We start from the raw sequence: 115343 nt of genomic DNA, 5'->3' as shown, positions 1-115343 counted from the left end.
ACTATGAAATTCGCTGCGCAATGCGCTGGAAGGCGTTAAGTCTTTCGCCCATTCATCATAGAGGAGGTCTGCCTTTTTAATCCCTCGTGGCCAAAGCTTATCGACCAGAACCCGATAGCCATCCTCTTTATCGGCCAGATCGTAGACGCGTTTACACTGGATCATGAGTTCACCTGCATTTCCTTGATACGGATAAGTATAGCAGAGAGAGAGGTGCTTTTTACCTGATAATCACATTATGAATTTCTCTTGCAAGTACTGACAAAGTTGCTTAGCCTGATGTTCCTTATGCTGTTTTGTTAATTATGCACATAAGGAATGCTCGCGATGACTGTACTTCCCCAGACTTCTCTCAATATTGTTTTAGTCGGTGATTATAACCCGGCGGTAATTGCCCATCAGGCCATTCCACAAGCCTTAACACAAAGCGCTGCCCGCCTCGGTATTGATATGCGCGGGCATTGGTTATCCACGACAGACGTGACATCTGCTAAAGACTTGGCGGGTTTTGATGCTATTTGGTGTGTACCTGCCAGCCCGTATCAAAGTGAGCAGGGGGCCTTATCAGCTATCCGTTATGCGCGTGAAAGTCTACGGCCATTTTTGGGAACTTGTGGTGGATTTCAGCATGCTATTCTGGAGTATGCGCGCAATGTTATGGGCTGGCAGGATGCCGGACATGCAGAGACGTCGACCGAAGGGCGAATGGTTATTTCTCCTCTGACCTGTTCTCTGGTGGAAAAGTCCGACACCATTATCTTGAAAGATAACTCAGTGACAGCGATGGCCTACGGTGAGACCCGTATTCATGAGGGATATCACTGTAATTACGGTATTGATACCCTGTTTGCCAGCGAACTGAATACCAGTCCGTTAACGCCAGTCGGCTGGGACCAGCAGGGGGATATTCGAGCCGTTGAATTGACCGGACATCCTTTCTTTGTTGCCACGTTATTTCAACATGAACGCCGGGCTCTCAATGGTCAGCCATCGCCGCTGGTTGACGCATTTTTGAAAGCGGCGAAGGAACAGCAGCAGTAAAATAGCGATTTGTAGCGAACCTTATCCAGGCGATGCCTGGATAAGGCGTTGGCCTGGACGCAGAAATCAATCACCGATATCAGTCGTGAATTTGAATAGGGCGTCCTGCATAGGCGCCAAAGATAGCCATCACAATCGCCAGTGCGGCGCACAACAGCAGTGGCCAAGACCAACTTCCAGAAAAGTCATGAATTTTACCCATTAAAGGGGGGCCGGCTGCTGCCAGTAAATAACCAATTGACTGTGCCATTCCTGAAAGCGCGGCTGCCTGATGGGCCGACCTCGTACGTAAAGCGATAAAAGAGAGTCCAAGGATCAGTGCGGCCCCGGAACCAAATCCCCCCAGAGCTATCCATAATATCGCCAGTTGGGGAAACCATACCATTCCGCATACTGCACTACACCAGAACAACGCCATCAGAATGGCAATGCCGCGCTGATCTTTCAGGCGGCTCAGGATAATGCCGACCACCAAACCCGGAACCGCTGTGGCCAGCTGTAATACACCATGCAGTGAACCAGCCTGCTGTTCACTATAACCAAAACTTATCAAGATAGAGGGTAACCAGCCCACCACAACATAGTAGATAAATGAGTTAATACCGAGAAATAGCGTGACCTGCCAGGCCAGTGCAGAAGACCAAATCCCCCGATTTTTTAAGGCTGGATTACCTGAAAGGGTGGCAGTCGTTCGGTTAGATAAATGAGGTAACCATAAAAGCATTGCCAGCAGTGGAAAAATCATCAGTGTCAGTAAGGAACCGGACCAGCCGAAACCATACAGCGCGATGGGCACCACCATCATGGAACCGATAGCTGCCGCAATCCCCATGGTTAAAGAATAAGCCCCGGTGAGTTTGGCAATACTCTCAGGATAGTCACGCTTTACCAGGCTGGGCAACAGGACATTACCTATTGCAATGCCGCAGCCGATAATCGCGGTGCCGAAATATAACCACACTGGATCACCGCCCGAACGTATAGCAATACCAAGACAAATCATAATCATCGCAGCAAATAAGGTCCATTCACTACCAAAGCGGCGAGAGATTCCGGCAACAAAAGGCGATACCAGGGCAAAAGCCAGAAGTGGGATGGTAGTTAGCAGGCCGATTTGGGCTGTGGTTAACGAAAAGCTGTCTCGCACCATATCCAGTAGTGGCGCAATACCGGTAAAAGGGGCTCGCAGTGTGCTGGCAATCATTAATATGCCAGCTAACATCACCAGTCGGTGCGTTTTACTCTCAGGAATTATTTTTTTCATGCTCATCATCCAAAATACTGAAATACAACGATACAGGTTTCATCTGAATAATGAATCAAGATAAAATGACAGATTATCGCTAAATTCGGACAATCTATGGAACGTGGCTTAAATCTTGATGGCTTTGATCCCGATAGCAGCCCGGCCGCTGCGATGGCTTTCAGAGTGCGGGCTGTGCAAACAAGTCAGGAGATCCCTTTCCATTATCACCGTAAAGGGCAGTTGATTCTGGCGCTGCATGGGGGAATAACCACTGAAGTACAACAGGCGATGTGGATGGTTCCGACCCATTATGCAGTATGGATCCCGAGTAATATGCCGCACAGTAACCGTGTTACCGCTAATGCCAGGCTCAGCTTTCTGTTTATCGAGCCGGGTTGTGCTGAGATGCCGGAGCAATGTTGTACGTTAAAAATTTCGCCCCTGGTGCGTGAACTGATTTTGCACCTCGCCAGCATACCCCATGAGCATATTAACGATTTGGCCGTACAACGCCTGATTCAGGTCCTGCTGGATGAATTACCAAAACAACCGGTAGAGCAGCTGGAATTGCCAATTTCCGGAAATGCCAGAATTCGCGAAATGGCGGACAGGATGGCACAGGATTTACAGGATAAACGGCCACTTTCAAGCTGGGCAGAGAAGTTTGCGATGAGTGAGCGTAATCTGGCCAGGCTTATCGTCAAAGAGACCGGGCTTAACTTTCGTCGCTGGCGTCAGCAGTTACAGTTGATTATTGCATTACGATTGCTGGTTGGAGGGCAGAATGTTCAGCAAGTGGCTGGGGCGCTCGGATATGACTCCACCACAGCCTTTATTACTATGTTTAAAAAAACGCTAGGAACCACCCCCGGGCGCTATCTTAAAGCATTGACTAACGACCAGGCTGAGTAAACGGCCCTTGTGGAAATGATGACTTTTTATATTCCGCCCGATAATGGTGCACCCGGAAATTATATGCACCATTATCGTTCAGGGTTAATCCGGCAGGAACAGGGAAGAGTCAATCATTTAGTTGCGAGTTTAAGTAACACCACGCCTGAAATAATCAAACCAGCAGCAATAACACGCATCATATTCAGTGCTTCACCAAACAACGTGACGCCGACAATAAAAGCACCTACTGCGCCAATGCCTACCCATACAGTATAGGCGGTACCCAGGGGTAATGATTTCATGGCATAAGCCAGAAGACCAAAGCTCATCAACATAAAAAATATCGTAATAACGCTCGGGATCAGGCGGGTAAAACCGTGAGACTCTTTCATGGCGCTGGCCCAGATGACTTCAAAAATACCGGCCAGAGTGAGATATAACCATGCCATCGTGACATCCTCTGTACCCGTCATACTTCAAGCTGCTTGGATGTTGCCTGCGTCCAGCCCGCCGAATCACAGAGTTTATCTGTGCTCATCGATGGGCTGAACTGGGCGCCTGCAAGCAACTCGAATTATTTTGGGTACATGATAATGAGGGTCGTCCCTCAAAAAATAAATCGAAGCACAACAGGTCGTCCTGCGTGGCGGGTTATCAATATCGCCCGTTTTTATAACATCGATGGCATTAATACGCCATCGCTTTGACTAAAAAACAGCCAGAAAAGGGCTTTAACTGGCTGAGATATTGTGGCTAGTCATGACTCTGAACTTGTTTTTGAAACAGTTCACGAAATACCGGATAAATATCGCTCTGTTCACGAATATGCTGCATAGCAAAGTTGTCGTAACTTTCTTGTAGTTTTTCATACTCCAGCCACAAGGACTGGTGGGCACGGCGCGTGATTTCGATATAACTGTAATAACGTACCGTTGGCAGGAGCGTTTTCACTAAAATCTCCCGGCACTGAGGAGAATCGTCTGCCCAGTTATCACCGTCAGAGGCCTGAGCGGCATAGATATTCCACTGAGCCGCGTCATAACGTTCTTTAACAATTTCAGCCATCAGTTTCAGGGCACTGGAGACAATGGTTCCCCCGGTCTCTTGTGAATAGAAAAATTCTTGTTCATCAACCTCTTTTGCCTGGGTATGGTGACGAATATAAACCACTTCAACGTTCTTATAACTCCGACTGAGAAACAGGTAGAGCAAAATATAGAACCGTTTAGCCATATCTTTAGTGGCCTGATCCATTGATCCGGACACATCCATCAAGCAAAACATAACGGCACGGCTGGAGGGTTCCGGACGTTTTTCATAGTTCTTGAAACGCAAATCAAAGGTATCAATAAAGGGTACCCTGGCAATTTTTTCGCGCAGTTCTGCAATATCCCGACGTAACTGTTCCTCTTCCAGTAATAGCGCGGGTTCACTGTGACTCAGGGTTTCCAGTTCGTCTTCCATTTCATGTAGCTGACGGCGTTTACCCGCAGTTAAGGCGGTACGGCGGGCAAGCGAGTTTTGCAATGAACGTACGACACTGATATTGGCGGGTACACCATTGGCGGTATAGCCAGAACGGTGCGTGCTGTATTCGGTTAGCTGGCGATAAGCATTCCGTTTCAGGTTGGGCAGCGCGAGATCTTCAAACAGCAGATCCAGATATTCGTCTTTGGAGATTTGAAAGACAAAATCCTCGCTGCCTTCACCGTCTTTACCGGCTTCACCCTGACCACTTCCACTGCCGCTGCCATCGTTACCTTGTGGGCGCGCGATACGGTCATTGGGGACAAAATGATCGTTTCCTGGATGTACACGATGACGTAAACCACCGCTTCCCTGATGGAACATGGGCTCGCTAATATTCTCTTTAGGGATAGTCACCGACTCGCCGCTATCGACATCGGTCACTGAACGCTTATTAATCGCTCCTGAAAGGGACTGTTTAATTTGTGCTTTGTAACGGCGCAAGAAACGCTGACGGTTTACCGCACTTTTGTTTTTTCCGTTGAGTCGCCGGTCTATAAAATAGGTCATAGTTCCCCCAAACGCCTTCTGTCAGGTTATCAGGCTGTCGCTGAACAGAGAACCCCAGACGGAACTGGCTCCGCCTGGGGTTTATTTATGAAGATTTACGTACCCGTAAATACCACTCGCATAACAGGCGAACCTGCTTGCGGGTGTAGCCTTTCTCCATCATTCGATGGACAAAATCATCATGTTTCTTTTGTTCATCAGTGGAGGTCTTGGCGTTAAAGGAGATAACGGGCAACAGTTCTTCAGTATTGGAGAACATTTTCTTTTCAATAACGGTGCGCAGTTTTTCGTAACTGGTCCAGTTAGGATTGCGACCGTTGTGATTCGCACGGGCGCGCAGGACAAAGTTAACGATTTCATTGCGGAAATCTTTCGGATTGCTGATACCGGCGGGCTTTTCAATTTTCTCCAGCTCAGCATTAAGTGATTCACGGTCGAACAACTGACCGGTATCCGGATCACGATACTCCTGATCCTGGATCCAGAAATCCGCGTAAGTGACGTAGCGGTCAAAAATATTCTGTCCGTACTCTGAATAGGACTCAAGGTAAGCTGTCTGGATCTCTTTGCCTATAAACTCGGCGTATTTCGGGATCAGATAACCTTTGAGGTACTCAAGGTATTTTTCCGCCAGTTCCTGCGGGAACTGCTCACGTTCAATTTGCTGTTCAAGGACATAGAACAGGTGTACCGGGTTAGCAGCGACCTCCGCGTGATCGAAGTTAAACACCCGGGAGAGAATTTTAAACGCGAAACGGGTGGAGAGTCCGTTCATTCCCTCATCGACCCCCGCATAGTCCCGGTATTCCTGGTAGGATTTTGCTTTCGGATCCGTGTCTTTTAAACTTTCGCCATCATAGACGCGCATCTTAGAGTAGATACTTGAGTTTTCAGGCGTTTTTAACCGTGATAAGACGGTGAAACGTGACAACGTTTCCAGGGTTCCCGGGGCGCAAGGTGCTTGGGTCAGCTCACTGTGTTGCAACAGTTTTTGATAAATTTTGATCTCTTCAGAAATACGCAGGCAATAAGGCACTTTGACAATATAGACACGGTCAAGGAAGGCCTCATTGTTTTTATTATTCCTGAATGTCACCCATTCAGACTCGTTCGAGTGTGCCAGAATAATGCCATTAAACGGCAGGGCAGAGATCCCCTCAGTCCCGTTATAGTTGCCTTCCTGGGTTGCGGTTAACAGAGGATGAAGCACCTTAATCGGTGCTTTGAACATCTCGACAAACTCCATGATCCCTTGGTTTGCACGGCATAAGGCGCCAGAATAACCGTATGCATCAGGGTCGTTCTGAGCAAAATGTTCCAGCTTACGAATATCAACTTTACCGACCAGGGCAGAGATATCTTGGTTATTTTCGTCACCGGGTTCTGTTTTCGCAATCGCGAGTTGTCCGAGAATCGAAGGCCAGACTTTGACGACTTTAAACTGGGTAATATCCCCGCCAAACTCTTTCAGGCGTTTCGCCGCCCAAGGGGACATAATCGTGCCAAGATAGCGGTGGGGAATACCGTACTCTTTGGTCAGAATATGGGCATCTTCCTGTGGGTTAAACAGGCAGAGAGGATGATCGTTGACTGGGCTGTGTTCGCCATTTGCGCTGAGCACGTAAATCGGGACATGTTGCATTAACGCTTTCAGGCGTTCTGCCAGTGAGGATTTACCGCCACCTACAGGCCCCAGCAAATAGAGAATTTGTTTTTTCTCTTCCAGCCCTTGGGCAGCATGTTTCAAATAAGAGACAATCTGTTCGATAGCATCTTCCATGCCATAAAAGGACTCAAATGCGGGATACCGGGCGACAACGCGATTAGAAAACAGACGTGATAAATAGGGGTCGGTTGCAGTATCAACCATTACAGGTTCACCGATAGCCTTCAGCAAACGTTCTGCAGCATTGGCGTACGCATTTTTATCCTGCCGGCAAAGAGCAAGATATTCTTGCAAGCTAAACTCTTCATCCTTGGCTGCTTCATAACGCTGGCGATAGTGATCGAATATATTCATAGTATGTCGTCCTTTCGTTTAGCACAGGTTAAAGAGCCGCTGGGGTCAGTCTTTGTGGCTCCCTGGAAGATGCATAAGAAATTAGAAGCAATACCTATGCCAGAGTGTTAACTGGCAATACTTGGTTCACCAAGCTTTTTACTATTCATCTATCTGTAATAAAGCGTAGATGGCATTTTCAAAACCTGCCTCCATGACCGTCCAATTTCAATGGTATATCAATAACTCATCATACGAATTTCACTCAACGGCTAACGAATTCCTGTGTTGCTATACTTCAAGTTACCAGGATGTTGCATTTGTTCAGCGAGCCGAGTCACAAAATTTATTGGTGCTTATTTTCTCACTGAATCTGTACTGCCAAGGTTTGCGAATGAGTGCCATACTTTAAGTGGTCAGGGGGTGTCGTTCAGAACAGTTCAGCGACGCATTTTCTGAAGTCCGTTTTCTCACCTTAGTGTAAAAAATTTGAGCTCGCTATAAGGGAAAGTTACACTAAGTTATCGCTAACTATGTAATTAAAGGAACGAATTAATTGTGAGCAAAGTTAAACTTCTTACATTAGGTGTGTTTATGGCCTCCTCGGTTTCTCTGGCTCACGCTGAAGGACCATGGTCAGTTGGCGCTGCTGCGCTGGTATCTCCAGATCCCTATCGCGGGCACCAGAATCGAGTTCATGCGGTGCCTTTAGTGGGCTATGAAGGCGAAAATTTCTATGTTCGTAGCCTGAACGCGGGCTACTACTTGTGGAATGACACCACCGACAAGCTTTCTGTTACCGCGTATTACAACCCGCTACATTATCGCCCGAAAGACAGCAACGATAATGACATGCGTGCCCTCGACAGACGTAAATCTACGGTCATGGCGGGTCTGGCTTATTCCCACTATACCAATTACGGGTTTCTTCGTACCGTACTGGCAGCGGATATCCTGAATAACAGCAACGGCATTACTTGGGATACCGCCTGGCTGTATCGCTACAATACCGGTGCGCTGACCTTGACCCCGGGTATTGGTATTGGCTGGAACAGCAAAAACCAGAACAAGTACTACTACGGTGTTTCGGGCAAAGAAGCCCAACGCAGCGGTATGCAATACTATAAGCCAGACAGCAGCTTCTCTCCTTATGTTGAACTGTCGGTTGATTATAAATTAACTCAGGACTGGACCGTCTTTGGTATGGGGCGCTATGTCAGACTGGCCAGCGAAATTACTGACAGTCCAATGACTAACGATCAGTGGACTGGGGTATTGCTGACCGGTATTACATACAGTTTCTAAACTGAATGCTGTGCTCCTTGCACCAAAGGGGAGCACACTGACTGTCTTGCGCACGACGCATTATTTATAGCCAGTAATAGCCGGGTGATTTTTCGGCCAACTGTATAGCGTTACCTTATTCAATAAATCGACATGTGATTTACGCTGGCAAAAGAGGTGATAATTTTTTACCCGCTTGTTTTTAATTAGTCAGAAACACAGGCAATAACAATCGGAGCAGAATAAGAACCATCAGCGGGGCTGGTATTTAACGCCCCCTGTCTGCGGTAAACTGATAGTTATTATCATCCTGCGATGACATCGTGTAGAATTGCCTGATTATTCACAACAGGCTTGCTGTCAGTATAAATTCAACGCTATTCGAAGCATTATCAACAAACAAACTTTGGCTGCTGTTAGCCGTCATTTCTTGAACACAGAAACTTCCCGGATTTTCCTTAATTTAAAGAACTATCTGTGTCATTCCTGTCGGCACACAGGACATATTTATACCCGTCATACTTCAAGTTGCTTGTTGCCTGCGTCCAGCCCGCCTACAAGCAACTCGAATTATTTTGGGTACAGATATAAATAATACAGAGATAAAGAACAGCAGCTGAGCTATTCCGAATAGCCTGGAGCTAATATTTTTCTCGTATACAAAGATGACCGATATAAAATCAAGTTGCTCTGGATACTGAGTGATTTAGGAGTAAGTTTAAAACTAAAAGAAGAGCTTATCTGACATGTATTAATTCCTTTTGAGGTTTAATCACACAATCCTTGTATGAAGCATCCCAATTTATCAATAGAAAATATCTTTCGTAATATTTTTATCGAATGACGTGAGGTGAATATAACTAACATACTCACGAGTAAGAAAATTTAATGGGTCAGAATAATTAAAGGTTTGGCGGTTAACAGGCTAAGTTAGATAAATCGTTGCGCATTAACGATAATCGCGATATTGCTTGATGGCGTGCAACTACGCCATCAAGCGTGATATCAGATTTTTTTCGTCAGACTGATGGTCTGCCCGAGTCGGCTGGGTTTACCTGCCGTCGCTGTTTGTGTTGCTGTAACGCAGGCAGTTTCAACGCAGACAAAGGTTTTATAACCCTCATCAGGAAGATCCGCCATCGATACCGACAGAGCGGGCCCCGGGTTCCAGGCAACCACATTGTGCTGATGGTGATGCACAACATGAATCGCACGTTTCAGTTGGCTGTCATGGATCACGCTGCACTCTTCAGGCTGCAGATAGACTCGGTCGGTACGATCCAAGAAGGTTTGTACTCCGTCAGCTAATTGCCCCTGCTGACCGCCCAGGACTTTATCCAGATAGTCCTGACCCAGTCCACTGACACTGACGTGATTAATATCACCGACGGTAAAATAGCTGTGCAGGGCAGCCGTATTTTCAAAATCACCGTGTGCTTCCAGCTCTATTTCACAGGTCTTAGCCAGTTTAAAGCGAGCATACAGCGTAAATTCATGCGGCCAGAGTTTCAGCGTTTCTTCGTTGCTCTTTAATTCAAATGTCAGTACCACGCTATCGGCATCTTCGTTATGTGCACTCAGAACCCAGGGCAGGTTGCGGGCAAAGCCATGAGAGGGGAGTGAGGATTCTTTTGCCGGACCAAACCATGGCCAACAAATGGGAACGCCGCCGCGTAAAGCAACACCTTTATGAAAGGGAGTATTGTCGCTGAGCCACAGTACTTGCTCGGCACCTGCAGGCTGCCAGGAGAGCAGATGAGCCCCTTGCAGTGCAATCGCAGCACGAACCTGGGCATGCTCAATAACAATGATTTCTAGCTGATCCTGCTGACGGATGGAAATTGCCGGGGTGATTTGTTCAATAACTGGCAGGGCAAAAATTTTAGCGATCATTCTCGTGACCTCACATTATCGAAAGCAAAAAAAAGGGCGACCTTAGTCGCCCCTTAATGGAAAGTGATTCATCACAACTTATTTAGAGACGTGAGCAATCAAATCCAGAACTTTATGAGAGTAACCTGTTTCGTTATCGTACCAGGAAACCAGTTTCACAAAGTGATCGTTCAGTGCGATACCTGCTTTAGCATCAAATACTGAAGTGCAAGTTTCACCGTTGAAGTCAGTAGAAACCACTTCATCTTCGGTATAACCCAGAACGCCTTTCATTGCGCCTTGAGAGGCTGCTTTCATCGCATTCTTGATGTCTTCGTAAGTGGCTGCTTTTTCCAGACGAACGGTCAGGTCAACAACAGAAACGTTAGGGGTTGGAACGCGGAACGCCATACCGGTCAGTTTACCGTTCAGCTCTGGCAGAACTTTACCTACTGCTTTAGCAGCACCGGTAGATGAAGGAATGATGTTCTGTGCTGCGCCACGACCGCCACGCCAGTCTTTGTGAGACGGGCCATCAACAGTTTTCTGAGTTGCAGTAGTTGCATGTACAGTGGTCATCAGAGCTTCAACGATGCCGAAGTTATCGTTGATAACTTTTGCCAGTGGAGCCAGGCAGTTAGTGGTGCAAGAAGCGTTAGAAACGATGTCCTGACCCTGGTATTTGTCAAAGTTAGCACCCTTAACAAACATTGGGGTGTCATCTTTAGATGGACCAGTCATAACCACTTTTTTCGCGCCAGCGGTGATGTGCTTACGAGCAGTTTCGTCGGTCAGGAACAGACCTGTTGCTTCAGCAACAACATCAACACCGATTTCATTCCACTTCAGGTTTGCTGGATCTCTTTCTGAAGTAACACGGATGGTTTTGCCGTTAACAACCAGATGGCCGTCTTTAACTTCCACAGTACCGTTGAAACGGCCATGTGTGGAGTCATACTTCAGCATATAAGCCATATACTCAGCGTCTAACAGATCGTTGATACCAACGATTTCGATGTCAGAACGCTCTTGAGCAGCACGGAAAACAATGCGACCGATACGGCCAAAACCATTGATACCTACTTTGATAGTCATATATTCCACCAGCTATTTATTCGTGAATAAAAGGTTGCCTGTAAAATTACAAAAACCTTACGCATCGTCAAGCGGAATCGTGTCAATCATTGGTACAAATCAATATATCGACCACGGATTGTACAACTTATCTCCACTCACCCCCGAATTGACGATCTTGATATGGAGGCATGACGGGGGATTTTAAACACAGGCTCCGCAAAACTTGCGACCTTCGTCTCGTTTTTGATTGCGTTAATAAATCACTGTCTAGTTTAGAGCAAAAACCCGCGTGGTGTTGTTAATTATTTGTTGTAATATAGTGCGAAAGGCATTCTGATTTACCCGCGCAAGAGATTGAGATTGAGCTATGTCCAACGCATTACCTCCTGATTTAAAAAAGAAAAACCTCACCGAAATGCAATATTACGTCACGCAAAAGCATGGCACAGAACCGCCATTTTCTGGACGATTATTGCATAACAAGCAGGGCGGGATGTATCACTGTCTGGTTTGCCGGGCTTCTTTGTTTCTTTCTGACACTAAATATGACTCAGGTTGTGGCTGGCCAAGTTTTTATCAGCCCGTTAACCTTGACGCTATCCGTTATATCAGCGACAAATCTTATGGTATGGAACGCGTTGAAATCCGCTGTGGTCACTGTGATGCTCACCTGGGGCATGTTTTTCCTGACGGGCCGCAGCCTACAGGAGAGCGTTATTGTGTGAATTCTGCGTCACTTAGCTTCACTGATGAACTGAACGGTAAACAGATTGATGGTTAATGAATCGATTCAGCAAATTATTCTACGACAAGGTGAAAAATGAACGATTTGGATGAAATGTTAGCGGCGATGACGCCAGAAATTTACCAGCGTCTGGCTACGGCTGTAGAGCTTGGAAAGTGGCCTGACGGTGTGGCACTGACCCCAGAACAAAAAGAGAATAGCCTGCAGTTAGTGATGTTATGGCAGTCGCGTCACAATAGCGAAGCACAGCACATGACCATCAATACCGAAGGCCAGATGGTCATGAAAAGTAAGCAGCAACTAAAAGCAGAGTGGGGGATTGGGGCTGAATCCATCGCAACTATCAAGTTGCACTGAGCCCCAGACAGTCAGCCACAGGGGATAGCATCGCAGTCCCCTGAAGTCCTTCTTTAGCGCACGGATTCAGCGCTAAACTCGCTTGATGTCATCAAACGGGCACCCGCGTGTTGCAAACTCTGCAAGGCCTGCTCGCTGTCTGTTGGCTGAAGGTTAACCCCACGACAACCATCGGTGATTACCGTGACGCGATATCCCAGTTTTAGCGCATCCAGCACGGTGTATTTCACACAATAATCTGTTGCCAGGCCCATAATCACCAGACTGCTGACGTGGTGCTGACGCAACCAGCCATCCAGACCTGTGTTATGGCGATGACCGTTATCAAAAAAGGCGCTGTAACTGTCAATATCCCGCTGGCAACCCTTCTGCGTGATATGGTCAACAGCAGCAATGTTCAGATGTGGATGAAATTCCGCACCATGACTTTGCTGGATACAATGATCGGGCCACCAGGTTTGTACCAGCCCGGCCAGGGTCCCTTGCTGAAACGGCTGGGTGTTCTGTACGCTGGCAAAACTGCCATGGTCTCGTGGATGCCAGTCTTGTGTCGCGATAATCTTGTTTCCCTGAGACTGAAAAAGTGCGATCAGCAGATTGGCGACACTCACCGTTTGTGAGCCTTCCGGAACTGCCAGCGAACCACCGGCGCAAAAATCATTCTGTAAGTCGACTAACAATAACGCTTGCTGTGACATAACAATACCTTAGTCATCGGGTGTTAATTCGCCGCGCAGGTTTTGTGACATCGCTGCGCGAATGGTAGAGACATCTTGTTGCTGGCTGAGCAAGTAGTGCAGCTTGGTCAGTGCGGCTTCGACAGTCATATCTGCACCGCTGATAACGCCGGCTTGTGCCAGGGCATTACCGGTGGCATAACCCCCCATATTTACTTTACCGGACATACACTGAGTGAGATTGATAACGATTATCCCGCGTGCACAGGCTTCTCGTAACTCATGAATAAACCCCCCCTGCTGAGGAGCGTTACCTACGCCATAAGATCGCAGAATTAATGCTTTAACCGGCTGGCGCAAAAAATTACTCACGACATCAGCGGACATGCCTGGATAAATAGTCACGACACCAATCGGCTGAGGGACTACGGTGTGAACGATTAACGGTCCCTGACCCTTGGGAGCAGGTGGCGTATTCAAACGGCGAATATGAATACCGGCTTCCAGTAACGGTGGCAGATTAGGGGAGCTGAACGCATCAAAGCCGTCAGCATGGGCTTTGGTAGAACGGTTACCGCGATAGAGTCGATTATTAAAGAACAGACTGACTTCGTTTATCGGGTAGTTCGCGGCAATATACAGTGAGTTAAGCAGATTGATCTGCCCGTCTGAGCGCAGTTCCGCCAGGGGTATTTGTGACCCTGTCACAATTACCGGTTTTCCTAAATTTTCCAGCATAAACGAAAGCGCAGAAGCCGTGAATGCCATGGTGTCAGTACCATGCAGAATCACGAAGCCATCATAGGCATCGTAATTCGCGGCGATATCGTCAGCGATATGTTGCCAGTCTGCCGGGGTCATATCTGAAGAGTCCATCAGTGGCTGATATTCGTGAATAGTGAAATCAGGCATTTCCGGTCGATGGAACTCTGGCATTTGGGCCAGTTGCTGCTGAAGATGGCCGGAAACCGGGATGTAGCCTTGGGTTGAGCGCTGCATGCCGATAGTACCGCCGGTATAGGCAACATAAATAGATTTCTTTTGCATAAACATCGCTCAGTCGGTGTGGTAGTCAGAAGGGGCAGAGTATAAGGCCGTGGCAGGAAAAAAAAAGTCTGTCAGTGGCTGAAACAGTTGATTGGTTGAATTAGAAACGATAGTGACTTCACAAAGGAGACAAAACATCCAGAATACGCGCAGTGCGCCATGCTCTGCAGGCTTAATAGCCCGACCCGTGAAGGTCGGGCAGGAAACTGCGGCTACTTCACTTCACCGCAAGTCAGACAGAACGCATAACGGTTTTGCGGATCGTTCATGGTGGCGAACCGATCGTTTTGCGCTTTGACTGCCATGGCCGCATCAGCCAGCGGCGCAGGCAGATAGGCTTGTAATGCTTGAGGCAAGACGGCACGTACAGAGCCTGTCACAGAGTCAAACACGATATCAATCAACGTAGGCTCGTCTTGCCAGAAGCTCAGATGCCATTGTTTCAGCCTGGCAAGCTCTGCGGCTTTTGCCACGGCATCATCAAAGTCACCGAGAGCATCGACCAGTCCTTTCGCTTTTGCATCTTCGCCGGTCCAGACATGGCCCTGGGCAATCGCATCGACCTGTTCCAGACTCATACCACGGGCTTTTGCAACGAGACCAATAAAGCGTTGATAACCATGCTCGATTGACAGCTGAATCATCTGCTGTACTTCAGGCGATAACGCCTTGGTCACAGCCAAGTCAGCCAGTGGTGAAGTGGCGACACCGTCAGTGTAAACCCCTACTGAGGCCAGAGTATCCTGTACGGTATTGATCACCCCGAAGATACCAATCGAACCGGTCAGTGTGCTCGGATTGGCGATAATGTAGTTTGCAGGTGTTGATACCCAGTATCCTCCGGAAGCGGCCATACCGCCCATAGAAACGACAATCGGCTTTCCGGCTTCGCGGGCGGCGACTAACTCGCCACGGATCAGCTCAGACGCACTGACACTGCCACCTGGACTATTGACGCGCAGGATAATGGCTTTCACGGTAGGATCCAGACGCGCATCACGGATTTGCTCTGCTGTGGTATCCCCGCCCACTTCTCCGGCGGTTTCCGGACCATCCATAATCGCCCCGTTTACGAAGATAACGGCAATACCTCCGCCTTCGGATGAAGCAGGTTTAAGGTGGTAGTCATAAATACTGGTTGCGCTAAAATCTTTGTTCTCTTTGTTCCAGCCGAACTGTTTGATCAACGCTTGATCAACTTGTGCATTGGCAGCCAGTTCGTCAACCAGCTTGTTATCCAGCGCATACTGTGCGGTATCACCGTTAAGCTTTTTCAGGTTGTCCAGCATCGCCTGCGCACCTGGGAAGGCTTGCTGAGGGGTTATCTGGCGGTTAGCGGCAATGGTCGTGATAAAGTTCTGCCACAACTCGCCAATCCATAAGCTGTCCGCCTCACGTGCCGCAGGTGACATATCGTCACGTAAGTAAGGTTCTACCGCTGACTTGTAGGTACCGACACGGAAGACGTAAGTTGAGACTTTTAATTTTTCCAGCAGACTTTTGTAATACAAGGTATTAGTGGCAAAGCCACGTAAGTCAATGCTGCCTTGTGGAGAGAGCCAAATTTTATTGGCAAAGCTGGCAAGGTAATACTGACTTTGATTGTAGTAATCGCCTCGGGCGAAGACAGGTTTACCGCTGTCGCGGAACTCGCGCAGTGCCTTGCCGATATATTGCATTGACGGCTGATCTGCCCCGACAAAATCTTTTAAATCCAGAACGATACCGGTAATGTTGCGGTCATCTTTAGCCTGACGGATAGCATCAACAATATCGAACAGCGAGTTTTCTTGTAGCCGGTTAGAGTTAGCGCCCAGCAATTGACGGCCAATCACGCCCAGTTTGTCACTCACTGAAGCTTTATCTACCACAACGCCACTGATATCAAGCAACAGGGCACCACGGGCAGGTTCTGTCGTATCACCTTTCATCTGAAGCCAGATGCCGACGCAGACCAGGATTATCAAAATAAAAAAAATGTTCAGTACTAATTCGCGGATAAAATTGAGCAGACGCCATGTCCACTTAAAGATACCCATAATGAATCGCCCAATAATGCGCATATTTTCTCCATAACTTCCACTGGGATGCCCGCACGTCGAAATATTGACAGCTAAAACGGTGAGCGTGATGGCTATCCTAAAGATCAGGTGACAAAAAGTCAGTAGCCAATCCGCATGGCACTGTAACAAAAATAGTGACTGTGTTAGTTTTGGGAATGAAAATCATTTAAGGGGAAGGTTATGGATGCTCTTGAACTGCTCATTAATCGCCGTAGTGCGTCTCGCTTAGCTGAACCTGCTCCTTCAGGAGAGGTACTGGAAAATATTCTCCGCGCAGGTATGCGTGCACCGGATCATGGTACGTTACAACCGTGGCGCTTTGTGATTATAGAAGGGGAAGGGCGTGAACGCTTTGCCGAGGTACTGGTGGCAGCAGCCACTGCTGCAGGCTTTGATGAGAAAGCGCTAGAGAAAGCCCGTACGGGTCCGTTACGGGCTCCACAAATTATTGCGGTGATTGCCCACTGTGATGACCAGCATAAAGTCCCGGTCTGGGAACAAGTTGCTTCAGCGAGCTGTGCGGTAATGGCGATGCAAATGGCTGCGGTAGCACAAGGGTTCAATGGGATCTGGCGCAGTGGTCCGTGGACAGAAGATGCTTCTGTACGTGAAGCCTTAGGTGGCCGTGCACAAGATAAAGTGGTGGGTTTCCTCTATCTCGGAACGCCGCAACTTAAAGCTTCCACTACCATTAATCCCCCCGATACGGCACCTTTTGTTCGTTATTTCTAAGTAAAATTTGTCTGGATTGCGAGCAATTGTAGCGTAATCCAGATAACTGCACTTATCAGAATCGCTTTTGAGCGCTACCATACAGGGATGAGTATTCATCAATGACAGGAGCGACTGATGAGCAAGCACAATATTCGCCTGACGCAGTATAGCCATGGAGCTGGGTGTGGCTGCAAAATTTCCCCACAGGTATTAGAGACCATTCTTCATAGCGAACGGGCGAAATTTATTGACCCTCATCTGCTGGTTGGCAATGAAACTCGCGATGACGCCGCCGTTTACTCTCTTGGAAATGGCACCTGCATTATCAGTACCACCGATTTCTTCATGCCCATTGTCGATTCACCTTTTGATTTTGGCAGAATTGCCGCCACCAATGCCATCAGCGATATTTATGCGATGGGAGGTAAGCCGATTATGGCCATTGCCATTCTTGGCTGGCCGGTGAATATCCTTGACCCGACGATTGCCCGAGAAGTGATTGAAGGGGGACGTTTTGTCTGTCAGCAGGCGGGTATTTCACTGGCGGGCGGGCACTCTATTGATACCCCTGAGCCAATTTTTGGCCTTGCCGTTACCGGTATTGTCCCGACGAGCAAAGTGAAAAAAAATAGCTCGGCACAAGCGGGTTGTAAACTCTATCTGACCAAACCTCTGGGCATTGGCGTGCTGACGACCGCTGAGAAAAAGTCACTGCTACGCCCTGAACATCAAGGCCTGGCGGCTGATGTGATGTGTCAGCTTAATCTTGCGGGCAGTGAGTTTTCTGATGTTGAAGGCGTGATGGCCATGACTGACGTCACCGGGTTTGGATTACTGGGACATCTCAGTGAAATGTGTCAGAGCGCAAATTTGCAGGCGATTATCGACTATCAATCGGTGCCTAAGTTACCGGCAGTTGAAAGTTATATTGCCCAAGGCTGTGTCCCCGGTGGTACGGGACGTAACTTTGCCAGTTACGGTCATTTAGTGGGTGAAATGCCCGTAGCCTGGCGTGATTTGCTCTGCGATCCCCAGACTTCGGGGGGGCTCTTATTAGCCGTTCGCGATGATGCCCAGGCTGCCGTTCATGCTATTGCCGAACGTCATGGCATATTACTGAATGTGATTGGTGAACTGTACTCGCCGCAAGCGGGCCAACCTGTCATTGAGGTTCGTTGATTTTATGCGGTTGTTTATTGCCGAAAAACCGAGCCTGGCCCGTGCTATTGCTGATGTGTTGCCAAAGCCCCATCGCCGGGGCGATGGTTTTATTGAATGTGGTAATGGCCAGGTCGTGACCTGGTGTATTGGCCATTTGCTCGAACAAGCTCAGCCAGACGCTTACCATGAACGCTATGCGCGCTGGAATCTGGCCGATTTACCCATTGTGCCGGAAAAATGGCAGCTCCAACCGCGCTCCTCAGTGACCAAACAGCTTAACGTCATTAAGAGACTGTTAACTCAGGCGTCTGAAGTGGTGCATGCCGGAGACCCGGATCGTGAGGGGCAGTTGCTGGTGGATGAAGTGCTCGACTATTTACAGTTAGCCCCTGAAAAACGCCAGCAGGTTCAGCGTTGCCTGATTAACGATCTTAATCCGCAGGCGGTTGAACGGGCGATTTCACGGTTGCGGGCCAACAGTGAGTTTATTCCGCTTTGTGTTTCTGCCCTGGCCCGTGCCCGGGCTGACTGGCTGTATGGGATCAATATGACGCGTGCCTATACCATCCTGGGCCGTAATGCGGGTTACCAGGGGGTACTTTCGGTAGGAAGGGTGCAAACTCCGGTGCTTGGGCTGGTGGTCAGACGCGATGAAGAGATCGAAAATTTTATTCCCCGGGACTATTTTGAAGTCAAAGCCCATATTGTCACTCCGGCGGAGGAGCGTTTTGTCGCTCTCTGGCAGCCCAGTGAATCCTGTGAGTCACATCAGGATGAAGACGGGCGTTTACTGAATCGGAAACTGGCAGAACATGTGGTGGCCAGAATCACCGGGCAGCCCGCTATTGTCACGGCATATCAGGACAAACGCGAGTCGGAAATTGCACCACTGCCGTTTTCACTTTCCAGTTTACAGATTGAGGCCGCGAAGCGTTTTGGGCTCAGTGCGCAAAATGTGCTCGATATCTGTCAAAAACTTTATGAAACCCACAAAGTGATTACCTATCCACGCTCAGACAGCCGTTATCTGCCAGAAGAACATTTTGCCGGACGTCAGGCGGTTCTCAATGCGATTGGTATTCAGGGGGATTTTCAGCCTTTTCCGGATATTAATATCGACCAGCACAATCGTTGCTGGGATGATAAAAAGGTCGATGCCCACCATGCGATTATCCCGACCGCCCGCAGTAGCAAAGTGTCACTGAACGACAATGAAGCGAAGGTCTATAATCTGATTGCCCGGCAATATCTGATGCAGTTTTGCAGCGATGCTCAGTTTCGTAAATGCACGATTGAGCTGGAGATTGTCGGGGGCAAATTTATCGCCAAAGCCCGTTTTCTGGCTGAAGCGGGCTGGCGTACTTTATTGGGCAATAAAGAACGCGATGAAGATAACGACGGCACTCCCTTGCCGGTGGTTGCCAAGGGTGATGAGCTGCTATGCGAGCAGGGAGAGGTGGTAGACAGACAGACTCAGCCACCGCGCCATTTTACGGATGCCACGCTGTTGTCGGCAATGACCGGCATTGCGCGTTTTGTGCAGGATAAAGATCTCAAGAAAGTGCTGCGAGCGACCGATGGTTTAGGGACAGAGGCGACCCGGGCGGGCATTATTGAATTACTGTTTAAGCGGGCATTTTTAGAAAAGAAAGGCCGTGCGATTCATTCCACTCCGGCGGGAAGGGCGTTAATTCACTCGCTACCGGAACTGGCCGCGCGCCCGGATATGACTGCGCACTGGGAAGCCACTCTGACACAAATCAGCGAGAAGAACTGCCGCTATCAGGACTTTATGCAACCGCTGGTTGAAACACTGTATTCGCTTATCCATCAGGCCCGTACCACGCCAGTACAGCATGCCTTTAAGGGCATTACTGCACCGGACAGTGCTGGCCGGGGGAAATACAAAAAACAGGGAAATAACCATGCCGCTAAAAAATCGTCTGCTCGTCGCCGCAACCCTCCTGAGCCTGTCGCTCCTGGCGGCAGCGAATAACAATGCTGATATCGGTATTATCGTACCGCCGGACGTGCTGACGCAGCGAGGAGCCGGACAGCCGGCTCCCTGCTTACAATGCTGTGTTTACGCCAATCAAAGCTACAGCGAAGGGGCGATGATTAAAACTGAAGGGATCTTGCTGCAATGCACTCGTGATAAGCAGGTATTAAGCACTAACCCGCTTATCTGGCAGCGAGTTAAGCCCTGATCCTGCTGTTTGTGCTATAGCGATTATCGTTGTTCGCTATGGCACAGTACCCTGCGAAGTCGATAATATGACAAAGATATCGGCGACTATGGGAAATAGAACCATGCAGTTGAAATCAGGCCATTTGTCACTTCAAAAACCGCAACGCTCTCCAAAGGCTGGTCAGATAAGCCCTGTATCAATTCATGGTCGAAAACTTTATTACCCATGACCATTCTGGAAATAAGCTCCGCTTTAAGTTTCGGGTTATTAAAACGATTATTCACATAAAATTCACGTAACGACTCTTTTCCTGTTATTGAAGGACTTTCTCCCGGCATACGGTAACCTTTGAAATCCTCTGAAAAGCACGACATGAACGCCTCAATATCATGCGCGTTATATGCTTCAAACTGAGCTTGAACGGGTGACTCTACCGACACAGCGATCTCCACAAGTGAATTTATATTCAATTTAATGGCATATATAATCATTCTTGGCGCATGTAAGCAACTCAAGACTTGAGTGGAGTGTGCTTCTTGTCCAGTATGCGTCTGGCACAAAACTGACCGAACAGAGAGCCCGTTTTGTCCATCAAGAACAAGATATAAAAAATATGGTGCAAGAAAATTTCGTTCAGAATGAAAGAACTGGGATGATTTTCTTCATACAGCGGTGGGTTAATGTTAAATTAATTAACAATATTTCTCATTGTGGAAGGATAACCACATGACGAAGCTGAAAAAGGATGCCCTGCTCAATTAACGCCACAGGAAAGTAGATGAAAAAATATCTCTTCGCATTACCCCCCGCAATTATCATGGCATTACCCTGCACGCAAGCACCAAGCTGAATATGATCGAGCCCGCATGGCAAAATGCCCGTATTAAATTTATGGAGCAGCAAAACGCCACAAAACCAAAAATCTGACCTTTTATCTTTATTGATCCCCGTATGGATAATAAAAATTAACGGTTTATTCCTGTCATACTTCAAGTTGCCAGGGAGTAGCCAGCGTTTGGCCCGTCGAGTCACTGTATTTATTTGAGCATATCGACGGACTGAGCCTGGTTCCTACAAGCAACTTGAATGATGTTGTATATACCCGTCATACTTCAAGTTGCTTGGGCGTTACCTTCGTCAATCCTGCCGAATCACATAGTTTATCTATGCTCATCGCCAGGATTGACTCTGCGCCTACAAGCAACTTGAATTATTTAGGGTATAGAATCTTTCAGGTCTTTGCCTGATAGTCATCTGTGCAAAATGTTGTCTTGCTTACCGTCTCTTTGAATCGCCGTTATTAGAGTATTGCCCGCAGCATCCGTCCTCCAGCAAGATCAGACCTGTCACCAGAATGCCAGACAAATGTACCGGAATAAGCTATTTGAGCTCTTCTCTTGCTTTTATGGCTCATTATCGTTGAGTCTGTTTTTATTATTTTTTGCAAACGGGATAACCTAATAATTACGGCCACTATTCATTTTTATAGTAAGCGATGAGTAAATTTTCAGTAAATGATTAGCACAGGATCGAATACTGCTTTGATACTTTGCTTTCGCCAATAATATGGCTACTTGACGATATAAAAGAAATACTGATATAGATTACGCACCGTTAATAACCAGGAAATTATTAAACACACAGTGGACAGAACCGAATCGTCAGCCACCTCCAGTTATACCAATGCTAACGTAGTTTCTTTGTGGAGGATAAGATGATGATTGAATCAATTCTTATCCTTATTCTGGGGATATTATTTATCCTCTTCATCATTGCACTCAACGGTTATTTTGTCGCTCAAGAATTCGCTTATATGGCGGTTGACCGCACGAAACTTGCCGCTCGGGCTGCAGCAGGGGACGTCGCTGCCAGGCGGGCCCTGGAAGTAACGAAACGAACCAGCTTTATGTTGTCTGGTGCACAGTTGGGTATCACGGTTACCGGACTTGTGGCCGGTTTTATTGCAGAACCTCTTATCGGTCGGTCATTTGGCGTCATTCTCGGTAGCGTCGGTATTCCTGTTGAAATTGGCATCACCATAGGTACGGTGCTTGCCTTGGTTGCTGCAACCATTACCCAGATGATTTTTGGTGAGCTATTTCCCAAAAATCTCGCGATTGCCAATCCTGAACCCCTCGCCAGAAAGCTCGCCAGTTCAACCCTTATTTATCTTGCCGTATTTGGCTGGCTTATTAGTTTCTTTGATAAGTCCGCGAATCTTTTTTTGAAAGCACTGCGTATTGAGCCGGTCCATGACCTGGATGTCAGCGTGTCGGCGAACGATCTTCCCCATATCATTGCTGACTCGCGTAATAGTGGCGATCTTCCTGTCGAGCTTTCTCTGATGATGGACCGAATCCTCGACTTCCCTCAGCGTGACGTGGAACATGCCATGCTCCCGCGTTTTCAGGTCGACTGGCTGACTCCAACAACAACAACAGGTGAACTCCGTGAAATGATGTCTAAAGGTCATACGCGCTATCCGGTTGTTGAGGACGATACGCCTGTTGGCATTGTGCATCTGGATGATGTTCTTACCTGTTTGTCCAAAGGCCAGAGTAACCTGCCTGTCTCAACGATAATGAAGGATGCCTCGGTTATCCCCACTCTGATGCCGCTTCCTGATGCACTCAGTCACTTACTGCGCAGCAAAAACCAACTTGCCTGCGTGATTGATGAGTACGGTGGCTTTGCGGGTATTTTAACGTTAGAAGATCTTGCAGCCGAAATTGTCGGCGAGATTACGGATGAACACGATCTGGAAACAGGAAGTTCTGTCACCCAAGGTGGGGAGAATATCTGGCTGATGGAAGGAGATGCTCCCCTGGACGAGGTAGAACGCGCGATTGGCTACGAGTTACCTCGTAATGAGGTTGAAACAGTCTCAGGTATGCTGATTGCAGAACTCGGTGCATTGCCGGTTAAGGGTGATTCAGTGACGATTGTATTACCCGTCGATCCGGCTGATTTGGTTGCGGATGTGCCACTCCAGAGAAAGTTAGTCGTCGATATTTTAGAGGTCGAGCGCTACGTCCCAACGCAAGTTCGCGTCTGCCTGGTTGAAGAAGTCATTAATGAGGGCTCACGATGAACGATCCGTTGTTTGTAACCCTGGCAACTCTCGCGTTAATTATCCTCAGTGGCCTGTTTGTCATTATTGAATTTGCGCTTCTGGGCTCTCGCAGACACCGCTTAGAGGAGATGGCTATCAACAGTCGCTCCGCAAGGGCAGCTTTGCGCGGTATGAACGATTTGACGTTAATGCTTGCGGGTGCCCAACTGGGTATCACCTTCTGTACTTTTGCTCTGGGGGCAATAACCAAACCGGCGGTCGATTTCTGGCTTGAACCCTTACTTGTCGCCTGGGGGATACCGCTATGGGTGGCAGGAGGAACCTCTTTTGTGCTCGCATTCTTTGTGGTCACCTTTTTACATTTAGTGATAGGTGAAATGGCTCCCAAGTCCTGGGCAATTGCAAATCCTGAGCGTTCGGCGTTAGCTGTGGGTATCATTGCTCAAGTCTATATCTGGCCATTACGGTCTTTGATGCGCGGGTTAAACCGCCTGGCAAACCGGCTGGTGAGAGCTGCTGGCGTTGAACCGGTAGAGAGTGCTGCAGTGGGTGGGCAGGATATCGCCACAATACGTCAACTTGTTGAGCATTCAGCTAAGACCGGGACACTCGAACCACAGGTTCAGCAACAGATCACAAGTCTTATTGACCTTGTTACTGTCCAGGTAAAGACGCTTCTTGTGGGAAAAAAAGGTCCGACATTCCTCCCGGCGGACGTAACGGTTGCTGATATCCGTGATGCAGCGCAGCGTTCAGGCCATCAAAGAATACTCCTGTCAGGCAAAGCGGAATCAATGCCGCTGGTGGTCCATTTAAGAGATACGCTGATGGAGCAGGATGACCGTCCCGCCTGTGAGATAGCGCGTCCGGCATTTATTATTGATTCCACTACGCCAATCTATGAGTCATTAGCGCTGATGCGCAAATCAAGCGTTCAGTTTGCCGTAGTGATGGAGGATCTGAATATGTGTGGTGTTGTCACGCTGAACGATATATTAAAGAGGATATTGCCTGCGGCCTCGTCAGCCTGAATGAGACAGAAGCGAACTGGAACAGATAAGGCTCAACCGGTCAAGGCTGAGCCTGAGGATATCTCAGTTGCATGATGTTTTCGGTATTCCGCTGTTAATGTGATGGCGGATACTGCTCACTGCGCGCTATGTTTTATCCCGAAGCATAAACACGACGGTGCCTCGATACCAGGGCGAGTCTGCCAGCAATTTTTCATACCGGCTATCCCATTCGCCATGCTGGACCAGACCAACAGAGAAAGGGATCTTCAGCTTACTTAGCGCCGGTAAATACCGGGAATATTGGGTGACAGTCTGTCGTCCCTGGTAGCTTTGTACGACAATTTCATCAATGGGTAAGGTGTTGAGTGTTGATATATCCCCTGTTTTTGCCCAGTCAAGCAAGCCGGTGACGCCGAGTGCGTAACGCGCAGGAAGCCGTTGGCGCAGCTCACGCAAAAAATCGCCGTAATCATTGAGGCGATGAGTTGCCGCATCAAAATCGATTTGTAGCCCGACAACCTGATTTCCCGCAGCTTCCCAGCGGTTCAGCAACATAACAATGCGTTGCCATGCCTCAGACGGCATATCAAGGGTCGTTATGCGTACCGTTAGCCAGATTCGGGGAAAACTCAGGCGACTCACGGGTAATCCTACCCGCTGAAAAATCACCTGTCCGCTGCGAGTAACCAGCTCCCCTTGATGCAGATAAACCACTTCAGCCTGGCGTAGAGCCGGACCGGGTTTGACGCCGGACCAGAGCCAGAATGCCCGATGCTGTTCGGCGTTGACCCGAGCCTGAACGGGAAAACTGAACAGGGCTGCAGTCAGTAACCCTACCAGTAGTATTTGAGTTTTTGCGCCCATACACTTCCCGGATACTGTGATTTTAACCGGCTGAACCAGTTTTTACGCTCGTGTTTATCGACGTCGGCACCACCGCAGTCGTTATAACCGGAAGGGGCATAACACATGACAGCCCGATACAGCGCATAGCTCTTATCTTCCGGCTCGCTTTTGGCGTCGGCTATCACCTGCTGGTAATAACCCTGACGGCTGGGCTGGCCGATAAACGTCTCATCTGAGGTGAGGGCGTCGAGCGCGATGTTCCCCGGGGAATCTTGCCACAGCGAGATTCTGGCATCGCCAGTACGCAGAAACTCACCCAGGCAATTCAACGCATGTCCGTCACGGTTATTTTTACTCAGAACGCTAACGGTTTCAGTTAATGATGGGCAGAAGTAGCCCTTTTCAGTTTGCCCACCGGACCCGTTAAAAACGCTCAGGTCTACATCTGCAAAACTATCCCCGGTAACTGGCTGTGAAATATGGCTTGCCAGGGCTTTATCTGCCAGCCATTCGGCGTAGCGCGCCTCAATCAAATCGCGCATCAATAAGGTATGCAGGGCGATAGTCCGCTCTTCGTTATTCGGTGCGGAGGCTACTTGCTGGCGTAATAAATCAGCATCAGCCCGGGTTTTAAGTACCACTGAACGGTAGCGCAGATTGGTTATCGGGCTGGTGGCGGCAAAAACAGCGGCAATATTGTTTGACTCAACCAGCGTGGCTGCCAGCTGACTTTGCAGATACTGTTGCTGTTCCACGTTCTGAGTGGATGCCAGTAACTGGGACCAGTGCTCCCTTGCCTGTGACCATTTTTGTTGGGCCATCAGCGCATTACCGTACAGCGCCTGTTCACTGAAGGCTAAAATATCATTTTCCGGTATATGGCTCTCGGGTTTAATGTCGCTTATCACCTGCGCATAATCTTTTTTCTGATAAGCCAGCATCAGGTTGAGATAGTGCCAGTAACTCAGCGTATCGGATTGTTCAAATACTGGTTTGATTTCATCCAGATAGCTTTTATCGGCGCAGGGTTGCCGCGTGTCGCAATCAAGATTGCGCATCATGCGCAGCGCCTGGGTAAAGGTGATCAACGGTGCTTCAGGAGAGTAGCGATAAATTGTGTCATTCCAGTTGCTATCCCGGCTTTGCAGTTTATTGTCATTCTCGGTGATAAGGGCTATCAGCGTGTTGATATCTTTTGCCTCGGTAAAGGCATGTTCATACAGTTTGGCCAGACTATCGCTATCTTGCAGATACCAGTTAATTTTCCGTAACAGACCGGTAGCGGACGCCGTATATTGTCCTGCCGGCCAGTGCTGAAGATAATCCCCGGCCCGTTTCAACGCTAATTTTGCCGCCTGCGGATCGACTTTATTGACATCAAAATCACCGTATTCACCTGCTGCATTCTGGCTGCTGGTATTCAGTGCGTTACGGATAAGCATATAGCCGCTCGTTTCTGCCAGCCAGGGCTGCGGGCTTTCCATCAGTGACAGCCACAGCGCTTCAGCCTCAGCATATTTACCGGCATAGAAGTCATTGGCTGCAGATAAATAGCGTTTGAATTGCTCCGCCGTTGATCCCGCAGGAAACTCGAGGGCTTCAATGTTTTCCTGGCTCCCTTCACTGCCATCAATAAGCAGTCTGACTTTTGCCAGCGTCTGTTGCTGTTCCGGGGTCAGACTATTATCGGCAAGCAGAGCTGAAAGAAAGTTTGCATCCGATTGCGCTGTCATTGAGACAAACCGATTTTCGTGTGTGTGCTCGTTGCTATAGTCAGGTTCTGTATCGGCCAGATCTAAACGTTCGAGTAACGTTTTCACTTCTGTGCTGGCAGGGGGCACGGTGTTTTGTTCTGCAGGTGATTTAAAGTTGTACCAGATATCAAGGTGCGGACCGAAATAAAAGTCACGGCTGCGGGAGAAGTCCGCTGGTATAGGTTGACCGGGCAAGGATAGTGCCGCCTTTTCGCCAAGCAAACGCAGCAGGTTATCGCGCGTATCATTGAATACACCCAGTACCGGCGGGCTGTCGATTAAACAGCCTGGAACTCCCCAGGGACAACTTGATTCATCTGAAGAGGCAAAGGCCGTTTGGCTGGCAATGAGTGAAAAAAGCAATGTGGTGGCGCAACGGTATACTCCAGATTTCATATCAGGCATCCTAAAAATCAAAACGTAGCACCAGGGCAGTGAGCATGACACACTGTCTCTGACGGGCGGATTATTATGCTTATTTTAGCCATAAATAAGTACGACAAACCTGAGCAATCTTCTGATTTGAATCATCAAACACAAATTTCCCGTGGTCTCCGCCTGTGATAAGTCAGCTGTAATATTAAAAATACGGTTATGATAAAAAACGAAAAGGGGACTTAACATTTTTCAATGTTAAGTCCCTGTTTAAGAGGTACTCCCGCGAGCGTCTGGTTTTCAGTTAGCTACGTTCAATATCCTTCGCCGCCTGGTCCAGGGTATCGATAATTTTATACAGCGTTTCCTGCGGGATATCGCTGTTAGCCAGTTTGGTGTTCAGGGCGATTTTAAAGTTATGAATTGCGCGCTGGACTTCCGGAATACGGCGATTGCCCCCCAGTACACCCAGTGATTCCAGGCGCTCAAGTATAGTGCGGACTTCACCTGACTGCTGTTCCAGCGCAGTTTTACCTTCATCGGTTAACTGCCAGGCTTTCTTTGTCGACTGACTTTCAACCGCCTGTATCAACCCCATCTCTTCGAGCAGGGTCAGGTTCGGATAGATAATTCCCGGACTCGGGACATATTCCCCTTTTGCCAGGGCTTCAATCGACTTAATCAGCTCATAGCCATGGGCTGCATTTTGCGAAAGAAAATGAAGAATAAGCAAACGAATGTCGTTAGCGTCGAACAACCGTTCCCGGCGATGGCGGGCGCGTCCCTCCCCGAAACCGGGCTCATGGCGACCGTGGCCACCAGTATGGCGTTCGTGCCTGTCATGGCAGGGGTGATGGTGGTGATGATATCTCATTAAAAACCTCCTATTTCTTATGCCAGTAAGCGACAGCGCGCAGATAATCGGCGTCCAGACTGTGGGTTGCCAGCAGACTCTCGCTCAGCTGTTTTACTTCCTCACCTTCACCGGTTATCCAGCAATAATAGTCTGTTGCCGGAAGCGAAAGTGACTGCAGTTTTTCAGCGACAGACTCACTGTTCAGCCATTCGATATGAGCCTGGCTGAACTCGCTCAGGTATTCCTGAGTTTGTGGCTGGTTACAGTTCACCAGCACTTGGACCGAAATATCTTTCGGTAATGAAAGCAGTCGGCGACGCACAGCAGGTAGCCCGCTTTCGTCACATACATAAAGCTGCCATGCGTAATCGACAGGGACAACCAGTGAGCCTCTCGGGCCACCTGTCATCAGCTTGTCGCCCGGTTTAGCTGATTCAGCCCACTGACTTGCGATACCGCCTTCATGAATAAAAAAGTCGATGGTGAGTTCATTAAGCGCGGCATCAAACGACAGGGGAGTATAGTCGCGGGCCGCAGGGCGGGGACCATCAGGCCAGACAATCCCTTCGCTGGTGATTTCAGGCAAAGCGCATTTTTCGTTACCCACTGGGAAAAAGACCTTCACATGGTCATCGAAACCCTGTGAGGAAAATCCGGTCAGCTGGTCACCAGCCAGCACGATACGACAGAAGCAACCGGCTATTTTTTGTTTACTTTTTACCGTTAACTCACGGAATTTAAGTTCATTTTTTACGCGTTTAGCGAGCTTTGGTTTGTTATTTTTCGTTGTCATTGTTTTCTCTTTTGCCCTGTAAGATATATCATAGATATGTTTTATCATGCAAAAAACGCTTTGTCTTTACCAAAAAATGATTTTATTCGCAGCTGGTGCAAAGAGAGTCTTGATCTGATCCTGACTCCGATGGTGACGATTATTATCTCATCGATGGTGGCGCTACTTGTTCTGCAGCCTGCGGCCCATGCGCTCAACCTCTGGCTGGGTAATTTGGTTTCGCTGGCGTTGCTCAACCACTCGGCGGCATCGGTGATTGTTGGCGCAGTGCTGGGCGGAGGGTTCCTGTTCCTGCTACTGACTGGCTTGCATCAGGGACTGATCCCTATCCACGCTCAAATTCTTGACACTTTTGGCCTCAATTACCTTTTTCCTATCTTAGCTATGGGAGGGATGGGGCAGGTGGGAGCTGCCGCTTATGTCTATCTGAAGACGAAAAATCCGCGTCTGAAAAAAACCATCGCCGGTGCGCTACCGGTAGGAATTATCGGTGTCGGTGAACCGTTGCTGTTTGGCGTGTCGCTGCCGCTGGGTAAACCCTTTATCGCAGGTTGTATCGGTGGCGCTGCGGGGGGTGCGGTTATTGCGGGCTGCAAGATTGGCATTATTATCCCGTTCGGTACTGCTGGATTATCGCTACTGCCACTTGTCGGGCCGGGCCAGATCCTGCCTTTCCTGTTGGCGGTTGGCTGCGCCTGGATAGTCGGCTTTATTGCAGCTATGCTGCTGGGGTTTACTGACCCAACAGAGTGATTCGGGAGATTTATGGAAACTGTTATCAGCAAAATAAGGGCGTTGGTGCATACCGGAAAGCGTGGCGAGCGGGCAATATCGACCTTTATCATTGAGCAGGGATTTGACCTCTCCGCGATGAGCGCCACACGAGTGGCGCAGGCTCTGGAGATCAGTGATTCGACGGTGATCCGTTACGCCAGAATGCTGGGTTGCAAGGGGTTCCCCGACCTGAAGCTGCAATTAGCTGCCGCAAAGCCTGACAGCGCTGTCGTCAGGCAGGAGATCTATGAGGGGATTGAGGCCGGAGACAGTACCGTACAAATCGTGGCGAAATCGAAGCTACTTTTCACCAAAAAGATAGAGCAGTCGCTGGATTTGATTGAACCGGAAGTGATAGACACTTGTGCGCAGCTGCTGGTTAACGCCCGTCGGATCGTGCTTGTGGGAATAGGCTCCTCCGCTTTTATTGCGCTTGATATGAACCACAAGCTTATTCGCTGTGGTCTGAACGTTCTGTTTAACTATGACTATCACACCCAGCTGGTACAGGCGTCGCTCCTGCGTCCCGGAGATGTGCTGTTGGCTATTTCGGCAAGAGGTGAGAGTGAAGAAGTGATAGAGGCACTGAGTCTTGCCCGCAACAACGGCGCGCAGACTATTGCCTTGACACGCTACGGAAAAAACAGGGCCAGCGCGCTGGCGGAGCATGTTATTGCCTACAGCTACACTGAAGCTCATGAAAAGCTGGGTATGGTGACGCCACAGATCTTACAGATGATTGCCTTTGATGTTCTGTTTTTCAAAATCAATAGTCTTATCTCTCATGAAAGTATGCAGACCGCGATGAGCGCTGTAGACACGCATCAGAAAAAGCGAGGTCAAAAATGAAGAGTGGGCTGTATCTCGGTGCGGCTTAATTTACCACCAATAGATTTCACCTTGCTGTTCGTGGATGAGAATACTGATACGGGAAGAGGCTCTGGTCTGCCGACAGAGCAGGGCTTATAAGGTCACGATTAAATAGAACCAGCCTGTAACAGAGGACGTCCGTTTAAAACGTAAAGCCTTGTTCTTTTCTTGTTCAAAGAACAGGCTTACCGTACAAAAATGTTTGATATCCAAACTGACACTTTAGTTTGCGTTCATCTGTTTACCTTGCGACATACGCAGTGAGAAAAGCGGCCAGTAGAGGGATATCGGGCGGAGCCAGTAACTGGTTGTCGGCATCATCTTGAGCCTGTATCAGCGAACACCAGCGAAGCTCGCTGTGGCACAGTGGGGCAGGAATGCCGGTGAAGACGGTCACATGCCAGGCATGTAAGTTGATAACTCTGTCCGCGACCGGGCACTGATAGCTGGCTATATAACGTCCTGTCTCTGCTGTGATCCCCAGCTCTTCCTGTAACTCCCGCGCCAGTGCCTGCGGTTGAGTTTCATTGGTTTCAAGCTTGCCACCAGGAAATTCCCAGTAGCCCGGCTGATCTCCGCTGTCAGGGCGACGGGCAAGTAATATATTTCCGTTATGCTCAATAATCGCTGCAACTACATCTAATACTTTGCTCATGCAATATTTTCCAGAAAATGTCGTTAATCGAGCTCAAGCTGCTGCTAAGAACCTGTTTCATCAGGCTATTTTATTTACCATTTTGGCCCAAGGCTGTGCTCAAAATCCTCACGTACTGCATATACGATCCCGTTTTTCCGCGCTGCCCGTATCCAAACGGGTTGCAACAATATCTGTCTGCTGGGATAGGCTCTAAGGATAACTCAGTGAATAGCGCTGAGAAGAGCGTTTTGTGAGTCATATCAAGTTCGCCTTGTTACGAAGTTGTTATTCTTCGGGTGACTTTCGAATGAAGATTAATTTAATTTCAATCGGAACAGTGATGGTCTGGTTTTTATTTGGAGCCTGCAATGGAAAATAACTTCATCCCACCCCGTCTTCCTGAAGATTACAAAAACAGTATTCGTGAACTGAAACGAACCTTACGTGAGCAGATTGGTGACGTAGAAGGCCTTTTCCAGCAGGTCTGCCAAAAAATTGAAACTGAAATTGCTGCAGCTAAGGCTGATGAAGCGCGCCACGGAACCGCATGGCCCGTAGTGGAGTGGCGAGATATCCAGGCCGGTAATATTAGTGCTGAAACAGTGAAGCACATCAAACGCCGGGGCTGTCTGGTCGTCAGACAAAACTTTCCGAAAGAGCAGGCGCTGGCCTGGGATCAGTCCCTGCTCGATTACCTCGATAACAATGACTTTGATGCCATCTATAAAGGACCGGGAGATAACTTTTTTGGCAGTCTGGATGCTTCACGTCCGGAGATCTATCCCATTTACTGGTCTCATGCGCAAATGGAAGCGCGTCAGAGTGAGCGTATGGCGGCAGTGCAATCCTTTTTGAACCGGTTATGGACTTTCGAATCGAACGGTATTCAATGGTTTAATCCGGATATCAGTATCAACTATCCCGATCGTATTCGCAGACGCTTACCCGGCACTACGTCAAAAGGCTTGGGGGCGCATACGGACTCAGGTGCTCTGGAGCGTTGGTTACTGCCGGCCTACCAGAAAGTGTTTCATAAAATATTTAATAATCAGTTTGAGAGCTACGACCCCTGGGATGCGGCATGGCGACCAGAAGTTAATGAATACTATGCGGACAACACCACGAAATGTTCGGCTTTCCGTACCTTCCAGGGCTGGACTGCTTTATCCGATATGCAGGTTGGACAGGGACTGTTACATGTGGTTCCTGTGCCTGAAGCCATGGCTTACGTTTTGTTGCGTCCTTTACTGGACGATGTTCCAGAGGACGAGTTATGTGGCGTTGCACCGGGCAGAGTACTACCCGTTTCTGAAAAGTGGCACCCGCACCTTATCCAGGGACTCAGCAGTATTCCTGCTATTGAAGCTGGGGATTCTGTCTGGTGGCACTGCGATGTGATTCACTCAGTGGCACCCGTGCAGGATCAGCAAGGCTGGGGAAATGTGATGTATATCCCTGCGGCACCGCTGTGTGACAAGAATTTAGCCTACGCCCATAAAGTGGCCAGTGCTTTTCGTGAAGGGCGTTCTCCGGACGATTTCCCGCGTGAAGATTACGAAGCGCAATGGCATGACCGTTTTAACGAAAGTGAGCTCAATAAAAATGGCCGTCTGAGCCTGGGTATCGATACAGTCGGATAGATTAAGAGTCTGTCCCATTAACTCCTAATAACGCGCTCAAAAATAGGCATGTCGGTTTTTTTTGCTAAACTGGCATGCCTTGCTCTGGATACAGAATGTTATGAACTCCCGTCATCAGCAAATTATCCACCTTGTAAATCTGCGTGGAAATATCAGTGTCAGTGAACTTGCCCGGCAGACCGGCGTATCTGAGGTTACTGTCCGGCAGGATTTGAATTTACTGGAAAAAGAAAGTTACCTGCGGCGTACTCACGGTTCCGCCGTGGCGCTGGACAGCGATGATGTCGGGGCGCGTATGCAGACGCGTTATCCCCTCAAACAAGTGATAGCAACCCGTGCAGCCACTTTGGTGAATGACGGCGAGTCGGTATTTATTGAGGGGGGAAGCACTTGTGCATTGCTGGCCCGCACGCTTGCCGATCGTCGCGGGTTGACCATTATTACGGTCAGTCACTATATCGCTCATCTGTTAAAAGACAGTGCCTGTGAAGTTGTTGTTCTGGGAGGGTTATACCAGAAAGAGAGTGCCTCAGTGGTGGGGCCATTAACGCGTTTTTCATTGCAGCATATTCATTTTCATAAAGCGTTCATTGGCATTGATGGCTGGCATGAGAACACGGGTTTTACTGGCAGAAATATGCTACGCAGCGATGTGATTAATGCGCTGATGGAAAAGGAAGGGGAGAAAATCGTGCTCACGGACTCCTCTAAATTCGGACAGGTGCATCCGTACCCACTTTCGCCGGAGATCCCCTTTTCACATATTATTACTGATGACGGACTGGCGTCTGAGTATCAGCGAGTGATTAATAAGCAAGGTATTTTGCTGACCAAGGTAAGTGAAACGCACGGATAAGCAAGGTATCCTGGCACCGTAATTGCTGGTAAAAAACCACTGAGTATTAGCCGCATTCTCTCAACGGTGTTAAATGCCGGGTGAAATAGCACTATGAGTTGAACAGTTTCTCTGCGGCTATTTTGCTTACTGAACGCAGCATACGTAAGCGAATCAGCCCGCTGACCGGCCGAATCAGATACCAGTAGGGCGTAAATTTTCGCCTGGCCTGGTTATCGAGACAGAATACGCGCGTCTCTGTAGTCAAACGGGTATGGTTGTCATCCTGTTTTTCCAGATGATAGCTGAGTACGAGCTTGGCGGATCCGGGCTGGTTAAATGCCTGAAAGTCATCCGCATTCATCACCGTCACTTGTCCGTAATCAGGTTGCCAGAACTTACCGGCTAAGCCAAAAGCCAGTTGCTGATTATCGGTCTGTTCTAACAGCGTGAAATTATCCAGGTTAAAGGCTTTGCGTGGCGTTGTCGTCCGCTGTTGTAAACGATCAAGCAGACGTACCGGTAACTCACGCAGCGCAATTGCTCCCCGGAAGAAACCGTCATTATCAGGGCGATATACCAGCACAGCAGCCATCACATCGGCTTGTGGAGCGGCAATATTCAGGGCATGTTTTTCACTAAAATGCCAGACGGGGAGATACTTATCATTAAGCATGTCCGACTCCACAGGAACGCGAGTATCGCTGATGAGTGTTATTTATTGAGCGATTTCAGGAGCCAGCGCGAAATTAATGGCAGAGATCCTAACAGAACAAATAACAGTAAAATGCTGGGGGAGAAAATATCCTGCATACTTTGGATCTGACTCAGTTCACGCCCGGTGCTGATATATAACACAATAGAGGGGAGCAGGCCGACCAGCGTAATCACGGCAAAACGTATCACGGGAAAAGGGGTGAGTCCCATCAACAGATTAATCACTGAGAAGGGCAAAACAGGCACCAGCCTGACGGCAAATAAGTAGTACGAACCATTACGTGCCATCCCTGTATTCACTTTATCCATCATCGTGCTGAAACGCCTTTGCACCCAATCACGCAGCAGATAACGGCTGAGCAGCATGGCAATCACCGCGCCACTGGTGGCTGCACTGGCAACCAGCAATGTACCTTCCAGTAAACCAAACAGTGCACCACCTAACAGTGCAAGGATCCGGGTACCGGGAATGGAAAGTGCGGAAATAAGAAAATAGACTAAGAAAAATAGCCCGACAGTGACCTGAGGATTGTCCGCCTGCCACAGTTTAAGCTGTCCCTGGTAATGCTGCAGGGTCGCAAGGCTCAAGGTGCCAGGCGGCAATGCAATATAAATCGCCACAAACAGAACGACAAACAACACCAGTACCAGACTACGTACCATGCTGGCTCCTTTTGCTGTCGATAATCCACATATTGTCGTTCTCCTTGCGTCAGATAAGACGATTACAGATTAAACTCTGCCCAAACTGGAGCATGGTCAGACGGTTTCTCCATGCTGCGGATTTGATAATCAATACCTGTTGCTGTGCAGCGTGCGGCCAGAGGCTGACTGGCTAATAGCAAGTCGATGCGTAGACCGCGATTATCATCAAAGCCTTTGGAGCGATAGTCAAACCAGGAGAACTGGTCTTGTACATCCGGGTTTGCATGGCGGAAAGTATCTACCAGACCCCAGTCAAGCAAACGCTGCATCCATTCGCGTTCTTCAGGTAAAAAGGAGCATTTACCGGTTCTCAGCCAGCGTTTGCGGCTATCTTCGCCGATCCCGATATCCAGGTCGGTGGCACTGATATTCATATCACCCATGATCAGGACAGGATGTTCCGGACTCAGGTTTGTCTGCAGATAGTCTTGCAAGTCGAGATAAAATTTGGCTTTTGCCGGAAACTTGGTTTCGTGCTGGCGGCTTTCTCCTTGCGGGAAATAGCCATTAATCACGGTCAAGGGACCCAGAGACGTTGGGATCTCAGCCATAATAATTCTGCGCTGTGCGTCTTCTGCATCGGTCGGAAAACCACGGGTAACTGAAACCGGTTCCTGTTTGGTCAGCAGAGCGACACCGTAGTGGCCTTTTTGTCCGTGATAAAATACGTGGTAACCCAGTTTAGCGACCTCATCCAGAGGGAACATATCGTCATGGACTTTGGTCTCCTGCAAACCAATAACATCAGGCTGATGTTGTTCAACGAGAGCCTGAAGTTGATGCGGGCGCGCGCGCAGACCATTGATATTAAAAGAGACAAATTTCATGATGGTGGCCAGATTATCTGTATAAGTGTTGCATGATAGTAACAGAAATATCAGTAATGTGCTGATTGTTAACCACCCGCTGTGACCAAAAATACGCTTGCAGACCTGCAGAGAATAGTCGGCTCAATGAGGCAGGGACTTTTATCGCGCATCTTTTGCGCCAGAATGGGTAGCCTGCACCTGAAAGAGGCAGGTGATTGTCGATAAATCCCGAAGGCGATCACAAATCCAGAATTATATTTTACTGATGAATAATATTTCTTTCCATTGTACTGGGAATCAGTCTTTGTTTTGAAATTATGCACCAATTATTCACTTTTGGTGCATAACTGACTTCTGTAACTTATTGATTTTTCTTTATGACTCTCAATTTATGCATTTTACCGCTGGTCGGCATAGATCCTGCAATCTACATTAGTAGCCATTAAGTACATTTCATTAACATAAATTAAACCCTTTGTTTACTCGGTGAGGTCATTATGTCGCAGCCCATTACTCGTCAGGATTTTGATTCGTTGATGATGCCTGTCTACGCACCAGCGGCGTTTATTCCGGTACGCGGGGAGGGTTCAAAACTGTGGGATCAGCAAGGTAAAGAGTATATCGATTTTGCCGGGGGAATTGCAGTTAATGCTCTGGGTCATGCGCATCCGGCACTGCGTGAGGCTCTGGAGCAGCAAGCGAGTCAATTCTGGCATACCGGAAATGGTTATACCAATGAGCCCGTACTGAAGCTGGCGCGGCAACTGGTCGATGCCACCTTCGCGGATAAAGTCTTCTTTTGTAATTCCGGCGCGGAAGCCAATGAGGCAGCACTGAAAGTCGCCCGTAAATATGCCCATGACAAATTTGGCCCGGATAAAAGCGGTATCGTGGCATTCAAAAATGCTTTTCATGGCCGGACCTTGTTTACCGTGACGGCGGGCGGACAACCCAGCTATTCACAAGATTTTGCTCCTTTACCACCCAGTATTAGTCATGCAGTTTTTAATGATTTAGCATCGGCGGCGGCGCTGATTAATGATAACACCTGCGCCGTGATTGTTGAGCCAGTGCAAGGAGAAGGCGGTGTCCTGCCTGCGCAGGTTGAATTTCTTCAGGGGCTGCGTGAACTCTGCGATAAGCACCAGGCCTTATTGATTTTTGATGAAGTTCAAACGGGGGTGGGTCGTACGGGTGAGCTGTATGCCTATATGCACTACGGCGTTATCCCGGACTTACTGTCAACGGCTAAGGCATTGGGAGGCGGTTTCCCTGTTGGCGCGCTACTGGCGCGGGAGCAATTTGCCAGGGTGATGACGCCTGGAACCCATGGCACCACCTACGGCGGTAACCCATTGGCGAGTGCAGTCAGCAATCGGGTCCTGGAGCTTGTCAATACTGATGAGGTGTTGAGTGGTGTGAAACAACGTCATGCCTGGATGGTTGACCGTTTGCAGCAGATAAATCAGCGTTATCCACTGTTCAGTGATATTCGTGGTCTCGGATTGTTAATAGGTTGCGCGTTACGTGAAGAATATCAGGGTAAAGCGAAGCAGTTACTGCTACTTGCGGCCGAGGAGGGCGCAATGGTGTTAATTGCCGGTGCCAGTGTTATTCGTTTTGCGCCCTCGTTGATTATCAGTGAGGCCGAACTCCAGCAAGGGTTTGCCCGATTTGAGAAAGCCTGTGAACGCTTTCTCGGGGAGGGCCTGTCATGATGGTGATTCGTCCTATTGAGTATCGTGACCTCGCGGGTTTGCTCGCGCTGGTTGAAAATACCGGAGGCGGGCTGACGTCTTTGCCCGCTGATGAAGCGACGCTGGCGTCGCGTATTGACCGGTCAGTTAAAACCTGGCAAGGCACGCTCCCGCTGGCAGAACAGGGTTATGTCTTTGTCCTGGAAGAATCGCTAAGCGGTCAGATAGTCGGGATTTGTGCGATTGAAGTCGCCGTTGGTCTGAACGACCCCTGGTATAACTATCGGGTCGGGACTCAGGTTCATGCGTCGAAAGAGCTGAATATCTATAATGCGCTGCCGACCCTCTTTCTGAGTAATGATCATACGGGCAGTAGCGAGCTATGTTCCCTGTTTCTGGCTCCTGAGTGGCGTAAAGAAGGAAACGGTTATCTGCTGTCTAAATCACGTTTTCTGTTTATGGCCGCATTTCGTGAACGATTTAATCACAAAATAGTGGCCGAAATGCGCGGGGTTATCGATGAAAAGGGTTACTCACCGTTCTGGGAAAGCCTGGGTAATCGATTTTTTTCTATGGAATTTTCCCGGGCAGACTATCTGTGTGGCACCGGTAAAAAAGCTTTTATTGCTGAGCTGATGCCAAAGCACCCGATCTATACCGATTTTCTCTCGCCACAAGCGCGGGCGGTTATCGGTCAGGTGCATCCCCATACCGCGCCAGCGCGGAGCGTGCTGGAGTCGGAGGGTTTTCGTTATCGTGATTATATCGATATTTTTGATGGCGGACCGACTCTGGAATGCGATCTTGACCATGTGCGAGCGATCCGCAAAAGCCGGATTCAAACACTGGCCATTGGCAAGCCTGATGAGACCAAACACCCGCTATGTCTGGTGGCCAATGAAAACTATCACTTGTTCCGCACCATGCTAATGCATGCCGATCCGAATGCTGAGGTGCTGACAGTGGATGCCGCCACAGCTGATGCATTGAAATGTGAAGATGGCAGCAAAATACGCGTGGTGCGTTTACATCCGGAGGAGAAAGTAGCATGAGCAATTTTATCAACGGCATCTGGGTAAACGGACAAGGTGAAACATTACTCAAACAGGATCCGGTTTCAGGTGATTTGCTATGGCAAGGAACCGCTGCGGATGAAGAGCAGGTTGCACAAGCTTGTCTTGCTGCACGTAAAGCTTTTGCTGGCTGGGCAAAGCGTAGCTTTAGCGATCGTCAGGCGATTATTGAACGCTACGCGACGTTGCTGGAAACACATAAAGAACATCTGACAGAGATTATTGCGAAAGAAACCAGTAAACCACGCTGGGAAGCTGCCACTGAAATCACCGCAATGATCAACAAAATTGCTATCTCAATTAAAGCTTATCATGCCCGTACTGGAGAAACGCATACCCCGATGCCTGATGGGGCAGCGACCCTGCGTCATCGTCCCCACGGTGTGCTGGCTGTCTTTGGCCCCTATAACTTCCCCGGACATCTGCCTAACGGGCATATTGTCCCCGGACTACTGGCAGGTAACACCATTATTTTCAAACCGAGCGAGTTAACGCCGCTAACAGGTGAAGAGGTGATGAAACTATGGCAGCAGGCGGGGATCCCCGCAGGTGTGCTTAACCTGCTGCAGGGGGGAGCGACGACCGGACGTAGTCTGGCCCGGCAGGATGAGCTGGATGGCCTGCTATTTACCGGCAGTGCCTCTACCGGTTTTCAGTTACATCGCCAGTTTGCCGGTCAGCCTGAGAAAATTCTGGCACTGGAAATGGGGGGGAATAATCCGTTAATTGTCGATGACCCTGCAGATCTTGATGGTGCAGTACATGTCGCTATTCAGTCGGCATTTATCACTGCCGGACAACGTTGTACCTGCGCCCGACGCCTGCTGGTGAAAAAGGGAACACAAGGGGATGCGTTTATTCGTCGGCTGGTGGATGTGACGGCGCGGATACAGCCCGGAGAGTGGAACGCCAGCCCTCAGCCCTTCATGGGAGGCTTGATTACTCCCTTTGCTGCAGAACAGGTGTTGGTTGCCTGGCAGGCTCATCTGGCTCGTGGCGGAAAGGCATTATTGGAACCGAAGCAGGTGAAGCCTGGTAGCTCATTGTTGTCACCTGGGATCATTGAATTAACGGGCGTGGCTTCTGTCCCTGATGAAGAAGTCTTTGGGCCATTGCTGACGGTTTATCGCTATGATGAGTTTGATGAAGCTATTCGTCTGGCAAATGCCACTCGTTATGGTCTGGCCTGCGGCCTGATTTCCCCCGAGCGTGAAAAGTTTGAACAATTACTGCTGGAAGCCCGTGCCGGGATTGTTAACTGGAATAAACCGCTGACAGGAGCTGCCAGTACAGCGCCTTTTGGTGGCACAGGTGCTTCAGGCAATCACCGGGCCAGCGCCTGGTATGCCGCAGACTATTGTGCCTGGCCAATGGCAAGCCTTGAAAGTCCGCATTTTTCTCTGCCTGCGGTTCTCGGTCCGGGGCTCGATTTTAGCGTTGAGGAGCCCGTATGAATAAAGCGCGTGAAGTTAACTTTGACGGGCTGGTTGGGCTGACTCACCATTATGCCGGGCTGTCGTTTGGCAATGAAGCCTCCACTCAGCATAAACATCAGGTATCCAATCCAAGGCTTGCCGCGCGGCAAGGACTGGCAAAAATGAAAGCGCTGGCTGATGCGGGTTACCCCCAGGGGATTATTCCTCCTCAGGAGCGTCCGAATGTGGCGTTGCTGCGCCAGACAGGTTTTAGTGGTACGGATGCTCAAGTGATCGGGAAAGCCGCGAAGCAGGCACCACAGCTACTGTCTGCCGCCAGTTCAGCTTCCTCTATGTGGGTGGCTAACGCCGCCACGGTGGCTCCGTCGGCGGATACCCTGGATGGCAAAGTCCATCTGACAGTTGCGAATCTCAATAATAAATTTCACCGGGCCTGCGAGGCTCCGACGACTGAGCGACTGTTAAACGCGATTTTTCGTGACCCGGCGTATTTCTCGGTACATGCTGCGCTCCCACAGGTCGCTCTGTTTGGTGACGAAGGTGCGGCTAACCATAATCGTCTGGCGACAGAGTACGGCGATGCTGGACTACAGCTGTTTGTTTATGGCCGGGAAGATGCCAGACCTGAACTGGGGCCGCAACGTTATCCAGCCAGACAAACGCTGGAAGCAAGCATGGCGGTGGCGCGACTCAACCAGGTGCGACCAGAACAGACAGTCTTTGTGCAACAAAATCCGGCGGTGATTGACCAGGGGGTCTTTCATAACGACGTTATTGCTGTCACTAACCGCAATGTCCTGTTTTGTCATCAGCATGCTTTTTTACATCAGGAAGAGCTCTACGCTCAACTGCGTGAAAGGGTGCCGGGTTTTATACCCATAGAAGTGCCGGACGGGCAGGTTTCAGTGGCTGATGCTGTCAGTACTTATCTGTTTAATAGTCAGTTACTCAGTCAGGATAACGGCAGTATGACGCTGGTATTGCCTGAAGAGTCGCGCCAACATCCCGGCGTCTGGCGCTATCTGAATCAGCTCTGTGAGGCCGATAATCCTGTCCAGGCGTTACAAGTGTTTTCGTTACAAGAAAGTATGGCGAATGGCGGCGGACCGGCCTGCCTGCGTTTGCGGGTGGTGCTCAGTGACGCTGAGTTAGCGGCTGTTAATCCGGGCGTGATGATGAATGATCGCCTGTTCAGCACGCTTAATGCCTGGGTTGATCGCTGGTATCGCGATCGACTGACACTGGCTGATTTGGCCGATCCGCTGTTACTGCGTGAAGGGCGTGATGCCCTGGAGGAATTGACGCAGTTACTGGGTCTTGGCGCCGTTTATCCTTTCCAGCAATAACCGGGAGTGATATGGAATATTTTTTAACTCAAACGCTTGCTGGTGGCATGCCACCAGTGACCAGTGGGAGTAACATAAATGGGACATGGCAATGGTGGGATGAAGGTATTCTGACCTTTACCCCGAAGCAGAAGTCAGACCAGGCGTTGCTGTTATCGGCAGGCATTCACGGGAATGAAACGGCACCTGTAGAACTATTGATGCCCTGGGTGGATGACCTTTTAGCAGGAAAAGTGCCGGTCGCCTGGCGTCTGATGATAGTCCTGGGTAACCCTGCGGCATTAGCCGCACAAAAACGCTATCTTCACAGCGACCTGAATCGAATGTTTGGTGGCCGCTGGCAGGCATTTCCTGATAGCTCTGAGACCCAGCGTGCGCTGTTGCTGGAACAATTAGTGACGCGTTTCTGGGAGCAGGGGCAGGAGTCCCGTCGCTGGCATCTGGATATGCACACGGCTATTCGTGAGTCATGGCATCCACGTTTTGGTGTGCTCCCTTTTCGTGAGTCACCTTATGAAAGCGACTTTCTGGAATGGTTGGGTGCAGCCGGTCTTGAGGCATTAGTGTTTCATCAACAGCCGGCTGGAACGTTCAGTCATTTTACCAGTGAACATTTTAATGCCAGTAGCTGCACCCTGGAATTAGGGAAGGCACGGCGTTTTGGGGAAAATTCGCTCGAGGACTTTTCCACGACCAAAGACGCGCTGTACGCATTATTAGCGGGAGTCGCCGTCACCGGAACACACGCACCCCCGCGATATTATCGCGTCACTCAGCAAATCATCCGTACTTCAGATAATTTTATTCTGCATATGTCTGACGATACGCAGAATTTTACCGCCTTTGCGCGAGGAACATGTCTGGCGCAGGACGGTAAAGAACAAAGTGTCGTACAAAAAGAGACAGAGTATGTGTTATTTCCTAACCCCCATGTCGCCCTGGGATTACGCGCTGGCTTAATGCTTGAAATAATTTGAGATCAATAACGATACCGAAGTACAGGCTAAGTAAGGTAAGATAGGGCTTCCCTCCCTTTTTTCGCTTACTTGGCGATGTCCTGTTGCAATTAACTGCCTGTTAATTCTTATTCTCTTCACAATCAGCGCACATTTCATTTTCCGCTTTCAATGATTTACCTGCCCTGCCATCCCGCTGACTTTTCAGCGGATAGAATAGAACTCGATTAGCGGCGATGGTGCCGTACAGGTAAATGAAGAAAGAAGGATAAGATATGCGTAAAATTACAGCTCTCTTTGTGGCATCTACTCTGGCGTTAGGCGCAGTTAATATGGCTCATGCTGCAGAAATCTCACCAGCAGATAACACAAAAATCGATGCACCCGCCAAGCATCATAAAGGGGGGCGTGGTGGTGAACATGGCAACATGTTTAAAGGCCTGAATCTCACTGATGCACAAAAACAGCAAATCCGTACCATTATGCAAGAACAACATGGGCAGATGAAAGGATCATGGCAGCAAGATAAACGCGGAATGCATGATTTAATCACCAGTGATAGCTTCGATAAAGCTAAAGCTCAGGTACAAGTCGATAAAATGGCTGAAAGCTACAAAACACGTATGCTGTCGCATCTGGAGAAGCAGAATAAAATCTACAATATTCTGACTCCGGAGCAGAAAAAGCAGTTTAATGACAAATTTGAGAAACGTCTTACAGAACGTTCTGAACGCCAGGATAGAATGGCGGGCAATCGGTAATAATCTGTAATGGCCGGTAAAATTTGAGACCGTCAGTGCTGTCCATCATGCCGATTGAGGACGTGGGCAGCCCTGGCGGTTTTTTCTGTATTTTTGGTCTGTTATCCCGCCAGTACTGCTTACCTGCACGTTCTTGCATCACTAATTGTTACAACCCGGTATCTCCGGTTAACAATATCTGGCAATATGCGTCCGTTAGTTTTTCAATGATAAAAATAATAACGGCATGGCATCGTCGCTAATGGTCATAATTAAAATCCCACGCCTGCCGATAACAAAAGCAACTATCTTTTGCACTAAATCGTGTTCACCAGGAGTGATGATGGATTTTTTTGACCTACGAAAAGTACCGGTCAATCTGTGGCGTAATGGCGCTGGAGAAACCCGGGAAATTTGCTGTTTTCCACCAGCTGCCCGTGATTTTAACTGGCGTGCCAGTATCGCTTCCATTGCCAGTAGCGGGGATTTTACAGTGATCCCTCAGGTTGACAGGGTGGTCACCATGCTGGAAGGCGGTGAAGTTGTACTCGATGGCGGAACGGCATTTCGTCATACGCTTAAACGTCACCAGCCATTTGCTTTTGCGGGTGAGCAGCCGGTGAAGGCGGAACTCAGTAGTGGAATGTCTCTGGATTTTAATATCATGACAAGGCGAGACAAGTGTCAGGCACGTGTCCGAGTCGCTGACAGAACCTTTAAAACATTGGCCACCCGAGGCGGCGTTATTTTTGTTTTAAGCGGGGAGTGGCAGCTGGGAGATAAGCTGTTAGGCCAGGACCAAGGCGCATGGTGGGGCGAGGGCAGCCATACGTTACGTTTACTGAAGAGTGAGGGGCAGTTACTGTTCAATGAAATAACGTATTTATAGTTATTTCCTCGCCATACTTCAAGTCGCTGGGATATCGCCGCAACTCTTTCGCGCCGCTAGTGAAGAGCGTTCTCTTCACTGTTCAGTTTTCTAACGGATTCATGGGTGGGAATTAAGCAGGTCAATGACAGTCTCTGTGGCACCATTTTTTAAAACACGAAATGAGTGCAATACTGTACTGACAGGCTGTTTTACTGGAAGAATTTCTATGCCATGTCCCAAAAAAACCGGAATCGTGGTGATAAAAAGCTGCTGTAATTCTCCCGCATCGGCAAACCGGGCCGCTGTCTTTCCACCACCAATCAGCCAGACGTCTTGTCCTTTCGCCGACTGCCTGGCACGCTCAGCGATAGCTGCGGCATCACCCGTAATTTGCGTAATATTCAAATCTTCAGGGATAACCAAATCGTTACTGCTGACAACCAGAGTCGGGATTTGACTATAAGGCCAGTGATGAGCCGAGTGGTTCATAATCCAGCGGTAGGTTTCAGCGCCCATCACCACCGCCCCAATCGTTTGATAAAATGTCTCATAAGGGGTGGCATCTTCGGCTGGTGGAAAATTTTCCAGCCAGTCTAGCTGGTGGTCTGCCGTGGCAATATAGCCATCTTGCGAAGCAGCGACATAATAGATAATTTTTGACATGCGTCCTCCTGGTTGTGATTATGATACTGTTTTTTTATACAGCATCATCACTTCCGGAAAAGGTACAGACGACATTATCGATAATGTCGCGTTGCCAGCCAGCAGATTAAGGAACCCGCAACGACCATAATAACACCTTGCCAGAATGGGAAACCCGGACGCAAACCCAGCCATAAGCTGGCAAGTAAAGCAGAGCTTATTGGCGTGAAGTAGGATGCGGTTGCCAGTAATGTCATATTTCCTGCCTGTATTCCACGGTTCCATACAGAATAAGCGGCAGCAGTAGAGACGCCCATAAATAACAGTTGTAATGTGGGAGCGAGTGAAAAACTGATAGCAGGTTCACGGGTGAGGGCATATTTTACCCACAGCACCACGGCTGTAGCACAGAAAAACAGACTGACACCGCTTTTACCCTTACTAAAACGACGCGTCAGATTACAGTACAGGGCCCAGGTGATTGCCGCGCTAAACGCCAGTCCATAGGGAAGGGGATTCTTTTCAATATTGCTCCACATTGAAGCGAATGAACCGCCACTGCTCTCCTGCATTACCAGAAATACCCCTCCCAGAGTGAGCATCAGTCCTGGCCATAGCCAGAAACTACTGCGCTGACCATTGATAAACAGTGACAGTACAATGGTCAGACAAGGCCAGAGATAATTGATTAAACCGAGTTCGAGTGACTGATCGCGAGTTTCTGCCAGGCCGATAGCCAGTGCAAAGCAAATTTCATAGCTGACAAATAAAATACCGGCGGAAAATAAATATCCTCGCGGTAATTCTCTGATATCAGGTAAACCCCGGGACAGACACAAAGCCAGTGCGCTGACGGTATAAATCAGTGCGGCCCCGCCGGTGGCGCCAAAGTGTTCACTGATACTACGCAACAAACCCACTGAAGTGCTCCACAGGATGATGGCTAACAGACCAATAGCCGTGGCCCGAGAAGATGGACTCATAAATTTCTCTGATAATACAAGACGGCGATGTAGCGTGCCGAGGGCAGTGCTGACCCCCGGACAGTTAGCGCTATTTTTTCCAAAAATCATCAAATACGGTGATTGGCAAGCGGCGTTTATGTTCCGTTTTCAAATACCAGTTCTCAATAGTTTTTTGTGTTACTTCATCCAGTGTTTTGCCTTCAAGATAATCATCAATTTGTTGATAGGTGACGCCGAGAGCAGCTTCATCAGGCAGTGAAGGGCGATTATCTTCAAGATCGGCAGTTGGGGTTTTTAAATACAAATGTTCCGGGCAATTCAGGGCTTTGAGTAGCATTTTTCCCTGGCGCTTATTGAGACGGAACAGGGGATTAATATCGGTACCGCCATCACCATATTTAGTATAAAAACCGGTGAGCGCTTCCGCTGCATGGTCGGTCCCAACCACCACGCCTTGTGTCATGCTGGCAATACTATATTGTGCTTTCATACGTTCGCGAGCTTTTTCATTACCACGCACAAAATCACTCACCTCGATACCCGCATCCCGCAATGCCTGTTCGCTGGCCAGTACTGCCGCTTTAATATTGACCGTTAATACGCGGTCAGGCTGAATAAACTGGATAGCATCCTGGCAGTCTTGCTCGTCAGCCTGGACACCGAAGGGCAGGCGTACCGCAATAAACTGATAACGATTATCGCCGGTTTCAGCGCGCAGTTCGCTGATGGCCATCTGGCATAGTTTACCGGTGAGAGTTGAATCCTGACCACCACTGATACCCAGCACCAGTGACTTGATAAACGGATAGGTTGCCAGATAAGATTTTAAGAAATTAACGCTCAGACGAATTTCCTGGGCGCTGTCTATTTCTGGCTTAACACCTAATGCCTGAATGATTGCCTGCTGCAGACTCATTGATACCTCCGGTTACGGACTACCTGCGATGTGCAAGTATAACCCCTTGAACAATAAAACTACCTGTTTGCGGTTGAAACGACAAGTCGCAAGCAGCAGGTGCAACACTCGCCTGATAATTTTTTGCTATTTTGGGGAAAAATGTTGCACTGTAGGCATAATGTAGAATCAAAATTGTCAAATAGTTGAAAAAAAACCATTTCTATTCCAAGCTTATTAGTGAAGTATTTCTTAAGACCAACAGACTAAGGACACAGGATGAACAAGAAATTTGCTGCTTTGATCGGAAGTGCTGCGCTTCTCAGCCTGCTGGCAGGTTGTACTGCCTACGATCGTACCAAAGACTTGGTCACTGAGCCGGTGGTCAAAGACGTTAAGAAGGGGATGAGCCGCGATCAGGTGATGCAGCTGGCAGGAAAACCTTCTTCAGAAGTCTCGATGATTCATGCCAGAGGTACCTGTCAGACTTATATCCTCGGTCAACGTAATGGAAAAATTGATACCTATTTCGTTGCTCTGGACGATACCGGCCATGTGATGAATTCGGGGTACCAAACCTGTGCGGAATATGACACCGATCCACAAGTAAAAAAATAGCCAATTAAAGGCCTGTCTCATTAGGCACTAATACTCTCCATTGGCCATCATCTGATGGTCATTTTTGTTTTTGCCTTGAGTTTTTGCCTGTAATTCCGGCAAAATCAAGCCGCTGTCGGGATTCAACGATATTCTGCGCATTGCAACAACAGGCAAATCGAATTATTTAGGGTATAGTACAGGTGTTTCCTAAACTCACTGAATCTATGTTACTTATGAAACCACTACGCCAAGCGAGCACTCGTCCCGTTATTAGCTATAAACCACGCGTTGAACCTGCTCCCCCAGTTCATGCCCGACGGGTTGAAGGGTATGAGGATGTGTATCAGTTACAGAGGCAGTATGTGGCTTTTGTATTACTGGGCGATGTTTTCAAACAATCGCCAGCTTTTACCCAGCCCGAGTCCGCTCAACGCTGGGCAAATCAGACTCGTCAGCATCACGAAATCTGAATCAGGCTATTATTATTGCAGAGATGATTGATGCCGACGTATACAGATGATTCGGATGATTTTCTTTCACCGGATGAACTCTATTCTGCGTGACGACAGGCTATTTCTATTTTTAGCGGACGGTCTCCATCTTGTCACTATAAGAGTGATGTTCATTTTTAATGCTATAAATATATCGAAAAACAATTCTTTTAATTCTCTTACCGTTCAGAAAACAGGGTTGATTATGTTGAGTGGCGATTTAAATAAGTAACAATGATATTTAATGGCATATGATATATCTATCAAATTAATTTGAAGGAGAGGACTATGTCATTTAATGTGGGGGATGGATGGGTTACTTCGCATATAAATTCAACCAGACTCTATGAAGTTAGCAAAAGAAAAGAACTTCCGGAAATAACGTTATGGGAAAAAATAAAACATTTCTTTTTTTCTACAGGCTATAAAGAAGCAGTCAAGTGTATTCATAAACTTTATCATCACCAAGACTACAACATGTCGGATCTGGAAATCAGGGATGTTTTTACCACATTGCAACACTTGGCATCACCCGGGTGCAAGCATAAATTTTCTATATCCAGTAATGATTCGCTTGATGAGTATATAATTGATGGCGAGATAATACTCTCGCGACCTCGATTAGGTCGTCATAATCTTTTGCAGGATAGTGAGGAGGAGGTTTGGTATGACTGTGAGGGTGATGACCGATGGTCTGTAGCGACAGATAATGATTTAAGTGTAGTCTCAGCCCGTCAGGTAAATATCCCTGTTATTACAGAATCAAATGAAACGGCTTATGTTCAGAGTATTGTCACTATCGTACCGTTAATTGAACAGCGGTTGCGGAATATTGGTGCTATGAAACTAGGATGGACACTGGGTTCTGATTCAGCAAAAGCATATAAACTAGCAAACTCAATAAAAGAAAAAATTGAGTCTAAGGTGAGTGATAAGCAAACATTTAAGAAAGATATTGACGCGCTTATAGCTATTCCTGGAATAATTAAATTACTGCCTGATGAGCTTATAAATATGCCGGAGTTTATTCTTGTCAAAAATGGATAACTTAGAGGCGAGTACCAGCAGTGATTATCTATGAATAGAACGGGTGTAAGCTGTAGTGTTAATTGAGCGAATAGCGTCCAATAGCGTCCAGATATGGTTTTTTTTGATATCTACCCATCCTGGATGGAGCAGTGGATATACCCGTCATACCTCAAGTTGCTTGCTGGTTGCCAGCGTCCAGTTCGCCGAATCTACAGAGTTTACTCATGTTTATCGGCGAACTGAACGTGCTTCCTACAAGCAACTTTAATTATTTGGTTATACCTTTTAGCGATGAATTAATTCAGCATTGTCTTCGCTGTTCAGAATCGACTTATCAGTCTGCTTCATCAACTGGCTGGTCACGGTACCGGCAGTCATTGAACCGCTTACGTTTAGCGCGGTTCTTCCCATATCAATCAATGGTTCAACTGAAATAAGCAGGGCAACCAGCGTGACAGGCAGACCCATGGCAGGTAAGACAATCAGTGCTGCAAAGGTTGCACCGCCGCCGACACCCGCGACACCGGCTGAGCTTAACGTAACGATACCCACAAGCGTTGCAATCCACAGTGGATCAAATGGGTTAATACCGACAGTCGGCGCGACCATAACGGCCAGCATGGCAGGATATAAGCCAGCGCAACCATTTTGACCAATAGTGGCACCAAAAGATGCGGAAAAACTGGCAATAGATTCCGGGATACCTAAACGGCGAGTCTGTGTTTCGACGTTTAAAGGGATACTGGCGGCACTGGAACGGCTGGTAAAGGCAAAGGCCAGCACCGGACCTGCTTTGCGGAAGAATTTTAACGGACTTACACCGGTAACCGCCAAGATTAATCCATGCACCACAAACATGATCCCCAGCCCAAGATAAGACGCGACGACAAAGCTACCAAGCTTAATGATGTCATCGATATTAGAGCTTGCGACCACTTTCGTCATTAATGCCATTACACCGTAAGGTGTCAGTTGCATCACCAGACGAACCAGTTTCATCACCCAGCTTTGAATCACTTCAATCGCCATCAGAGCGCGTTCACCTTTTGGCGCATCGTCTTTTAACAGGCGAAGTGCTGCAACCCCGAGGAAGGCTGCAAAAATGACGACACTGATAATTGATGTCGGATTAGCACCAGTCAGATCAGCAAACGGATTTTTAGGTACAAATGACAGAATCAACTGTGGCAGCGTTAAGTCGGATACTTTGGCAATGTAGCTCGACTGAATAGTTGCCAGGCGCGCATTCTCGGCAGTCCCTTGAACCAGCCCTTCAGCGGTCAGACCGAACATATTGGTCACCAGTACCCCAACCAGGGCGGCTATCATAGTAGTAAATAGCAGGGTCCCAATGGTCAGGAAACTGATTTTGCCAAGAGATGATGCATTATGCAGCTTCGCTACTGCACTTAAAATAGAGGCGAAGACCAGTGGCATAATGATCATTTGCAGTAACTGGACATAGCCATTACCGACAATATTAAACCATTGAATAGATTCTTTTAGAATCGGATCATTGGCACCGTAAACGGTATGCAGACCCAGACCAAACAGTATCCCGAGCGCCAAGCCTGCGAGAACTTTTTTTGCCAGACTCCACTGTTTTTTACGTGTTTGGGCAAGCAACAATAGCAATACTACGAACACCACAATGTTCGCTATCAGTGGAAAGTTCATCCCATATCTCCTCAATTATTATTATCCTGAATCTCTCAGTGGCTTGAAGCGACTTGTCGTATTCAGGATCTATCCAGAATGCAATTGCTGATTACGCGAACCATTCTGGATGGATACGCAGAAGTATCATGTTTCATATATTATCAGAAGGCGATAAGGGCCCACTATAACCAAAAGTAATTGGTTATACTTAAAAGTAATAGACTTGTCTGTTTATTGTTCTGGTTGCTGGTGAAGCAGATTATTAAAGGTCGTTTGGAGTGAATTAATCATCTGTGACGACCAGCGAACAACATGGTTTTCTGGTAAAGAGTGTGGCATCCAGACGGCAAATCCAAATAATGCCATACAGAGAACCCGTTCCAGTTGATTCCCTTTTTGGGGCCTGATAACAGGAAAACGAAAACGCCAGCGACAAGGCCAGAGCAACGGGACACCTGCCGGTGTGAGCATATCTGCAATGATATGGCTGATATAACCGATAACCATTCCCTGAAGTGCGTCTGCCGGAATAACCCAGTCATTGGGGACTTTCAGAGAGAACAGAGCCAGACTAGTGAAGACCGCCAGCAAGCTGTGAGTAAATCCACGATGCCCGAACATGCGCGCAACGGGTTTGGAAATCCATTTTACACGCTGACCGAGAAACGATTTAGGGTGATCGATATCAGGTAGCAGGCAAGTCAGAATGGCTGACGGAACAATATGCCACCAATCCCCATTAGCCAGGACTGGCGTTAATTCCGCATTTTTAGCAAACACTGCAAGCGAAATAGAAAAAAGCAGATGGCCTTCCGCCGTCATAGTACAACCCGAATAATAACTGTCGATTCGTCCAGTATAGGGTTTTTATACAGTATGCGAAAGAGGTGACGCCGTAACATTTTATAAGAATAGGGATGACCTGCATCCCTTGTATATTAACCCACCAGATGATTGGCGGTAAGCTGCTCAAGAGTCTGGAGCTTCACGTCTGCAAGCCCCCAGCGAGGGTCGGGAAGGTTTTCTGTTATCGGTACTACGATAGACCGCATACGTGCAGCCTTGCTGGCAACCATTCCGGTCACCGAGTCTTCCAGTGCGACACAATTAACAGGGGAAATATTGAGCTGTGCGGCGGCGTTCAGATAGACCTGAGGATGCGGCTTGCTGTAGGGGAGATGTTCTGCTGAAGCGAGCGTGTCGAAGCTATCGCGCAGTTCGAAGATTTCCAGTACTTTTTCCAGCATAGCTAAAGGTGATGCGGAAGCCAGGCCGATTTTCAGACCCTGGGCTTTACACAGTATTAGCGCCTCTCTCACGCCAGGTTTCAATGGTCGTTGTTGTTCGACTAACTCAATGACACGTGTAATCACTCGGGCCGTGACCTCAGCACATGAAGGGCCACTCCAGGGCATCAGGTTAAACCACATATCCACCACCACATCGATACGCACACCGAGCGTTTCGGGAAGTTCGTGGTGTCTTGAGGTGTCCACCCCTATTGATGAGAGAACTTCGTGTTCAGCCTGTTCCCAGAGGGGCTCAGAATCAATTAACAGACCATCCATATCAAAAATCGCTGCATGGATCGGGTGTGTGCTTGCCATTAGAAACCTCCCTTAGTTCATATTCATCACTGATTGGTTAACTTTCTGACCTCAGACAATACAGGACAATGGTACTTTTGCGAATTTAACCTGTAAAGTCTGGGTGAAAAGAGGATATGCAGGTAGACTTTAGCCAACATGTTACGTCTTAAATAAGGAGAATGTATGACGTATCAACAGGCAGGACGTATTGCTTTACTGAAACGCATCGTCGGTTGGGTGATTTTTATCCCGGCGCTACTGTCTACTTTTATCTCTGTACTGAAATTTATGTATACGTACAGCGAAAAACAAGCTGGTATTAACGCGGTTATGCTGGACTTTATTCATGTCATGATCGATATGGTGCGTTTTAATACGCCTTTCCTGAATTTTTTCTGGGAGAATTCACCGCAGGCCGATTTTCTGCAACAGACAAATATTGCATTCTGGATGATTTTTGCACTGATGTTCATTGGTCTGGCATTGAAAGATTCAGGCGCCAGAATGTCACGGCAGGTAAAATTTGTACGCGAAAGCATTCAGGATCAGTTGATTATCGAACAAGCCAAAGGAGAAGAGGGACTGAGCAAACAGCAGTTGGATGCCAGAATTAATGTCCCTCATCACTCTTTCCTGGTTCAGATTTTCCCGCTGTATATCCTGCCAGTGATTGTACTGGTTGCCGGATATTTGTTTTTCCGGCTATTGGGCTTTATTTAGCCATTATCGGAACAACACTTGTTCCAGTGCATTTTGCGCAACCGGAACATGCTCTCTGCCAAACACGACAGCCCGATTTATCAGGGGATACAGCTGGTAAATCGGTTGTCGTTCAATGAATCCAGACGGTAGCGGTGTAACTGACTGGTAGCCATCATAAATATGCGACGATTGTTCAGGATGTAAGGGCAACATCGCCAAATCACACTCGCGGTCCCCCCAGTAACAGGCGGGATCATAGATAAAGGGGCCATCAGGTCCTAAAGCACAGTTATTCGCCCATAAATCACCATGTAACAGTGAAGGCTGCGGTTGATGGGTGGCAAGAGCCTGTTGTACAGCATTGACGATGGTATCGATATCGCCGAATACCATGCCTTTTTCTGCAGCGATTTCAAGCTGCCAGCCAATACGTTGTTCAGCAAAAAAAGTAGACCAGCGACGCTGCCAGAGATTGGGTTGCAATGTGGTGGACAGCGCATTATCGAAATCCAGGCCAAATTGAGGCTGATCGCTCCATTGGTGTAATCGCGCCAAATGCTGTCCAAGCAAATAAGCATTGTGAAAATTTAAAGGTCGGGTGGGGAGATATTCCAGTAGCAGAAAACTATTATCCCGGTCTGAACCTGTTGCCCAAACAGCAGGGACTCTGACCGTATTGGTACGTGCCAGTAACGTCAGTTGATCGGCCTCGGCAATAAATAACGGTAACATCTCCTGATTATCACTTTTGACAAAAATTTCGTGTTGACCGTAATGTATATGCCATGCTTGATGACTCTGACCACCAAAAATTTGTCTCGGTGGTGAGACTTCGGCTTCACCTAGCTGTTCGCTTAACAGACGACGAATAGTTTGCCACATATTGAATTCCTCTGTGGATGACCGGATTATCAATAGATTATCGCGCTTAATAGTGACTAACCGCGACATCACGCACAGTTACCGGATTTTTATAGCAACACAACTTCTCGTGAGTATGGTCTTTTCACATCAAATATAGCCTGTTTTTCAATCATTAGCGGATAAAGCCCTACTTTTCATATGTCTTATATGCAAAGGTTTTCGGGTCTGTCCTGGAGGCTAAAACCTTATGTATTATACTGTTATGTGGAAAGGTCTTATTTTTGTATCGTTATGAATATAAAGGATTTTTAATATAGTGCAGGCGAGAAGATCTTATTAAGATCTCATTGCTAAGTTTACGGGGCTTATTTTATAATTCATCCCCTTCCTGGTGTCAGACCCTATGACTCTTGTGAAATAGGCCGAATTCTTGCGGTTATCTTTTTTTGTGTTGTACGGATTAATAAATGAAGCTTTTAAAGACAGTACCGGTTGCACTCCTCCTGGCTGGAGGATCGTTCGTAAGTCATTCTGTTTGGGCAGATGACTCGGTGTTCACTGTCATGGATGACCCTGCCACAGCCAAGTCAGCTTTTGGCGGTAATCTTAATGCAGGTTATCTTGCTCAGTCAGGGAACACCAAAAGTTCCTCGCTGACTGCCAATACCAATATGACCTGGTACCAGCAGGTAACTGCATGGTCACTGTGGGGCAGCGCCAGTAACACGTCATCTAATGATGTACGCTCTTCTGAAAAATACTCTGTCGGTGGTCGTGGTCGTTATAATCTGTCTGACAGTAACTATGTTTTTGGTCAGGTAAGCTGGTTAACCGATCGTTATAATGGCTATCATGCCCGCGATATTTTTACCGCAGGCTATGGTCGTCAGGTATTTGCAGGTCCGGTACAGTTTCTGCGTCTGGAAGCCGGTCCTGGTGTGCGCTATGACGAATATGTTGACGGCGGCAGTAAAACCCAGGCTTTAGGCTATGCGTCAGCTATCTATAACTGGCAGTTCACAGATAACGCTAAGTTCACTCAGGGCGTATCATTCTTTGGTTCTGAAGACAGTACCGTCAATACTGAAACCTCGGTTGATGTTGCCATCAATGAGAATTTTGGTTTGAAACTCGGTTACTACATAACATGGAACTCTGAGCCACCAGCATCAGCACCTAATCGTACTGATAAGCGTACCCAAATTACCCTTGGTTATAAGCTCTAGCCATGAAAGGCCGGACATTTGTCCGGCTGAGACTGATGACAAAGCTAAAGTGATATCTGATTATCAGCGCTTATTTACGAAAATAAACAGGAAAATCAATTCATTGATTTTCGGCTGATAACACAAAGAAGGGAAAACCACGTTTTTCCTTTTTTGTCAGCAATCAGGGCCGGACATTTGTCCGGTTTACTTTTATTATTATATGTTCCCGTCAGCCAACTTAAGTTATTTTTTCATTTTCGCTTCGTAAGGGTTACTTGTTTTTAACCTCTTCTTCTTTTTGTTTACATCTTATTAACGAACACAGTAAATTTGAGCTTATCTGACAAATTTACTGACTATCAATAATCGCTGCTGTCCGGTTATAATTACGCTGTATTCAGATAACTCGTTTGTTGAGTAAGAGATAAATTATGAAAGCGCTAAAAAATATAGCGATATCTGGCCTGTTGCTGTCATTTTCTGTCGGTGTATTTGCAGCACGCCCAGCCAGCACTGTAGTTGCAGTTGAAAAATCAACCACCCCATATTTTGTAAATATCGTTAATGTTGGTTGCGATATGCTATCGCGCAAAAATCCGACATTACGGGAACGTATTAGTGCCATTGATGCTCAGATCTCAGTCCCGGGAGAATGCGCTGAGTAACTTTGATCCTATGGTGCATGCATAGATTTATCCGCTAGCATATACAAGCTAGTGCGTTCTGTGCAGTGAGATATTCTGTATCCACCATACTTCAAGTTGTATACACGCTGACTGCATTCGTTCATCCCGCAAGCTCATCGGAGTTTTCTCATCTGCCGCCGATACGAGACTCAGTTATGAGTCTCGTATCGGCTGTTCAATGGTTATAATAAATGTGACTCATTAATACACTGTCGTCATTCAGTTGTTTGATGATGGGTTCATGTGTATTTGATTTTAACTGAACGCCCGTAAAGTATTTTAACCCTTTCGATTACAAATAAATTATAGCACTTCATATACTCTCGCCCACTTTGTTATTATCGGGTGGTTTGTTTTATATTATTGGTTTTTTTCCCAACGAGCCTGGTGTGTGGTTGGCGGTTGGGCTCTTGATTTGTGGCACGGAGCAATGACTCGCTTGGGTCTATAAGCGGGAACCCGATATCAGATGCCTGCGTAGCGATATGATTGGATTTACAGCGGAGAGTATTCCTTTTCTTAACCCTTCTGCTTTGCTGCGACAGGCTTTAAACGGACTGGTATTTGTAAGTTAACAGAAGATGCCCGGGCTGTTTGCTCAGAGGGTAGAGCGCAGACTCTTAAGCCATTGGCAGGGAATTAAGGAATATTGAACTTTACCTCATTCTAAATAAGCTGCAGATTTTTTACTCAGCTCATCCTTGGGAGATATGTTCGTGTCAGAGGGACAAAAGGTATATGCTCTCTTTGCTTTCCGTAGATGGATACAGCAGAACCATCTTATAAGATAGCTCAATAATATTAGATTAGCGTGAGTTTATGCTATTAGCGATGACCTGGTCCCTGGGAATAATGCCCGCCGCCATGCCCTCCTGGATGGTGAAGGCATCCGGAAAGAGAGATGGCCCCGCATAACACCAAAACCACGAATATAGATTTTTTCATAATGGCTCCTGTTTTAGCTGAGTCCTGATTTCATGTTATAACTGTGAGGACTTTATGGGGAACAGGCTAATTACTGCTTTAATCAAGCATAATTAAGACTAATCCATGTCAAACCCTGGCTCTGACAGTGTCGAATATTCTTATTAGACTGATTCTCTGTCCGCTCATAAAATGGCCATTATTCGTTATTATCGTCCCGGTAATCAAAGCTGAGATAATATACCCGTCATACTTCAAGTTGCTTGGGTGTTACCTGCGTCCAGCCCGCCGAATCACAGAGTTTATCTATGCTCATCGACGGGCTGAACTGGGTGCCTACAAGCAACTCGAATTATTTTGGGTAGATAAACGCTTATTCAGATCTATTTTTTATCAAACCAAGTTTCGTTTTAGCTCCATCGATTTACCTCGAAACATTGTGCGCGTTTACGGTATCAATATTCGCTATTCAGGCCTTCAAATATCCATATCGAATGAGTAGTGCACCTGTCGGCCAGCAGAGCGCAGTAGCCGATTCATACAGAGGCTGATGCTTGGGTATTATTAACAGAAAGACAACGAGCGTAGAAAAAGTTCATTCCCTATACCGTTAGTGCTAATATTAGCTAAGCCAAATGCAGTAAGAAACGAACGGTTTTGCATTTGTGTACAAAAATTGTGAACCAATTTAGCGATTGTTGGTTAAATGGTTTCATAATTAACTGTTATAAAACAAATTTATAGTTTGCATGTGATCTTTCGTGGGGGTCACCACTGCAAGTAAGGATTTTAAATGCCTGTAATTACACTTCCTGATGGTAGTCAACGTCATTACGAACAAGCGGTTAGTCCATTAGATGTCGCGCTGGATATCGGTCCTGGTCTGGCAAAGGCCTGTATTGCTGGCCGTGTAGACGGTGAGTTGGTTGATGCGACTGACCTTATCGAAAACGATGCCCAGTTGGCGATTATTACTGCCAAAGATGAAGCCGGTATCGAAATCATTCGTCACTCTTGCGCTCACTTGTTGGGACACGCCATTAAGCAGTTATGGCCGGACACCAAAATGGCGATTGGTCCGGTGATTGACAACGGTTTCTACTATGATGTTGACCTTGACCATACATTGACTCAGGAAGATCTCGAGCGTCTGGAAAAACGGATGCATGAGCTTGCCGAAACCGATTACAACGTCATCAAGAAAAAAGTGAGCTGGCAAGAAGCGAGAGATACCTTTGTTGCTCGCGGCGAAAACTATAAAGTTGCCATTCTTGATGAAAATATTAGCCATGATGATAAGCCGGGTCTGTATCATCATGAAGAATACGTTGATATGTGCCGCGGTCCGCATGTGCCTAATATGCGTTTCTGCCACCATTTTAAACTGCAGAAAACCGCGGGAGCCTACTGGCGTGGCGATAGCAGCAATAAAATGCTGCAACGTGTTTATGGCACGGCCTGGGCGGACAAAAAGCAACTTAATGCCTATTTGAAACGCCTGGAAGAAGCGTCTAAGCGCGATCACCGTAAAATCGGTAAGCAGCTTGACCTCTATCATATGCAAGAAGAAGCGCCAGGCATGGTGTTCTGGCATAATGATGGCTGGACGATTTTCCGTGAGCTGGAAGTGTTTGTTCGTTCCAAACTGAAAGAGTACCAGTATCAGGAAGTGAAGGGTCCGTTTATGATGGACCGCGTTCTGTGGGAAAAAACAGGTCACTGGGACAACTATAAAGATGCAATGTTCACCACCTCATCAGAGAACCGTGAATACTGCATTAAGCCAATGAACTGTCCGGGACATGTACAGATCTTTAACCAAGGTCTGAAATCATACCGTGATTTGCCGCTGCGTATGGCTGAGTTTGGTAGCTGCCACCGTAACGAACCATCAGGTGCGCTGCACGGCTTGATGCGTGTTCGTGGCTTTACTCAGGATGATGCTCACGTTTTCTGTACCGAAGATCAGGTCCGCGATGAAGTTAATAGCTGTATTCGTATGGTCTATGATATGTACAGCACTTTCGGTTTTGAAAAGATCGTGGTGAAACTGTCAACGCGTCCAGAAAAACGTATCGGCAGTGATGAAATGTGGGATCGCGCTGAGGCAGACTTGGCAGCAGCCCTTGAAGAAAACCAGATCCCGTTTGATCTCCAACCGGGCGAAGGGGCGTTTTATGGCCCGAAAATTGAGTTTACCCTCTACGATTGCCTGGACAGAGCCTGGCAGTGTGGTACGGTTCAGCTTGACTTCTCATTGCCTTCGCGCCTAAATGCATCATATATTGGTGAAAGTAACGAGCGTTTAGTCCCGGTGATGATTCACCGTGCGATTTTAGGTTCAATGGAACGTTTCATCGGTATTCTGACCGAAGAGTTTGCTGGTTTCTTCCCAACCTGGCTTGCTCCGGTACAAGTTGTTGTGATGAATATCACGGATAGTCAGTCTGAATATGTCAGCGAATTAGTGCGAAAACTGCAAAATGCGGGCATTCGTGTAAAAGCAGACTTGAGAAATGAGAAGATTGGCTTTAAAATCAGAGAACACACGTTGCGTCGTGTCCCTTACATGTTAGTCTGCGGTGATAAAGAGGTTGAGTCCGGTAAAGTAGCCGTACGTACCCGCCGTGGCGTTGACTTGGGAAGTATTGACGTAAACGAATTGATTGAGAAACTGCAAAACGAAATTCGCAGTCGCAATCTACATCAACTGGAGGAATAAAGTATTAAAGGCGGAAAAAGAGTTCAACCGGCGCGTCCAAATCGCATAAATAGAGAAATTCGTGCTACTGAGGTTCGTCTGACAGGCCTTGATGGCGAGCAGATTGGCATTGTTAGTCTTAATGAAGCTTTAGAAAAAGCCGAAGAAGCAGGCGCTGATTTAGTTGAAATCAGCCCTAATGCTGAACCGCCTGTTTGCCGTATAATGGACTACGGCAAGTTCCTCTACGAAAAAAGTAAATCTTCTAAGGAACAGAAGAAAAAACAAAAAGTCATCCAGGTTAAAGAAATTAAGTTTCGTCCTGGCACCGATGATGGCGACTATCAGGTAAAACTCCGCAGCCTGGTTCGCTTTCTGGAAGATGGAGACAAAGCCAAAATCACTCTGCGTTTTCGTGGACGTGAAATGGCACACCAACAGATCGGCATGGAAGTGCTTAACCGCGTCCGTGACGATCTGAGTGAACTGGCAGTAGTCGAGTCCTTCCCTACGAAGATCGAAGGCCGCCAGATGATCATGGTGCTTGCTCCGAAGAAGAAACAGTAAGGCCATCAAGTAACATGTTCTACGGGGCGTAAGTCCCGTAGTTTTTGTTCGCCTTCTGATTCGTTTATTTAACAATGCGAAGTGGAAATTGAAATGCCAAAGATTAAAACAGTACGCGGCGCCGCTAAGCGCTTCAAAAAGACTGCTTCTGGTGGTTTTAAGCGCAAGCACGCTAACCTGCGTCATATTCTGACTAAGAAGTCTACTAAACGTAAACGTCACCTGCGTCCAAAAGGTCTGGTTTCCAAAGGGGATCTGGGTCTGGTTGTCGCTTGTCTGCCGTACGCATAAGTTTACTTTTAATTTTTTTCAGAATATAAAACAGGAGAGCTAATATGGCTCGCGTAAAACGTGGTGTAATCGCACGTGCTCGTCACAAAAAAATCCTCAAACAAGCTAAAGGCTACTATGGTGCGCGTTCACGCGTTTACCGTGTTGCTTTCCAGGCTGTTATCAAAGCTGGTCAGTATGCTTACCGCGACCGTCGTCAACGTAAACGTCAATTCCGCCAGCTGTGGATTGCGCGTATCAACGCTGCAGCTCGTCAGAACGGTATCTCTTACAGCAAATTCATCAATGGCCTGAGAAAAGCCTCTGTTGAAATCGACCGTAAGATCCTGGCTGATATCGCAGTATTCGACAAAGTGGCATTTACTGCACTGGTTGAGAAAGCGAAAGTAGCTCTGGCGTAAGCCCGTTATCAGAGGGAGCATTGCTCCCTCTTTTATTTTCAGGTTCAGAAGCATATTGATTCTGGTTTAATTAAAATAAGGTAACCGCAAGCATGTATGCTGCTATTTTCCGTTTCTTTTTTTACTTTAGCGCCTGATTTCAGGGGGCTTTGCGCGTAAGAGAAGAAACGAAAAACAGCGCCGAAAGCCTCCTTTAGGAGGCTTTTTTTTGCGTTTTGTTTCCGTGTCAGACTAACTAATCCGGCAGTTTGCCGGTATATGAGGAATACCATGCCACATCTCGCAGAGCTGGTTGCAAATGCCAAAGCAGCCATAAACGATGCCCAGGATGTTGCCGCGTTAGATACCGTACGCGTCGAATATTTAGGGAAAAAAGGGCACCTGACCCTCCAGATGACCACCCTGCGTGAACTGCCAGCGGAAGAACGCCCGGCGGCTGGTGCGGTAATTAATGAGGCAAAAGAGCAGGTTCAGGAAGCGCTGAACACACGTAAAGCGACTCTGGAAAGTGCTGCGCTCAATGCCCGACTGGCGCAAGAAACTATCGATGTCTCTTTGCCCGGACGCCGTATCGAAAATGGTGGTCTGCACCCGGTAACCCGTACTATCGACAGAATTGAAAGCTTTTTTGGCGAACTAGGCTTTACTGTTGCTACCGGTCCGGAAATTGAAGATGACTACCATAACTTTGATGCACTGAATATTCCTGCCCATCACCCGGCACGTGCCGATCACGATACGTTCTGGTTTGATGCAACGCGTTTACTGCGTACTCAAACTTCGGGTGTGCAAATCCGTACCATGAAAGATAAGCAGCCGCCTATTCGTATTATCGCGCCGGGTCGCGTCTACCGTAACGATTACGATCAGACTCACACCCCAATGTTCCATCAGATGGAAGGGTTAATTGTTGATACCAACATTAACTTCACGAATCTGAAAGGGACCTTGCACGAATTCTTGAATAACTTCTTTGAGGAAGATTTGCAGATCCGTTTCCGTCCATCTTACTTCCCGTTCACTGAGCCTTCTGCAGAAGTTGACGTGATGGGTAAAAATGGCAAATGGCTGGAAGTGCTGGGCTGCGGTATGGTGCACCCCAATGTGCTGCGCAATGTCGGTATAGACCCGGAAGTCTACTCTGGTTTTGCTTTCGGTATGGGTATGGAGCGTTTGACTATGTTGCGTTACGGCGTAACCGATCTGCGAGCATTCTTCGAAAATGACTTACGTTTTCTTAAACAGTTTAAATAAGGGCGGAATATCCAATGAAATTCAGTGAACTCTGGTTACGCGAATGGGTAAATCCAGCCAACAATAGCGAAGAACTCAGCAATCAAATTACCATGGCTGGCCTGGAAGTTGATGGCGTCGATGCTGTTGCCGGTGCTTTTCATGGTGTCGTGGTCGGCGAAGTTGTCGAGTGTGGACAGCATCCTAATGCAGACAAACTGCGCGTAACCAAAATCAATGTTGGCGGTGAGCGTCTGCTCGATATCGTCTGCGGTGCTCCAAATTGCCGCCAGGGATTGAAAGTTGCTGTGGCTACTGTCGGCGCTGTACTGCCTGGTGATTTTAAAATTAAAGCAGCGAAATTACGTGGTGAGCCTTCAGAAGGTATGCTGTGTTCTTTCTCTGAACTGGGTATAAGCGATGACAGTAGCGGTATTATTGAACTGCCTGCTGATGCGCCAGTAGGCGTTGATATTCGCGAATTCCTGCAGCTTGATGATAACACGATTGAAATCAGCGTAACGCCAAACCGCGCTGATTGCCTGGGCATCATTGGTATCGCTCGTGATGTTGCGGTTCTTAATCAGTTGCCATTGAATCAGCCTGAAATCACCGCTGTGAATGTTGATATTGATGACAGTCTGCCTATCCGTGTCGATGCGCCAGCCGCTTGCCCGCGCTATCTTGGCCGTGTGGTTAAGAATATTAATGTTAATGCCAGTACACCGTTATGGATGAAAGAAAAGCTGCGCCGGTGCGGTATTCGCTCCATTGATCCGGTTGTCGATATTACTAACTATGTATTGCTCGAACTCGGCCAGCCTATGCACGCCTTTGATCTGAGCCGTATCGATGGCGGCATTGTGGTGCGTATGGCAGAAGAAGGCGAAGCGCTGGTTCTGCTTGATGGCAACGAAGTGAAGTTGAGCGCTGATACGCTGGTTATTGCTGATAACAGCAAAGCGTTGGCGATGGCGGGGATCTTTGGTGGTGAACATTCTGGTGTGAATGGTGAAACCCGTGATGTGCTGCTGGAATGTGCGTTCTTCAGTCCACTTTCAATCACCGGTCGTGCCCGCCGCCATGGCTTACATACTGATGCTTCACATCGTTATGAACGTGGCGTTGACTCTGCTATTCAATATCAGGCTATGGAGCGTGCGACGCGTCTGTTGGTTGATATTTGTGGCGGTCAGGTCGGTCCTGTGACTGATGCCAGCCATCAAGACAGCCTGCCTGTTCCTGCAACCATTACCTTACGTCGCAATAAGCTTGACCGTCTGATTGGTTATCATATCGTTGATGATAACGTGACGGATATCCTGCGTCGTCTCGGTTGCGAAGTAACGGTGGGTGAAGAGTTGTGGACCGCTGTCGCGCCAAGCTGGCGTTTTGATATGGCGATTGAAGAGGACTTGGTGGAAGAAGTCGCCCGTGTCTACGGTTACGATAACATCCCTGATTTGCCGATTCAGGCGAGCCTTATCATGGGGACCCATCGTGAAGCAGATTTGTCTCTTAAGCGTGTGAAAACGATGCTTGTGGACAAAGGCTATCAGGAAGTTATCACTTACAGCTTTGTCGATCCTAAGACGCAACAATGGTTACACCCAGGTGAAGAACACCTGATTTTGCCTAATCCAATCGCCAGTGATATGTCTGCAATGCGCTTATCCTTGCTAACCGGATTACTCAATACTGTGGTCTATAACCAAAATCGCCAACAAAGTCGTGTACGTATTTTTGAGTCTGGGTTACGGTTTGTACCTGATACACAGGCCAATTTAGGTATTCGTCAGGATGTTATGCTGGCTGGTGCAATTTGTGGTAATCACTATGAAGAGCACTGGGATTTGGAACGCAGAACAGTTGATTTCTTCGATCTGAAGGGCGATTTAGAGTCTGTGCTTTCACTGACTGGCAAACTGGACGATGTCGAATTCCGGGTTCAGAATAATCCTGCTCTTCATCCAGGGCAAAGTGCAGGACTGTTTTTAGCAGATGAATATATTGGATATATTGGTGTTGTTCATCCGGAACTTGAGCGTAAACTGGACTTGAATGGTCGTACTGTGGTGTTCGAAGTATTGTGGGATAAGCTTGCAGACCGCGTCATTCCTGACGCGCAAGAGGTTTCTCGCTTCCCGGCAAACCGTCGTGACATTGCTGTTGTTGTGGCAGAAAACGTGCCTGCAGCAGATGTTTTAGTTGAATGTAAGAAAGTTGGCGTAAATCATATAGTTGGCGTAAACTTATTTGACGTGTACCGTGGTAAGGGCGTAACCGATGGTTATAAGAGCCTGGCCATAAGCCTTATCCTTCAGGATTCAGGTCGTACACTCGAGGAAGATGAGATTGCTGCTACCGTTGCGAAATGCGTCGCAGCATTAAAAGAGCGATTCCAGGCCTCATTGAGGGATTGAACGTATGGCGCTTACAAAAGCTGAAATGTCAGAATATCTGTTTGATAAGCTTGGTCTTAGCAAACGAGATGCTAAAGAGTTGGTTGAACTGTTTTTTGAAGAGATACGTCGTTCTTTAGAAAATGGTGAGCAGGTGAAACTCTCGGGTTTTGGTAACTTTGACCTGCGCGACAAAAATCAACGCCCTGGGCGTAACCCGAAGACTGGAGAGGATATCCCCATTACGGCTCGCCGTGTGGTGACTTTCCGTCCTGGTCAGAAACTGAAAAGTCGGGTTGAGAATGCGTCGCCGAAAGATGAGTAACCTCGCGTAATAAAAAGGCCGCATCTGCGGCCTTTTTCTTTGCTTGTTCCTGCCGCCAAATATTCCGTAAAATCATCCTATCTTCCCCTATAAGGACACTTCAGGCCTGATGCTTACTTTTGTCGCGCGACAACGTCGTATTGAGCTTCGCTGGATTGTCGCTCTGGCGCTTATCCTGTTTAGTATTCTGATGCTCAGTTTATGTGCCGGAGATATCTGGATACCACCGAGTCGCTGGTGGAGTGCTGAGGGACATCTTTTTATTTGGCAAATTCGTTTCCCGCGTACTCTGGCTGTATTACTGGTCGGGGCTGCATTGGCGCTGTCCGGAACCCTGATGCAAGCATTGTTTGAAAATCCGCTGGCGGAACCCGGCTTACTGGGTGTATCGAGTGGTGCCGGTGTGGCATTGATAGGCGGCTTGCTATTAGGGCAGGGGGTGTTACCTGGCTGGGCTATGGGGTTATGTGCGATTGCCGGTGCCTTTATTGTCACGATAATTTTATTACGCTTTGCCCGTCGTCATCTGTCAACCAGTCGCCTGTTACTGGCGGGAGTGGCGCTGGGTATGATCTGCAGCGCGCTGATGACCTGGGCGGTCTATTTCAGTTCAAGTCTCGATTTACGTCAGTTAATGTATTGGATGATGGGGGGATTTGGTGGGGTAGACTGGCGACAGTGGTGGCTGATGGTGACGCTTTTGCCGGTGATTATCTGGTTATGTTTTCAGCATAAACCGTTGAATATGATGACTCTAGGGGAGCACTCTGCCCGCCAGTTGGGCTTGTCTGTCTGGTTATGGCGCAATATTCTGGTTATTGTAACCGGCTGGATGGTTGGGGTTAGTGTTGCCCTGGCGGGAGCTATCAGCTTTATTGGCCTTGTGATACCGCACTTGCTGCGTATTATGGGACTCAGCGATCACCGTGTACTGTTACCGGCCAGTGCACTGGCCGGGGCAAGTGCCTTAGGTGGTGCCGATATTGTGGCGCGTCTGGCTCTCCAGTCCGCTGAATTACCGATTGGTGTTGTAACGGCAAGCCTGGGGGCGCCAGTCTTTATCTGGTTACTATTGAAGGTCGGACGTTAACTTACTGAGGATAAACGTGATGTCACAGAGCATTTTAAACAATGAAGTAAAAACGATTGACGGTGAAGTCACGACGCTTGCACCCTGGCAGGGCAAAGTGTTGTTGGTTGTGAATGTGGCCTCGCAATGTGGTTTAACGCCGCAGTACGCTCAGCTCGAAGTGCTTCAGGAAACCTATGGTGAGAGAGGTTTTGCGATACTGGGTTTCCCTTGTAATCAATTCCTTGGACAAGAACCTTTGGGCGAGGAAGAGATCAAAACCTTCTGTAGCACCACTTACGGCATCACTTTCCCGATGTTCAGCAAAATTGAAGTGAATGGTGAGGGGCGTCACCCATTATATCAACAACTGACGACTGCTCAGCCTGTCGCTGTTGCACCTGAAGGCAGTGTTTTCTTCGAGCGCATGAGTAGTAAAGGTCGTGCGCCGAAAAATCCAGGTGATATTTTGTGGAACTTTGAAAAATTCCTCATTTCTCGTAACGGTGAGGTTATTCAACGTTTTTCACCGGATATGACGCCTGAGGATCCTGTTCTTATTCAGGCGATTAATCAGGCTCTGGAATCATAGAATGGCCGTCCTGCAAGTGCGGAATGTCGCGGTTAGCGGAAGACTGATGCCTGTCAGTGCAGAGGTGAACGCGGGCGAAATTATCCACCTTGTAGGACCCAACGGTGCCGGGAAAAGTACTCTGTTAGCCAGGATGGCTGGAATGAGTGAGGGTTCCGGCGATATTTTTCTGAACAATCGGCCACTTACAGATTGGAGTGCGACCCAATTATCCCGTCATCGCGCCTGGCTGCCTCAGCATCAGACGCCTCCTTTTGCTATGCCAGTCTGGCACTATTTACAGTTGCATCAATCGGCCCCGGGAGCCGATGCGGTGATGATGACGTTAGCAGATGCGCTCTCTCTGACGGCTAAACTGACAAAGCCTGTGAATCAGCTATCTGGCGGAGAATGGCAGCGTGTCCGTCTGGCCGCTGTGTTTATGCAGATAGATCCGCAAATCAATACCACAGGTCAGTTGTTGCTACTGGATGAACCCATGAGTAGCCTGGACGTTGCACAACAGGCAGCTCTGGATAACTTGCTGCAGGCGTTCAGCGCATCCGGTATCGCTATTGTTATGAGTAGCCATGATTTGAACCATAGCCTGCGTTATGCAGACCGGGTGTGGTTATTACGTGCCGGAGAATTACTGGCACAAGGAGCGAGTACTGAGGTTTTATCCCCCCGATATCTGGATAATGCCTATAATATGTCATTCAGGTTATTATCTGTTGAAGGACACAGGATGCTTATCCATTCAGCATAACGATATCGATGAGATTCGTTATGTCAGCGAGTTTTCACCGGAACTGATAAGGTTATAGAATGCGTTTGTGGCTGATTGCAATACTGTGCATCATTCTGGCTGGCTGTAGCAGCCACCGTGCCCCTGTGCCGAATACACGGCTCTCTGACTCAATAACAGTGATTGCCTATCTCAATGAGCAGCTCCAGAGCTGGCAAGGCACGCCTTATGCTTATGGTGGTATGAGCCGACGGGGTATTGATTGTTCGGGCTTCGTACTCACGACTTATCGCGACAAATTCGCTTTGCAGTTACCCAGAATGACCAGTCAGCAAGCCAAAGTGGGGACCCGTATCGATAAAACCGAACTGTTACCGGGTGATTTGGTTTTTTTTATTACGGGCTCAGGTGAGAACGGTCTGCATGTGGGGATTTATGATACTGATAATCAGTTCATTCATGCTTCTACTAGTCGGGGGGTGATTCGTTCTTCACTCGATAACGTTTACTGGAAGAAAAAGTTCTGGCAGGCACGACGGATTTAACGATTTTATAATCGTTATTCTTCAATTTATATGAGCGCTGGCTGCATTCATTCACCTGACTGACTTACCCTCGTGAGTTTATCGGCATCCTCTCACTTGCCGTGTGCCCCGACACACAAATACTTCTTGCCCTGACAGGTTAACGTTTTGTCCTACAACTCGAATTATTTGAGATAGCGTAAGAAAATTATTTCCAATCATCGGTATAAATGTACAGAAAATGATCATGCTTTATTCTCTGTGAATAATTGATATTGTATATCTCTTCCTAAGCCCGCTATTATTAAGTAACATCTAAGTGAAATTGACTGAAATAGGTATTCAGCCAGGTATTGCCTTATCTGTTGCTTAAATTTATCCGTAATACTTCAGGTTGTCTGGACGCGGTAATGATGTAGACCTCGAATCATAGTATCTGTCTCTGATTAGTGTCTGCCTGAACTTGGCGTTTACCGAAAACTCGAATTATTTAGAGTATAGCCGTTTTAAAACATTATCTGGCGCTGACTGCGTTCACTCTTATTCCATTACTCCCGGGTGAGCACTTTTATGATGCTATTTCGATAACCCTACGCAAGGTTTGGGAAATGAATAATTTGTCTGGTGATATGGGCTCTGCTCACCACTACTTTAAACCTGCTTATCGGTTTGATAACCGACTGTTAGGAATGGAAATTATGACCCGTCTGGTCGCCAATGATTCCTCCGAATATTTATATCCCGCATGGCGAGCTGCCCATCTTGATGTGAATCAACAGATGGCATTATTTAACGAAAAAATATTATTACTCGAAAATGTTAAGCCGTTAGTTGAATCCTGGCAGATAACCATTTGGATAAGTATCAATGATATTATTCTTACGGAGATGATGCAGAATACAGAATGGATAACACGATTACAGAACTTATCCTTTTTGACATTGATGATTGATGAGGATTTTCCCGGCATAGTTTACGGGCGTAACAATCTCCGACTTATCTGGCTGGCAGAAAAGTTTCCTCTTGCTCTGGCTAATTTAGGGGCGGGACAAAGTTCTAATCGGGCTATTTTCGACAGATTATTCAGACATATTTTCCTCAGTCAGGAATTTATTCATCATCAGGTTAATCGACCTTCTTTTGTTCCTTTTGCTAATGCGATTATTCGTCAGATAGCCCCTTTTTGTGAGGCCCTTATGGTATCAGGTATTGATGATATGAAATTATATCATCAAGTTAAGAGTCTAAATTTTGAGGCTGTGAGAGGAAACCTGTGGCCGGATATTGCTGCCGAAAACATATCAGCCTTGTTCAATACTTCTGAACATTCATAGCAATAATATCCTTATTTTGTGGCTGTATTTATACCCGTCATACTTCAAGTTACCTGGGTATTGCGTGTGTGAGATGCGCCTACAAGCAACGCACATTATTTAGGGGATATACACTGTCCGAGGGTACACTGTGCTATGGAGGACTTATGACAAATATCATCACGTTTAAAAATAGCTGGCACGATGAACTGCCAGATTTTTATAGTGCGGTAACACCTGCGCCATTAAAAAATGCACGTCTGCTTTATCACAGTGCCTCGCTGGCACAAGAATTAGGCCTTGAGCGCTCGTGCTTTGATGAGTCCTCTTCCGCATTGTGGAGTGGGGAAGTCTTATTGCCTGGCATGGAGCCTGTGGCTCAGGTTTATAGTGGGCATCAATTTGGCAGCTGGGCCGGTCAGCTGGGGGATGGCCGCGGGATGTTGCTGGGGGAGCAGCAGCTCGCGGATGGACGCAAAATGGACTGGCATCTTAAAGGTGCCGGACTCACACCTTATTCGCGTATGGGGGATGGGCGGGCAGTACTGCGTTCCACTATTCGTGAATTTCTTGCCAGTGAAGCGATGCATGCCTTGGCTATCCCCACTACGCGCGCCCTGACGATTGTCACCAGTGACACTCCTGTACAGCGTGAAACCACCGAACAGGGAGCGATGTTGTTACGTATTGCCGAGAGCCATCTCCGTTTCGGGCACTTTGAGCATTATTACTATCGCCGTGAGCCGCTAAAAGTGCGTCAGCTTGCTGATTATGCGATAGCTCATCATTGGCCGCATTTGCAGGGTGAGAAAGACCGTTATGAACATTGGTTCAGTGATATCGTCAGACGGACTGCAACACTGATGGCTCACTGGCAGACGGTAGGTTTTGCTCATGGGGTGATGAATACGGATAATATGTCGGTGTTAGGTTTGACGATGGATTATGGTCCCTATGGTTTTCTCGATGATTATCAGCCTGGCTATATTTGTAATCATTCGGATTACCAGGGACGTTATGCATTCGATAATCAGCCAGCGGTAGGCTTATGGAATTTGCAGCGCCTGGCTCAGTCGCTTTCAATGCTTATCACCGCCGACAGGCTTAATTTGTTGCTGGAAGAGTATCAGCCGCGGTTGATGCAGGCATTTGGTGAACAGATGCGCGCTAAACTGGGGCTGTTCACTGCTCAGAAAGAAGATAATCAGCTCCTGAGTGGCCTGCTGGCTCTGATGACGAAAGAGGGCAGTGACTATACCCGAACCTTCCGGATGCTGAGCGCGACCGAACAGATGAGTGCTCATTTGGCATTGCGCGATGAGTTTATCGACCGGGAGGCGTTTGACCGGTGGTTTGCAGATTATCGGACACGGTTGCGGGATGAGCAAATCGACGATGCAACAAGACAACAGGCGATGAAAGCGGTCAATCCTGCATTAGTACTGAGGAATTGGTTAGCGCAGCGGGCTATCAGTGCCGCAGAACAGGGAAGTGTCGATGAACTTGCTGCCCTGCACCAGGCGTTAAGTCAGCCGTTTGCCGACAGAGATGATGACTTTACACAAAGACCACCTGACTGGGGCAAACGGCTGGAGGTAAGCTGTTCCAGCTAAACTATTGACGTAATCCGACCTGGGGCACAGGGTGCTCCGGGTGGCGAAATACCCGAAGATCGGCCTGATACCAGCGCTGTAATGTGTGTTCTTCCAGTACCTGATCGGGAGTACCATTAGCGACCACCCGCCCTTGATGCAATAACACAATACTGTCAGCCCACAGGGCTGCCAGATTTAAGTCGTGTAACACCACACAGACCGACAGTTCACCCATTGCTGCCAGTCGTTTAAGCAAGCGCAATAAGTGTTGCTGGTGATAGAGATCCAGCGCCGAGGTGGGTTCATCCAGAAACAGCCAGCCCCGGGGGATATCATCATGCCAGAGCTGTACCAGCGCACGTGCCAGCTGCACGCGTTGCTGTTCACCACCAGAAAGCTGACAAAAATCCCGACCTTTCAGGGCATCGCAACCGGTCAGGAGCATCACTTGGCTGACCACGTTATCTGTACTTTCGGAAGGCCAGGGGGCACGACCCATAGCAATAACCTCTTCGACAGACCAGCTAAACGCCATGGTGCTCTGCTGACGCATCACCGCCCGCTGACGCGATAATGCCTCACTGGGCCAGTTCGCAAGGTTTTTACCGTTGAGGGCAACGTGACCACTACTGGGCGGCTGAAACCCGGTCAGCGTGCGCAGCAGGGTTGATTTACCGGCACCGTTGGGGCCGATAAGCGCCACGACATCCCCCGGTTTTAGCTGAAGATTAATGTTGTCGAGCAGTAATCTGTGACCGATTTTCAGCGACAAATTTTCAGTCGTCAGTAGTCCTGACATCAATTTCTCCCTTGGCTGCGAAAAATCATTGCCAGAAACCACGGGCCGCCAATCAGGCTGGTGATTAAGCCTACCGGCATTTCGGCCGGTACCACCAGTGTTCTTGCCAGAGTATCGGCGATCAGGAGTAGCAGTGCTCCGGCAAGAACCGATCCTGGTACTAACCAGCGGTGGTCGGCCCCTAACCACATTCTGACCAGATGTGGTACGACCAGTCCGATAAAACCTATTACGCCGCTCACGGCAACCGCTGCGGCAACCAGCAGCGCGCTGAGGATCAGGAGATGGCGCTGAGTACGCTTAACGTCAACGCCCAAATAGTGGGCCTCTTCATCACCCAGTTGCAGCAAATTCAGGCGCCGGGCCAACAACCAGATACCCACTGTGGCAGGAATGGCAAGCGAAGCTGCTGCCAGCAAGGTTGACCACTGTGACTGTCCCAGACTTCCCATCCCCCACAGAGATAGCTGACGTAATTGAGTATCGTTACTTAACCAGGACAAAATACCGACTGCTGCACCACACAGGGCATTGATAGCAATACCTACCAGCAACAAACGCGCGAGGCTGTTATTCCCCTGACGGCTGAGCAGAAAGATGATAAAAGTGACCACCAGACTGCCAATAAACGCAGCAAACATCGGCACATAAAGTGCCAGTATTGCCGGTAGCGCGATGGGAAAGACGATAGCCAGGCCGACAAACAGCGCGGCACCGCTACTGATCCCGAGCAGGCCTGGATCTGCCAGTGGGTTGCGAAATAAACCTTGCATCACGCAACCAGAAAGAGCCAGTGCTCCGCCCACCAGAATAGCGAGCAGAACACGGGGGAGGCGGATGTTGAGCCAGATATGACGCAGAGCTTCATCCTGAGACTGCCACAAAACCGCCAGCGAGAGCCTCATTGCGCCCAGATTAGCCGCAATGAGTGCCGTAGCAACTAACATGGCCCCCATTAGCCACAAGGCGTGACGCGGTAGGGGACGTCGTATCACGGGAGCTGCTCCGCTTTATGTCGTAGATTGACAATCTGTTGCGGAGTATGGATACCAAATCCTAATAGCGCCATATCATCAACGACCAACAGTTGTTTATTTTTGGCAGCCGGAGTTTGTGCCAGTCCAGGTAAAGCCCAGACATTCTCTTCGCTACCTAAGGTTTTGATACCGTTAGTGGTGACCAGAATCAAGTCAGGCTGGCTGGCAATAACGCCTTCCTGTGACAGAGGCTGGTAACGGGTGAACCCTTGCATTGCATTTTGCAGGCCGGCGGCCCGAATAACGGCATCAGCAGCGGTCTCTTGACCCGCACCCATTGCCGTAGTGCCACCGTGGCTCATAATAAAGAGCACCTTTTTTGGCAGAGGCTGAGTCGGTATAGATGCCAGTTGTTGCTTGATCTGCTCACGTAGTTCATTACCTTGTGGCTCTTTATCAAGCGCTTTGGCGACCGCTTCAACTTTTGCGTCAATCACCTCAAGATTGTTTGCTCCGGGCACAGTGACAACCTTAACTTTGGCTTCTGCGACCTGTTTCAGTGCCAGGGAAGGCTGTGCTTGCTCACTCGCCAGAACCAGGGTCGGGCGCATGGCAAGAATACCTTCGGCATTGAGCTGACGCATATAGCCGACATCAGGCAGTTTCGTGACTTCTGCTGGGGTAAGGCTGGTGCTGTCACGTGCGACTAAATCGTTATTGGCACCTAACGCCCAGGCTATCTCAGTGACATCGCCACCGATAGTGACCAGACGTTCAGCCGCTCCTGCCATTGCTGGCAGAATGAGAAGGGCTAGCAGCAGCCGTTTCATGCTGTTAATCCTTTGCTCTGGATAGCATCGATTTGGGTTCGCCATTGCTGTTGTTCTGGCTCACCTTCGGTACGCTGGCCATAAATTTGCGCAATCTGTGTGCCGTCGGCGGCGAACAGTTCAAGGCTAGTAACATGACCATCTTTAGTGAATTTGCGTGTTACCCAGCTTTCTGCAATGGTGTCAGACATCAAGTGCAGAGTGAATGCAGGATTAAAGATATTAATCCAGTTTTCCATTGGCATTAACTTACGCACTTCACCGGTAAAGATCTGCACACAGCCGCGGTTGCCGACGAAAATCATGATTTCGTTCTCATCTTCTTTTGCCAGATCAAGGATCTGTGCCAGCGCGGTGTTATCGACTTTACATGCCAGGTCATCACTGACCAGACGGAATGCTTGCTGGCGCGTAAGCTGGTGACGTTTGAGCAGGATAAAGAACTCATGCACATCGGTCATGGCACGCCATTCGGCTTCGATTTGTGCGCCGTCGACCGTCGGGATCGTTTCGGCAGGCGTTTCTGCGATAGCAACGGCCAGTTCAGGGTTTTCTTCCTGAACAAATTGCGTAACAACCTGGTCCCATGCAGCAAACTCGGTGTTATCGGTGGTGTAAACTTTCAGTACCGCATCACCGTAGCTATCGAAAAACTGAATGCTCTGGCGTTCACCGCGGGCATTGGCCTCACGGAGATAAAAAGCATGTACCCACTGGCTGAAGAACAGACGTAAGTCCAGAGCTCGTGGGTTAAGAACCAGGCCGGCATGGCCATCAAGATGCTGGTTCTCAAAACGTCCAACTTGCTCATGAACCGCATATTCATTGCGGCAAATACATTTTGTTTCACCAACGGCTTCCAGCGCTTTCAGCAAAGCTCTCGCATCACTTTTTAAACGTTTAGCATCATGACCAACGCGTGCCTGGGTTAGCTCGGCTTCGCTAATCTGCATTAATTTGGCTATATCCCGGGCGTACAGCTTCGGGTGTTCTTGTTTCAGTTGTAACCAAGTTTCATAACGCTGACTCATGTACTGCTCCTTTACCATTGATAGCTCACAAAAATTTTCCCATTACGACCATCCTGAGGAATACCCTGAGGTGACCAGTACTCTTTATCAAAGGCATTACCCAGTACCAGAGTCGTGGTGACACCACGCAACTGCTGTTGGCCTTTATAGCTGACATAAAAATCGTTGATACCATAGCCTGCTTTAGCTGTAGTACTCGGTGCCAAGTCTTTGTAGCGGTCAGCAAAGGTACCTACCCAGCCAACGGAGAAACCACTGTGTGCTACCGGAATATCCAGAGTACTGACAACGGTGTCAGGATTGGTGGCAAGCCAGGCGCCTGTTTCTGAGTTTTTTCCACTGGTATGGTTATAGGTAAGGCCCAGACTGAAGAAGTCATTGGTATATTTACTCATGACATCCCAACCCCAAATTTTGGCTGTCGGGATGTTGTAAGACATGGTTGTGCCTTTCGGTATATTGACGTCCATATCGATATAATCTTTGGCTTTGGTATCGAAGTAACTGGCTTTAAATTCCAGTCCGTCATTAGTCGTTATCAGGTCGTCAAAGCGTAAACCGAAACCATATTCCTGAGTTTCATTGGTTTCCGGACGCAGGTTCGGGTTAGGCGTCCAGAAGTTAAATGGAAAATGCTGGGAATCGTTATACATTTCACCCATCGTCGGTGCGCGGAATGCTTGAGCCCATGATCCAAAGACCATTAACCATTCTGTCGGGGTAACAGAAACACCACCACGAGAAGACCATTTGTTGGCATCAACATCTGCATAACCGCGGCTGCTGGCACTGTAGTCATCAAAACGCGTGCCGAGCAGTAAGCTCACAGGCAGGTCGCGTAGGGTAATTTCATCCTGGAGCCAGCCGGAAGCAAAGTCGATTTTTGCCTGCGGGAAACTGGTAGTCTGACCGCCAGGGTTCTGTTTCTGGCGATAATATTCGGTACCATAAGTTAAGGTATTCGCGGCCGGGCTGTCGGTCAGGACATTACTGCGGTTCTCGAGCTTAATACCATTCGTGGTTTGCTTACGAAACTCACCTTTTAAGTCATCAGTTTGCGCATTGATACGTACCTCTGACCAGTACAGCGTTGCATCAGCATTTAACCATTCATTATTTTTCGGATCGATATGATATTTCAGCTGAGCATCACGTTGGATAGTGGAGCGGTTAACCATCGGACTTCTGGCGCTGGGTGTACTATCCTGTGGATTTTTAGGCTCACGGGCATTGTCATTGTAATAACGGACAGAACCCGCCAGAGACTGGGCATCATCGATAAACCAGGTGCCTTTGGCAAGCATATTGCCAATTGATTCATCGTTTGGTGCCGTCTGACCGTTGCTCTGGCGCAGATTTCCGCGGTCACGTGCAGACCAGGAGACGATACCGTCAAAGTCATCGGTACGGCCAAAAGCGCTGGCACCAATACCAAAACTATGATCGCCAGTCGCGGCGTTTGAGAACACACGATAACCGCTATTTTTTCCGTTATCTAACAAATCGGCCGCATTGACGGTTTCATAGGAAATCACACCCCCCAATGCGCCGCTGCCATACAGTAAAGCGGAAGGTCCACGTACCACTTCAATACGTTTGATCAGTAGCGGATCGATAAAAGTACCGTTCAGATGCCCGGTATCAGTACCCTGACGGATACCATCCACCAGAGTGAGAACTCCATTCTTGCCATAACCGCGCATGGATACATCTTGTCCATTCACACGACCAAAACCGGAAATAGAGAGCCCCGGGATCCGGCGTAGCATATCGGCGGCTGAAGCAGCGGTTTCACTTTCTGGAGTATCACCTTCCACGACGGTGACCATCATCGGTGCTTCAAAGGTGCTGCGTTGATTACCGGTGGCAACGACCGTCATTTGATCATTTTTGGCAAAAGCAGGAAGGGCGCTGAAGATAGCCAGTGAGATAACAGACAGGCGTAAGCCTGCCGACTTTTTGCAAGACATGCGGAATTCTCCATAAGATACAGAACACGCTGGCTGCCTTGGCGATAAAACCTGGGTGGCTGGCTTTTAATATTATCAATAAAACTATTTGGTCAGAATGAGCTTTCCAGCCTGGGTCTGACGCAGAAAATACTGTTGACCTTCATGTACGATGACCACCAGTCCCTCGGCACCCAATAAGTCTTTGCTGTCAACCTGACGGGGTGCATTTAGAGGCAGTGGGCGAGCAGGGGAAGATGATTTATCCATGCGGCGCATTCAACTCATAAATGGAAATCACAATAACAATGATAATCATTATCATGAAAACCATGCTGAGCTGCAAGCGTTATTTGTGATAAGATTGTGAACGAAGAAATCTTATTAGAAAAATATTAACGGAAACATTAAGTTTTAATTAATTGTATTTACGCTTGTATTTGTCGCCATCTGTGATGAATAGCGACAAATATGTAGTCAGACTTATGTTGCAGACTTGTAGTTGAAGCTGGTTAACAACGTGATTTAACGGCGGTAGCCAGCTTGTCCAGTAAGCTAACTGTATCGTCCCAATGCAGGCAGGCATCAGTAATTGATTGACCATAAACCAGAGGTTTACCGGCCTCCATCGCCTGACTTCCTTCTTCCAGGAAACTTTCTGCCATAATACCGACAATGGATCTGGAACCCTCAACGATTTGGGTACAGACATCATCACACACCACCAATTGTTGACGATGTTTCTTCTGGCTATTACCGTGACTAAAATCAATTACTAAATGTGGCGCTAATTGATGTTCACTGAGCGTGGCGCAAGCTGCAGCCACATCCTCAGCATGGTAGTTAGGGTGTTTTCCTCCACGCATTATCACATGCCCGTAAGGATTACCGCTGGTCTGATAAATCGTCATTTGTCCCTGCTTATCTGGTGAGAGGAACATGTGACTCGCCTGCGCTGCCCGGATAGCATCAATAGCAATACGGGTATTACCGTCTGTGCCATTCTTAAAGCCTATCGGGCAGGAAAGTGCTGAAGCCATTTCACGATGGATCTGGCTTTCTGTTGTGCGCGCACCAATTGCGCCCCAGCTAATTAAATCCGCAATATACTGACCGGTCACCATATCAAGAAACTCTGTCGCCGCAGGCAGTCCCAGCTCATTGACGGCCAGTAATACCCGGCGTGCTTGCTCCAGACCGTAGTTTATCCGATAGCTACCGTTTAAATCCGGGTCAGAAATTAAACCTTTCCAGCCAACAACGGTGCGCGGTTTCTCAAAATAAGTCCGCATCACAATCTCTAGCTGGCCCTGATACTTCTCGCGTATGGCGGCCAGGCGACGGGCATAATCGATAGCGGCGTCAGGATCATGAATGGAACATGGGCCAACAATAACCAGCAGGCGTGAGTCTTGCCCGCTGAGAATTTTTTCAATTCGCTTCCGGGAGTCAGTAATATGTTGCGCAACTGACTCAGAAAGAGGCAGGCGGGCTGTCAAATCAGCAGGGGTGATCAGGCTTTCAATACGGGCAGTACGTAATTCATCTGTCTTTTGCATGGTAGTCTCAAAAATTTAGCTCTCTTTGTCGTTAGCGGACAAAGAAGTGATGAGGATCACAATAAATGAAATCAAGATGATTTCAACGATTGTTTAAGCCGGCGTAACAGAGAGATCCTCACAGTATGTTGAGAGTTTATCACAGACAAATGATCTTTTGTACTAGCTTGTTAGTACATGCGGCGATTAAGGCCCATAATATCGAGAATTTTAGTCGCCATCTCTTCAACGGAGTAATTCGTACTGTTCAGGTAACGGATCTGATTTTTACGAAATAATGCCTCGACTTCTGCCACTTCCAGCCGACACTGCCGCAGTGACGCGTAGCGGCTGTTCTCACGACGTTCTTCGCGTATTGCTGCCAGACGCTCAGGATTTATCGTTAGTCCAAAGAGTTTGGGTTGTAGCGCCTTGATAGCGGGAGGCAGATGTAAGTTATCCATATCGTCGGCAATAAAAGGATAGTTTGCGGCACGGATACCAAACTGCATCGCCAGATAGAGACTGGTGGGGGTTTTACCGCAGCGAGAGACCCCCAATAAAATCACCTGAGCCTGGTCGAGGTTGCGCAACGAAACGCCATCATCATGGGCCAGAGTATAGTCAATGGCTGCAATACGCGCATCATATTTGGTGATGTTACTCGGGTTCAGGCCGTGCGCACGATGAGCCACTGGACTGGGATCCAGCTGTAACTCATTTTGTAGCGGAGCAACCAGCGCTTGCACGATATCCTGACAAAAACCTTCACTCTGAATAATAATTTCCCGAATTCTCGGGGCGACTATCGAATAAAACACCAGAGGACGAATACCTGTCACCTGATAAAGACGGTCGATTTGTTTTTTCACTTCCTGTGCACGTGCTTCGGTTTCTACAAACGGTAGAGTGACGCTATTAATTGAGACTGGAAACTGTGACATGACCGCGTGCCCCAATACTTCGGAGGTAATGGCTGTCCCGTCAGAAATATAAAATACGTGACGATCGGCTTTGCTATCCATAGTGAATCCCGGTTTATTAAAACGTTAATCACAGCATAAATGAAAATGCCGGTCATACCAGAGGCATTAGGTTAAATCTCATTATTAATTTATTGGGTTCATTATTATTGATTTGGATGGTTTATTAATTATGAAACTACCGTTTCATTTATTAATTGGTGGGTTTTTTTTAATCGGTTATTTAATAATTTCTTATATATCAATGTGTTGATTGTTATTTCTGTTTGTCTGAATATTTAAAAAATATTTTTGCTTGAACGATTCACCGGTTTCTTTCTTACTCCAGAATATGTAAAGATTATTAAGAAGTCTGGTGTTTCTTGTACCCATTCATTTTAAAAAAAAGGATTGCTTCAATGTCCAACCATGGTTCGTCACCGCTGGTTCTTTGGTATAACCAACTCGGCATGAATGATGTAGACAGGGTCGGAGGCAAAAATGCCTCTTTGGGTGAAATGATTACAAACCTTTCAGGTATGGGTGTGTCCGTACCAAATGGTTTTGCGACTACTGCCGAGGCGTTTAATCAGTTTCTTGATCAAAGTGGTGTGAATCAACGCATTTATGAATTGCTTGATGTCACGGATATTGACGATATCAGTCAACTGTCCAAAGCCGGTGCACAGATTCGCCAGTGGATTATTGATACGCCGTTCCAGAGTGAACTGGAAACGGCTATCCGTGAAGCCTATCAGACGCTGTCGTCGGATGATGATCAGGCCTCATTTGCTGTCCGTTCTTCTGCCACAGCAGAAGATATGCCGGACGCTTCATTTGCCGGACAGCAAGAAACCTTCCTGAACGTTCAGGGTTTTGATGCGGTATTGGTTGCGGTTAAACATGTTTTTGCTTCGCTGTTTAATGATCGCGCTATCTCCTATCGTGTCCATCAGGGGTACGATCATCGTGGCGTGGCTTTGTCCGCTGGCGTACAGCGTATGGTGCGTTCAGACCTGGCCTCATCAGGTGTGATGTTCTCCATCGATACTGAGTCTGGTTTTGATCAGGTGGTCTTTATTACCTCTGCCTGGGGACTTGGCGAAATGGTGGTACAGGGTGCCGTTAATCCGGATGAGTTTTACGTCCATAAACCGACGCTGGCGGCGGGTAAACCTGCGGTCGTTCGGCGCACCATGGGGTCGAAAAAGATCCGCATGGTCTATGCACCAACCCAGGAGCATGGCAAGCAGGTTCGTATCGAAGATGTGCCAGAAGCAGACCGGGATCGTTTCTCTGTCAGTCAGGAAGAGATTCAGGAACTGGCGCTTCAGGCGGTACAAATTGAAAAACACTACGGCCGCCCGATGGATATCGAATGGGCCAAAGACGGTCATACTGGTAAATTATTTATTGTCCAGGCACGTCCGGAAACTGTGCGCTCTCAGGGGCAAGTGATGGAGCGCTACCAGCTACATGCCCAGGGCAATATTGTGGCAGAAGGGCGCGCTATCGGTCACCGTATTGGTGCGGGTGTCGTTAAAGTTATTCATGATATCAGCGAAATGCATCGTATCGAACCCGGTGATGTGCTGGTAACCGATATGACTGACCCTGACTGGGAACCTATCATGAAAAAGGCCGCAGCGATTGTGACCAATCGCGGTGGGCGTACCTGCCATGCAGCCATTATTGCTCGCGAATTAGGTATTCCGGCGGTTGTCGGTTGCGGTGATGCAACTGACCGTATTCGTGAAGGACAGAGCGTCACCGTTTCTTGTGCTGAAGGTGATACGGGCTACGTCTATGGTGAGATCCTTGATTTTACAATCAAGAGTTCAACTGTTGATAAAATGCCTGAGTTACCGCTAAAAATCATGATGAATATCGGTAATCCGGACAGGGCTTTTGATTTTGCCTGCTTGCCTAACGAAGGTGTTGGTTTGGCGCGTCTTGAGTTTATTATTAATCGGATGATTGGGGTACACCCGCGTGCATTGCTGGAATTTGATCAGCAGGAGCCGGCGATACAAAATGAAATTCGTGGGTTGATAAAAGGCTATGACAGCCCGACTGAGTTCTATATCGGTCGTCTGACGGAAGGAATTGCCACTCTCGGAGCGGCTTTCTGGCCAAAACGCGTTATCGTTCGTTTGTCTGACTTCAAGTCGAATGAATATGCCAACCTGACAGGCGGTGAGCGTTACGAACCAGAAGAAGAAAACCCGATGTTAGGTTTCCGTGGCGCAGGTCGTTATGTTGCTGATAGCTTTCGGGACTGCTTTGCGCTTGAGTGTGAAGCCATGAAACGGGTACGTAACGAGATGGGCTTGACCAACGTGGAAGTGATGGTGCCGTTTGTCCGTACAGTCGCTCAGGCGAAGGCTGTCGTTGAAGAACTGGCGCGCCAGGGGCTGAAACGTGGTGAGAACGGTTTAAAACTGATCATGATGTGTGAAATCCCATCGAATGCGCTACTTGCGGATCAATTCCTTGAGTATTTTGACGGTTTCTCCATCGGTTCAAACGATATGACACAGCTGACTCTTGGCCTTGACCGTGATTCCGGTGTGGTTTCTGAGCTGTTTGATGAGCGTAACGAAGCGGTTAAAGCGTTACTTTCTATGGCCATTAAAGCGGCGAAAAAACAAGGTAAGTATGTCGGTATCTGTGGCCAGGGACCTTCAGATCATGAAGATTTTGCTGCCTGGTTGATGGAAGAGGGGATAGATAGTCTGTCTCTGAATCCGGATACGGTAGTGCAGACCTGGTTGAGTCTGGCTGAACAAGCGAAATAACCGAGTATTCCCCCTGAACCGATCATTCAGGGGGCATTTTCCTCAGAACCATCCCGCCTCATTTTTCTGAACGAAAGCCCAAAAAAAAGCCCATCTGAGAGATGGGCAAAGACTACACAGCAATTCATCATAGGGTGGATTCTGAAACGTTTATTGCGTTTGAGGAGGTTGCATTTGCTATACTCTGATACTAATTTCTCATCTGAGCAGCGTCATTCAGATTCATCCCAATCGGGGGTAAGAGACGACATAGAGTGTTAACATCATCACAAAAAAATCATGTTAAACAGTGCCATGTCTTGTCTCATTCATTATTTATCTTCCAGATGTATTGATGAACATTCTTCTATCTGTTCAATCACTTCACTGGGTGGTGTATGGGGTTCTGGCACCTCATCCATCCATACCGTAACCAGTCGGTAAGAAACGGCCAGCAGCATCGGACCGATAAACAGACCAATCAAACCAAAGGCTATCAGACCTCCGATAACGCCACAGAGAATAAGTATCATTGGCAGGTCAGCACCCATCTTAATCAGTGCCGGACGAATCACGTTATCCATTGTCCCGACGATACAGCTCCAGACAAGTAAGACGGTGCCCCAGGTCGCATCTCCGCTCCAGTAGAGCCAGATAATCGCAGGAACCAGTATCAGTAACGGACCAATTTGTACCAGACAGCAAAGAATCATCACCACTGTCAGTAAAGAAGCAAACGGAATGCCTGATATCGCCAAACCGATACCGCCTAAAATACCTTGTACCAAGGCTGTTACCACTACACCCAGAGCTACTGCACGGATGGCCTGGCTGGCCAGAACAACGGCTGCATCGCCTCTTTTCGGAGCAAGGCGAGCAGCAAAATGGCGCAGACTGTAGCCAATGCTCTCTCCCTTGGCATAGAGCACGATACTAAACAGCAGCATGAGGCCAAGATGGATAAATAAACTGCCTATCTGTACCGCTTGATTTAAAAACCACGTGGTAGTGATACCGACATAAGGTTTTACCCGCTCAAAAAGTGCATTGCCGCCACTGTTTAATATACTGTTCCACAGGTTGTATAAATTATCGCCCACCATCGGAATGCTTTGTAGCCATTCAAAGGTGGGGAGGACAAAGTGCCCTTCCTTTGCCCATTCGATAATCGGGGTACTGTTTACGACCAGGCTGTTAGCGAGCAAGGAAATAGGTATAACAAAAATCATGATAAGCAAAAGCATCATGACGATGACGGCGGGAATGCGTTTTCCCCATAAAAGACGCTCAATTTTGATAAGCAGAGGCCAGGACGCGATAACTATCGTACCTGCCCATGCCAGTCCCAGTAAGAACGGACTGATTATCCAAATACAGGCGACAATCAGCAATGATATACATAAAACAGAGAGGACAATCCGCAGAAGATCCTCAGTCTGACTGGCTCTAACCATAGAATAATCACCTTAATAAACAGCAAGAACGTTTAAGCAACGTTAGCAGGGAACTGAACGATGGTACATTTTACCTGACGTTAACAAGCCTCTTGAGCAACTTTTTATCGTAAATAACTGCCGCAACTTTTGATGAAATATGATAAAAAAAGAAACGCAAACGATAACTTACAACTACCAGAAACAGGGTCGGCTCATCAATGATCCCACAAATTTCTCAGGCACCGGGTGTCGAACAGACGGTGCTCAATTTTTTGCAGGAACTGGAACAGCAAGGCTTTACCGGCGATAGCGCGACGCGATATGCAGATCGCTTAACTATGGCAACAGACAACAGTATCTATCAACTGATACCTGATGCGATAGTCTTTCCTCGTTCTACCGATGATGTGGCATTAATCACCCGTATTGCGAATCAACCTTCATTTACTTCTCTGGTTTTTACTCCTCGAGGCGGCGGAACCGGAACAAATGGCCAGGCGCTCAATCGCGGTATTGTGGTGGATATGTCCCGCTATATGAACCGTATTCTGGAGATTAATCCAGAAGAGGGCTGGGTAAGAGTTGAAGCTGGGGTCATCAAAGATCAACTCAATCAATACCTTAAGCCCTATGGTTATTTTTTTGCTCCTGAGCTGTCAACCAGTAACCGGGCAACGCTCGGCGGAATGATTAATACCGATGCTTCCGGGCAGGGCTCTTTGGTCTATGGTAAAACATCTGATCATGTACTGGGCGTTAAAGCGGTATTAATGGGGGGAGAGATTCTTGATACTCACTCAATGCCAGTCGCGCTTGCCGAAGCAAAGGGTCAGGAAGAGGGCCGGGTCGGGCATATTTATGACACGGTGCTGACACGCTGTCGCGAACGACGCGAACTGATCATCGAGAAATTTCCGAAACTAAATCGCTTTCTGACCGGCTACGATTTACGTCATGTTTTTGATGACAGGCTGTCACACTTTGACCTGACCCGGATCCTGACCGGATCGGAAGGGACGCTGGCATTTATTACCGAAGCAAAACTCGATATTACTCGCTTGCCTAAAGTTCGCTGTCTGGTGAACGTTAAATATGACTCGTTTAACTCAGCTCTGCGTAATGCGCCCTTTATGGTGGAAGCCCGTGCTTTGTCAGTTGAGACCGTTGACTCCACGGTACTGAATTTGGCCCGGGAAGATATTGTCTGGCACTCCGTCAGTCAGTTGATCACCGACATTCCGGGTAAAGAGATGCTGGGCCTGAATATTGTTGAGTTTGCGGGTGACGATGCCACATTAATAGAGCAACAAGTCAGTGAACTCTGCGCCCGTTTAGACCGCCTGATAGCGAATGAAGAGGGGGGAGTTATCGGCTGGCAAGTTTGTCAGCAGCTGGCCGATATTGAACGTATTTACGCGATGCGTAAAAAAGCGGTTGGCCTGTTAGGGAATGCGAAAGGTGCAGCTAAACCCATCCCGTTTGCGGAGGATACTTGTGTTCCTCCGCAACATCTGGCGGATTATATTGTTGAGTTCCGCGCCTTGTTAGACAGCCATAATCTCAGTTATGGCATGTTCGGGCATGTGGATGCCGGAGTACTGCACGTTCGTCCGGCGCTGGATATGTGCGATCCCCAGCAAGAAATTTTGATGAAAAGTCTCTCGGATGACGTAGTCGCGCTTACAGCAAAATATGGCGGCTTGCTCTGGGGGGAACACGGTAAAGGTTTTCGTGCTGAGTACAGCCCGGCATTTTTCGGCGAAACCTTGTATGAAGAACTTTGCCGGATTAAAGCCGCTTTTGATCCGGATAACCGCCTGAATCCGGGGAAAATTTGTCAGCCGTACGGCAGTGATGCGCCAATGATGCAAGTCGATGCTGTCAAGCGCGGAACCTATGACAGACAAATACCGGTCAATGTTCGGACGTCATGGCGTGGGGCGATGGAGTGTAATGGTAACGGTTTATGCTTTAACTTTGACGTGAAAAGTCCGATGTGTCCGTCAATGAAAATTACCAGCAATCGCCTGCACTCTCCAAAAGGACGAGCCACGCTAACCCGTGAGTGGTTGCGCATGCTGTCTGAACAAGGAGTTGACCCGCTTAAACTTGAACAGCAACTACCTGAGCGCAATACCAGTTTGCGTTCATTGATTGAGCGAACACGTAATAGTTGGCGGGCCCGCAAAGGCGTATATGACTTCTCCCATGAAGTGAAAGAGTCAATGTCTGGCTGTCTGGCCTGTAAGGCTTGCTCCACACAGTGCCCGATCAAAATCGATGTCCCGGCATTTCGTTCACGTTTTTTACAGCTGTATCACACTCGCTATTTACGCCCGGCACGGGACCATTTAATGGCGAACGTGGAGCTATATGCTCCCTTGATGGCTAAGACACCTAAAATGTTTAACTTCTTTATGCGCCAGTCCTGGGTACAGAAGTTATCAGAAAAACATATCGGACTCGTCGACTTACCTTTGCTATCGGCACCCAGTTTAAAACAGCAACTGGTCGGACACCGCTCAGCGAATACGACTCTGGAACAGCTGGAGAGTTTGACAGCAGCACAGCGGGCAAGCACTGTGTTGGTTGTACAAGATCCCTTCACCAGTTTTTATGATGCGAAGGTGGTGGCAGATTTCATCAAACTTGCAGACAAACTGGGATTTAAACCGGTCGTGTTGCCTTTTTCTCCAAACGGTAAAGCACAACATGTGAAGGGGTTTTTAAAACGCTTTGCGCGCACCGCCAGTAAAACGTCTGAAGTGCTTAACCGTATTTCACGACTTGGGATGCCTATGGTAGGGGTAGATCCTGCGCTGGTGCTCTGTTATCGCGATGAATACCAACAAACTCTGGGTGAGGCCCGGGGTGAGTTTCAGGTGCAACTGGTACATGAATGGTTGCAGACGGTGCTGGATAAGCCAGCCGTGTCTCCCGCGAAAGGCGAGTCCTGGTACTTATTTGGTCATTGTACTGAGACAACAGCCTTACCGGCCTCAAGCGGGCAGTGGAGTGGTATTTTTGCTCACTTTGGGGCGAAGCTTGAAGCCGTTAGCGTTGGATGTTGTGGTATGGCCGGGACTTACGGACATGAAACGCTTAATCACGAAAACTCCCGAGGGATTTACGCGCTTTCCTGGCAACAGTCTATACAGCGTTTACCGCAGCAACGTTGCCTCTCAACAGGATACTCTTGCCGCAGCCAGGTTAAACGAATAGAAGGGCAGGTTATTCGCCATCCGTTACAGGCGCTTTTGGAGATTATGGGATGATATGGCGACGTGAAGTGACGTTAGACCAAATTAATGCCATGAGTAAAAACAATATGGTGGGTCACCTCGGTATTAAGGTGACTCGTTTGACTGACGACGAGCTGGAAGCAACTATGCCAGTTGATGAACGAACGCGTCAGCCCTTTGGATTATTACATGGCGGTGCGTCGGTTGTACTGGCAGAAACCCTGGGATCGATTGCGGGCTATTTATGCTGTGAAGGCGAGCAAAAAACGGTAGGTGTCGAGGTCAATGCCAGCCATCTCCGTTCTGCCCGTGAAGGCTTTGTTCGCGGGGTTTGCCGCGCTATTCATCTTGGTCGACGGAACCAGGTCTGGCAAATTGATATTTATAATTCTCAGGAACAACTCTGCTGTAGCGCGCGGCTGACGACCATGGTTATTTAGAAACGGGGGACTCGTTATGACCAGAGGTGATAGCGAGGTCAGTTTAAGGCTCTGGCGTTGATACCAGACGCTTTTTACTGCGAACCGGGAACAACCCGTCCTGACTGATTTTCTCTTGCAGAACGTCTTATAGGCGCTTTTGGGATGGGGTAACTGAATTGGTAGTGGCAGATAAAAAAAATGGCGCACAATGTGCGCCATTTTCATCAAGTTACTCTTACTTACGGTAAGAGTGAGCTTGATTGTCCAGACGCTGGTTAGCACGAGCTGCATCGTCTTTAGCTGCTTGAACGTCAGAACGGATTGCGTTCACGTCGTTGCTCAGCTGATCAACTTTAGCGTTCAGAGTTTGAACGTCAGAAGACAGTTGGTCGATTTTAGCGTTGCTTGAGCAACCAGCCAGCAGAGCAGAACCCAGGATTACCGCGCCCAGTACCAGTTTAGTACGATTCATTATAAATATCCTCTAGATTGAGTTAATCTCCATGTAGCCTTACAAGTATTACACAAAGTTTTTTATCTTGAGAATAAATTTTTCAGGATAATGCATTTAAAGTCGATCGTTCGCTCAAAGAAACATCGAAAAGTGAAGGGGAGGCGAAAAAATGGCGCTTTGTATCAGAAATTTCTCATTAAAAAGTACTGAAGTAAAAAAAATAGCATGCATTTTTTAATTCTGGTATTCAAAGAAAAATGTGAATATGGAGTATTTTTCCCTAAAACAGATATCAGAAAAATCATCTGCTTTTCATTCAGAGGTCACAACGTTATATCGCGGCTAACCTGTCATTGCCATGATATCTACAATGAATAATTCCGGACAATAAAAAAGCGCCCGTGGGCGCTTGAAACTGATGACAAAGCGAACGTGATATCTGATTATCAGCGCTTATTTACGAAAATAAACAGGAAAAATCAATTCATTGATTTTCGGCTGATAACACAAAGAAGGAAAAACCACGTTTTTTCCTTCTTTGTCAGCAATATGAAGCGCCCATGGGCGCTTTTCTGTCAGACTGACGTCGTTAAATTACAGCACATGTACCGAAGAAGTATTGGTAGTACCGCTGGAGACTAATGCCCCAGAAACCATAACCACAACTTCTCCTTTTTTCGCCAGGCCACTTGCCAGGGCCGCTTCTTTACCCAGACGATAAAAATCATCAGTAGAAGCAATTTCTTTAACCACAGTACTGATAACGCCTTTGCTCAGCTGAAGCTGACGAGCCGTCTGCTCATTGGTAGTCAAAGCCAGAATCGTCGCTTTAGGGAAGTATTTACGCACGGCTTTGGCTGATTTACCGCCTTGAGTTGCGACAACAATCAGAGCAGATTCCAGTTTTTCAGCCGTTTCAACAGCACTGCGGCAAACCGCTTCGGTGATGCGCAGTTTGCGGTTATCAAAACTGCTGTCAAGACGGCTATCCATCACGCGGTCGGTACGGTCACAGATAGTTGCCATGATGCTCACGGCTTCCAGAGGATATTTACCTTTAGCAGACTCACCAGACAGCATGACGGCATCAGTACCATCGATAATGGCGTTAGCAACGTCGCCTGCTTCAGCGCGGGTAGGACGTGGGTTTTTGATCATTGAGTCGAGCATCTGGGTTGCAGTGATAACCACTTTACGCGCGCGAACACATTTTTCGATCATCATTTTCTGAGCGAAGATAACTTCTTCAACCGGGATCTCAACACCCAAGTCACCACGAGCAACCATGATGCCATCAGAGGCTTCAAGGATTTCGTCAAAATTGTTCAGGCCTTCCTGGTTTTCAATTTTAGAGATAATGTGAATATTCTCTCCGCCATGTGCTTTCAGGAACTCACGGATTTCAACAACGTCTGAACGTTTACGGATAAAGGATGCCGCAACAAAGTCAACGCCTTGTTCGCAACCAAAGATCAGGTCCTGCTTGTCTTTTTCAGCCAGCGCAGGGAGGGCAATAGAAACGCCTGGCAGGTTAACGCCTTTGTTTTCACCAAGATCGCCGTTATTCAGTACTTTACAGATAACGTTCTTACCTTCAATGGCGGTAACTTCCATACCAATCAAACCGTCATCGACCAGTACGGTGTTGCCTACGCTCAGGTCATTAGTGAAACCTTCATAAGTGACAGCTACAGTATCGCTGTTACCAACGACAGTTTTGTCGGTAGTGAAGGTGAAGGTCTGTCCTGCTTTCAATGGAACGTCATTACCGCCTTCCAGTTTAATGGTACGGATTTCCGGACCTTTGGTATCCAGCAGAATAGCGGCAGGCATGCCGGTTTTTTCGATAACATTACGCAGGTTTTTAATACGCTGGCCGTGCTCAGCGTAATCCCCATGAGAGAAGTTTAAACGCATCACGTTCATGCCGGCTTTCAGCATTTTGCTCAGCATTTCTTCTGATTCAGTTTTTGGACCGATAGTACAAACAATTTTAGTTTTTTTCATAATGAGCTTATCTATAAGTTGAGGAGGATTGTTAAATTTTGATCTCGGCGATGCTGTCTGCCGAAACTTAAAAGAATATGGATGTTGCGCAAAGCGTACATGATAAGGATAGGTGACAGAAAAGAAGCGTGCAGAAGAATATTTGCCAGAGGTTCAGCGGGGGATAATTTTGATTGTATTAAGAAGGAGTTCAATCTGCTGAAACCTTTCAAGTTATGAACGCGCGTATTATAAAGATTTATTCGTGTGAAAGGAATGAGAAACGATGATTGCATGAAGAAAGAAGCACTTTATTTGCCTGAAAAATCAGCTGATAGTGCTATTTTGGGCAATTGATCACAAATGCGATTAAAAATGCACCATGACGTAGCGCAACTGAGCTCTTCCCCAAGGGTTATTACGCGTGAACTCTGAGGTCAATCAGATGAGATAAACATTCCAGCATTTTCAATGCGATGGTTATTTAGCTCGGGAATTTGTGCCTGGGAGTGTGTAATCAGGAGAAACGAGACATTTAACGTTTGTTAAATGGTGCGTCCGAGTGGACTCGAACCACCGACCCCCACCATGTCAAGGTGGTGCTCTAACCAACTGAGCTACGGACGCACTGAAAATATAATGGTGCGTTCAATTGGACTCGAACCAACGACCCCCACCATGTCAAGGTGGTGCTCTAACCAACTGAGCTATGAACGCAATGTGTCTGTGTGACAACGGGGACGAATATTAGCGGCACTGTTGCAGGCTTGCAAGGGGAAAAATACAAATTTATGCACTATTTCAATCAACTGTCGAGACTCTGTGCAGAATGCTGATAAAACCACCGCTTATATCACGATAAACCCTCGTCCTGGTTTGTTCGTCAGACCCGGACGAGGGGAAAAGGGTATTAACGAGCCGCACGCTGTAAAATGAGTGCCGCGGGCTGACGCTGCAACCAGCGTACGCGCAGCATCATCAGTACAGCAGCCGCGCTCAGACCGATAATAAAGCCTATCCAGAAGCCTGCAGGCCCCATTCTGTCAACCACCAGATCGGTCAGTGCGAGGATATAACCACAAGGCAAACCCAGCACCCAGTAGGCTGTAAAGGTGATATAGAAGATAGCGCGGGTATCTTTGTATCCACGTAAAATACCACTCCCGACAACCTGAACAGAGTCTGAAATCTGATATATCGCCGCCAGTAACATCAGATGGGTCGCCAGGGCAATCACGGCAGGATCGCTGTTGTAGAGCAGGGCGATAGGCTCGCGGAATGTGATGGTGAACAACGCGGTCAGCATCGCCATACAAATACCTACGGCAATACCCGTCCGGGTGGCAATCTGAGCGTGCTCAGTGGAACCCTGGCCAAGATAGAAGCCCACACGAATAGTCACAGAAACAGCAAGCGACAGGGGCAAGACAAACATCAGTGAACTGAAGTTGAGTGCTATCTGATGCCCGGCAACATCGACAATCCCCAGCGGAGAGACCAGTAGTGCGACGACTGCAAATAATGTCACTTCAAAAAATAAAGCGAGGGCAATAGGTAAACCTATTTGCGTCAGACGTTTAATCACTGACCAGTCAGGTTTATTGAAGGCGAGCGGGTTTTTAATATCGCGCATTGAACCGGCTCTTTTAATATAAGAGGCCATACAAAAGAACATGGCCCAGTACACCACCACGGAGGCAACGCCACAGCCAACACCGCCTAATTTGGGCATACCCAAATGACCATAAATAAAAATGTAGTTAATCGGAATATTAACTAACAGGCCAATAAAGCCAACAACCATACCGGGTTTGGTTTTTGACAGCCCCTCACACTGATTACGTCCTACCTGATAGAACAGGTAGCCTGGGACCCCCCAGAGTAAAACACGTAGATAGGTAACGGCGGTATCGGCGAGATCCTTATCGACATTATCCATTGCGCGGATGATATAGCCGGCGTTCCAGAGCACCATCATGACGAGAATGGAGACAAAACCAGCCAGCCAGAACAACCCCTGACCGACTTGATGAGCAATACGGTGACGCCGCCCTGAGCCATTCAGTTGCGCAATCGTTGGAGTTAACGCCAGCAACAGACCGTGTCCGAACAGAATTGACGGAAACCAAATCGAGGTGCCAATAGCGACTGCCGCCATATCTGTGGCGCTGTATCCTCCCGCCATCACCGTATCGACAAATCCCATCGAGGTGAGGGCAACTTGCGCAATAATCACGGGAATAGCCAGAGTAAGAAGCTGCCGTGCTTCAACAAAATACTTCTGCATGAGAGATACCTGATTATACCGTTCATAAATCAGGTTATCTGGCGGCACTTTTGTCGCTTTGCCTGCAAGAAAATTGATTTATTTAGAGTATCGATTAAAGACTAAAAAAAGCCGCGATTTATAGCGACTATAAGATGAACTTATACTTAATAGGGGCTATTGTAGCGAGAGTTTATTTATACACCAGTGAAAAATAAGTCATAACAGATGATTGCTAGCACGCTTTTTTTTCAACTGATAAAGTATACCAATAGTAAGATATTTTATACCCGTCATACTTCAAGTCGCTTGGGTGTTGCCGCAGTGATGACAATCGAATCACATAGCTTATCTATGCTCATCGCCTGTCGAAGCTTTGCGCCAACAAGCCATTCGAATTATTTTGGGTGTATTACGATAATCCGGGTTCATCGTCAGGAGTTTCAGCATGTTTACAGGTATTGTGCAGGGTACTGCTTCCCTGGTTTCCATCGAGGAAAAATCTAATTTCCGTACCCATACTATTGAATTACCAGAAGAATTGTTGCCTGGTCTTGAAACCGGCGCTTCCGTGGCCCACAACGGTTGCTGCCTGACGGTTACGGTTATTGAGGGGAATCGAGTCAGTTTCGATTTGATTAAAGAAACGCTCCGCATTACCAATTTGGGTGAATTAGATGTCGGTAGTATTGTTAACATTGAACGTGCTGCGAAATTCAATGATGAAATTGGCGGACACTTAATGTCCGGACATATTGCGACAACGGCAGAAATTGCGAAGATTTTAACCTCAGAAAATAATCGTCAAATTTGGTTCAAGATCCAGGACCAGTCGCTGATGAAATATATTCTGCATAAAGGTTTTATTGGTATTGATGGTATCAGCCTGACGGTCGGGGAAGTGACGGCAACACGCTTTTGCGTACACTTGATCCCGGAAACGCTCGAACGTACAACGCTTGGTAAAAAGAAACTGGGTCAGCGCGTTAATATTGAGATTGACCCGCAAACTCAGGCTATTGTTGATACGGTAGAGCGCGTACTGGAAAGCCGCAAGGTAAAGTTGTCAGAAACAACAGAGGACGAATAAGTCGATAACTGTTGAACGTTCAAGATGCGTGGGGCTGATTGACGAGACCCTCACGCATTAATCATCCGTTCTCTGCCCGATTAACGAGCCACGCGAAGTCCATTATCAACTCCTCTGCTAAATACTATCTGCCAGAGCTGAATATCCCGTGCTCTGAAAGCACCGGCGCAAGCATTGAGGTAATAGTTGAACATGCGGTAGAAACGCTCGCTGTAATTCTGACTGATTTCAGGCCACGTTTTATGGAAACGTTCAGCCCAGGCCATCAGCGTTTTATCATAATCGGCACCAAAGTTGTGCCAGTCTTCCATCACAAAATGTGGCTCACTGGCTGCAGCAATCTGGCTGATTGAGGGGAGTCGTCCATTAGGGAAGATATATTTATTAATCCATGGATCAACCTTGTCATGGGATTGATTTGCCCCAATGCTGTGTAACAGAAAAAGTCCTTGGGGTTTAAGGTTGCGATCCACGACATCAAAATAGGTGGCATAATTTTTGGGGCCAACATGCTCAAACATGCCGACGGAGGCTATCCGGTCGAATTGTTCATGAAGGTCGCGATAATCCTGAAGCAGGATAGTCACATCTAATCCTTCGCAACGTTGTTGTGCCATTTTTTGTTGTTCGGCTGAAATCGTGACACCAAACACAGAGACACCATAATGACGTGCGGCAAACTCAGCCAGTCCTCCCCAGCCACAGCCGATATCCAATAACTTCATACCCGGTTTGAGTGCCAGTTTTTCGCAGATAAGTTTGAGTTTAGCGTTTTGAGCTTCACTCAGGGTCGTGGCATCCTTCCAGTAACCACAAGAGTATTGCATATGTTCATCCAGCATTCGTTCAAATAAATCATTACCAAGATCGTAGTGCTCTCTGCCTACAATCCATGAACGTTTTTTAGATTGTAAATTCACTAATTTAGCGGCAGCAATGCGCAGTGTATCTTTCAAGTGGTGAGGAAGCTGGTGCTCAAGACCTGCATTGATGGCTCGGGTAAAAAAGATATCCAGTCGGTCACAATCCCACCAGCCATCCATATAACTTTCACCCAGACCCAGAGACCCTTCTTGCAGCACACGCTTAAAAAAAGCGGGATTATGCACCTGAATATCAAAAGGCTGTGGCCCATTAAGGGCGATTTCGGCCCGCCCAAGCATCTCATTGACTATCCGAAACCACTCACTACTCCGTAAACTTTCGTCTTCTATACACGATGAACTCATAGCTTCTCCATCACCCATTTTGAATAAGCACCAGAATACTGGTCATTAATCTGGCGGTTGTGAGAAATGTCACGGTCATTCCGTGAGCCTGAAATCCTGCGCAGGATCAGGGAGATATCTCCCTTCAGAAAGCATCAATAAAGCTGAGCCTTATTGTAAGTGTAGTTAGAATCAGCCTTGATAATAAATATTTATACCCGTCATACTTCAAGTCGCTTGGGGGTTACCTGCGTCCAGCCCACCGAATCACAGAGTTTATCTGTGCTCATCGATGGGTTGAACTGGGAGCCTACAAGCAACTCGAATTATCTTGGGTATATCAAAACTGATTCATAGTTAGCAAGATGATTATGCATCTTTATTTGGGACGGGCAATTATTAATCTGTGCTGGATACCAGGGTATTCTCTTTTTCTCTGGGGGCAGTACGGTATTGCAACATATAACCTAAACCGGCGAGTACGATAGTGGCAACCATAACGGCCGTGGTGGTCAGGAGCGGGGTAATGATAAGCCATGAGACAACCAGGCTTGCGAGGAAGCAGAGTCCAAGCTGCAAGGTATTCTGTAAAGCCGCAGCTTTACCACTGGCATGAGAAAACGGCAGGAGTGCTGCAGCCACCACAATCGGATAAATAGCGCCATTGGCCATCGCCATAATACAAAACGGGATCAATACCAATGTCAGCGTGGCATGGCCGCTGACGGCTACAACCCACGTGGCGGCAGTACTTAACGCATAGAGTACCAGTAACCAGGGAAGTAAGGTTTCCCCCTTAAATTTTTGCAATGCGCTGCGACAGCCATATCCGCCGACTAAAAATGCAACGGTCTGGGGCATATAACTTAAACCGATAGCGGCAGCGCCGTAGCCCATTTCGCTGATAATAAAGGGCGAACCGGTTAGCCAGGCGAAGAAGCTGGCTGAGCAGGCGGCGTAAATCAATACATTACCACTATAGGTACGAGACTTTAGCAAAGAGAAGAAACTGACTTTTTCTCCGTCCTTCGGGGGCGCTTTTACGGGCCGCGGTTTTAAACGTAATGCCGGTATCATCAGTACCAGCGTTACAGCAAATAACACAGCAAAGATGGCCTGCCAGTCAAAATGGTTAAGCAGCCAGCTGCCCAGTAAGGGCGCCAGAGCCGGAGAGAGACCGACCAGCGGCATAATGGTGGCGAAGATACGGCTGGCGCGATGGGCGGGATAATAGTCTGTCACCAGGGCCTGCCAGCTTACGGCAGCAGAGCAGACGCCAACCGCCTGAATAAAGCGCAAGACCAGCAACTGGGTGACGTTTTCGACCCACAGCATACCCAGACAGCTTGCTGCAAATATACTTAAACCAATCAACAGTACGGACTTACGACCGTACCTGTCGGATAGCGGACCCCAGGCCAGTTGGGCAAAAGCAAAACCGGCGAGGAACAGACTAAGGCTGGCACTGATGGCCGACGCATCACTGCCTAAATCTTGCTGAATAGCAGGAAAGGCCGGTAAATACATATCTGTTGCCAGAAAGCCAAGAACGCTCAGGCCGACCAGCCAGATAAGAAATCCCTTTGACGGTTGCATATTTTTCTCTTGTTTTAGGAGCAGGTGAGTGAATCAAAAGTCTACGTAGTGGAAATATTGTTGTGAAACGTTAATATTTGATTACGGGTTTCAAAAACTTTGCAGGCAAAAAAATGTGGTCTGAATATTCTCTGGAAGTAGTGGATGCAGTTGCACGTAATGGTAGTTTCAGTGCAGCCGCTCAAGAGTTACACCGTGTGCCCTCGGCTATTAGTTATACTGTTCGACAACTGGAAGAATGGCTCGCTGTTCCTCTGTTTGAACGTCGACATCGTGACGTTGAACTCACGGCTGCAGGAGTCTATTTTTTAAAAGAAGGCCGTTTTGTTGTCAAAAAAATGATAGTCACACGTCAGCAATGCCAGCAGATAGCAAATGGCTGGCGCGGGCATCTGGCAATTGCCGTCGATAATATCGTTAAGCCACATCGTGTGCGGCAACTGGTTATTGATTTCTATCGTCATTTTCCAGATGTCGAACTGCACGTGAGCTGCGAAGTGTTTAACGGCGTCTGGGATGCCCTGGCCGACGGACGGGTTGAACTGGCTATCGGTGCAACTCAGGCCGTTCCGGTGGGCGGGCGTTATGGATTTCGTGATATGGGGGCCTTAAGCTGGCGCTGCGTGGTTTCGGCAACACATCCTCTGGCACAATTAGACAGTGACGCCTTGAGCGATGAGAGGCTGCGTAGCTGGCCTTCATTGATACTGGAAGATACCTCGCGTTCGTTGCCAAAACGTACAACCTGGTTGCTGGATAACCAGCGTCGACTGGTGGTTCCTGACTGGGCTTCAGCAGTCGATTGCCTGAAAGCGGGGCTCTGCGTCGGGATGATTCCATCACATATCGCCAGACCCTGGCTGGAAGATGGTTGTCTGAAACAGTTGCAACTGGAAAATCCCTTTCCGGATGCCGCTTGCTGTCTGACATGGCGACAAGACGATCAGTCACCTGCGTTAAAGTGGTTACTGGATTATTTAGGGGACAGTGAAACCATGAATCAGGAGTGGCTACAGGAGTCAGATACTGAGATATGACTCCTGTCGGGCTAGCGACGGTAATCGATAAACGGACCATCTGCTACTGAACGTCGTTCAACAATTCGCGGATGAACTTCAAGAGTTTTAGACTCTTCACGTTTATTAATAATACGCTCAAGCAGCATATTTAACGCAGTTTCCCCGAGATGCTCTTTAGGCTGGTGAACGGTGGTTAATGCCGGTGAAAAATAACGTGAGTTTCTTATATTGTCATAACCGATAATCGAGATATCTTGCGGCACACGTAAGCCCATTTCATCGGCAGCACAAATAGCGCCCATTGCCATCACATCGCCACCGCAAAATACCGCGGTAGGGCGATGGGCCTGGTTCAATAATTGTTGCATCGCGCGATAGCCCGACTCAGGTTCAAAATCACCTTGAACGACCCAGTTATCAGGGATAGCCAGGTTTGCTTCTGCCAGTGCTTTCATAAAACCGGCATGGCGACCACCACCGGTATTACGCTCCAGTAAGCCTGGGATAGCGGCGATATCGCGATGTCCCCGTTCAATCAGGTACCGTCCGGCCAGATAACCACCATGGAAAGCATTATCAATAACAGAGTCAGTGAAGTCAGCGCGTGATTCGCCCCAGTCCATTACCACCATCGGGATATTGCGATACTCTTCCAGAGTGGTCAGCAGATTATCCGGATACTCTGAACACATCACCAACAGTCCATCGACACGCTTTTGTGCCATCATCGACAGATAGGCTTTCTGTTTTTCAAAATTATTGTGCGCATTACCGAGAATCAACGTATAGCCTTTAGCAAAACAGTGGTTCTCAACCGCCTCGATTATCTCGGCGAAATAGGGCGCTTCACTTGAGGTTGCCAGCAGGCCAATAGATTTAGTGTGGTTGACCTTCAGGCTGCGTGCAACGGCGCTGGGCGAGTAGTGCAGCTCTTTAATCGCTGCCCAAACCGCATTACGCGTCTCCTCTGCCACAAAACGTGTCTTGTTAATGACATGTGACACAGTGGTAGTGGAAACGTTTGCGCGCTTCGCTACATCTTTAATTGTTGCCATTAAATGTCACTCCAGACCATATTGAAACCTCCTGAGGTAAACGATTGCCTTCGCCAGTTCCCGCGATTTTCATCAAGCAGGGGCTTTTGGAATACGATATCGGATGGGGAAGGCATGTTAATCGGATACCGGGTAATAAAGTAGCAGGGGATTTTGGCCGATTCTGATAAAAAGTGAAAGCAGAAAAAAGCTGTTATTATTAGAGATAACATGATTTTTTTATGTAATTGTGGGAAAATCATTCAAGCCCTATTTTTTATAAGGTCATAAAAGGAGAGTAGTGATGAGTACCGACCTGAAATTATCTCTGAAGACGACAGTTGTTACGCTGGCTTTGATTGTTATTGTAGGTTTTATTGCAGTACTGAATTAATCAGCTGAGGGGGCAGTTTTCTGTCCCCTCAATGTTGTAAATGAATAACACAAGTCTTTTTAACGCAGAGTTTTTGCGGTCATCACGCGACGGGCACCAACGTAATGGCGTTGCCAGTAGTCTTCACTTAGCGATGTTATCTGTATATCACGGCCACTGCGCGGTGACTGAATAAATTTCCCGTTGCCGACATAAACTCCCACATGATCTGCCGTACCTCTGCCTTGAATGCGAAAGAACACTAAATCGCCCCTTTCAAGTTCGCTACGATTGATTCTGGCAGCATCTTCAAGATGATACATTTCGTTGGCGGTACGCGGGATCTGGAAGTTCACCAAGTCTTTATAAGCGTAATAAACCAGACCACTACAGTCAAAACCTGTCCTCGGAGAGGTACCACCCCAGCGATAAGGTTTACCTAATTGTCCCATCAATTTAGTCATTGCTGTTTTTTGCGCTTTTTGTACCCGCGCTTTATGGGCTTGCGATAATGTCAGATTTGCGGCTGGTTTAGCTGCGCAGATTGTTTTTTTGCCTTTTTTATTAACGCATTTACCTGACTGAACGGCGGTTTTTATTCCTGATGCTGAAATGGCCTTTGCGGTATTTTTTTTGTTCGCGGCGCGTGATGGCTTAGTTGTTTTCGCAGCAGGTTTAGACTTGTTAACCGAACGGGTTTTATTGGTACTGGTGCTTGCGTGATGCTGTTTTTTAGGTGGGGGAGTTTTGCTATTGTTTTGCCGGCTTTTCTCTTTATTCTTTTTAGCGGTGCTTTGCGTCAGCTCAGTGGTTCGGGTTTGCTGAGATGCCTGAGTTACCGGTGTCCAGGACAAAGCGAATAGCAGAGTACAGAGAGTAAGAGAACGTATTGTTATCCGTGTCACTCGTCAATCCTCTGATGAAAGAAAGCATGATGGTCAGCACCATGCGCGGTTTATCTCCGTCATACTGCAAATGACTTGGATGCTGTGGCTGTAAGATTTGTCGAGTTACAGTATTTACCTGTACCGATCGGCTCTTTTCGCTCAGTGTCTGCAAGCGGTGCGAATAATTGGAGGTAGATATTAGCGAAAATCGTTATTCATTTTTCTGTATTAGCGAAACGCGTTAATTCTAATGCATAAACGCCATTTATGTTAATAGCAATAACCGATGAAAAACGCATAATGTTATCTGACGCTAAAAATTTAAACAATCAGGGCTGCTCACCTTGGATTTATGGCTGACTTGCAGGCTTGACTAAGCAGGTTTTGCTGAATATTTCATCATTGATGGTTCCATTTTCGAAAACCACATAAAAAATGGTGTTTTCTGGTATGGTCTCTCATGGATACAATGAGCAGCTAAAGTTGTATAAAAGTCTGAGGAAGCATAACAATGAGCACATTAGAAAAAATCCAACGCCAGATTGCAGAGAACCCAATTCTTCTCTACATGAAAGGCTCCCCAAAATTACCAAGTTGCGGTTTCTCTGCTCAGGCAGTACAGGCTTTGTCTGGCTGCGGTGAGCGTTTCGCTTATGTCGATATTTTACAGAACCCGGATATCCGTGCTGAGTTGCCTAAATATGCAAACTGGCCGACATTCCCACAACTGTGGGTTGATGGTGAGTTGGTTGGTGGATGCGATATCATTATTGAGATGTATCAGCGTGGTGAGTTGCAAAGCCTCATCAAAGAAACAGCAGCAAAGTATCCTGCTTCTGACGCGTAATGAGCCAGGCTGAATAACTCAGCCTGTCCCTCAATGGCCGGTTCTTGCCGAACCGGTCAGCTTTCTTCAGTTACAATATGACCGGGTTTAGCTGGCGGGTTCTGAAGGTTCCGGGAGCGCGAGTGGCCAGCCCCCCAGACGTTTCCAGCGATTGACTATTTCGCAAAATAGTCGTGCCGTTTGCTCTGTATCATAAAGGGCAGAATGTGCCTGTGAATTATCAAAATTCAATCCTGCTGCATTACAGGCTTTAGCCAGAACAGTCTGTCCAAGAGCAAGTCCGCTCAGGGCCGCGGTATCGAAGGTGACAAAAGGATGAAACGGGTTGCGTTTTAATGATGCCCGCTCAGCGGCAGCCATAGTAAAACCGTGATCAAAGGTTGCGTTATGCGCCACCATAATTGCACGGCTACATTCGGTCTCTTTCATGCCTTTACGTACGGCTTTAAAGATGGCATGCAGGGCATCATATTCACTGACAGCGCCACGTAGTGGATTATGGGGATCAATACCATTAAAGGCGAGGGCTTCGGGTTGCAGATTCGCACCTTCAAAGGGCTCAACATGAAAATGTAACGTCTCATCAGGCAGCAACCAACCGTCTTGATCCATCTTCAGCGTGATTGCGGCTATTTCCAGTAACGCATCCGTCTTGGCGTGAAAGCCTGCGGTTTCAACATCGATAACCACCGGATAAAAACCACGAAAACGTTCGCACAAACTATGCAATTGCGTGTTGTCTGACATCTGATTCTCTTAAGACTGGAAAGATACAAGGCATATTATGACAAAATTCAGCAAGGTATGCAGTACTGGACGCAGGAGATACGTCCAGCAACGTAAATTAATGACCTAAGCCTTTACCTGCATCTTTTTCTTCGATCAGCTCAATTTTATAACCGTCAGGATCTTCAACAAAAGCGATAACGGTCGTGCCACCTTTTACCGGACCTGCTTCACGGGTCACATTTCCGCCATTATTCCGGATACGTTCACAGGCTTCAGCTGCGTTATCAACGCTCAGGGCAATATGACCATAAGCATTACCTGAATCATAACTGTCAACACCCCAGTTATAGGTCAGTTCAAGCACCGCACCTTCACTTTCCGGGCAGTAACCCACAAAAGCAAGCGTGTATTTATATTCGGTATTTTCGCTGGTACGCAGTAAGCTCATGCCCAGTACTTTGGTATAAAAATCAATTGAACGCTGTAAATCACCAACACGCAGCATGGTATGGAGTAGGCGCATATTGTCCTCATTAAATAACGTTGTGGATTGCAAGATATACAGAGTATAGCGGCGATTGTACGCCGCTATCAATGGATGGCTTTATTCAGACCATGTGGGGTAGTCGGTATAGCCTTCAGCGCCGCCGCCGTAGAAGAGCTCCGGGCGTTGTTCATTCAACGGATAATTATGCTGGAAACGTGCAACCAGATCAGGGTTTGCAATGTAGTCGCGACCAAAGGCAACTGCATCTATCAATCCCTTATCAATCAATGCGTTGGCTTTATCCAAGGTATAGGCACCAGCGCCAATAATCACCCCTTTAAAGTGCTCACGAACCTTCTGACGGAACTCCTCAGTATAAGGTAAGCCGCCAGCCCAGTCAGGTTCGGAGAGATGAATATAAGCAATATCCCGTTTATTGAGTTCATCAATCAGATACAAGGCATCTTCTTCTTCATTGACACCATTATCGACATTCTGGAAGCTTCCGACTGGCGAGAGGCGGATACCAATACGTGATGCTCCCCATTCCGCACAGACGGCATCTACCACTTCCAGCAACAAACGAGCACGATTTTCACGACTACCGCCATACGCATCCGTACGATGATTTGCCGACGCTGACAGGAATTGGTGCAGTAAATAACCGTGGGCGCCATGCAGTTCAAGTAAGTCAAAACCTGCTTCTTTTGCACTGGCTGCGGCATGCCGGAAATCTGCGACGATACCCGGGATCTCATGTAACTCCAGAGCACGGGGAAGGGAGGTATCGACCCGGATAGCCTCACCATTTTCGTCACGTAGCGAGGTACGGGTGCCGGCACTCAGCGCAGAAGGGGCAACCGGTGCCTGCTGGTCTGGTTGAATACTGTAATGAGAGATACGTCCGGTATGCCAAAGCTGGACTGCAATATGCCCGGTCTGCTGATGCACGGCAGCCGTGATCTTTTTCCAGGCGGCAATTTGTTCATCAGTGTGCAGGCCCGGTGCTCCGGCATAGCCTTTAGACTGGAAAGAAATTTGGGTCGCTTCAGTGATGATAAGTCCGGAGCTGGCGCGCTGCTGATAGTAGTCGACCATTAACTCTGTAGGAATATCACCCGGCTCGATACTACGTAAACGAGTAAGTGGAGCCATAAAAATACGGTTAGCGACAGTAACAGCCCCAACTTTCAGTGGGGTAAATATTTTTGCAGTGGACATAAATGCCTCTAATAGACCGGTCGATTAGTTTTGTGGGAAATAAAATACCTGTCAGTTGACAGGTACAACAAGGATACTTTTGATATGTGCCAGGGCATTTTCTAGCGCTGCCGGATTGCGGGATAATTTCGCCTGCAGGCCCGCTCCCAGCCACAACACATATAATATTTGGGCCAGAACAGCTGTTTCACCGTCAAAACTGATCCTGTTTTCCTGACGAACTTTTTCAAGTGTATCCGTCAGTATGACCATAAATTTGGCGGCTCCTTTGTCGAGGGCTGCTCGCATATCTTCCGAAAGATCGCAAACCTCGGCGGACAGTTTTAATCCCAGACAATGCGTTAAGTGCCCACAAGCCTTAAATTCAGACAATGCATTCTGATACCAGTCCAACAAACGTTCTGCATGGTGACCTTGCGGGACATTCAGTTGTTCACTGAAATGTTGATTATACCGCTGGTAGTAACGCTCCAGCATGGCAACGCCAAAGGCTTCTTTTGAACGAAAATAGTGGTAGAAGGAGCCTTTAGGAACTTCCGCTGTGCGGAGTAATTCACTCAGTCCCATGCCGGTAAAGCCTAAGGCCAGACAGAGCGTCTCGCCAGTAGCCAGCAGATGTTCACGCGTATCATGTTCAGGGTGTCTGTTCATAAGGTGAATATAATAGACCAGTCGGTCTAATGCAAGTAGAGGATGAATAATTTTAAATCCTGGAGCTCGATTTGTTAAGGGATAAACACCCCTTATAAGGCGGTCAACGCTTACCTGGCTGAATGATTTGTTTAGCTTGCAATCCGACATTATTGATATTTATCACTTGCAAGTAGCTGTTTATCCGACTTCAATTACCTTATCACAGCAGCAGGGGGCGATACGTGTCAGAGCAGCTTGAGTTTTTTCCACTTCAAAGTCCGTGCCGCGGTATCTGCCAGTCAGATGAGCGCGGTTTTTGTCGTGGCTGCTTTCGTAGTCGCGACGAACGTTTTCGCTGGCAGACGATGACGGATGGTCAAAAACAAGAGGTATTGCGTCTGTGTCACCAGCGTCTGTTGCGTAAACTCCGCACCACAAAAGTGGCGTCTGGCGAAGAACCTGAGCAGCCGTCTCTGTTTTAACACCATGGACTACAGGTTACTGGCATGCTGCGGGTGTTCAGAACCGTTCAAATTATCCTGGACAGATATTGATTCTGTTTTTTCTTAATAAGGCGATAACGTTATGGTACAGCGTATTAAAATAGCTCCCCAGGGGCCGGAATTTTCGCGCCTGGTAATGGGATACTGGCGTTTGATGGAGTGGGGAATGACCTCCGGCCAACTAGCCCGTTTTATCGAAGAGCATGTGGAGCTGGGAATAACTACCGTCGATCATGCCGATATTTACGGCGGTTATCAGTGTGAGGCTGCTTTTGGCAATGCTCTACGACAGGTCGGCCATTTACGCAGCGAAATACAGATTGTCAGTAAATGTGGCATAGCGACAAGGGCAAAAGCTGAAAATAAAATTGGTCACTATATTACCGAGCGCGACTACATTATTCGCAGTGCCGAAAATTCGCTAAGCAATCTCGCAACAGACTATCTGGATCTGTTGCTGATTCATCGTCCTGATCCATTAATGGATGCAGATGACGTCGCTAGTGCATTTATACAGTTACACCAAAGCGGTAAAGTGCGCCATTTTGGTGTGTCTAACTTTACGCCAGCCCAGTTTACCTTGTTACAGTCTCGGCTGCCCTTTACGCTGGCGACGAATCAAGTTGAAATTTCTCCGGTTCACCAGCCTCTGTTACTGGATGGTACTTTGGATCAACTGCAGCAGTTACGTATTCGTCCGATGGCGTGGTCTTGTTTAGGCGGCGGCACGTTATTTAATGATGCGCAATATCAGCCATTGCGTGATGAGTTGCAAATTGTTGCCGAAGAACTGGGGGCTGAAACGATCGATCAGGTTGTTTATGCATGGATAATGCGTTTACCGTCTCTACCGCTACCTATTATCGGTTCAGGAAAAATTGAACGTGTACGTTCTGCGGTTCACTCTCTGTCGCTGGAAATGGATCGTCAGCAATGGTTCCGCATCCGTAAAGCAGCATTAGGCTACGACGTTCCTTAATGTTAGCGGACAGACATAAATAATGTCTCCGTCCTGGTGACTGTCTGCTCATACACTATGGGCAGGCAGGTGATAATAAATTGGACATCTTATGTGCATTAGTTAAGTGGCTGTTATTATATGAATTACTTCCCTCTTTGGCAAAAGATAAACAACGTGTTAGATTGACCTGAAATGCATTGTCTGACTGAGCATCACAGACACTTAAAGAACAAAATACGCTGATTTAACGCGTTTCATTTACTATTTTTGTGTGCTGTTACTTAAGTTTTATCGTAGAAAAAATATAATAATGAAACCAATACCTGTCTGGTTTTTGCGAACTCAGAAATGAAATCAATAGTGATAACCCTTAAAACTTTAAGGATTTTTTTCATTTTTGTTAACCTGTATAACGAAAAGAGGGGAGCGGGTAAATAAACGCGATTAAAATAAGGGATTTGTTTTTAGCATTTAATGCCTGCACAATACGTTAGGATCGGCAATTTAAGTTAGTGAGCTAATTATAAGGAGGTGAAATTGGAATCGCCATTAGGATCGGACTTATCCCGCTTAGTACGTCTCTGGCGCGCATTAATCGATCACCGATTAAAGCCATTGGAATTGACTCAGACTCACTGGGTAACACTGCATAGTATCCATCAAATGCCTCCCGAGCAGTCACAAATTCAGCTGGCAAAAGCGATTGGTATTGAGCAACCCTCACTGGTTCGCACTCTGGATCAACTGGAAAAGAAAGGGCTTATTGCTCGCCGCACCTGCGCCTTCGATCGTCGTGCCAAGCGTATTACGCTAACGGAAAACGCTGGGGATATCATCGAACAAATGGAACATGTTATCGGTGTAACACGTTGTGAGATTCTGGCGGGTATTAGCCCGGAAGAACAATCGCAGCTGATTAATCTGATAGGGAGACTGGAAAAAAACATCACCACGTTGCAAGAGGGTGAGGCTTAGCCAGTCTTTCATACCCGTAGAATCTGAAGTGATTTGCAGGTTATCTGTACTCAGATAAGGGCACGCTTTAGTCTGAAAATATTTATTCAGATATTGTCCCGGCAAATGACTTGTAAAGATGAGGGAAATCATAAGGCCTGCCCGATAACAGGCAGGCCTTTAGTCAGACTAACGTGGAGACACAGAGATCTGGTTACCATTACCAATCAGTGCAACACGCTGACCAACAGAGAAGCGAGTCGCGTCTTGTTTCTGGGTAACAACAATTGTTCTGCCGCTATCTTCACGAATTTCCATTTGGACGCCGTTAGTGCGGTTCAGGGCACCTTGAGCTTCCTGACCGGCTAAACCACCTGCAATTGCGCCTGCTGCGGTTGCCAGTGAACGACCCGTACCACCGCCAACAGTATTACCCAGGAATCCCCCGAGTACCGCACCGCCGATAGCACCAACGATGTTTTCATCGTTACCACCCTGAATTTGTACCGGACGAACTGACAGGACAGTACCGTATGTCACATTTTGGACTTGTTGCGCTTGACTTGCACTTACCACATCACCAGAAAGCGTTCTGTTATTAACACAACCCGCGAGGGTCAGGCCGACCAGTGAAACTACCAGGACACGTGAAATCATTTCTATCTCCAGATCATGACGTAATGCTCAAATGAGCTTCCATGAATATATATTATACGGTAAAACCGATCTGATGCTGAATACCTGTCATACTTCGAGTGCCCTGGATATTGCTTACCGCAGCTAACTCAAATTACTTTCCGTACAGACACGGTGAAATATAAACAGATCTTTAGTAATAATACCTAAACAGAAACCAAAAAAATATCGAGTTAAACACTTATTACAGTTTATCTGTAGGGTATTCTGCATTTTGAGGCTCTCATTTCACTAAAGGGCTCGCTGCAACCTGTTGTTCTGTTTTTGACTTAGAGTATCTGAAGGTTTTTGTAAAACGATTGTAAGGTCAAAGTATGTCGGCTCTGGAATATCCAAATTCCAAATCGTTGAGATTTTTGAGGACAGGGAGCACAATAGGCTTCATTTACTCATTGTCGGTATAACATCATGTCAGATAACGATTCTTTGCAGCAGATTGCCCATCTGCGCCGTGAATATACCCAAGGTGGACTGCGGCGTCAGAATCTTACGGATACGCCCTTACCGCTTTTTGAACGCTGGCTGGCACAGGCTTGTGAGGCCAAATTAGCCGATCCTACCGCGATGGTTGTCGCAACCGTTGATGAAACCGGACAGCCGTTTCAGCGAATTGTTTTGCTTAAACACTATGATGAGAAGGGATTGGTGTTTTATACCAATCTGGGATCGCGTAAGGCTCAGCAAATTGAACATAACCCACGTGTCAGCCTTCACTTCCCGTGGCATATGCTTGAGCGTCAGGTCATGGTGCAAGGAACAGCAGAAAAATTATCGACTTTTGAAGTGCTCAAATATTTTCACAGCCGTCCCCGTGACAGCCAGATAGGTGCCTGGGTTTCCAAACAATCCAGTCGTATTTCAGCGCGCGGTATTCTTGAAAGTAAATTTTTTGAACTCAAACAGAAATTCCAGAATGGTGAAGTTCCCTTGCCAAGCTTCTGGGGGGGATACCGTGTAAGCATAGAGCAAATGGAGTTCTGGCAGGGAGGGGCGCATCGTCTGCATGACCGTTTTCTGTATCAGAGAACCCAGGATGGCTGGAATATCGACCGTCTTGCGCCCTGATCTCAGGATTTTATTGTTAAGCGCTGGCACTCCGGGAGCGAGCGCTTTATTCTATGGCCCCGGAAAAGGGATGTTGCAGGCGTGATCCTGCAATATGCATGTATATGCCCGTCATACTTCAAGTTGCTTGGGTGTTGCCTGTGTCCAGCCCGCCGAGTCACATAGTTTATCTATGCTCATCGACGGTCTGAACTGAGAGCCTACAAGCAACTCGAATTATTTTGGGTATACAGGCGTTTGTCGCCGAATAAAAAGACTTTCGCCAGTGGGCGAAAAGCCGTGTACCGGCCAAGGTGCAGTCGTATAGAGATGGAGAATTTGATGTCAGGCATCAATTTGATAAAACAATTGCAAGAGCGGGGCCTGGTGGCTCAGGTTACGGATGAGGATGCGTTAGCAGAGCGACTGGCGCAAGGGTCAATCGCACTCTATTGCGGCTTCGATCCGACCGCTGATAGCTTGCACTTGGGCCATCTGGTTCCACTGCTCTGTCTGAAGCGTTTTCAGGAAGCAGGCCATAAGCCGGTTGCGCTGGTAGGTGGGGCTACGGGGCTTATTGGTGATCCTAGCTTTAAGGCCGCAGAACGTAAGCTTAATACTGAAGATACAGTACAAGAGTGGGTTGATAAAATCCGTCGCCAGGTTGCGCCATTCTTAAGTTTTGATTGCGGTGAAAACTCTGCAATTGCTGCCAATAACTATGACTGGTTTGGCAACATGAACGTGCTCACTTTCCTGCGGGATATTGGTAAGCATTTTTCTGTTAACCAGATGATCAATAAAGAAGCGGTAAAACAGCGTCTGAATCGTGATGATGTGGGCATTTCGTTTACTGAATTCTCCTATAACTTGCTGCAAGGTTATGACTTTGCCTGCCTGAATAAACTGCATGGTGTGGTATTGCAGATTGGTGGTTCTGACCAATGGGGCAATATTACTTCTGGTATCGATTTAACCCGTCGCATGCATCAGCAGCAGGCTTTTGGCTTAACCGTTCCTCTTATCACGAAATCAGATGGTACTAAATTTGGTAAGACCGAAGGTGGGGCTGTCTGGCTGGATCCGAAAAAAACCAGCCCGTATAAATTCTATCAGTTCTGGATTAATACGGCGGATAGCGATGTTTATCGCTTCCTGAAATTCTTCACTTTCATGAGTCTTGAAGAAATTAATGCGCTGGAAGAAGAAGATAAAAACAGTGGTACAGCACCGCGCGCCCAATATGTTCTGGCGGATCAAGTGACGCGTCTGGTACACGGTGAAGAAGGTTTAACTGCGGCCAAACGAATCACGGCAAGCTTGTTTAACGGTAATCTCAGTGAACTGAGTGAAGCAGACTTTGAACAACTGGCGCAGGATGGTGTTCCGATGGTGGAGCTTGATACCGGTGTTGACCTGCAACAGGCATTGGTTGACTCGGAACTTCAACCATCACGTGGCCAGGCCCGTAAAACGATTGCTCAAAATGCTATCACGATAAATGGTGAGAAACAGTCTGATCCTGAATATGTCTTCAGTGAGTCAGATGTGCTGTTTAATCGTTATACCTTATTGCGTCGCGGCAAAAAGAACTACTGCCTGATTTGCTGGAAATAAATCTGGTAAACAGCCTGAGCGTAGCAGCGTTGATGCTACGCTCTTTTTTTGCCCGGCAAACGATGTCAGGCATCTTTGGTGAGTCAACCGTAAAATGAAAAATATCCTTGCCATCCAGTCCCATGTTGTCTTCGGTCATGCGGGAAACAGTGCTGCTGAATTTCCTATGCGCCGTTCTGGTGCGAATGTCTGGCCATTGAATACCGTGCAGTTTTCCAACCATACGCAATACGGACAGTGGACTGGGACGGTGATGCCTGCCAGTCATTTAAGTGAAATTGTCCAGGGTATTGCCAGTATTGGGCAACTCAAACGCTGTGATGCAGTACTCAGTGGCTATCTGGGGTCTGCAGAGCAGGGTGAGCATATCCTGGAAATCGTCCGTCAGGTCAAAGCCGAAAATCCTGCAGCAAAGTATTTCTGTGACCCGGTTATGGGGCATCCAGAAAAAGGCTGTATCGTTGCACCTGGTATCGCGGAATATCATACCCGCTATACTTTACCGGCCAGCGATATTATCGCTCCGAATCTGGTAGAGCTGGAAATCCTCTGTGGGCATAGTGTTAATTCCGTCGCAGAGGCGGTGACAGCAGCGCGTGAATTAATTGCTGTCGGGCCACAAATTGTTCTGGTCAAGCATCTGGCGAAAGCCGGTTTACGTGTTGAACATTTTGAAATGCTGCTTGTGACAGCAGATGAAGCCTGGCATATCCACCGGCCATTGGTTGATTTTGGTCAGCGTCAGCCAGTGGGTGTCGGCGATGTGACGAGCGGGCTGTTATTGGTCAAATTACTGCAAGGCACAGGCCTGCGTCAGGCTCTTGAGCATGTGACGGCGGCAGTTTATGACATCATGCTGGTCACTAAAAACATGCAAGAATATGAGTTACAGCTGGTGGCTGCGCAAGAAAGCATTGTCAATCCTGAACACTTTTTCACGGCGGTTGCGCTCTGATATAACAAGGCCCTCAATCCATATCGAGGGCCTGAGAGTAATGACAAATCCTAAGTGATCTCTGAAGAAAATTACAAACCTTCAGCAGTCAGCGCCGCAGCAACAGCAGGGCGATTTTTCATGCGCGTCATAAACTCTTCGAGATGAGTCAATCCTTCTAACTTCAGTCCCAGGGCATAGCCCCAGCGAGCGACAGTAAACAGATAGGCATCTGCAATGGTAAAACGCAGTCCCATCAGCCACTGTTTGCCATTCAATTCGTCATTCAGATAAGCAAATTTTTGTTCCAGCTGCTCGCGAACAATCGCTTTATATTCATCGGGTGTATTGGGTTTAAACAGAGGGGTAAATCCTTTGTGTAACTCGGTAGCAATAAAATTCAGCCATTCCAGAGTGTGGTAGCGCGTCAGACTACCCAGAGGAGCAAGCAGCTGACGGTCCGGCACTTTATCGGCCAGGTACTGCACAATTACCGCGCCTTCGGTCAGCAATGAGCCGTCATCGAGCAGTAAAGCAGGAACCTGCCCTTTCGGGTTGACGGTCAAATAATCTTCATTATGTTCTGTACGCTTAGTCGCCAGATCGACTTTCACTGTCGAAAAATCAAGTCCGGATTCGCGCAGAATGATATGGGGTGAAAGAGAACAGGCACCTGGCTTGATAAACAGTTTCATGACTCGCTCCTTTAGAGCTCTAAGAGAAACAACAAAAAAGTTAACAGACTGATAGTAGCTATCTATCTGACCTTAATAACAACAACGGGAAACATTGTATCTCCCGTTGTTGTTACCGCGGCCTCCTCAAGTTTATACCTGAAAAGACCTGAGCTTGCGGGCTTATCGGCTCGGAAGTTCTTGCATCATGCGGTTAAGTTTTGGCGCAGTGAAGATCATGACTATCGCGATAATACCAGTAATAATCCCGATTTGCAGGAACACTCGACCATAAACTTCCAGTGACTGTAATGGGTTAGTTACATTGTTCGGAACCGCCATCAGGGCTGCGACTTTACCGGCAATAACCGCAGCGCTGGCTGATGTCAGGAACCAGCTTCCCATAATAAAACCCATCAAGCGCTGAGGAACGAGCTGAGCAACCATGGCCAGACCCAGACCAGAAATCATCAGTTCACCAATACTTTGCAAGGCATAGCTGAGTATTAACCAGTTGGCAGAGACAATCCCTGTGGCACTGGCAAAGATGATACCAAAAGGTAATACCAGGAAAGCCAGCGAGCATAACACCATGCCTATCGCGAACTTATGCGGCATCGGCATCTTATCGCCCAGCTTATTATAGAGCGTTGCCAGAATTGGACTACCTATCACTATCCAGAATGGATTCAGTCCCTGGAACTGCTCTGGTTCAATCGCAATACCCAGAATACTGTGTTCAACGTTACGTATGGCAAAAAAGTTGAGGGAGGTTGGCATTTGGTTGTAGAGCACAAAGAAGACCACCGCCTGGAGCATCAGAATAAAGGCCACGATCATCTTGCGACGTGCGGCACCTTTTAAAGTGAAGGTCTCTTTAGCAAAAATACAGATAACACCTAGCGCGACCAGACCCAGCATCAGGCGGGCAATACCCTGGTAGTGTAATAGCCAGGTAGCAATAACAATCAGTGCGGCAATGCCGACCAGCGTTATTAATGCTTTTCCGATATGAAGTGGTTCAAAGTCAGGTCTTGAGCCCTGATTTTTAACCCATTTACGGCAGAATAAAAAGTTAACAATGGTTATCAGCATCCCCACAACGCTTAGTGAGAATGCCGTGCTCCAGCCATATTTAGCTGCCAGCCACGGCGTGGCCAGCGTCGAAAAAAACGAACCGATATTAATCGCCATGTAATACATAGTGAATGCACCATCAAGGCGAGGATCATTTTTCTCATAACAGGTGGAGAGCAACGAAGAGGGATTAGCTTTAAATAAACCATTACCTACCGCAACGGTGGCCAAGCCGACATATAACAAGGAAACGTCATATACGGAACAGGCAACAGCCAGATAACCAAAAGCCAGGACTATTGCACCCAGCATAATAACGCGTTTGGTACCAAGAATTTTATCACCCAGCCAGCCACCGAGTGACATCATGCCAAACATTAATGCGCTGAAAGTGGCGAACAGAGTAACGGATTGCTCTTCCGACATACCCAGCATTTTTACCAGGTAAACGGTAAGAATGACTTGCAGGCCGTAATAACCAAAGCGTTCCCAAAGTTCGATAGAGAAAATCAGATAGAATGCACGGGGTTGTTTAAATGCATTTAAGCTTACACTTTCAGTGGGTTCTTTTTTTGCTGTTGACACGTAGACCTCTTTACACATCCCAAATGAAGACGTTTTTTATTTGATGTCCTGACAGACATTCAGTTTTTTATTAAAAACGAAAAATGGCGGTTAATGTTCCTGATTCTCATTGATTCAACAAGAGTGATGTCATATTCTGTTACATATATTTAAAGCAGAGTAATTAACTGGTGGAGCGGATAGAAGCACGTGTTAAATTTTGTAACTTAACTCAATTTGCTGATATCTTTCTGCATGATAATTTTAGCTGTTCTTAATTAGTGTCATGCTCTAACTAATCTGACTATTCTGGTGTTATTGACTGCCATTTAAAGAGTTAGCCAGCTATTTATTTGGTAATAAATAGCCACTTAAACGCAAGGTGTATATGGTGAGATACTGAATTTTCATCATTTACTAACGGTGCGATAACATTATCATTGTGGCGATGATGATCAGATTTTTTTCTCATAAGGAACCTTGAAAAATCCGATTTTGATAATTAATCGTATTGAATATTAGTACAGGAATGATATTTTTGCGTCGCGGGGAAAGAGCGAAAAGCTGAAGATGGCCTGGGCCATCCCAGAAGGTCAAATACTGGTTTTTTCCTTAAACTCACATAAGTCTTCAATCAGACATGAACCACAGCGCGGTTTACGCGCAATACAGGTATAACGACCATGCAGAATTAACCAGTGATGGCAGTCTATTTTGTATTTCGCTGGCACCACTTTGAGCAATTTTTCTTCAACCTGATCGACATTTTTGCCAGGCGCAAATTGTGTCCTGTTACAGACTCGAAAAATGTGTGTGTCGACGGCAATAGTCGGCCAACCGAATGCCGTATTAAGAACCACATTAGCGGTTTTCCTGCCGACACCAGGTAATGCTTCCAGCGCTTCACGATTTTCAGGCACCTCCCCCTGGTGCTGCTCCAGTAAAATACGGCAGGTTTTGATGATATTTTCCGCTTTGCTGTTAAACAGACCGATGGTTCTGATATACGATTTTATCCCTTCGACGCCGAGCGCCAGCATTGCCGCAGGCGTATTCGCAACTGGATAGAGTTTAGCCGTCGCTTTATTGACGCTGACATCGGTTGCCTGAGCGGAAAGCAGAACAGCAATCAGTAGCTCAAAAACACTGTTAAATTGTAGTTCTGTAGTAGGGTGGGGATTATTCTCCTGCAGGCGTTGCAGAATAAGTAATCGCTTTGCACTATTCATTACGCTTTTTCCACGTTTCCGTCGATAATGACAGCAGCCGCTTTGGCTCGCCGCGCTTTCATTTTCTCATCAATAAGATATTTACCTGCCAGCATTAATCCTAAACCAATAAATGCGCCCGGCGGCAGCATAGCCAGCAGGAAAGGCGTATCAGTATGGAAAATTTCAATGCGGAGAGCTTTAGCCCATTCACCCAGAAGCGCATCAGCACCATCAAACAAGGTACCGTTACCGATAATTTCACGTAAGGAACCTAACACAAACATCACACAGGTTGCCCCCAGTCCGATAGCAAAACCATCTAATGCGGCTAATGGAATACTGGCTTTAGCGGCATAGGCTTCTGCCCGGCCTATCACGATGCAATTGGTGACAATCAGGGGAATAAAGATCCCCAAAGACTGGTACAGGCCAAAAGCATAGGCGTTAATCAGCATTTGCACCACACTCACCACGGAGGCGATGATCATCACATAAATAGGAATACGAATTTCCGCCGGGACCCAGTGACGAAAAGCCGATACAGCGGTATTGGTCAGGGTAAGTACCAGCATCGTAGCCAGACCAAGACCCAACGCATTGGTTGCTGTTGATGTCACAGCGAGCAGGGGACAGAGGCCTAAAAGTTGTACCAGTGCGGAGTTGTTTTTCCAGACACCGTCTACCAGAATACGTTTTGTTTCACTCATTGCAGCTCTCCGCAAGCGCTCAGTTGACTAAGCTTTGGGGGTAAGGTTTCGGCAAATAAACCTGCGCGTTTAACCGCATTAACCACCGCCCTGGGCGTGATAGTGGCACCGGTAAACTGAGTAAACTCCCCCCCGTCTTTTTGTACTGCCCAGCGAGGGTCTTGATTCCCTTCAATATGCTTATACGCAAAATGAGTTATCCAGTCGCTAAGGCGAAGCTCAATTTTATCACCCAGGCCCGGTGTTTCATGATGTTCAGTTACGCGCGTTCCCAGGATAGTCCCCTTAAAATCGGCACCGACTAAAAGGTGTATCGCACCAGAATAGCCGTCTGGAGCGGTAGTTTCCATAACCACACCGACCGGCGTCTCGCCCTTACGAGCGATATAAATCTTACGTTCACCTCTCCCCAAAGGAGAATCTTTGACCACGAAACAACTGTTCTGTATGTCATTATCGTAGAGCTCGTGACTTATAACCTGGTTGAAGAGTAACTGCTGTTGTTGAACCGCTTGCTTATCAATAGTGGGTTTAGTCAACTCGTTCACCAGCGCGGTGACCCCGGTTAGCAAGGCAGCAAACACCGCCAGGGTAACACCATGTTTTTGCATTGTCTTTAACATAGTTTTTCCTAACGATGACCATACGGGCGTGGACGCGTGTAATAGTCAATCAACGGTACGGTAATATTACCTAACAGTACTGCAAAGGCGACACCATCCGGATATCCACCCCAGGAACGGATCAACCAGACGAGCAGTCCAACCAGCGCGCCAAAAATTAAGCGTCCGCGATCAGTGGTTGACGCCGTCACCGGATCGGTGAGGATAAAAAATGCCCCCAGCATGGTTGCACCTGAAAAAAGCATGGTCAGCGGCGGCAGATATTTATCCGGCGCAATCAACCAGCTAAGGCTGGAACAAAACACCAGCATGGTAAGGAAAGCAACGGGCATATGCCAGCGGATAGTCCCACGCGCAATGAGAAAAATGCCGCCAGCCAGGTAAGCGAGATTAACCCATTGCCAGCCGACACCCGCCAGCGCGCCAGAAAACAGGGGTAATTGTAGCAATGACTCTGCCGACTGCCCGGAGTGCAGACCGGTTTTAAAGGTATCCAGGGGTGTTGCCTGGCTAATACCATCGATACCAAGCCGATACTCTTGAAGCGTCTGCCCACTGCTGGTGATCCCGTGGAGGATCAGATTCACGCTGTCAAGCGGACCGGGTATCGTCGCAGCAAGAGTGTGCGGGGGTAACCAAGTTGTCATTTGCACTGGAAAGGCAATCAACAGTACGACATAGCCTATCATCGCCGGGTTAAAGGGATTATGCCCTAAACCACCATAGAGTTGCTTGGCAATGATGATGGCAAAAACGGTTCCGAGGATAACCATCCACCAAGGTGCGATAGGTGGAATACTTATGCCAAGTAACAGACCGGTTAGTAGCGCTGAATTATCATTGAGATAGGCTCGGGGTGATTTTTTACGCAACTGTAATACCAGTGCTTCAGCCAGCAGAGCACTAACAATACCAAGCAATACCTGAATAATCGTGCCGGAGCCAAACCAGTACCACTGGGTTATTATACCAGGTACCGTGGCGCAGCAAACCAGCATCATAATACGCGAAGTATTACGCTGATTATGGGTGAACGGGGAGCTTGCGATTTTAAAAACCATTTATTCCTCTGAAGACATCTGAGTGGCTGCTTTGCGTGCCTGAGCGCGGGCAATGGCCGCTGCCACTGCGACTTTACGCGGATCGACCACTTGCGGAGTATTTTCTTCGCTGCTTCCAACCTGCTGCTGTTTACGCGCCTTGGCGCGGGCGATAGCCGCCTCAACTGCGGCCTTACGCGGGTCAATGGCTTCCTCAGCGGCTGGCTCGCTAACCGCGGGTTCAGGTTCAGCCTGCTGCTGTTTACGCGCCTTGGCGCGGGCGATAGCTGCCTCAACTGCGGCCTTACGCGGGTCAATGGCTTCAGCGGCTGGCTCGTTAACCGCGGGTTCAGATCCAGTCTGCTGCTGTTTACGCGCTTTGGCGCGAGCGATAGCGGCCTCAACCGCGGTCTTACGCGGGTCAATGGCTTCAGCGGCTGGCTCGCTAACCGCGGGTTCAGGTTCAGCCTGCTGCTGTTTACGCGCCTTGGCGCGGGCGATAGCCGCCTCAACTGCGGCCTTACGCGGGTCAATGGCTTCAGCGGCTGGCTCGCTAACCGTGGGTTCAGGTTCAGCCTGCTGCTGTTTACGCGCTTTGGCGCGGGCGACAGCCGCCTCAACTGCGGCCTTACGCGGGTCAATGGCTTCCTCAGCGGCTGGCTCGCTAACCGCGGGTTCAGGTTCAGCCTGCTGCTGTTTACGCGCCTTGGCGCGGGCGATAGCCGCCTCAAC

Annotated in this window: 108 protein-coding genes, 2 tRNA genes, 1 pseudogene and 1 other annotated feature (1 of these 112 running past the window's edge); of the genes and pseudogenes, 55 read left to right on the top strand and 56 right to left on the bottom strand. The window is 47.8% G+C overall.

The annotated features are described in order from the left end of the window. Positions 1-165, bottom strand: partial view of a DUF488 domain-containing protein gene (locus Q1A40_RS00555; RefSeq protein ID WP_299996402.1) — the start only. 189 nt of this gene lie to the left of the window's left edge; only the first 165 of its 354 coding nucleotides appear in the window; the start codon lies at positions 163-165; its stop codon lies beyond the left edge, outside the window. Between the two features lie 162 nt (positions 166-327). Between Q1A40_RS00555 and Q1A40_RS00550 the strand changes: the two genes are divergently transcribed. Next, positions 328-1041: a CTP synthase gene (locus Q1A40_RS00550; protein WP_299996400.1), complete on the top strand. Its 714-nt coding sequence runs from the start codon at positions 328-330 to the stop codon at positions 1039-1041. 79 nt (positions 1042-1120) lie between these two features. Here the strand turns inward: Q1A40_RS00550 and Q1A40_RS00545 are convergent, their stop codons facing one another. Beyond that, positions 1121-2305 (bottom strand): CynX/NimT family MFS transporter, encoded by a 1185-nt coding sequence (locus Q1A40_RS00545; protein WP_299996398.1) that lies wholly within the window; start codon positions 2303-2305, stop codon positions 1121-1123. 96 nt (positions 2306-2401) lie between these two features. Here Q1A40_RS00545 and Q1A40_RS00540 point away from each other — a divergent pair, with 96 nt between their 5' ends. Continuing rightward, a complete protein-coding gene (locus Q1A40_RS00540) occupies positions 2402-3199 on the top strand; it encodes a helix-turn-helix domain-containing protein (protein ID WP_299996396.1) in 798 nt (265 codons plus the stop codon). Positions 3200-3312: 113 nt separating this feature from the next. Here Q1A40_RS00540 and sugE read toward each other — a convergent pair whose 3' ends face one another. The 3 genes from sugE to yeaG form a co-directional block, all read right to left on the bottom strand. Continuing rightward, positions 3313-3630 carry a quaternary ammonium compound efflux SMR transporter SugE gene (gene sugE, locus Q1A40_RS00535; protein ID WP_299997806.1) on the bottom strand — a complete coding sequence of 106 codons (318 nt, stop codon included), beginning with the start codon at positions 3628-3630 and terminating at the stop codon, positions 3313-3315. Between the two features lie 304 nt (positions 3631-3934). Continuing rightward, positions 3935-5218 (bottom strand): YeaH/YhbH family protein, encoded by a 1284-nt coding sequence (locus tag Q1A40_RS00530; protein WP_299996393.1) that lies wholly within the window; start codon positions 5216-5218, stop codon positions 3935-3937. A gap of 85 nt (positions 5219-5303) precedes the next feature. Continuing rightward, positions 5304-7238, bottom strand: a complete 1935-nt coding sequence (yeaG, locus tag Q1A40_RS00525) for a protein kinase YeaG (protein WP_299996390.1) — start codon at positions 7236-7238, stop codon at positions 5304-5306. A gap of 537 nt (positions 7239-7775) precedes the next feature. Between yeaG and Q1A40_RS00520 the strand changes: the two genes are divergently transcribed. Beyond that, the gene (locus Q1A40_RS00520; RefSeq protein ID WP_299996387.1) at positions 7776-8522 is read left to right on the top strand and encodes a MipA/OmpV family protein; all 747 of its coding nucleotides are present in this window, start codon (positions 7776-7778) and stop codon (positions 8520-8522) included. 984 nt (positions 8523-9506) lie between these two features. On the opposite strand, the gene Q1A40_RS00515 is transcribed toward Q1A40_RS00520, so the two are convergent. Continuing rightward, the gene (locus tag Q1A40_RS00515) at positions 9507-10394 is read right to left on the bottom strand and encodes a D-hexose-6-phosphate mutarotase (RefSeq protein WP_299996385.1); all 888 of its coding nucleotides are present in this window, start codon (positions 10392-10394) and stop codon (positions 9507-9509) included. Between the two features lie 78 nt (positions 10395-10472). Next, complete coding sequence (gapA, locus tag Q1A40_RS00510; protein WP_299996382.1) at positions 10473-11468, bottom strand: glyceraldehyde-3-phosphate dehydrogenase; 996 nt, start codon at positions 11466-11468, stop codon at positions 10473-10475. Between the two features lie 349 nt (positions 11469-11817). On the opposite strand from gapA, the gene msrB reads away from it, so the two are divergent. Both msrB and Q1A40_RS00500 read left to right on the top strand, forming a co-directional pair. After that, on the top strand, positions 11818-12231 hold the full coding sequence (gene msrB / locus Q1A40_RS00505) for a peptide-methionine (R)-S-oxide reductase MsrB (RefSeq protein ID WP_299996379.1): 414 nt from the start codon (positions 11818-11820) through the stop codon (positions 12229-12231). Between the two features lie 39 nt (positions 12232-12270). After that, a complete protein-coding gene (locus Q1A40_RS00500) occupies positions 12271-12552 on the top strand; it encodes a DUF1315 family protein (RefSeq protein WP_299996376.1) in 282 nt (93 codons plus the stop codon). A 53-nt stretch (positions 12553-12605) separates the two neighbouring features. Here Q1A40_RS00500 and pncA read toward each other — a convergent pair whose 3' ends face one another. The 3 genes from pncA to sppA form a co-directional block, all read right to left on the bottom strand. Further along, positions 12606-13250, bottom strand: a complete 645-nt coding sequence (gene pncA, locus Q1A40_RS00495) for a bifunctional nicotinamidase/pyrazinamidase (protein ID WP_299996373.1) — start codon at positions 13248-13250, stop codon at positions 12606-12608. 9 nt (positions 13251-13259) lie between these two features. Next, a complete protein-coding gene (gene ansA / locus Q1A40_RS00490; protein ID WP_299996370.1) occupies positions 13260-14276 on the bottom strand; it encodes an asparaginase in 1017 nt (338 codons plus the stop codon). 212 nt (positions 14277-14488) lie between these two features. Continuing rightward, a complete protein-coding gene (gene sppA / locus Q1A40_RS00485; protein WP_299996367.1) occupies positions 14489-16339 on the bottom strand; it encodes a signal peptide peptidase SppA in 1851 nt (616 codons plus the stop codon). A gap of 180 nt (positions 16340-16519) precedes the next feature. On the opposite strand from sppA, the gene Q1A40_RS00480 reads away from it, so the two are divergent. The 4 genes from Q1A40_RS00480 to Q1A40_RS00465 all read left to right on the top strand — a co-directional run bounded on the left by Q1A40_RS00480 (position 16520) and on the right by Q1A40_RS00465 (position 20421). Then, positions 16520-17071 carry an NAD(P)H nitroreductase gene (locus Q1A40_RS00480; RefSeq protein WP_299996364.1) on the top strand — a complete coding sequence of 184 codons (552 nt, stop codon included), beginning with the start codon at positions 16520-16522 and terminating at the stop codon, positions 17069-17071. A gap of 117 nt (positions 17072-17188) precedes the next feature. Then, positions 17189-18232: a selenide, water dikinase SelD gene (gene selD, locus Q1A40_RS00475; protein WP_299996362.1), complete on the top strand. Its 1044-nt coding sequence runs from the start codon at positions 17189-17191 to the stop codon at positions 18230-18232. Between the two features lie 4 nt (positions 18233-18236). After that, the gene (locus Q1A40_RS00470; RefSeq protein WP_299996359.1) at positions 18237-20210 is read left to right on the top strand and encodes a DNA topoisomerase III; all 1974 of its coding nucleotides are present in this window, start codon (positions 18237-18239) and stop codon (positions 20208-20210) included. After that, on the top strand, positions 20140-20421 hold the full coding sequence (locus Q1A40_RS00465; RefSeq protein ID WP_299996357.1) for a DUF1496 domain-containing protein: 282 nt from the start codon (positions 20140-20142) through the stop codon (positions 20419-20421). The genes Q1A40_RS00470 and Q1A40_RS00465 overlap by 71 nt, the downstream gene beginning before the upstream one ends. Before the next feature lie 86 nt (positions 20422-20507). On the opposite strand, the gene Q1A40_RS00460 is transcribed toward Q1A40_RS00465, so the two are convergent. Further along, positions 20508-20843 (bottom strand): nuclear transport factor 2 family protein, encoded by a 336-nt coding sequence (locus Q1A40_RS00460; RefSeq protein ID WP_299996354.1) that lies wholly within the window; start codon positions 20841-20843, stop codon positions 20508-20510. Positions 20844-22117: 1274 nt separating this feature from the next. Here Q1A40_RS00460 and Q1A40_RS00455 point away from each other — a divergent pair. Together Q1A40_RS00455 and Q1A40_RS00450 are read left to right on the top strand one after the other, a co-directional pair. Continuing rightward, complete coding sequence (locus tag Q1A40_RS00455; protein ID WP_299996351.1) at positions 22118-23494, top strand: hemolysin family protein; 1377 nt, start codon at positions 22118-22120, stop codon at positions 23492-23494. Further along, complete coding sequence (locus Q1A40_RS00450) at positions 23491-24507, top strand: CNNM domain-containing protein (protein WP_299996349.1); 1017 nt, start codon at positions 23491-23493, stop codon at positions 24505-24507. Before Q1A40_RS00455 ends, Q1A40_RS00450 begins: the two co-directional genes overlap by 4 nt. 126 nt (positions 24508-24633) lie before the next feature. On the opposite strand, the gene Q1A40_RS00445 is transcribed toward Q1A40_RS00450, so the two are convergent. The 4 genes from Q1A40_RS00445 to Q1A40_RS00430 all read right to left on the bottom strand — a co-directional run bounded on the left by Q1A40_RS00445 (position 24634) and on the right by Q1A40_RS00430 (position 29113). After that, complete coding sequence (locus Q1A40_RS00445) at positions 24634-25353, bottom strand: DUF3142 domain-containing protein (RefSeq protein WP_299996345.1); 720 nt, start codon at positions 25351-25353, stop codon at positions 24634-24636. Continuing rightward, positions 25323-27485, bottom strand: coding sequence for a hypothetical protein (locus tag Q1A40_RS00440; RefSeq protein ID WP_299996342.1), 2163 nt, complete (start codon positions 27483-27485; stop codon positions 25323-25325). Before Q1A40_RS00440 ends, Q1A40_RS00445 begins: the two co-directional genes overlap by 31 nt. A 283-nt stretch (positions 27486-27768) precedes the next feature. Beyond that, the gene (locus Q1A40_RS00435) at positions 27769-28338 is read right to left on the bottom strand and encodes a PadR family transcriptional regulator (RefSeq protein WP_299996339.1); all 570 of its coding nucleotides are present in this window, start codon (positions 28336-28338) and stop codon (positions 27769-27771) included. A gap of 10 nt (positions 28339-28348) precedes the next feature. Continuing rightward, the gene (locus Q1A40_RS00430; RefSeq protein ID WP_299996336.1) at positions 28349-29113 is read right to left on the bottom strand and encodes a siderophore-interacting protein; all 765 of its coding nucleotides are present in this window, start codon (positions 29111-29113) and stop codon (positions 28349-28351) included. Positions 29114-29173: 60 nt separating this feature from the next. On the opposite strand from Q1A40_RS00430, the gene Q1A40_RS00425 reads away from it, so the two are divergent. Then, positions 29174-29866: a PTS transporter subunit EIIC gene (locus Q1A40_RS00425; RefSeq protein WP_299996333.1), complete on the top strand. Its 693-nt coding sequence runs from the start codon at positions 29174-29176 to the stop codon at positions 29864-29866. A 12-nt stretch (positions 29867-29878) separates the two neighbouring features. Beyond that, positions 29879-30736, top strand: coding sequence for a MurR/RpiR family transcriptional regulator (locus tag Q1A40_RS00420; protein ID WP_299996331.1), 858 nt, complete (start codon positions 29879-29881; stop codon positions 30734-30736). Between the two features lie 262 nt (positions 30737-30998). Here Q1A40_RS00420 and Q1A40_RS00415 read toward each other — a convergent pair whose 3' ends face one another. Continuing rightward, entirely contained in the window at positions 30999-31412 is a 414-nt protein-coding gene (locus tag Q1A40_RS00415; protein WP_299996328.1) for a pyrimidine (deoxy)nucleoside triphosphate diphosphatase, read from the bottom strand. A 350-nt stretch (positions 31413-31762) separates the two neighbouring features. Between Q1A40_RS00415 and Q1A40_RS00410 the strand changes: the two genes are divergently transcribed. Further along, on the top strand, positions 31763-33034 hold the full coding sequence (locus tag Q1A40_RS00410; protein ID WP_299996325.1) for a DUF1479 domain-containing protein: 1272 nt from the start codon (positions 31763-31765) through the stop codon (positions 33032-33034). Positions 33035-33134: 100 nt separating this feature from the next. Continuing rightward, positions 33135-33890, top strand: coding sequence for a DNA-binding transcriptional regulator YciT (locus tag Q1A40_RS00405; RefSeq protein ID WP_299996321.1), 756 nt, complete (start codon positions 33135-33137; stop codon positions 33888-33890). Positions 33891-33981: 91 nt separating this feature from the next. On the opposite strand, the gene Q1A40_RS00400 is transcribed toward Q1A40_RS00405, so the two are convergent. The 3 genes from Q1A40_RS00400 to xthA all read right to left on the bottom strand — a co-directional run bounded on the left by Q1A40_RS00400 (position 33982) and on the right by xthA (position 36118). Beyond that, entirely contained in the window at positions 33982-34545 is a 564-nt protein-coding gene (locus Q1A40_RS00400) for a hypothetical protein (RefSeq protein WP_299996319.1), read from the bottom strand. A gap of 38 nt (positions 34546-34583) precedes the next feature. After that, positions 34584-35249: a VTT domain-containing protein gene (locus Q1A40_RS00395; RefSeq protein WP_299996317.1), complete on the bottom strand. Its 666-nt coding sequence runs from the start codon at positions 35247-35249 to the stop codon at positions 34584-34586. 62 nt (positions 35250-35311) lie between these two features. Further along, positions 35312-36118, bottom strand: coding sequence for an exodeoxyribonuclease III (xthA, locus tag Q1A40_RS00390; protein ID WP_299996314.1), 807 nt, complete (start codon positions 36116-36118; stop codon positions 35312-35314). A 479-nt stretch (positions 36119-36597) separates the two neighbouring features. On the opposite strand from xthA, the gene Q1A40_RS00385 reads away from it, so the two are divergent. The 7 genes from Q1A40_RS00385 (at position 36598) to ves (ending at position 44237) form a co-directional block, all read left to right on the top strand. Continuing rightward, the gene (locus Q1A40_RS00385; protein WP_299996311.1) at positions 36598-37818 is read left to right on the top strand and encodes an aspartate aminotransferase family protein; all 1221 of its coding nucleotides are present in this window, start codon (positions 36598-36600) and stop codon (positions 37816-37818) included. Next, positions 37815-38849 carry an arginine N-succinyltransferase gene (astA, locus tag Q1A40_RS00380; protein WP_299996308.1) on the top strand — a complete coding sequence of 345 codons (1035 nt, stop codon included), beginning with the start codon at positions 37815-37817 and terminating at the stop codon, positions 38847-38849. Before Q1A40_RS00385 ends, astA begins: the two co-directional genes overlap by 4 nt. Next, positions 38846-40324, top strand: coding sequence for a succinylglutamate-semialdehyde dehydrogenase (astD, locus tag Q1A40_RS00375; RefSeq protein ID WP_299996305.1), 1479 nt, complete (start codon positions 38846-38848; stop codon positions 40322-40324). Before astA ends, astD begins: the two co-directional genes overlap by 4 nt. Beyond that, positions 40321-41652: an N-succinylarginine dihydrolase gene (gene astB / locus Q1A40_RS00370; protein WP_299996302.1), complete on the top strand. Its 1332-nt coding sequence runs from the start codon at positions 40321-40323 to the stop codon at positions 41650-41652. The genes astD and astB overlap by 4 nt, the downstream gene beginning before the upstream one ends. An 11-nt stretch (positions 41653-41663) precedes the next feature. After that, the gene (gene astE, locus Q1A40_RS00365; protein WP_299996299.1) at positions 41664-42629 is read left to right on the top strand and encodes a succinylglutamate desuccinylase; all 966 of its coding nucleotides are present in this window, start codon (positions 41664-41666) and stop codon (positions 42627-42629) included. 254 nt (positions 42630-42883) lie between these two features. Next, positions 42884-43369, top strand: a complete 486-nt coding sequence (gene spy / locus Q1A40_RS00360; RefSeq protein WP_299996296.1) for an ATP-independent periplasmic protein-refolding chaperone Spy — start codon at positions 42884-42886, stop codon at positions 43367-43369. A gap of 322 nt (positions 43370-43691) precedes the next feature. After that, complete coding sequence (gene ves / locus Q1A40_RS00355) at positions 43692-44237, top strand: environmental stress-induced protein Ves (RefSeq protein WP_299997803.1); 546 nt, start codon at positions 43692-43694, stop codon at positions 44235-44237. 99 nt (positions 44238-44336) lie between these two features. On the opposite strand, the gene Q1A40_RS00350 is transcribed toward ves, so the two are convergent. The 3 genes from Q1A40_RS00350 to nadE all read right to left on the bottom strand — a co-directional run bounded on the left by Q1A40_RS00350 (position 44337) and on the right by nadE (position 46742). Then, positions 44337-44882 carry a dihydrofolate reductase family protein gene (locus tag Q1A40_RS00350; RefSeq protein ID WP_299996293.1) on the bottom strand — a complete coding sequence of 182 codons (546 nt, stop codon included), beginning with the start codon at positions 44880-44882 and terminating at the stop codon, positions 44337-44339. A 74-nt stretch (positions 44883-44956) separates the two neighbouring features. After that, positions 44957-45844, bottom strand: a complete 888-nt coding sequence (yddG, locus tag Q1A40_RS00345; protein WP_299996290.1) for an aromatic amino acid DMT transporter YddG — start codon at positions 45842-45844, stop codon at positions 44957-44959. Between the two features lie 70 nt (positions 45845-45914). Beyond that, a complete protein-coding gene (nadE, locus tag Q1A40_RS00340) occupies positions 45915-46742 on the bottom strand; it encodes an ammonia-dependent NAD(+) synthetase (protein ID WP_299996287.1) in 828 nt (275 codons plus the stop codon). 258 nt (positions 46743-47000) lie between these two features. Between nadE and osmE the strand changes: the two genes are divergently transcribed. From osmE to Q1A40_RS00325, 3 genes are all read left to right on the top strand, one after another. Continuing rightward, positions 47001-47339 (top strand): osmotically-inducible lipoprotein OsmE, encoded by a 339-nt coding sequence (gene osmE, locus Q1A40_RS00335; RefSeq protein WP_299996284.1) that lies wholly within the window; start codon positions 47001-47003, stop codon positions 47337-47339. Positions 47340-47554: 215 nt separating this feature from the next. Next, positions 47555-47791 carry a cell division activator CedA gene (gene cedA / locus Q1A40_RS00330; RefSeq protein ID WP_299996281.1) on the top strand — a complete coding sequence of 79 codons (237 nt, stop codon included), beginning with the start codon at positions 47555-47557 and terminating at the stop codon, positions 47789-47791. Positions 47792-48100: 309 nt separating this feature from the next. Next, on the top strand, positions 48101-48859 hold the full coding sequence (locus Q1A40_RS00325; RefSeq protein WP_299996278.1) for a hypothetical protein: 759 nt from the start codon (positions 48101-48103) through the stop codon (positions 48857-48859). A 267-nt stretch (positions 48860-49126) separates the two neighbouring features. On the opposite strand, the gene Q1A40_RS00320 is transcribed toward Q1A40_RS00325, so the two are convergent. The 3 genes from Q1A40_RS00320 to hxpB all read right to left on the bottom strand — a co-directional run bounded on the left by Q1A40_RS00320 (position 49127) and on the right by hxpB (position 52107). After that, the gene (locus Q1A40_RS00320) at positions 49127-50518 is read right to left on the bottom strand and encodes an L-cystine transporter (protein ID WP_299996275.1); all 1392 of its coding nucleotides are present in this window, start codon (positions 50516-50518) and stop codon (positions 49127-49129) included. Between the two features lie 213 nt (positions 50519-50731). Next, complete coding sequence (locus Q1A40_RS00315) at positions 50732-51322, bottom strand: metal-dependent hydrolase (RefSeq protein WP_299996272.1); 591 nt, start codon at positions 51320-51322, stop codon at positions 50732-50734. Positions 51323-51438: 116 nt separating this feature from the next. Next, positions 51439-52107, bottom strand: a complete 669-nt coding sequence (gene hxpB, locus Q1A40_RS00310; protein WP_299996269.1) for a hexitol phosphatase HxpB — start codon at positions 52105-52107, stop codon at positions 51439-51441. A 165-nt stretch (positions 52108-52272) separates the two neighbouring features. On the opposite strand from hxpB, the gene Q1A40_RS00305 reads away from it, so the two are divergent. Then, on the top strand, positions 52273-52809 hold the full coding sequence (locus Q1A40_RS00305) for a YniB family protein (RefSeq protein ID WP_299996266.1): 537 nt from the start codon (positions 52273-52275) through the stop codon (positions 52807-52809). Between the two features lie 3 nt (positions 52810-52812). Here Q1A40_RS00305 and Q1A40_RS00300 read toward each other — a convergent pair whose 3' ends face one another. Then, a complete protein-coding gene (locus Q1A40_RS00300) occupies positions 52813-53673 on the bottom strand; it encodes a fructosamine kinase family protein (protein ID WP_299996263.1) in 861 nt (286 codons plus the stop codon). A 449-nt stretch (positions 53674-54122) separates the two neighbouring features. On the opposite strand from Q1A40_RS00300, the gene Q1A40_RS00295 reads away from it, so the two are divergent. The 16 genes from Q1A40_RS00295 (at position 54123) to Q1A40_RS00220 (ending at position 70231) form a co-directional block, all read left to right on the top strand. Continuing rightward, entirely contained in the window at positions 54123-54881 is a 759-nt protein-coding gene (locus Q1A40_RS00295) for a DUF481 domain-containing protein (protein WP_299996261.1), read from the top strand. 413 nt (positions 54882-55294) lie between these two features. Then, positions 55295-55528: a hypothetical protein gene (locus Q1A40_RS00290; RefSeq protein WP_299996259.1), complete on the top strand. Its 234-nt coding sequence runs from the start codon at positions 55295-55297 to the stop codon at positions 55526-55528. 1738 nt (positions 55529-57266) lie between these two features. Then, positions 57267-59195: a threonine--tRNA ligase gene (thrS, locus tag Q1A40_RS00285; protein WP_299996256.1), complete on the top strand. Its 1929-nt coding sequence runs from the start codon at positions 57267-57269 to the stop codon at positions 59193-59195. A 3-nt stretch (positions 59196-59198) separates the two neighbouring features. Beyond that, positions 59199-59741, top strand: a complete 543-nt coding sequence (gene infC / locus Q1A40_RS00280; RefSeq protein ID WP_259048205.1) for a translation initiation factor IF-3 — start codon at positions 59199-59201, stop codon at positions 59739-59741. Positions 59742-59834: 93 nt separating this feature from the next. Beyond that, positions 59835-60032 (top strand): 50S ribosomal protein L35, encoded by a 198-nt coding sequence (gene rpmI, locus Q1A40_RS00275; protein WP_081137701.1) that lies wholly within the window; start codon positions 59835-59837, stop codon positions 60030-60032. A gap of 44 nt (positions 60033-60076) precedes the next feature. Then, positions 60077-60433, top strand: coding sequence for a 50S ribosomal protein L20 (gene rplT, locus Q1A40_RS00270; protein ID WP_299996250.1), 357 nt, complete (start codon positions 60077-60079; stop codon positions 60431-60433). Between the two features lie 87 nt (positions 60434-60520). Continuing rightward, positions 60521-60644 (top strand) — a sequence feature (Phe leader region). Beyond that, on the top strand, positions 60526-60570 hold the full coding sequence (pheM, locus tag Q1A40_RS00265) for a pheST operon leader peptide PheM (protein WP_152562850.1): 45 nt from the start codon (positions 60526-60528) through the stop codon (positions 60568-60570). Its footprint overlaps the feature before it by 45 nt. Before the next feature lie 59 nt (positions 60645-60703). Beyond that, positions 60704-61687 carry a phenylalanine--tRNA ligase subunit alpha gene (pheS, locus tag Q1A40_RS00260; protein ID WP_299996248.1) on the top strand — a complete coding sequence of 328 codons (984 nt, stop codon included), beginning with the start codon at positions 60704-60706 and terminating at the stop codon, positions 61685-61687. Positions 61688-61701: 14 nt separating this feature from the next. Further along, entirely contained in the window at positions 61702-64089 is a 2388-nt protein-coding gene (pheT, locus tag Q1A40_RS00255; RefSeq protein ID WP_299996245.1) for a phenylalanine--tRNA ligase subunit beta, read from the top strand. A gap of 4 nt (positions 64090-64093) precedes the next feature. Then, positions 64094-64393 carry an integration host factor subunit alpha gene (ihfA, locus tag Q1A40_RS00250; protein WP_211991189.1) on the top strand — a complete coding sequence of 100 codons (300 nt, stop codon included), beginning with the start codon at positions 64094-64096 and terminating at the stop codon, positions 64391-64393. A gap of 109 nt (positions 64394-64502) precedes the next feature. Then, positions 64503-65483, top strand: a complete 981-nt coding sequence (btuC, locus tag Q1A40_RS00245) for a vitamin B12 ABC transporter permease BtuC (RefSeq protein WP_299996238.1) — start codon at positions 64503-64505, stop codon at positions 65481-65483. A 19-nt stretch (positions 65484-65502) separates the two neighbouring features. Beyond that, a complete protein-coding gene (locus Q1A40_RS00240) occupies positions 65503-66054 on the top strand; it encodes a glutathione peroxidase (protein ID WP_299996236.1) in 552 nt (183 codons plus the stop codon). A gap of 1 nt (position 66055) precedes the next feature. Then, entirely contained in the window at positions 66056-66802 is a 747-nt protein-coding gene (gene btuD, locus Q1A40_RS00235; RefSeq protein WP_299996234.1) for a vitamin B12 ABC transporter ATP-binding protein BtuD, read from the top strand. Positions 66803-66861: 59 nt separating this feature from the next. Next, complete coding sequence (locus tag Q1A40_RS00230; protein WP_299996232.1) at positions 66862-67326, top strand: NlpC/P60 family protein; 465 nt, start codon at positions 66862-66864, stop codon at positions 67324-67326. Positions 67327-67913: 587 nt separating this feature from the next. Further along, positions 67914-68639, top strand: coding sequence for a hypothetical protein (locus tag Q1A40_RS00225; protein ID WP_299996229.1), 726 nt, complete (start codon positions 67914-67916; stop codon positions 68637-68639). A gap of 146 nt (positions 68640-68785) precedes the next feature. Then, complete coding sequence (locus Q1A40_RS00220) at positions 68786-70231, top strand: protein adenylyltransferase SelO (RefSeq protein ID WP_299996227.1); 1446 nt, start codon at positions 68786-68788, stop codon at positions 70229-70231. A 1-nt stretch (position 70232) separates the two neighbouring features. On the opposite strand, the gene Q1A40_RS00215 is transcribed toward Q1A40_RS00220, so the two are convergent. The 8 genes from Q1A40_RS00215 to Q1A40_RS00180 form a co-directional block, all read right to left on the bottom strand. Continuing rightward, positions 70233-71012, bottom strand: a complete 780-nt coding sequence (locus Q1A40_RS00215) for a heme ABC transporter ATP-binding protein (RefSeq protein ID WP_299996225.1) — start codon at positions 71010-71012, stop codon at positions 70233-70235. Beyond that, positions 71012-71968 (bottom strand): iron ABC transporter permease, encoded by a 957-nt coding sequence (locus Q1A40_RS00210; protein WP_299997791.1) that lies wholly within the window; start codon positions 71966-71968, stop codon positions 71012-71014. The genes Q1A40_RS00215 and Q1A40_RS00210 overlap by 1 nt, the downstream gene beginning before the upstream one ends. Before the next feature lie 35 nt (positions 71969-72003). Beyond that, a complete protein-coding gene (locus Q1A40_RS00205; RefSeq protein WP_299996222.1) occupies positions 72004-72819 on the bottom strand; it encodes a hemin ABC transporter substrate-binding protein in 816 nt (271 codons plus the stop codon). Beyond that, a complete protein-coding gene (locus Q1A40_RS00200) occupies positions 72816-73850 on the bottom strand; it encodes a ChuX/HutX family heme-like substrate-binding protein (RefSeq protein WP_299996221.1) in 1035 nt (344 codons plus the stop codon). Before Q1A40_RS00200 ends, Q1A40_RS00205 begins: the two co-directional genes overlap by 4 nt. An 11-nt stretch (positions 73851-73861) precedes the next feature. Beyond that, positions 73862-75820 (bottom strand): TonB-dependent hemoglobin/transferrin/lactoferrin family receptor, encoded by a 1959-nt coding sequence (locus Q1A40_RS00195; protein WP_299996219.1) that lies wholly within the window; start codon positions 75818-75820, stop codon positions 73862-73864. Between the two features lie 84 nt (positions 75821-75904). Beyond that, positions 75905-76069, bottom strand: coding sequence for a hemin uptake protein HemP (gene hemP / locus Q1A40_RS00190; RefSeq protein WP_299996216.1), 165 nt, complete (start codon positions 76067-76069; stop codon positions 75905-75907). Positions 76070-76311: 242 nt separating this feature from the next. Beyond that, complete coding sequence (locus Q1A40_RS00185) at positions 76312-77358, bottom strand: 3-deoxy-7-phosphoheptulonate synthase (protein ID WP_299996213.1); 1047 nt, start codon at positions 77356-77358, stop codon at positions 76312-76314. A 170-nt stretch (positions 77359-77528) separates the two neighbouring features. Further along, positions 77529-78362 carry a pyruvate, water dikinase regulatory protein gene (locus tag Q1A40_RS00180; RefSeq protein WP_299996210.1) on the bottom strand — a complete coding sequence of 278 codons (834 nt, stop codon included), beginning with the start codon at positions 78360-78362 and terminating at the stop codon, positions 77529-77531. Positions 78363-78718: 356 nt separating this feature from the next. Here Q1A40_RS00180 and ppsA point away from each other — a divergent pair, with 356 nt between their 5' ends. Continuing rightward, entirely contained in the window at positions 78719-81097 is a 2379-nt protein-coding gene (ppsA, locus tag Q1A40_RS00175; protein WP_299996207.1) for a phosphoenolpyruvate synthase, read from the top strand. 311 nt (positions 81098-81408) lie between these two features. Here ppsA and ydiK read toward each other — a convergent pair whose 3' ends face one another. Continuing rightward, on the bottom strand, positions 81409-82530 hold the full coding sequence (gene ydiK, locus Q1A40_RS00170; protein ID WP_299996204.1) for an AI-2E family transporter YdiK: 1122 nt from the start codon (positions 82528-82530) through the stop codon (positions 81409-81411). Between the two features lie 200 nt (positions 82531-82730). On the opposite strand from ydiK, the gene Q1A40_RS00165 reads away from it, so the two are divergent. Beyond that, complete coding sequence (locus Q1A40_RS00165; RefSeq protein ID WP_299996201.1) at positions 82731-85787, top strand: FAD-binding and (Fe-S)-binding domain-containing protein; 3057 nt, start codon at positions 82731-82733, stop codon at positions 85785-85787. Then, a complete protein-coding gene (locus Q1A40_RS00160) occupies positions 85784-86194 on the top strand; it encodes a hotdog fold thioesterase (RefSeq protein ID WP_299996198.1) in 411 nt (136 codons plus the stop codon). The genes Q1A40_RS00165 and Q1A40_RS00160 overlap by 4 nt, the downstream gene beginning before the upstream one ends. Positions 86195-86411: 217 nt before the next feature. On the opposite strand, the gene Q1A40_RS00155 is transcribed toward Q1A40_RS00160, so the two are convergent. From Q1A40_RS00155 to mdtK, 5 genes are all read right to left on the bottom strand, one after another. Continuing rightward, positions 86412-86648 (bottom strand): major outer membrane lipoprotein, encoded by a 237-nt coding sequence (locus Q1A40_RS00155; RefSeq protein WP_299996195.1) that lies wholly within the window; start codon positions 86646-86648, stop codon positions 86412-86414. A 576-nt stretch (positions 86649-87224) separates the two neighbouring features. After that, on the bottom strand, positions 87225-88637 hold the full coding sequence (gene pykF, locus Q1A40_RS00150; RefSeq protein WP_299996192.1) for a pyruvate kinase PykF: 1413 nt from the start codon (positions 88635-88637) through the stop codon (positions 87225-87227). A 529-nt stretch (positions 88638-89166) separates the two neighbouring features. Further along, positions 89167-89243 (bottom strand) — tRNA-Val (locus Q1A40_RS00145). Between the two features lie 13 nt (positions 89244-89256). Continuing rightward, a tRNA-Val gene (locus Q1A40_RS00140) sits at positions 89257-89333 on the bottom strand. Between the two features lie 193 nt (positions 89334-89526). Next, entirely contained in the window at positions 89527-90903 is a 1377-nt protein-coding gene (mdtK, locus tag Q1A40_RS00135) for an MdtK family multidrug efflux MATE transporter (protein ID WP_299996189.1), read from the bottom strand. A 427-nt stretch (positions 90904-91330) separates the two neighbouring features. Between mdtK and Q1A40_RS00130 the strand changes: the two genes are divergently transcribed. Further along, a complete protein-coding gene (locus Q1A40_RS00130) occupies positions 91331-91972 on the top strand; it encodes a riboflavin synthase subunit alpha (protein WP_299996187.1) in 642 nt (213 codons plus the stop codon). Between the two features lie 80 nt (positions 91973-92052). Here the strand turns inward: Q1A40_RS00130 and cfa are convergent, their stop codons facing one another. Together cfa and punC are read right to left on the bottom strand one after the other, a co-directional pair. After that, positions 92053-93201, bottom strand: coding sequence for a cyclopropane fatty acyl phospholipid synthase (gene cfa / locus Q1A40_RS00125; protein ID WP_299996185.1), 1149 nt, complete (start codon positions 93199-93201; stop codon positions 92053-92055). Positions 93202-93579: 378 nt separating this feature from the next. Further along, positions 93580-94776 (bottom strand): purine nucleoside transporter PunC, encoded by a 1197-nt coding sequence (punC, locus tag Q1A40_RS00120; protein WP_299996182.1) that lies wholly within the window; start codon positions 94774-94776, stop codon positions 93580-93582. 113 nt (positions 94777-94889) lie between these two features. On the opposite strand from punC, the gene punR reads away from it, so the two are divergent. Beyond that, positions 94890-95813 carry a DNA-binding transcriptional activator PunR gene (gene punR / locus Q1A40_RS00115; RefSeq protein ID WP_299996180.1) on the top strand — a complete coding sequence of 308 codons (924 nt, stop codon included), beginning with the start codon at positions 94890-94892 and terminating at the stop codon, positions 95811-95813. Positions 95814-95824: 11 nt separating this feature from the next. Here punR and purR read toward each other — a convergent pair whose 3' ends face one another. Further along, positions 95825-96850: an HTH-type transcriptional repressor PurR gene (gene purR, locus Q1A40_RS00110; protein WP_299996177.1), complete on the bottom strand. Its 1026-nt coding sequence runs from the start codon at positions 96848-96850 to the stop codon at positions 95825-95827. Between the two features lie 283 nt (positions 96851-97133). Here purR and Q1A40_RS00105 point away from each other — a divergent pair, with 283 nt between their 5' ends. Next, a complete protein-coding gene (locus Q1A40_RS00105; RefSeq protein WP_299996175.1) occupies positions 97134-97223 on the top strand; it encodes a YnhF family membrane protein in 90 nt (29 codons plus the stop codon). A 59-nt stretch (positions 97224-97282) separates the two neighbouring features. Here Q1A40_RS00105 and Q1A40_RS00100 read toward each other — a convergent pair whose 3' ends face one another. After that, positions 97283-98107, bottom strand: coding sequence for a C40 family peptidase (locus Q1A40_RS00100; protein WP_299996172.1), 825 nt, complete (start codon positions 98105-98107; stop codon positions 97283-97285). A 493-nt stretch (positions 98108-98600) separates the two neighbouring features. Here Q1A40_RS00100 and Q1A40_RS00095 point away from each other — a divergent pair, with 493 nt between their 5' ends. Beyond that, positions 98601-98936 carry a Grx4 family monothiol glutaredoxin gene (locus Q1A40_RS00095; protein WP_299996170.1) on the top strand — a complete coding sequence of 112 codons (336 nt, stop codon included), beginning with the start codon at positions 98601-98603 and terminating at the stop codon, positions 98934-98936. An 87-nt stretch (positions 98937-99023) separates the two neighbouring features. On the opposite strand, the gene rnt is transcribed toward Q1A40_RS00095, so the two are convergent. The 4 genes from rnt to Q1A40_RS00075 form a co-directional block, all read right to left on the bottom strand. Beyond that, the gene (gene rnt, locus Q1A40_RS00090; RefSeq protein ID WP_299996167.1) at positions 99024-99683 is read right to left on the bottom strand and encodes a ribonuclease T; all 660 of its coding nucleotides are present in this window, start codon (positions 99681-99683) and stop codon (positions 99024-99026) included. A gap of 97 nt (positions 99684-99780) precedes the next feature. Continuing rightward, positions 99781-100188: a lactoylglutathione lyase gene (gene gloA / locus Q1A40_RS00085; protein WP_299996165.1), complete on the bottom strand. Its 408-nt coding sequence runs from the start codon at positions 100186-100188 to the stop codon at positions 99781-99783. Positions 100189-100269: 81 nt separating this feature from the next. After that, positions 100270-101373, bottom strand: a complete 1104-nt coding sequence (locus Q1A40_RS00080; protein ID WP_299996162.1) for an alkene reductase — start codon at positions 101371-101373, stop codon at positions 100270-100272. A gap of 51 nt (positions 101374-101424) precedes the next feature. After that, positions 101425-102024, bottom strand: coding sequence for a TetR/AcrR family transcriptional regulator (locus Q1A40_RS00075; protein ID WP_299996159.1), 600 nt, complete (start codon positions 102022-102024; stop codon positions 101425-101427). 224 nt (positions 102025-102248) lie between these two features. On the opposite strand from Q1A40_RS00075, the gene Q1A40_RS00070 reads away from it, so the two are divergent. From Q1A40_RS00070 to slyA, 3 genes are all read left to right on the top strand, one after another. Then, positions 102249-102488, top strand: coding sequence for a DUF1289 domain-containing protein (locus tag Q1A40_RS00070; protein WP_299996157.1), 240 nt, complete (start codon positions 102249-102251; stop codon positions 102486-102488). A 103-nt stretch (positions 102489-102591) separates the two neighbouring features. Then, positions 102592-103488: an aldo/keto reductase family oxidoreductase gene (locus Q1A40_RS00065; protein ID WP_299996154.1), complete on the top strand. Its 897-nt coding sequence runs from the start codon at positions 102592-102594 to the stop codon at positions 103486-103488. A 513-nt stretch (positions 103489-104001) separates the two neighbouring features. Next, positions 104002-104445, top strand: coding sequence for a transcriptional regulator SlyA (slyA, locus tag Q1A40_RS00060; RefSeq protein ID WP_299996151.1), 444 nt, complete (start codon positions 104002-104004; stop codon positions 104443-104445). Between the two features lie 168 nt (positions 104446-104613). Here slyA and Q1A40_RS00055 read toward each other — a convergent pair whose 3' ends face one another. Further along, positions 104614-105081, bottom strand: coding sequence for a glycine zipper 2TM domain-containing protein (locus Q1A40_RS00055; RefSeq protein WP_299996148.1), 468 nt, complete (start codon positions 105079-105081; stop codon positions 104614-104616). Between the two features lie 447 nt (positions 105082-105528). Here Q1A40_RS00055 and pdxH point away from each other — a divergent pair, with 447 nt between their 5' ends. From pdxH to pdxY, 3 genes are all read left to right on the top strand, one after another. Continuing rightward, on the top strand, positions 105529-106185 hold the full coding sequence (pdxH, locus tag Q1A40_RS00050) for a pyridoxamine 5'-phosphate oxidase (protein ID WP_299996145.1): 657 nt from the start codon (positions 105529-105531) through the stop codon (positions 106183-106185). A gap of 321 nt (positions 106186-106506) precedes the next feature. Beyond that, positions 106507-107781: a tyrosine--tRNA ligase gene (tyrS, locus tag Q1A40_RS00045; RefSeq protein ID WP_299996143.1), complete on the top strand. Its 1275-nt coding sequence runs from the start codon at positions 106507-106509 to the stop codon at positions 107779-107781. Between the two features lie 94 nt (positions 107782-107875). After that, entirely contained in the window at positions 107876-108736 is an 861-nt protein-coding gene (gene pdxY / locus Q1A40_RS00040) for a pyridoxal kinase PdxY (protein WP_299996140.1), read from the top strand. A gap of 71 nt (positions 108737-108807) precedes the next feature. Here pdxY and gstA read toward each other — a convergent pair whose 3' ends face one another. The 7 genes and pseudogenes from gstA to Q1A40_RS00005 all read right to left on the bottom strand — a co-directional run. Further along, positions 108808-109410, bottom strand: a complete 603-nt coding sequence (gstA, locus tag Q1A40_RS00035) for a glutathione transferase GstA (RefSeq protein ID WP_299996138.1) — start codon at positions 109408-109410, stop codon at positions 108808-108810. Between the two features lie 162 nt (positions 109411-109572). Continuing rightward, positions 109573-111051, bottom strand: a complete 1479-nt coding sequence (gene dtpA / locus Q1A40_RS00030; protein WP_299996135.1) for a dipeptide/tripeptide permease DtpA — start codon at positions 111049-111051, stop codon at positions 109573-109575. 572 nt (positions 111052-111623) lie between these two features. Beyond that, positions 111624-112259 (bottom strand): endonuclease III, encoded by a 636-nt coding sequence (gene nth, locus Q1A40_RS00025; protein WP_299996132.1) that lies wholly within the window; start codon positions 112257-112259, stop codon positions 111624-111626. Next, positions 112259-112948: an electron transport complex subunit E gene (locus Q1A40_RS00020; RefSeq protein WP_299996129.1), complete on the bottom strand. Its 690-nt coding sequence runs from the start codon at positions 112946-112948 to the stop codon at positions 112259-112261. Before Q1A40_RS00020 ends, nth begins: the two co-directional genes overlap by 1 nt. Continuing rightward, positions 112945-113571, bottom strand: coding sequence for an electron transport complex subunit RsxG (gene rsxG / locus Q1A40_RS00015; RefSeq protein ID WP_299996127.1), 627 nt, complete (start codon positions 113569-113571; stop codon positions 112945-112947). Before rsxG ends, Q1A40_RS00020 begins: the two co-directional genes overlap by 4 nt. An 8-nt stretch (positions 113572-113579) precedes the next feature. Next, positions 113580-114632, bottom strand: coding sequence for an electron transport complex subunit RsxD (rsxD, locus tag Q1A40_RS00010; protein ID WP_299996124.1), 1053 nt, complete (start codon positions 114630-114632; stop codon positions 113580-113582). Further along, positions 114633-115343, bottom strand: a pseudogene (locus Q1A40_RS00005) (electron transport complex subunit RsxC); the annotation flags it as partial.

The organism is uncultured Cedecea sp. (assembly GCF_947498825.1).
Taxonomy (GTDB): domain Bacteria; phylum Pseudomonadota; class Gammaproteobacteria; order Enterobacterales; family Enterobacteriaceae; genus JGM124.
This window is presented reverse-complemented; position numbering and strand designations above follow the sequence as displayed.

What these genes read in the sequence shown, in the direction of transcription:
- Q1A40_RS00550 (WP_299996400.1), top strand. Translation starts at nt 328, where the DNA reads ATGACTGTACTTCCCCAGACTTCTCTCAATATTGTTTTAGTCGGTGAT.
- Q1A40_RS00545 (WP_299996398.1), bottom strand. Translation starts at nt 2,305, where the DNA reads ATGAAAAAAATAATTCCTGAGAGTAAAACGCACCGACTGGTGATGTTA.
- Q1A40_RS00540 (WP_299996396.1), top strand. Translation starts at nt 2,402, where the DNA reads ATGGAACGTGGCTTAAATCTTGATGGCTTTGATCCCGATAGCAGCCCG.
- sugE (WP_299997806.1), bottom strand. Translation starts at nt 3,630, where the DNA reads ATGGCATGGTTATATCTCACTCTGGCCGGTATTTTTGAAGTCATCTGG.
- Q1A40_RS00530 (WP_299996393.1), bottom strand. Translation starts at nt 5,218, where the DNA reads ATGACCTATTTTATAGACCGGCGACTCAACGGAAAAAACAAAAGTGCG.
- yeaG (WP_299996390.1), bottom strand. Translation starts at nt 7,238, where the DNA reads ATGAATATATTCGATCACTATCGCCAGCGTTATGAAGCAGCCAAGGAT.
- Q1A40_RS00515 (WP_299996385.1), bottom strand. Translation starts at nt 10,394, where the DNA reads ATGATCGCTAAAATTTTTGCCCTGCCAGTTATTGAACAAATCACCCCG.
- gapA (WP_299996382.1), bottom strand. Translation starts at nt 11,468, where the DNA reads ATGACTATCAAAGTAGGTATCAATGGTTTTGGCCGTATCGGTCGCATT.
- msrB (WP_299996379.1), top strand. Translation starts at nt 11,818, where the DNA reads ATGTCCAACGCATTACCTCCTGATTTAAAAAAGAAAAACCTCACCGAA.
- Q1A40_RS00500 (WP_299996376.1), top strand. Translation starts at nt 12,271, where the DNA reads ATGAACGATTTGGATGAAATGTTAGCGGCGATGACGCCAGAAATTTAC.
- pncA (WP_299996373.1), bottom strand. Translation starts at nt 13,250, where the DNA reads ATGTCACAGCAAGCGTTATTGTTAGTCGACTTACAGAATGATTTTTGC.
- ansA (WP_299996370.1), bottom strand. Translation starts at nt 14,276, where the DNA reads ATGCAAAAGAAATCTATTTATGTTGCCTATACCGGCGGTACTATCGGC.
- sppA (WP_299996367.1), bottom strand. Translation starts at nt 16,339, where the DNA reads ATGCGCATTATTGGGCGATTCATTATGGGTATCTTTAAGTGGACATGG.
- Q1A40_RS00480 (WP_299996364.1), top strand. Translation starts at nt 16,520, where the DNA reads ATGGATGCTCTTGAACTGCTCATTAATCGCCGTAGTGCGTCTCGCTTA.
- selD (WP_299996362.1), top strand. Translation starts at nt 17,189, where the DNA reads ATGAGCAAGCACAATATTCGCCTGACGCAGTATAGCCATGGAGCTGGG.
- Q1A40_RS00470 (WP_299996359.1), top strand. Translation starts at nt 18,237, where the DNA reads ATGCGGTTGTTTATTGCCGAAAAACCGAGCCTGGCCCGTGCTATTGCT.
- Q1A40_RS00465 (WP_299996357.1), top strand. Translation starts at nt 20,140, where the DNA reads ATGCCGCTAAAAAATCGTCTGCTCGTCGCCGCAACCCTCCTGAGCCTG.
- Q1A40_RS00455 (WP_299996351.1), top strand. Translation starts at nt 22,118, where the DNA reads ATGATGATTGAATCAATTCTTATCCTTATTCTGGGGATATTATTTATC.
- Q1A40_RS00450 (WP_299996349.1), top strand. Translation starts at nt 23,491, where the DNA reads ATGAACGATCCGTTGTTTGTAACCCTGGCAACTCTCGCGTTAATTATC.
- Q1A40_RS00445 (WP_299996345.1), bottom strand. Translation starts at nt 25,353, where the DNA reads ATGGGCGCAAAAACTCAAATACTACTGGTAGGGTTACTGACTGCAGCC.
- Q1A40_RS00440 (WP_299996342.1), bottom strand. Translation starts at nt 27,485, where the DNA reads ATGAAATCTGGAGTATACCGTTGCGCCACCACATTGCTTTTTTCACTC.
- Q1A40_RS00435 (WP_299996339.1), bottom strand. Translation starts at nt 28,338, where the DNA reads ATGAGATATCATCACCACCATCACCCCTGCCATGACAGGCACGAACGC.
- Q1A40_RS00430 (WP_299996336.1), bottom strand. Translation starts at nt 29,113, where the DNA reads ATGACAACGAAAAATAACAAACCAAAGCTCGCTAAACGCGTAAAAAAT.
- Q1A40_RS00420 (WP_299996331.1), top strand. Translation starts at nt 29,879, where the DNA reads ATGGAAACTGTTATCAGCAAAATAAGGGCGTTGGTGCATACCGGAAAG.
- Q1A40_RS00415 (WP_299996328.1), bottom strand. Translation starts at nt 31,412, where the DNA reads ATGAGCAAAGTATTAGATGTAGTTGCAGCGATTATTGAGCATAACGGA.
- Q1A40_RS00410 (WP_299996325.1), top strand. Translation starts at nt 31,763, where the DNA reads ATGGAAAATAACTTCATCCCACCCCGTCTTCCTGAAGATTACAAAAAC.
- Q1A40_RS00405 (WP_299996321.1), top strand. Translation starts at nt 33,135, where the DNA reads ATGAACTCCCGTCATCAGCAAATTATCCACCTTGTAAATCTGCGTGGA.
- Q1A40_RS00400 (WP_299996319.1), bottom strand. Translation starts at nt 34,545, where the DNA reads ATGCTTAATGATAAGTATCTCCCCGTCTGGCATTTTAGTGAAAAACAT.
- Q1A40_RS00395 (WP_299996317.1), bottom strand. Translation starts at nt 35,249, where the DNA reads ATGGTACGTAGTCTGGTACTGGTGTTGTTTGTCGTTCTGTTTGTGGCG.
- xthA (WP_299996314.1), bottom strand. Translation starts at nt 36,118, where the DNA reads ATGAAATTTGTCTCTTTTAATATCAATGGTCTGCGCGCGCGCCCGCAT.
- Q1A40_RS00385 (WP_299996311.1), top strand. Translation starts at nt 36,598, where the DNA reads ATGTCGCAGCCCATTACTCGTCAGGATTTTGATTCGTTGATGATGCCT.
- astA (WP_299996308.1), top strand. Translation starts at nt 37,815, where the DNA reads ATGATGGTGATTCGTCCTATTGAGTATCGTGACCTCGCGGGTTTGCTC.
- astD (WP_299996305.1), top strand. Translation starts at nt 38,846, where the DNA reads ATGAGCAATTTTATCAACGGCATCTGGGTAAACGGACAAGGTGAAACA.
- astB (WP_299996302.1), top strand. Translation starts at nt 40,321, where the DNA reads ATGAATAAAGCGCGTGAAGTTAACTTTGACGGGCTGGTTGGGCTGACT.
- astE (WP_299996299.1), top strand. Translation starts at nt 41,664, where the DNA reads ATGGAATATTTTTTAACTCAAACGCTTGCTGGTGGCATGCCACCAGTG.
- spy (WP_299996296.1), top strand. Translation starts at nt 42,884, where the DNA reads ATGCGTAAAATTACAGCTCTCTTTGTGGCATCTACTCTGGCGTTAGGC.
- ves (WP_299997803.1), top strand. Translation starts at nt 43,692, where the DNA reads ATGGATTTTTTTGACCTACGAAAAGTACCGGTCAATCTGTGGCGTAAT.
- Q1A40_RS00350 (WP_299996293.1), bottom strand. Translation starts at nt 44,882, where the DNA reads ATGTCAAAAATTATCTATTATGTCGCTGCTTCGCAAGATGGCTATATT.
- yddG (WP_299996290.1), bottom strand. Translation starts at nt 45,844, where the DNA reads ATGAGTCCATCTTCTCGGGCCACGGCTATTGGTCTGTTAGCCATCATC.
- nadE (WP_299996287.1), bottom strand. Translation starts at nt 46,742, where the DNA reads ATGAGTCTGCAGCAGGCAATCATTCAGGCATTAGGTGTTAAGCCAGAA.
- osmE (WP_299996284.1), top strand. Translation starts at nt 47,001, where the DNA reads ATGAACAAGAAATTTGCTGCTTTGATCGGAAGTGCTGCGCTTCTCAGC.
- cedA (WP_299996281.1), top strand. Translation starts at nt 47,555, where the DNA reads ATGAAACCACTACGCCAAGCGAGCACTCGTCCCGTTATTAGCTATAAA.
- Q1A40_RS00325 (WP_299996278.1), top strand. Translation starts at nt 48,101, where the DNA reads ATGTCATTTAATGTGGGGGATGGATGGGTTACTTCGCATATAAATTCA.
- Q1A40_RS00320 (WP_299996275.1), bottom strand. Translation starts at nt 50,518, where the DNA reads ATGAACTTTCCACTGATAGCGAACATTGTGGTGTTCGTAGTATTGCTA.
- Q1A40_RS00315 (WP_299996272.1), bottom strand. Translation starts at nt 51,322, where the DNA reads ATGACGGCGGAAGGCCATCTGCTTTTTTCTATTTCGCTTGCAGTGTTT.
- hxpB (WP_299996269.1), bottom strand. Translation starts at nt 52,107, where the DNA reads ATGGCAAGCACACACCCGATCCATGCAGCGATTTTTGATATGGATGGT.
- Q1A40_RS00305 (WP_299996266.1), top strand. Translation starts at nt 52,273, where the DNA reads ATGACGTATCAACAGGCAGGACGTATTGCTTTACTGAAACGCATCGTC.
- Q1A40_RS00300 (WP_299996263.1), bottom strand. Translation starts at nt 53,673, where the DNA reads ATGTGGCAAACTATTCGTCGTCTGTTAAGCGAACAGCTAGGTGAAGCC.
- Q1A40_RS00295 (WP_299996261.1), top strand. Translation starts at nt 54,123, where the DNA reads ATGAAGCTTTTAAAGACAGTACCGGTTGCACTCCTCCTGGCTGGAGGA.
- Q1A40_RS00290 (WP_299996259.1), top strand. Translation starts at nt 55,295, where the DNA reads ATGAAAGCGCTAAAAAATATAGCGATATCTGGCCTGTTGCTGTCATTT.
- thrS (WP_299996256.1), top strand. Translation starts at nt 57,267, where the DNA reads ATGCCTGTAATTACACTTCCTGATGGTAGTCAACGTCATTACGAACAA.
- rpmI (WP_081137701.1), top strand. Translation starts at nt 59,835, where the DNA reads ATGCCAAAGATTAAAACAGTACGCGGCGCCGCTAAGCGCTTCAAAAAG.
- rplT (WP_299996250.1), top strand. Translation starts at nt 60,077, where the DNA reads ATGGCTCGCGTAAAACGTGGTGTAATCGCACGTGCTCGTCACAAAAAA.
- pheS (WP_299996248.1), top strand. Translation starts at nt 60,704, where the DNA reads ATGCCACATCTCGCAGAGCTGGTTGCAAATGCCAAAGCAGCCATAAAC.
- pheT (WP_299996245.1), top strand. Translation starts at nt 61,702, where the DNA reads ATGAAATTCAGTGAACTCTGGTTACGCGAATGGGTAAATCCAGCCAAC.
- ihfA (WP_211991189.1), top strand. Translation starts at nt 64,094, where the DNA reads ATGGCGCTTACAAAAGCTGAAATGTCAGAATATCTGTTTGATAAGCTT.
- btuC (WP_299996238.1), top strand. Translation starts at nt 64,503, where the DNA reads ATGCTTACTTTTGTCGCGCGACAACGTCGTATTGAGCTTCGCTGGATT.
- Q1A40_RS00240 (WP_299996236.1), top strand. Translation starts at nt 65,503, where the DNA reads ATGTCACAGAGCATTTTAAACAATGAAGTAAAAACGATTGACGGTGAA.
- btuD (WP_299996234.1), top strand. Translation starts at nt 66,056, where the DNA reads ATGGCCGTCCTGCAAGTGCGGAATGTCGCGGTTAGCGGAAGACTGATG.
- Q1A40_RS00230 (WP_299996232.1), top strand. Translation starts at nt 66,862, where the DNA reads ATGCGTTTGTGGCTGATTGCAATACTGTGCATCATTCTGGCTGGCTGT.
- Q1A40_RS00225 (WP_299996229.1), top strand. Translation starts at nt 67,914, where the DNA reads ATGAATAATTTGTCTGGTGATATGGGCTCTGCTCACCACTACTTTAAA.
- Q1A40_RS00220 (WP_299996227.1), top strand. Translation starts at nt 68,786, where the DNA reads ATGACAAATATCATCACGTTTAAAAATAGCTGGCACGATGAACTGCCA.
- Q1A40_RS00215 (WP_299996225.1), bottom strand. Translation starts at nt 71,012, where the DNA reads ATGTCAGGACTACTGACGACTGAAAATTTGTCGCTGAAAATCGGTCAC.
- Q1A40_RS00210 (WP_299997791.1), bottom strand. Translation starts at nt 71,968, where the DNA reads ATGGGGGCCATGTTAGTTGCTACGGCACTCATTGCGGCTAATCTGGGC.
- Q1A40_RS00205 (WP_299996222.1), bottom strand. Translation starts at nt 72,819, where the DNA reads ATGAAACGGCTGCTGCTAGCCCTTCTCATTCTGCCAGCAATGGCAGGA.
- Q1A40_RS00200 (WP_299996221.1), bottom strand. Translation starts at nt 73,850, where the DNA reads ATGAGTCAGCGTTATGAAACTTGGTTACAACTGAAACAAGAACACCCG.
- Q1A40_RS00195 (WP_299996219.1), bottom strand. Translation starts at nt 75,820, where the DNA reads ATGTCTTGCAAAAAGTCGGCAGGCTTACGCCTGTCTGTTATCTCACTG.
- hemP (WP_299996216.1), bottom strand. Translation starts at nt 76,069, where the DNA reads ATGGATAAATCATCTTCCCCTGCTCGCCCACTGCCTCTAAATGCACCC.
- Q1A40_RS00185 (WP_299996213.1), bottom strand. Translation starts at nt 77,358, where the DNA reads ATGCAAAAGACAGATGAATTACGTACTGCCCGTATTGAAAGCCTGATC.
- Q1A40_RS00180 (WP_299996210.1), bottom strand. Translation starts at nt 78,362, where the DNA reads ATGGATAGCAAAGCCGATCGTCACGTATTTTATATTTCTGACGGGACA.
- ppsA (WP_299996207.1), top strand. Translation starts at nt 78,719, where the DNA reads ATGTCCAACCATGGTTCGTCACCGCTGGTTCTTTGGTATAACCAACTC.
- ydiK (WP_299996204.1), bottom strand. Translation starts at nt 82,530, where the DNA reads ATGGTTAGAGCCAGTCAGACTGAGGATCTTCTGCGGATTGTCCTCTCT.
- Q1A40_RS00165 (WP_299996201.1), top strand. Translation starts at nt 82,731, where the DNA reads ATGATCCCACAAATTTCTCAGGCACCGGGTGTCGAACAGACGGTGCTC.
- Q1A40_RS00160 (WP_299996198.1), top strand. Translation starts at nt 85,784, where the DNA reads ATGATATGGCGACGTGAAGTGACGTTAGACCAAATTAATGCCATGAGT.
- Q1A40_RS00155 (WP_299996195.1), bottom strand. Translation starts at nt 86,648, where the DNA reads ATGAATCGTACTAAACTGGTACTGGGCGCGGTAATCCTGGGTTCTGCT.
- pykF (WP_299996192.1), bottom strand. Translation starts at nt 88,637, where the DNA reads ATGAAAAAAACTAAAATTGTTTGTACTATCGGTCCAAAAACTGAATCA.
- mdtK (WP_299996189.1), bottom strand. Translation starts at nt 90,903, where the DNA reads ATGCAGAAGTATTTTGTTGAAGCACGGCAGCTTCTTACTCTGGCTATT.
- Q1A40_RS00130 (WP_299996187.1), top strand. Translation starts at nt 91,331, where the DNA reads ATGTTTACAGGTATTGTGCAGGGTACTGCTTCCCTGGTTTCCATCGAG.
- cfa (WP_299996185.1), bottom strand. Translation starts at nt 93,201, where the DNA reads ATGAGTTCATCGTGTATAGAAGACGAAAGTTTACGGAGTAGTGAGTGG.
- punC (WP_299996182.1), bottom strand. Translation starts at nt 94,776, where the DNA reads ATGCAACCGTCAAAGGGATTTCTTATCTGGCTGGTCGGCCTGAGCGTT.
- punR (WP_299996180.1), top strand. Translation starts at nt 94,890, where the DNA reads ATGTGGTCTGAATATTCTCTGGAAGTAGTGGATGCAGTTGCACGTAAT.
- purR (WP_299996177.1), bottom strand. Translation starts at nt 96,850, where the DNA reads ATGGCAACAATTAAAGATGTAGCGAAGCGCGCAAACGTTTCCACTACC.
- Q1A40_RS00105 (WP_299996175.1), top strand. Translation starts at nt 97,134, where the DNA reads ATGAGTACCGACCTGAAATTATCTCTGAAGACGACAGTTGTTACGCTG.
- Q1A40_RS00095 (WP_299996170.1), top strand. Translation starts at nt 98,601, where the DNA reads ATGAGCACATTAGAAAAAATCCAACGCCAGATTGCAGAGAACCCAATT.
- rnt (WP_299996167.1), bottom strand. Translation starts at nt 99,683, where the DNA reads ATGTCAGACAACACGCAATTGCATAGTTTGTGCGAACGTTTTCGTGGT.
- gloA (WP_299996165.1), bottom strand. Translation starts at nt 100,188, where the DNA reads ATGCGCCTACTCCATACCATGCTGCGTGTTGGTGATTTACAGCGTTCA.
- Q1A40_RS00080 (WP_299996162.1), bottom strand. Translation starts at nt 101,373, where the DNA reads ATGTCCACTGCAAAAATATTTACCCCACTGAAAGTTGGGGCTGTTACT.
- Q1A40_RS00075 (WP_299996159.1), bottom strand. Translation starts at nt 102,024, where the DNA reads ATGAACAGACACCCTGAACATGATACGCGTGAACATCTGCTGGCTACT.
- Q1A40_RS00065 (WP_299996154.1), top strand. Translation starts at nt 102,592, where the DNA reads ATGGTACAGCGTATTAAAATAGCTCCCCAGGGGCCGGAATTTTCGCGC.
- Q1A40_RS00055 (WP_299996148.1), bottom strand. Translation starts at nt 105,081, where the DNA reads ATGATTTCACGTGTCCTGGTAGTTTCACTGGTCGGCCTGACCCTCGCG.
- pdxH (WP_299996145.1), top strand. Translation starts at nt 105,529, where the DNA reads ATGTCAGATAACGATTCTTTGCAGCAGATTGCCCATCTGCGCCGTGAA.
- tyrS (WP_299996143.1), top strand. Translation starts at nt 106,507, where the DNA reads ATGTCAGGCATCAATTTGATAAAACAATTGCAAGAGCGGGGCCTGGTG.
- pdxY (WP_299996140.1), top strand. Translation starts at nt 107,876, where the DNA reads ATGAAAAATATCCTTGCCATCCAGTCCCATGTTGTCTTCGGTCATGCG.
- gstA (WP_299996138.1), bottom strand. Translation starts at nt 109,410, where the DNA reads ATGAAACTGTTTATCAAGCCAGGTGCCTGTTCTCTTTCACCCCATATC.
- nth (WP_299996132.1), bottom strand. Translation starts at nt 112,259, where the DNA reads ATGAATAGTGCAAAGCGATTACTTATTCTGCAACGCCTGCAGGAGAAT.
- Q1A40_RS00020 (WP_299996129.1), bottom strand. Translation starts at nt 112,948, where the DNA reads ATGAGTGAAACAAAACGTATTCTGGTAGACGGTGTCTGGAAAAACAAC.
- rsxG (WP_299996127.1), bottom strand. Translation starts at nt 113,571, where the DNA reads ATGTTAAAGACAATGCAAAAACATGGTGTTACCCTGGCGGTGTTTGCT.
- rsxD (WP_299996124.1), bottom strand. Translation starts at nt 114,632, where the DNA reads ATGGTTTTTAAAATCGCAAGCTCCCCGTTCACCCATAATCAGCGTAAT.